Raw genomic sequence first — 115,343 nt, 5'->3', positions numbered from 1 at the left:
CCCACGCCGGGCAGGGCCTCGCGCACGGCGGCGAGCAGCGCGTCCATGTCCGGGAAATGCCGCGCCGCGCCGAACGCGGCAGCGGCGTGCACCGACTGCGCCCCGAGCGCGAACAGCTGGCTGATGCCCATGGCGCGCGCGTGCGCACCGGCCTGCGCGTGCAGCTGCGGGCCCTGCGCGCCGACCTCGCCCATGTCGCCAAGCACCAGCAACTGCGGCGCGGGCAATTCGGCCAGGAGTTCGACGGCCGCGTGCAGGGAGTCGGGGTTGGCGTTGTAGCTATCGTCGACCACGGTGATCGTGCGGCCCGCGCAGTGCACGCCAAAGGTGCACGAGCGGCCCGGGATCGGCGTGAAATCGTTCAAGCCCTGCGCGATCGCGGCCAGCGGCGCGCCCGCAGCGAGCGCGCCCGCAGCGGCGGCCAGCGCGTTGTGCAGGTTGTGCCGGCCGGCGATGCGCAGCCGCGCCGCGAGCGGGCCCTGCGGCGTGTTCAGGGCCAGGCTCCAGGCGCCGCCCTGCCATTGCGCGGTGCGGCAATCGAGCGCGCCGCCCGCGCCAAATTCCAGGCATGCGCGCCCTGCGGCGAGGCTGCGCCACAGCGCCGTGTACGCGTCCCCCGCCGGGAACACGGCGCTGCCGCTCGCCGGCAGGCTCGCCAGGACCGCGCCGTTCTCGCGCGCCACGGCGTCCAGCGTCTGCATGAACTCCAGGTGCTCGCGCTGCGCGTTGTTCACCAGCGCCACCGTGGGCCGGACGCTGGCCGCGAGCGCGGCGATCTCGCCCGGGTGGTTCATGCCCATCTCGACCACCGCCACGCGGTGCGCGGCGCGCAGGTGCAGCAGCGTCAGCGCAACGCCGATGTGGTTGTTCAAATTGCCCTGCGTGGCGAGCGCCCCGGCGCCGTGCCAGGCGCGCAGGATGGACGCGATCATCTGCGTCACCGTGGTCTTGCCGTTGCTGCCGGTGACGCCGATCAGCGGCAATTCGAACTGCGCGCGCCAGCCCGCGGCCAGCGCGCCCAGGGCCGCGAGGCTGTCGGGCACCTCGATTCCCGGCAGGCCCGCGGCCTGCAACCCGCCCTGGGCCAGGGCCGCAGCGGCGCCGCGCGCGCGCGCTTCGGCGAGGAAGGCGTGCGCGTCGAAGCGCGCGCCCACGAGCGCAACGAAGAGATCACCCGCCTGCAGCGTGCGCGTATCGGTGTGCACGCGCAGCCAGGGCGTGGCGCCATCGCCCACCAGGGTGGCCGTGGGAATGCGGGGCAGCAGCAGCGCGTGCGCCTGTTGCAGGGTCAGCATGGCGGGGGGCGGCGACCTTGTCATCATCGCCCTGCCCCGGCTCCGGCGCACCGGGCCTGCAACGCGCTCTGCGCATGCGCCAGGTCGGAGAAAGGCCGGCGCAGGCCGGCTATCTCCTGGCTGTCCTCGTGGCCCTTGCCGGCGATCAGCAGCACGTCGGCGGGCGCGGCCCCGGCAACGGCCTGCGCGATGGCTGCCGCGCGGTCGGTCTCGGCGCGCACGCGGGCGCTGCCCCGGTCCGTGCCTTGCAGAATCTGCTGCACGATGGCCGCCGGGTCTTCGCCGCGCGGGTTGTCGCTGGTCACCAGCACCTGGTCGGCGAGCCGCTGCGCCACCGCGCCCATCAACGGGCGCTTGCCGGCGTCGCGCTCGCCGCCGCAGCCAAACACGCACCACAGCCGGCCACCGCGCCCGGCCGCGAGCGGGCGCAACGCCTGCAGGGCTTTTTCGAGCGCGTCGGGGGTGTGCGCGTAGTCCACCGCGACCAGCGGTTGCCCGGCCAGCGCCAGCTGCTGCATGCGGCCCGGGACGGGCTGCAACGGCGCGCAGGCCGCAACCGCGTCGCGCAGCGCAACGCCCAGGCTGCGCAGCGTGGCCAGAACGCCGAGCAGGTTGAGCACGTTGTACTCGCCGATCACATGGGTTTGCAGCAGCAGTTGCTGCTCTGCGCCCTCCTCGTGCAGGGTAAAGCGCAGCCCCTGCGCGCCCGGGGCGATGTCCCGGGCCGCCAGGCGCGCCGCGCCGCGGGCCGAGATGCTCCACAGGTCGAGCGCGCGCCCCTGGAGCTCGGCGTGCAGCCGGGCGCCCGCAGGGTCGTCCACATTCACGACCGCGGCGCGCAGGCCGGGCCAGTCGAACAGCGCGCGCTTGGCGCGCCAGTAGCCGGCCATGCTGCCGTGGTAGTCGAGGTGGTCCTGCGTGAAATTGGTGAAGATGGCCGTGCGGATGCGCGTTCCATCGAGCCGGGCGTCGGCCAGGCCGATCGACGAAGCCTCGACGGCGCAGGCCGTCAGCCCCTGCTGCGCGAACCGGCTCAGCGCGCTCTGCAACTGGAACGGGTCCGGCGTGGTCAGGCCCGTGGCCTCGAGCGCCGGCGCAACCCCCAGGCCCAGGGTGCCGACGAGCGCACACTGCTTCGGCGCTGCCGGTGCGCGGCCGCAGAGCCCATTCAGGGCCTGCGCGATCCACCATGCGGTGCTCGTCTTGCCGTTGGTTCCGGTGACGGCGAGCACGGCGAGCCGCTCGGCGGGCTGCCCGAACCACTGCGCCGCGATCGGCCCGGCCGCGGCTCTGAGGCCGTGCAGGGAGGCGATTTGCGCGTGCGGGAAGGCGAAGCCCTGCACGCCCGCCTGCTCGACCAGGCAGGCCGCAGCGCCGCGCGCCAGCGCGTCGGCCACGTGGGCGCGGCCATCGGTGACGGCGCCGGGCCAGGCGACGAAGCCGTCGCCCGGGGCGATCCGGCGGCTGTCCGCGTGCAGGCTGCCGCTGACGCGCGCGCGCAGCCATTGCACGGCCGCGTCTGCGCCATCGAGCGCGTGCGGCGGGTTGTGCATCGTGGGCGTCATCACGGGCATCACAGCGGCTCCGGCTCCGCGTCGGCCACGATGTGCGGTTTCACGGCCATGTCGGGCGCAACGCCGAGCATGCGCAGCGTCTGCTGAACGACCTCGCTGAACACGGGCGCGGCCACCGCGCCGCCGTAGAACTGGCCGCCTCCGGGCTCGTCGATCATCACCGCGACGATGATGCGCGGCGCGTCGATCGGGGCCATGCCGACGAACCAGGCGCGGTACTTGCCCGACACATAGTTGCGGCCCTCCTGCTTGCGCGCGGTGCCCGACTTGCCGCCGACCGAGTAGCCCAGGGTCTGCGCCTTCTGGCCCGTTCCGCCCGGGCCCGCGGCCAATTGCAGCATGCGGCGCACCTGATCGGCCGTGCGTTCGGAGAACACGGGAACGCCCACGGCCGCCACGTCGGTCTTGAGCAGCGTTGCCGGAATCACCCGGCCCCCATTGGCAAACACGGTGTACGAGCGCGCCATCTGGAGCAGGCTGGCCGACAGGCCGTAGCCGTAGGCCATGGTCGCCTGCTCCACCGGGCGCCAACTCTTGTAGGGACGCAGGCGGCCGCTGACCACGCCGGGAAAGCGCAGCTGCGGCTTTTGCCCGAAGCCTGCGGCGGAGAAGGTCTCCCACATCTCGCGCGCCGGCAGCTGCATGGCGATCTTGGTGGTTCCCACGTTGCTCGATTTCTGGATCACCCCCTCGACCGTGAGCAGGCCATGGTTGTGCGTGTCGGAGATGGTCGATCCGGTGATCGTGATGCGTCCCGGGTTCGTGTCTATCGGGGTCTCGGGGCGCACGCGTCCGGTCTCCAGCGCCAGGCCGATGGTGAACGGTTTCATCGTCGATCCGGGTTCGAACACGTCGGTGAGCGCGCGGTTGCGCAGCTGCTCGCCGCTGAGGTGCTGGCGCTGCCCGGGCAGGTAGCTCGGGTAGTTGGCCAAGGCCAGCAATTCGCCCGTGTGCGCGTCGAGCACCACCACGCTGCCGGCACGCGCCTTGTGCACCGCCACCTGGTCGCGCAGCTTCTGGTACGCGAAGAACTGCACCTTGCTGTCGATGGACAGCTGCATGTCGCGCCCGTCCACGGGCGGGACGCCCTCGCCCAGGCCCTCGACCACGCGGCCCAGGCGGTCCTTGATCACGCGGCGCGATCCGGCGCGGCCCGCGAGCAGGTCGTTGAAAGCCAGCTCCACGCCCTCCTGGCCCAGGTCCTCGACGTTCGTGAAGCCGACCACGTGCGCCGCCGCCTCGCCCTCGGGGTACTGGCGCTTGTATTCCTCGCGCTGGTAGATGCCCCGGATCCCCAGGGCCGCAATCCGCTGGCCCACGTGCCAGTCGAGCTGGCGCTTGATCCAGACGAAGGTCTTGTCCTCGTCGGCGAGCTTTCTGTGCAGTTGCGCCAGCGGCATGTCGAGCAGTGTGGCGAGTTCCTCGAGCTTCGCGCGGACCGCGGGCGCGTCCTGGTCCACGTCCTCGGGAATCGCCCAGATGCTGGTCGCGGGAACGCTGGAGGCGAGGATCAGGCCGTTGCGGTCCAGGATCTTGCCGCGGTTCGCGGGCAACTCCAGCGTGCGCGCGAAGCGCACCGCGCCCTGGCGCTGGAAGAAGGCATTGCCGAACACCTGCACGTAGGCCGCGCGCGCGCCCAGCCCCATGAAGCCGAGCGCGATCAACGCCACGATGAACTTGCTGCGCCAGACGGGCGTCTTGCTCGCCAGCAGCGGACTGGATGCGTAGCGCACGCTGCGGCTCATGGTTGGGCACCCTGTGGATCGGTCACGTACTGGGTGATTGCCGGCGTCGCCGGGAGCATGTTCAGCTGCCCGCGGGCCATCTTTTCGATGCGCAGCGGCGTCGCCTGCGCGCGCTTTTCCACCTGCAGCCGCCGGTACTCGGTCTCCAGGCGCCGCGCCTGCGCGTGCGCGCGATCGAGTTCGGTGAACAGGCGGCGCGACTCGTACTGGGTGTGCACCAGATAGACCGCGCTCGTCAGCACGGCCAGCAGCAGGACGGCGTTCAGGCGGGCCATCGTGTCAGGCCCCGGTGCGCTCGGCGACGCGCATGGTCGCGCTGCGCGCGCGCGGGTTCGCCGCGACTTCGGCGGCACCGGGCCGCACGCGCCCCAGCGCCACGAGTCGCATCGCCTGCGGCGCGGCAAACGGCGCACGGCGATCGAAGGCCTCGCGCGCATGCTTGGCGATGAAGCGCTTGACGATGCGGTCTTCCAGCGAATGGAAACTGATCACCACCAGACGCCCGCCCGGGCACAGCACCGTGAGGCTGGCCTCTAGCGCTTGTTGCAGTTCTTCAAGTTCGGCGTTAATGAAAATCCGAAAAGCTTGAAATGTGCGCGTTGCAGGGTTCTGGCCCGGCTCGCGGGTTTTGACCGTGCGCGCCACGAGATCGGCCAGTTCGGCGGTGCCGACGAGCGCGCCCCGTTTCTCGCGCTGAGCAACAATCGCCTTTGCAATGGAGCCAGCAAACCGTTCTTCGCCGTAATCACGCAATACCTCCGCAATCTGTCCTGTTTCGGCCGCAGCCAACCAATCGGCCACGCTTGCGCCGCGCGTGGTGTCCATGCGCATGTCCAGCGGACCGTCGAAACGGAAACTGAAGCCCCGCCCGGGGCTGTCGATCTGGGGCGAGCTCACGCCCAGGTCCATGAGCACGCCGGCCACGCTGCCCGCGGGCAGGTCCGCGAGTTCGCGAAAGCCCTGGTGCCGAATGGAAAAACGCGCATCGGTGATGCGCGTTGCTTCGGCGACGGCCTCGGGATCCTTGTCATAGGCCACGAGCCGCCCCTGCGGTCCGAGCCGCTGCAGGATCAGACGCGCATGCCCTCCGCGCCCGAATGTCGCATCGACCCAGGTGCCCGCGGGCGCGGGCCCGGCGGCACCGAGCAGCGCGGTCACGGCCTCTTCGAGCAGGACGGTGGTGTGTTGCAAAGCGTCTGCCACGGTGCGCCTTAAAAGGAGAATTCCTTGAAGACATCCGGCATGTCGCCCTGCATGGCCCTGGCCTCCTGCGCGTCGTAGCTCGCCTTGTCCCAGAGTTCGAAATGGTCGCCCATGCCCAAGAGCATGGCGTCCTTGGAGATGCCTGCGGCCGTGCGCAGTTCGGGCGAGACCAGCACGCGGCCCGTGGCGTCCATTTCCACGTCCATGGCGTTGCCCAGAAAAATGCGCTTCCACCACTGCGCGGACATGGGCAGTTGGGCGATGCGCTCGCGGAACCTCTCCCACTCGGGGCGGGGAAAGACCATCAGGCAGCCGTGCGGGTGCCGGGTGATGGTCAGCTGGCCCGCAGCGTTCGCCACCAGGACGTCACGATGCCGGGTCGGCACGGATAGCCGACCCTTCGCATCCAGACTTAGCGACGAGGCCCCTTGAAACACGGACAGACTTTCGACTCGGTTTGCCCTCCGGCCCGTGCAACAGACCTGAAGGGCACTTTTCACCACTTAAATGCACTTTTTTGCACTGTAGCAGGAAAAGCACAGCGAGCAAGCGCCGTCCAAACAAATTCTTACAGCGAAATCAGGGACTTAGGATTCATTGCGCGGTCTGCAGAGAATAAAACGCATTAAAAATAGGTACTTGGGAAGCCTTGTGGAAGTGACGTCTCAAGAAAAACTGCGCTCAGAGGATGTAGCGCGAAAGATCCTCGTCCTGGCTCAAAGTCTGCAGGCGCTCGTCGACATACGCGGCGTCCACGGTGACGGTCTGGCCCGACAGGCTCGTGGCGCCAAAGCTGACTTCGTCGAGCAGCCGCTCCATGACGGTGGAGAGGCGGCGCGCGCCGATGTTCTCGGTGCGTTCGTTGACCTCGAAGGCGATGTGCGCCAGGCGCGTGATGCCCTGCGGGACGAAGTCCAGCGCCACACCCTCGGTCGCCAGCAGCGCTTGGTATTGCTTGACCAGCGATGCGTGCGTCTGCGTGAGGATGGCCTCGAAGTCCTGCACCGACAGCGATTCGAGCTCGACGCGGATCGGAAAGCGCCCCTGCAACTCGGGAATCAGGTCGCTCGGCCGGGCCAGGTGAAACGCCCCGGAGGCGATGAACAGGATGTGGTCGGTCTTGATCATGCCGTACTTGGTCGATACGGTGGTGCCCTCGACCAGCGGCAGCAGGTCGCGCTGCACGCCCTGGCGCGACACGTCGGCGCCGCTGGTTTCCTGGCGCGTGGCGACCTTGTCGATTTCGTCGATGAAGACGATGCCGTTCTGCTCGGCGTTGGCCACGGCCCGGGTCCTGATCTCCTCCTCGTTGACGAGCTTGCCCGCCTCTTCATCGGTGATGCGCTGTAGCGCCTCGGCGATCCTTAACCGGCGCGTGCGCTGCTTGTCCTGCCCAAGCTGGCTGAACATGCCGCGCAGTTGCTCGGTCATTTCTTCGAGCCCCTGGGGGCCCATGATTTCGAGCTGCGGCCGGCCTTCGGAGACGTCGATCTCGATTTCCCGGTCGTCGAGCGCGCCTTCGCGCAGCTTCTTGCGAAACACCTGCCGGGCGGTGCTGTCGGTGGTGGCCTCGGTGCCCGCGACGCCCCGGGCGGGCGGGATCAGCGCGTCCAGAACGCGCTCCTCGGCCGCGTCCTCGGCGCGCTTGCGCACCTTGTGCATCTCGGATTCGCGCGTCTGCTTGACGGCCATTTCAGCCAGGTCACGGATGATGGCGTCCACGTCCTTGCCCACGTAGCCGACCTCGGTGAACTTGGTGGCCTCGACCTTGATGAAGGGCGCGTCGGCAAGCTTGGCCAAGCGGCGGGCGATCTCGGTCTTGCCCACGCCGGTGGGGCCGATCATGAGGATGTTCTTGGGCGTGATCTCCTGGCGCAGGTTGCCCTGCACCTGCTGGCGGCGCCAGCGGTTGCGCAGCGCAATGGCCACGGCGCGCTTGGCGCTGGTCTGGCCCACGATGTGCTTGTCGAGTTCGGAGACGATTTCCTGGGGGGTCATGGACGACATGGCGGATTTCCTGGTGGCGCGAGGCTTGGGCGCTGAAACAATGGAGCGCTCAAAGCGATTGAAAACAGGGCATTGTGCGGTACGCCCGCGGGGTGGAGCGGGTCGGGGCGGGCGCACTGTCCGCGCCGGTACGCGTCCTACAGCGTCTCGATGCTGTGCTGCATGTTGGTGTAGATGCACAGCTCGCCTGCGATCTCCAGGGATTTTTTGACGATGTCCTGCGCGCAAAGGTCGGTGTGCTCAAGCAAGGCCCTGGCGGCCGAGTGCGCGTACGCGCCGCCCGAGCCGATCGCCACGATGCCGCGCTCGGGTTCGAGCACGTCGCCGTTGCCGGTGATGATGAGCGAGGCCTGCAGGTCGGCCACGGCGAGCATGGCTTCGAGGCGGCGCAGCACGCGGTCGGTGCGCCAGTCCCGCGTCAGTTCGATCGCGGCGCGCACCAGGTGGCCCTGGTGCTTGTCGAGCTTGGCCTCGAAGCGCTCGAAAAGGGTGAAGGCGTCGGCGGTGGCGCCGGCGAAACCCGCGAGCACCTTGCCGTGGTGCAGTTTGCGCACCTTGCGCGCCGAGCCCTTGACGACGACGTTGCCCAGGGTGACCTGGCCGTCGCCGCCAATGGCCACCTGCACGCCTTGGGGCGTCTCGCGGCGCACGCTCAGGATGGTGGTGCCGTGAAACACCGGATTCTCTGTGGATGGGTTCATGACTGCCGCAGGTGGAGGTGGCCCGGCATTTTGCAAGCCGGGCGGCACGGGGCATGGGCGCCTTCAGTTCTTGCGCGGAAGCACCCAGGCGTGCTCGTTGATACCGATCACGTTGAAGAAAATCGCCACCAGCCGCTGCAAGTTATGAAACGCGACGACGTGGCCGCGCCCCTGCTGCTCAGCGGCCCAGTTGAGCACCGAGCCCGCCGCGGCAAAGTCCACGCGGATGAGCATGTCGCAGGCAATGGAAAACGGCACGCCGGGGCGCAGCAGGCCATCGAAAGGCGCCAGCAGCGGCGTGGCGCTGCCGTCGATATGGCCGCTGAGCTGTGCTGCGGGCACGGTGTCCGGCGGCGCGGACAGTTCGCCCAGATCCGAGGCCATGAAGTCGCTGTGGCCGCTGTTGCCGTTGTCTGGCGCCAGCGGGGCCTCATCCGAGGATGCGCCCTCGTCGCAGCGATACCCGCAGCGTGGCGCGACCCAGGCCGGGGGCGAGACCTCGTAGGTCACGCAGTAATCGAGCGCCACCAGTTCGAATTCGTCGAGCTTGTCCATGAGGCGCAGCACGGCCATGCGCAGAAGCCACCAATCGGGGCTGTGCGAGCGCTCGCCCGAAGGGGTCTTGGCGCCGAGCAGGGCGTTGAGCCGTTCCACGCCCGAGAACACGAACTGGCCCTCCTGGTTCGCCCACTGGACGAACAGGTTCGTCAGCAGGGGCACAGCCGCCGGGTCGATGTCCGTCAGGCGCTCCCAGAACAGGGGCCAGGGCCCGTCGGCGCGCGCCAGCGACGCCTGCAGCGCCGCCACGGAGGTCACGGCCAGCATGGCAGGAGCATGCCAGTTGAAATCGCGGTGCACGGCGGACGCCGCCACGGCGCCTTCCGCAGGGGCTGCGGCGCCGGCCATTCCGAGTTGCTCGGGCATCGAGAACCACAGTGGCGCGGAGCGGTTGAAGCGGGCGGCAAAGTCGATCGCCAGGGACTCGAAACGGTCGTTGCGCCCAATGGCGCGGTACAGGTCGAACAGCGTCATCCAGACCTCGATCTGCTGCTCTGGCGCGTCCTGCTGGCGCTGGGCCAGCACCTCCAGCAGGCCGGACTCCGCCCCCGCATGGTCGCCATTGGCAAAGAGGATGGCGGCTTCTTCCAGATCGGGTTCGTGCACGAATTCCCTGGGCGCGAGTACGGGGGCCGGCGCGGGGGCGGGAATGGGCACGGGCCTTCTTGGGGCCGGCGCAGGACCCAGGGGCGCCTGCGCCGGATACCCGGCTGCGGGCACCGTGGTTCCGGCAAACCAGCCAATCGCCGAGCTGTCGTTTGCGAACAAGGGCGCAACCGCGGGCGGGGGCGGGGGTTCGAGCAGCGCCTGCAGACTGGCCGGGACCGTGGGCGCGTAAGCCTGCGCGTCCGTGGCCTGCACGTCGGCGGCGACCGGCGGGCGGGCGGGCGCATCCCCCGCGCCCGGTTTGCTCTTCCACCACTGCTGCGCCATCTGCGCTTCGATCTCGTCGATCTTCTTGAGCGTGTCCGCGCGCTCGTCGGGCATGACCATGCTGCTGTGGAAGAACGAGGGTTGCGCCGCGGGGTCTGCTGCCACGCGCCGCCCCGGCTGCACGCCGCGCTGGCGCAGCCGGCGCAGCTGATCGAATTCGCGCTGCCGAACGAAGTCGTTGCGGCGCTTGCGCTCGATCATTTCCTTGAGCATCTGCTTGCTGTAGAGGCTCTCCTTATCGTCCTGCAACGTATTCAGCGAGCGCCAGTCAGTCGTGGGGTTGCGCACGAACCGCACCACCTTCGACAACAGCCCACCGGGTGTGGAGTCTTCCTTGCTCATGTTCGGGGTTCACAGTGCGCAAAGGGATGGTCTGTTCAATCACCGAACATCTTTTGCTTGAGTTCGCGGCGTTGCTGCGCCTCCAGCGACAGCGTGGCCGTGGGGCGCGCGATCAGGCGGCCGACCCCGATGGGTTCGCCGGTTTCGTCGCAGTAGCCGTAGTCACCCGTGTCAATGCGCGCGATGGACTGCTCGATCTTCTTGAGCAGCTTGCGTTCGCGGTCGCGCGTGCGCAGTTCCAGGGCGTGTTCCTCTTCGATCGTTGCGCGGTCTGCCGGATCGGGGACGACCACGGTGTCTTCGCGCAGGTGCTCGGTGGTTTCGCCTGCGCTGTTGTGGATGTCTTGCTTGAGCTGCACCAGCTTCAGGCGGAAGAACGCCATCTGCTTTTCGTTCATGTACTCGCTGTCGGGCATGGCCAGAACCTCGGCGTCGGTCAACTCTTCGGCGGACCGGGTCTTCCAGTTGTTCGCCAGCCGGGGATCCTTTTTCGCAACCGCGTAGGTGGGCTGCGCTTGCGCGGTCGTGGGCATGGTGTGTCGGTAACTGGCTTTGGCCGCAGTCGAAGCCACGGACTGCGCCATGGATGGTACGGTCAATTGGGCCAGGCGTGAAGAGGGTCGGGCCATGCGCGTGGGCAGCTGCGGGTCAGCCGCCGCAACCGTGGCCGACGAGGCGACGGCGGAACCAGCGCCCGCCTTGGGCGCTGCGGCCTTGGGAGCGGACTTTGCAACAGCATTCGGTGCCACCGGGGTGGCGGCGCTTTTCGCCGTGGCAGGGGCGGCGCTCGCCTGGGATTTGCTGGCGCTGGTTTCGGCTTTCACTTGGCTGGTCTCCTCGCAATACGGGTGGGCCCCGCTGCCTGCGCGGGCAGGCTTTGCGGGGGTTTTCCCGGGGGCGATTGTATCGACCCGGGCTGACGCAAATGGTAGCGTTGCGGATACGGCACAAACCCGCCGGCCCCGGAGCTCGCGGCGAGTCTCTGCGGGTCAGGCCAGGCTCTGCTCCAGCCCTTGCTGGAAGATGTCCCGGGGCAGGTCGAGGCCAATGAAAACCATCTTGCTGATGCGCTCCTCGCCATCGGCCCAGGGCGGGCCCAGATCGCTGCCCATGAGCTGGTGCACGCCCTGGAAGATCACCTTGCGATCGGTTCCCCGCATATGCAGCACGCCCTTGTAGCGCAGCATGCGCGGGCCATAAATGTTCACGATGGCCTCGAGAAAATCCTCCAGCTTGACCGGATCGAACGGGCGCTGCGAACGGTAGACGAAGCTCTTCACGTCGTCATCGTGGTGGTGGTGCCGTCCCTGGTCGCCGTGGTCGTGCTGGTCGTGCTGGTGCGCGGGGTGGTCGCAGTGCGCGCCATGCGCATGGTCGTGCCCGGGGTGCCCGTGTGCCGCCTCTTCCTTGAGAAAGTCCGGGTCTATGTCGAGCTTGGCGTTCAGGTTGAAGCCCCGCAGGTCCAGCACTTCCTCAAGCGCAACGGCGCCGAAATGCACGGCCCTGATCGGCGCACGCGGGTTCATGTGCTTCAGGCGATGGGTCAGCGCATCGGTCTCCTGGGCGCTCACGAGGTCGGTCTTGGACAGGAAGATCTGGTCCGCAAAGCCCACTTGGCGGCGCGCCTCCTGGCGCTCGTCGAGTTGCCGGCCGGCGTGCTTGGCGTCGACCAGGGTGATGATGGAGTCGATCAGGCAGGTCGCGGCGATCTCCTCGTCCATGAAGAAGGTCTGCGCCACGGGGCCCGGGTCGGCAACGCCGGTGGTCTCGATCACGATGCGGTCAAAATCGAGCTGGCCCTCGCGCTTCTTGGCGGCGAGCAATTGCAGCGTTGCGCGCAGGTCTTCGCGGATGGTGCAGCAGATGCAGCCGTTGCTCATCTGCAGGATCTGCTCCTTGGACTCGGTCACGAGAATGTCGCTGTCGATGTTCTCTTCGCCGAATTCGTTTTCGATCACGGCGATCTTCTGACCATGGGCTTCGCCCAGCAAGCGCTTGAGCAGGGTCGTTTTGCCAGAGCCCAGAAAGCCGGTGAGGATGGTGACGGGAATCAGGGACATGGGAAGGTCTTGTGGATTGCAAACAGCGCCAACGGCACGCGCGCCAGCGGGATGGGGAGTTTATCGGGGTTGGGCCGGGGGCGCCTGCACTGCGGGAATCAGGCCCCGGAGCGGCGCACCATGCGCGTGAACAGGAATATGCCGGCGAGCACCAGCGCGGTTCCGGCGGCCACCCAGAGCGTGAAGGGCTCGTCCAGAATCCACACGCCCATGGCAATGGTCGACAGCGGCCCCACCATGCCCGTCTGCGCGGCCATCCCTGCGCCGATGCGCTCGATGGCCATCATCACCAGCACCACCGGCGTCGCCGTGCACAGCGTGGCATTGAGGATGGACAGCCAGATCACCTCGGGCACCACCTGCGCCGCGCCGAGCGGCCGCAGCACCGCAAACTGCGCCAGGCAGCACAGACAGGCCACCGAGGTCGCCAGCCCGACCAGGCGCAGCGCCCCCAGGCGCCGCACCAACTCGCCGCTGTAGACGAGGTAGACGGCGTAGGCCACCGTGCTGAGGAACACCAGCAGGGCGCCCCACGCCGCGTCGTTGCCCTGCGAGCCCAGTTCGCGGCCGAACACCAGGACCACGCCGCAGTAGCTCAGCAGCATTCCCGCCACCTGCCCCCAGCGGATGGTGCGCCCGTACAGCAGCCAGCCGAGCCCCACGACCAGCGTGGGGTTGAGGTACAGGATGAGCCGCTCCAGGCTCGCGCTGATGTAGGCCAGGCCGGCAAAGTCCAGGGCGCTCGCCAGGTAGTAGCCCGTGACCCCGAGACCGAACACCCCGAGCCAGTCGCTGCGCGTCAGCGGCGGCCGGCCCCGGCCCGCCCACCAGGCCATCACGACAAAAATCGGCAGGGCGAACAGCATGCGGTACATGATGAGCGTGACCGCGTCCACCCCGTGGCGGTACGCCAGCTTGACGATGATGGACTTGCCGCTGAAGGCGATGGAGCCAAGAAACGCGAGCAAAAGACCGGTTGCAATGCCCTTGCTCGCGGCCTGCTCCGGCGGTATGGGTTGGACCGAAGACATGGGGGTTCGAATTTCCTGTCAGGGGATTGCGCCCCAGCGCAGCGCGCCAGGCGCTGCGCTGGGGAATGCGGGATGGACCGTGGCGCGCGCCCGATGGCACGGCCTGCGCCCAAGCATGCAGTGTGCCAGGAGTGCGGGGCGCGCGCCATCGCCGCTTCGCGTGGCTGCCCCGGCCGCTAATCGGGTCTGCGCAACACCCGATGGTGCAGGCGCCTGAGCGCGCACCACACGCCGAAGGCAACCACGGGGATGGCGCCGGCCACCGTGCTCTCCGACGACAGGGGCCAGCCCAGCGGCTGCGCCGCCTTGGCCAGATGGCTCACGAGTCCGACGACGTAGTAGGTGATGGCCGCGACCGACAACCCTTCCACGGTGGACTGCATCCGGAGTTGCAGGTCCTGGCGCTGGTTCATGGTGGCCAGCAGCGCCTGGCTGCTTTGCTGCTGCTCGATCTCCACACGCGTGCGCAACAGGCTGCTCGTGCGGGAGACGCGCTGAGACAGCGCATCCTGGCGCCGGGCGGCCCATTCGCAGGTGCTGCGCGCGGGGCTCAGGCGCCGGTCCATGAACTCGCCGATGGTCTGCATTCCCGCCAGGCGGGACTCGGCAATCTCGCGGATGCGGCGGTCGAGCAGCCCGAAGTACGCGCTGCTCGCCGAGAAGCGCGATTGCGTCGCCGCGTACTGGCTCTCCACCTGCCCGGCCAGGCGCGTGAGGCGGTCGAGCAGGGCCGCCTCGTCGTCGCGGCGGGCGCTGCGGATGGCCTGCGCCAGGGCGGCCAGCTCGCTCTCGGCAAGGGCCAGCGCACGGGCCGCCTCGCGCGCGGCGGGCAGGCCCAGCAGGGCCGCCATGCGGTAGGTCTCGATCTCCAGCAGGCGCTGTACCAGGCGCCCCAGGCGGCGCGGCGTCATGCCCCCGGCGAGCAGCAGCATGCGCGAGAAACCGTCGGCGTGGATGGCAAAGTCGGTGTAGACCTCGCCGTGCCCGCCGGCCACGCTGGACGCGACCAGCCGGTCTTCGTTCAGCAGTTGCTTCACCAGGGCGCCCGAGCCAAAGATATGCGTCGGCAAGACCCACAGGTTCAGGCTGCACAGGCATTGCCCGGGCAAGGCGGCGAGCCAGTCGTGGGCCACGGCGTCGGCCGCGCTCGCGGGCTCGCGCTCGCCCAGGGAATCGACCGCGGCGGGCTGCATGAAGGTCCAGGAGACAAACTCGGTGTGCAGTTCCCAGCGCATGCGCAGGCTCCCCAGGTCCATGCGCAGGTGGGTGCTGTCGGCGTCGGGCAGCGCCAGGTGGTGATCGCGCAAGAGCTCCGCCACGTGGGCGCGGCTCGCCTCGCGCTCGGCGGCGTCGGCGAGCATCACGATGTGGGCGATGGCCAGCGGGGCGCTCATCGCCTCGGGCGGGCGGGCGTGGACCTCGTTGTGCAGCATCACCCGGTGGGGGTGCTGCGTGGGACGGACGGAAGCGGGCATGCGGAACCTCTGAATTTGGGGTCGGGCGTTCAATGCTCCGGGTCTTGCGTGCCGTCGTCTTGTCGCAGGATCGTTTCGTAGTACCGGGCGAGGCCGCTGCCGCCATGTAGCGAAACAGGGGCGGCAAGCTGCTCTTCGGCCTCGGGGGAGAAGACGACGCGATGGCGCCTCATCGCGTCCTGGCATGCTCGGCGGCGAGCCGGGCGCGTACCTGCTCGGCCGTGACGGCGCGCGACGGGTCCGCGATCAGCGTGTCGCAGGCCGGCCCCACTTGGCCGTGCGGCCAGTTCTCCACCGCCGCCCGATCGCGCGCGAGCAGCACCCGCAGGCCGCCGCGGATGACTTCGCTCTCGCTCGCGTATTCGCCGCAGCGCACCTTCGTTCTCACCACGTCCGCCATATCGAGGGGCAGGGTAATGCTCATTTGTTGCGTGGTTCGCATGACGGGCTCCGGGGGGGATTGGCAGGATTGGCGGATTGAATCCTACGGCCTTGTGCGCCACCGGTCTACTGTGCTGTCGCGCAAAGGGTTGGCTGGGGACCTGTGGTCTTGCAGGGCACGATGGGAATGGAGGCTTTGCCCAGCACGGGCAAGTATCTTGACCGGACAGAGGGGGCAAAGGCCCCTCCTGCTTGGCAAATTCGGCCCATTCGTGCTGCCAAGCAGGGAGGAGAGTTGGGCGGTCCGGAAAAAACTACGCCCCCGGGGGCATGCTCGCGCAGAGGTCGCACCGGGGGCTTGCTTTGGCCGGAGGATACCCTATTGCCCATTCACAGCCAAGCCAAGTGACGCGGACGAAGCTGCCGGAGTTGGATGCCAATGGTCTCAACCAGCATGATCAGTTCTCCACAAAGGCCTCTTCGCGCTTGTGCTTGACCGAAGGCAGCAGCACGATGACGAGCAGCAGCACGGCGGCGGCGAGCAGGCCGGCCGACAGCGGGCGCGTGACGAACACGCTCCAGTCGCCGCGCGAGAGCAGCAGCGTGCGGCGCAGGTTTTCCTCCATCATCGAACTCAGGATGAAGCCCAGCAGCAGGGGGGCGGGCTCGGTTCCCAGCTTGTGGAAGACGTAGCCCACCAGGCCAAAGGCGCCGACCATCCAGATGTCGAAGGGGTTGCTGCTCATCACGTACACGCCCACCGCGCAGAACAGCACGATCGACGGGAACAGCCAGCGGTAGGGCGGCGCGGGCAGCAGCTTGATCCAGATGCCGATCAACGGCAGGCTCAGGATGATGAGCATGACTATCATCGAAGCGACCAGGCCCCGGAACAGTTCCGGCTTGTTGATCATCACCTCGGGGCCGGGCTGTATGTTGTAGATGGTGATGGCGCTGACCATCAGCACCGTCACCAGGTAGATGCCCAGCGTGAGCAGCGAGATGACCTTGGCCGTGACCACCTCGCGCTGGTCGCTGGGGCGGGCCAGGTTGGCGATGATCTCGCCGTAGCCGAAAACGCCCATGGCGATGGTCACGAAGCCGATGCCATCGGTCAGTTCAGGAATGTCGAAGCTGAAGCGCACCACGCCCGAAGTCAAGTCGGTTCCCACGAGGCCCATCAGCAGGCCCAGCAGAATCATGGCCACGGCCTTGAGCAACGAGCCCGAGGCCAGCACCACGGCGCCGATCAGGCTCAGCACCATGAGCGAGAAATTCTCGGCGGAGCCGGACCTGAACCCCACGTCGGTCAGCGACAACACGAGCGCCGCCAGGATCAACACTCCGTAGACCATCAGGGCCTTCACGCACCAAGCGGGCTGGCGTTTTCGCTGGCAGGACTCTCTGGTCAGCATGATCAGCCCTCCACAAAGGCCTCTTCGCGCTTGTGCTTGACCAAAGGCAGCAGCACGATGACGAGCAGCAGCACGGCGGCGGCGAGCAGGCCGGCCGACAGCGGGCGTGTGACGAACACGCTCCAGTCGCCGCGCGAGAGCAGCAGCGTGCGGCGCAGGTTTTCCTCCATCATCGAACTCAGGATGAAGCCCAGCAGCAGGGGGGCGGGCTCGGTTCCCAGCTTGTGGAAGACGTAGCCCACCAGGCCAAAGGCGCCGACCATCCAGATGTCGAAGGGGTTGCTGCTCATCACGTACACGCACACCGCGCAGAACAGCATGATCGACGGGAACAGCCAGCGGTAGGGCGGCGCGGGCAGCAGCTTGATCCAGATGCCGATCAACGGCAGGCTCAGGATGATGAGCATGACTATCATCGAAGCGACCAGGCCCCGGAACAGTTCCGGCTTGTTGATCATCACCTCGGGGCCGGGCTGTATGTTGTAGATGGTGATGGCGCTGACCATCAGCACCGTCACCAGGTAGATGCCCAGCGTGAGCAGCGAGATGACCTTGGCCGTGACCACCTCGCGCTGGTCGCTGGGGCGGGCCAGGTTGGCGATGATCTCGCCGTAGCCGAAAACGCCCATGGCGATGGTCACGAAGCCGATGCCATCGGTCAGTTCAGGAATGTCGAAGCTGAAGCGCACCACGCCCGAAGTCAAGTCGGTTCCCACGAGGCCCATCAGCAGGCCCAGCAGAATCATGGCCACGGTCTTGAGCAACGAGCCCGAGGCCAGCACCACGGCGCCGATCAGGCTCAGCACCATGAGCGAGAAATTCTCGGCGGAGCCGGACCTGAACCCCACGTCGGTCAGCGACAACACGAGCGCCGCCAGGATCAACACTCCGTAGACCATCAGGGCCTTCACGCACCAAGCGGGGTGGCGTTTTCGCTGGCAGGACTCTCTGGTCAGCATGATCAGTCCTCCACAAAGGCTTCTTCGCGCTTGTGCTTGACCGAGGGCAGCAGCACGATGACGAGCAGCAGCACGGCGGCGGCGAGCAGGCCGGCCGACAACGGGCGTGTGACGAGCACGCTCCAGTCGCCGCGCGAGAGCGTCAGCGCACGGCGCAGATATTCCTCCATCTGCGGGCCCAGGATGAAGCCCAGCAGCAGGGGGGCGGACTCGGTTCCCAGCTTGTGGAAGATGTAGCCCACCAGGCCAAAGATGCCGACCATCCAGATGTCGAAGGTGTTGTTGTTCGTCGAGTACACGCCCACCGCGCAGAACAGCACGATCGACGGGAACAGCCAGCGGTAGGGAACGGTCAGCAGCTTGATCCAGATGCCGATCAGCGGCAGGTTCAGGATGACGAGCATGGCGTTGCCGATCCACATCGAGGCGATCAGGCCCCAGAACAGTTCCGGGTTGCTGGTCATCACCTGGGGGCCGGGCTGTATGTTGTGGATGGTCATGGCGCCGACCATCAGCGCCATCACCGCGTTCGGGGGGATGCCCAGCGTGAGCAGCGGGATGAAGGAGGTCTGCGCGCCGGCGTTGTTCGCCGACTCGGGCGCCGCCACGCCGCGGATGTTGCCCTGACCGAACGGCACCTCGCCGGGCTGCAAGCGGGTCTTCTTCTCGATCGTGTACGCGGCAAAGGCCGACAGCAGGGCTCCGCCACCGGGCAGTATGCCCAGCACCGCGCCCAGCGCGGTGCCGCGCAGCACGGCGGGAATCATGCGCTTGAAGTCATCGCGGGTCGGGAACAGGCCCTCGACCTTGGCCGTGAACACCTCGCGCTGGTCGCTGGGGCGGGCCAGGTTGGCGATGATCTCGCCGTAGCCGAAAACGCCCATGGCGATGGTCACGAAGCCGATGCCGTCGGTCAGTTCGGGAATGTCGAAGCTGAAGCGCGCCGTACCCGAATTCACGTCGGTTCCCACGAGGCCCATCAGCAGGCCCAGCAGGATCATGGCCACGGCCTTGAGCAACGGGCCCGAGGCCAGCACCACGGCGCCGATCAGGCCCAGCACCATGAGCGAGAAATACTCGGCGGGGCCGAACTTGAACGCCACCTCGGTCAGCAGCGGCGCGAACGCCGCCAGGATCAGCGTGCCCACGCAACCGGCGAAGAACGAGCCCAGGCCGGCGGCCGCGAGCGCGGGGCCCGCGCGCCCCTTGCGCGCCATCTGATAGCCGTCGAGCACGGTCACCACCGACGACGACTCCCCGGGAAGATTCACCAGGATGGCCGTGGTCGAGCCCCCGTACTGGGCGCCGTAATAAATGCCGGCGAGCATGATCAGCGCGGCCACCGGTGGCAGGGTGTAGGTCGCGGGCAGCAGCATGGCGATGGTCGCCACGGGGCCGATGCCGGGCAGAACGCCGATCAGCGTTCCGAGCAGGCAGCCAGTAAAGCAGTAAATCAGGTTCTGGAACGTGAATGCAACGCCAAACCCGAGCGCCAGATGGTCGAAGAGGTCCATGGTCGGTACTCCCGCTCACGCCGTGATGAAACTCGGCCACACGGGAAACTGCAGCTTGAGCGCCCAGACGAATGCCACATAGCTGCCGATGGCCAGCACCGTGGCCAGAACGAACACCGCCCGGGCGTTGAATTCGCTGCCCGCGAGGCTGGAGATGAAGGTCAGCCCGTAGATGCCGGCGATCAGGCCCAGCGCCGGAATTCCCAGGCTCGGCAGCCCCCCGAGCAGGATGCCGAAGGCAAAGTTCGCCGCGAGGATGAAGAACAGCGGCCTCCAGGCCCATTGGCCGATGCGCTCGCCGTCCGGCGTTTCCACGATGGTGGCCTTGAAGGTGATCACGGCGCCGATGAGGGCCAGCAGGATTCCCAGCAACAGCGGGAAGTAGCCCGGCCCCATGCGCGCGCCGCTGCCCATGTTGTACGTGGTGGCGCCCCACGCGAACGCCGTACCTACCCCCAGGAACATGAGGCCGGCAAAAAAGTCTTTCTGGCTTTTGATTTTCATGAAACGTCTCCTTGGCGGAATTTTGCCCCCGCGATTGTGAGCGCAAGCGCGGCGCGTGCCGATGTGGATTTCACCTACATCCGGTAACGGGCATTGCCCAGGTGCCTTTCTGATGCCGCGTCATTCCAGCGGTGGTGTTGCCGCAATCACCTCGTCCATGGTCGTCAGGCCATCGGCCACGCGCAGCGCGCCCGCCAGGCGCAGCGGGCGCATGCCGTCCTGCACGGCTTGGCGGCGCAGCGTGTCGATGGAGGGCGCCTGGTTGATCCTCTCCTTGAGCGCCGCGCTCACCGTGAGCAGCTCGTACAGGCCCGTGCGCCCGCGAAAGCCCCCCATGCGACAGTCCACGCAGCCCACGGGTTTGTAGGGCTGGTAGGCGCCGTTGATCGTCCAGGGCCGGACGGCCTGCACCAGCGCCTCGCGCGTCGCCTCCCCGTCCTTCTGCTTGCACTGCAGGCACAGCGTGCGCACCAGCCGCTGGGCCAGCACGCCGAGCAGAGTGGCGTTGATGAGATAGGGCGCAATGCCCAGTTCGAGCATGCGGGTGATCGCCGAAGGCGCGTCGTTGGTGTGCAGGGTGGAGAACACCAGGTGGCCCGTGAGCGCCGCCTGTATGGCCATTGCTGCGGTTTCCAGATCGCGGATTTCGCCGACCATGATGATGTCCGGGTCCTGGCGCATGAGCGCGCGCAGTCCCTCGGCGAAGTTGAAGTCGAGCTGCGGCTGGACCTGCGTCTGGTTGAAGCTGGGTTCGATCATTTCGATGGGGTCTTCCACCGTGCTGACGTTCACCTCCTCGGTCGCCATGCGTTTCATGGTGGAGTACAGCGTGGTGGTCTTGCCCGATCCGGTGGGTCCGGTCACCAGGATGATTCCGTGCTGGTGCTTGGCCAGGGCCTCCCAGCGCTGCGCGTCATGCTGCGCAAAGCCCAGCGCGTCCAGGTCCTTGACGGCGTTGTCCGGGTCGAAGATGCGCATCACCATCTTCTCGCCAAACGCGGTGGGCAGCGTGGACAAGCGCATTTCCACCTCCTCGCCGCGCTGGTTGCGCGTCTTGATGCGGCCGTCCTGCGGGCGGCGCTTTTCCACCACGTCGATGCGGCCCAGCAGCTTGATGCGCGCGACCATGGCGTTGTGCACGCCCATGGGCAGCTGATACACCGGGTGCAGAACGCCGTCGATGCGAAACCGGATCACGCCCTGGTCACGGCGCGGCTCCAGGTGGATGTCGCTCGCGCGCTGGTCAAAGGCGTACTGCCAGAGCCAGTCGACCACCCGGACCACGCCCTGGTCGTTGGCGTCGAGCTGCTTGTTGCTCTTGCCCAGTTCCACCAACTGCTCGAAGCTGCTGCCGCCCGCGCTGCCCCCGGCCTTCTGCGCGGCGCGCACCGACTTGGCGAGCGCAAAGAACTCGGCCGTGAAGCGGTGGATGTCCTGGGGGTTGGACACCACGCGCCGCACCGCGCGGCGCGACTGGCGCTCGACCTCGGCCACCCAGTCTTCGATGAAGGGCTCGGCCGTGGCCACCACCACCTCGCTGGCCGTGACCTGCACCGGCAACACCTTGTGGCGCTCGGCGTAGGTGGCGCTCATGGTGTCGGCGACACGGCCCACGTCGACCTTCAGCGGATCGATGCGCAGGTACGACAGCCCCGCCCGCTTGGCGAGGTATTCGGTCAACGCCTCGATGTCCAGCGGCTTGCCGTCGCTGGCGCGCTCCATGGCGACGCTGGCGAGCCGCACCAGCGCGTGCTGCGAGCTCTCGGCCTGCGAGCAGCGGGCGATGGTGCGACTCGCCTCCGCGCGCGAGATGACATGGTCTTCGCTGAGCCACTGCACCAGGCGGCGCCAGTCGATCGGGCCGACGGGAGCTGCCGCCGTGGCACGGGACGCGGGGCCCGGGGAGCCGGCAGGAACAGGCATCAAAAAAACCTTTCAGAAGGCGCCACGGGCAGCGCAGACGGCGGGGCCGGATGCATTGCGCGCTCCATGCATGTTTTCGGTCACGCCGCCACGGGCTTGAACACCCGCAGCCACTTGGTCGCGGGCAGACCCCAGCGCGCCCGGACGACCTCGGCGCGCCCGAGCAGTTCTGCGTGCCCGGGTCGCGTGGGGCTGCGCTGGGCCAGCACCACCGTGTTGCCTTCGCGCGTGGGCTTGAAGGCCCAGAGCGCCTGCTCGCCAAACGCCTGCGCCATGCCTTCCAGGCTGCGCTCGGCCAGCGCTTCGCGGCCAAACAGATTCACCGTCATACAGCCCGTTTCGGTCAGCAGCGCGCGACAATCGGCGTAGAAATCCGGGCTGTCGAGCACCGGCGCCGCGGCCTCCTGGTCGTACAGGTCCACGGCCAGCGCGTCCACGCTGCCTTGCCATATGGGGTGGCGGATTTCCTGCGCCGCGTCGGCAAGAACCACCCGCAGCCGGGGCCCGTCGGGGGGCAGCTTGAACCACTGCCGGCACACCGCCAGCACCTGCGGGTTCAGCTCGATGGCGGTGCTGCGCAGGCGCAGCCTCTTGTGGCAGAACTTGGTGATCGCGCCGGCCCCCAGGCCCAGTTGCATGGCGTGGCCCCGGCAGACCTGCGCCGGCTCGGCGAACAGCAGCCAGACCATCATGCGCTGCACGTACTCCAGACTCAGCGCGAACGGCTCGGCGATGCGCATGGAACCCTGGATCCAGGGGCTGCCCAGATGCAGGTGGCGCACTGTGCCGTCGTCAGAAACGCTGACCTCGGGCAAAACGGTGGCGAAGGGATTTTTCTTGTGCATCATGCAAACAGCAAATCAGTCCAAGCCGTCACAGCAAACGCTGGGCCGACATCAGCGCCGCCCAGGCCGCCAGCTTGCGCGCGAAACTCCAGGAGGCATTCGCCGGGCTGCTCGACGGCAGCCGGACCGCCGCCACCGCCGCACCGGGGGAACCGTTCGCCCGGCCCGCATTCAGACCGTCCAGCACCGCCCGGGAATGCCGGAAGCTCTCGGCCCCATTGTGGGCAACGGCGGCGAGCCGGGGACAGCCGCCATGCAGGCGGGAAAAGTCGTTTACCCGGGGGTGGCGAATGCTGCTGTCCAGACTGCCCGCGCGTTCGCAGCTGGCGTACACGTCCCACAGGCCCAAGCCGCGCGCCAGCAGCCACGCGCAGCGGGCCGGATAGTCGGGCGGCAGGGGATGCTGCGGCCACAGGGCCTGAAGAATCTTCCAGAAATGGTTCTGCGGATGCGCGTAGTACGCGCCGGCGCGCAGCGACGCAGCGCCCGGAAAGCTGCCCAGGACCAGCACCACCGTCTGCGCAGAGACCACCGCAGGCAGGCCGTGCAGACGCAGCCCCCGGGCTGGGAGAGGAAGGGACGCCGGCGTCGCTCCGGTGGCTATGGCTTCTGGCATCCGTCTATTCTGGCCCGAAACCGCGCCCGGGCCTTGCAGGACGCAGAAAAACAGTCCTTGCCCGTGCGCCGTGCACCGCCCTAGACCAGCGCCCGTAACCGGGGAAGCGCGGCGAGCGCATTCGCGCTGCTGCTTTCGGCGAGCGACTCCGGCGGCTGGCCGCGCAGCTGCGCCAGCACGGCGGCGATGCGCGGCAGCTCCCGGGGCGCATTGCGTCCCTGGGGTCGGCCCTGCGCGCGCTGCGCGGCGCTGACGTAGAGCCAGTGCGGGGGAATGTCGGGCGCGTCGGTTTCCAGCACCAGCGCGTCTGCGGGCAATTCGGCCGCGAGGCGGCGCAGCCGCAACGCCCGGTCGTAGGTCAGCGCGCCCCCGAAGCCGAGCTTGAAACCCAGCGCCAGGAACGCCCGCGCCTGCTGCAAGCTGCCGTTGAACGCATGCGCAATCCCGCCCGGCACCGGCAGCGCGCGCAGCCCTTTGAGCAATTCGTCGGCCGAGCGGCGCACATGCAGGATCACCGGCAACCCGAAGCGGCGCGCGAGCCGCAGCTGCTCCCGGTAGAAGCGCTCCTGCCGCCCGGGGTCCGGGTCGGGGACGAAGTAATCCAGGCCGATTTCTCCGATCGCCACCAGGCGCGGGTCGGCGTGGTGCTGCTCCAGCGCCCGGGCCAGGAGCGCCAGATCGTCGTCCGCCGCCAGCCCGGTGCAAAGCGGGTGGATTCCCAGTGCGTAGCTGTCCCCGTGCCGCTGCGCGAGCAGACGCACCGCGTCCCAGTTGTTGCGCGCCACGGCCGGAATCACGCAGTGGCGCACCCCCTGCGCGGCAGCCTGGCTGCGCTGCGCGTCGCGGTCGGCGTCGAACGCGGTCGCGTCGAGGTGGCAGTGGGTGTCGATCCAGGCGCTCATGCGGCGGTGATCCCTGCGCGGTGGCGGACATTCCGTCCCGCCCCGGCGGCCGCGCGCAGCGTGGGCCTTGCGCCCGGCTGGAATAAACTGCGGCCTGGATTTTGCGAACGTGTCATCCACCCATTTTGTCCCGCATGCTGCGCTACCTCACCGTCCCCGTGACCGCTTTTGAGCAAAACTGCTCCATCCTGTGGTGCGATGCCACCGGCAAGGCCGCCGTGATCGATCCCGGGGGCGATCTGGACAAGCTGCTCGCAGAAATTCAGCGCCTGGGGCTCGCGCTGGAGCAGATATGGCTCACGCACGCCCATATCGACCACGCCGGCGGCACGGGCGCACTCGCGCAGCGCCTTGCATTGCCCATCGTCGGGCCGCACCCCGGGGACCAGTTCTGGATCGACGGCCTGCCGCAGCAAAGCACGCTGTTCGGCTTTCCCCCGGCGCAGCATTTCACGCCCACGCGCTGGCTGTACGACGGCGATCAGGTACGCATCGGCAACGAGGCGCTGAATGTGCGCCACTGCCCGGGCCACACGCCCGGCCATGTGGTGTTCCACGCGCCGCAGATCGACCGCGCCTTTGTCGGCGACGTGCTGTTTGCCGGCAGCATCGGCCGCACGGACTTCCCCCAGGGCAACCACCAGCAGCTCATCGACAGCATCACCGGACGCCTGTGGCCCATGGGCGACCAGACGGTTTTCATCCCCGGGCATGGCCCCGAGAGCAGCTTTGGCCAGGAGCGCAGGAGCAACCCCTACGTGGGCGGAAGCTGAGGCGCGCCGACCCGGCCATTGCCTCTTGTCAACAGAGCTGTCAGCCGCTGCGCCGCGCGGCCTCGTACAGGCCCTGCACCTTGGGCAGGTTCTGCTCCAACTCGCGGATGCGCTCGGGCCCCGAGGGGTGGGTGGACAGAAAAGCCAGCCCGCTCTGTTTGTCACCGGTGGCTTGGCCCATCTTCTTCCACAGACTCACGGCCGCCGAGGGCGGGTAGCCGCCGCGTGCGGCGAGTTCCAGGCCCACCAGATCGGCTTCGCGCTCGTCCGAGCGGCTGAACTGCAGGGTAAGCAGCTGCCCGCCCAGGTCGGCCGCGGCCCGACCCAGGTCGCCCAAGCCGAGCCATTGCGATCCCAGGCGCAGCGCCAGGTGGGTGCCCTGCGTCTTGGCGATGCGTTCGCGCGCGTGCTCCCGCAGGGCGTGCGCCATCTCGTGGCCCATGACCATGGCGACCTCGGCGTCGCTGAGTTTGAGCCGCTCCAGGATTGCGCTGTAGAACACGATCTTGCCGCCCGGCATGCAGAAGGCGTTGATCTGCTCGTTGGCAATGAGGTTCACCTCCCAGCGCCACTGGCGCGCGCGCCCGTTCCAGGCTGCGGTGTGCGCAATCAGCCGGCGCGCAATGCTGCGCAGGCGCTGCAACTGCGGGTGCTCCTGCGGCGCGAGCGCGCGCCTGTCCCGGGCCTGCGCCAGCATGTGCTGGTACTGCCGGGCGGCAGCGGCCTCCAATGTGTCCGCGGGCACCAGCTTGCGCAGGGAGGACGACGGGCCCACGTCCACCTGCGCCAGCGCCGGGGCGGCCACGCCAACTCCCGCTGCCAGCAGAAACGCACGGCGCGCGGACCAAGGAGGCACAACACAGGAAGCGGGACAGAACAGGCACATGGAGGAACCTGCAGGAACGCGCGGCCGCTGCAGGATGTCTGCGATGATAGGACAAGCTGCGCGCCCTGCCCCCGCGCCTGCGCGCCCCGGAGGAAATGTAAGTCCGGAGTCAGAAAATTCACGGAAGCCGGGGCGATGATAGGACACGCCGTGCACGCAGCCCCGCTGCAATCCTGCGCACGACCCACCCCCTGAATACCCATGCCAGACAACTCCCGCGAATACACCGCTGCCCAGGCATCCCCCCGCACCCCATGGCTCGAGACACTGCGCGTGTACCTGGAGCCTGCGAGCCTGCGCATGCTCGCGCTCGGGTTTTCCGCCGGACTTCCGCTGCTGCTGGTGCTGGGCACGCTGAGCTTTCGCCTGCGCGAGGCGGGAATCAACCGCAGCACCATCGGCTACCTGAGCTGGGTGGGCCTGGCCTACGGCTTCAAGTGGCTGTGGGCGCCACTCGTGGACCACATGCCGATTCCGCTGCTCACGCGCCTGCTGGGCCGCCGCCGCAGCTGGCTGCTGCTGGCGCAAGGTCTGGTGACGGCGGGCCTGGTGGGAATGGCGCTGACCGACCCGCACCAAGCGCTCGGGCCCATCGTGGGCTGCGCGCTGGCGGTGGCGTTCGGCTCGGCCACGCAGGACATTGCGCTCGACGCATTCCGCATCGAATCGGCGCACACCGACCGGCAGGCGGCACTCGCCGCCGCGTACATGAGCGGCTACCGCCTGGCCATGATCTGGGCCGGCGCGGGCGTGCTGTGGATCGCCGCGCGCGCGCAGGACGCGGCCACCATCGGACAGGCCGTAGCGCAGGACGCGGCGGCGCACCAGAACGGCGCGTGGCGCGTGGCGTATCTGGCCATGGCCGCGTCGATGGCCGTGGGCTGGGTCACCGTACTGTTCTCGCACGAACCCGCGCCGATGCAGCGCCCCCCCGTGAAGAATGCGGTGCAGTGGATCCAGGACGTGCTGCTCGGCCCGTTCACCGACTTTTTTCAGCGCTACGGCTGGTATGCCATGCTCATCCTGGCGCTGATCGCCATGTACCGCATCAGCGACGTGGTGCTGGGCGTCATGGCCTACCCCTTCTATGTGGACCAGGGCTTCAGCAAGGACGAGGTGGCGGCCGTGTCCAAGATCTACGGCGTCTTCATGACCCTGGCGGGCGCCTTTGCGGGCGGCGTGCTGACGCTGCGCCTTGGCGTGATGCGCACCCTGATGCTGGGGGCCCTCCTGAGCGCGTCAACCAACCTGCTGTATGTCTGGCTCGCAGGCCGCGGGCACGACCTGTCCGCGCTGATTACCGTGGTGTCGATCGACAACCTGGCCGGCGGCATCGCCTCGTCCGCCTTCATCGCCTACTTGTCGAGCCTGACGAATGTGCGCTACTCGGCCACGCAGTACGCGCTGTTCAGCTCAGTCATGCTGCTGCTGCCCAAGTTCGTCGCGGGCTTCTCGGGCCGCTATGTCGATACGTTCGGCTATGCGCAATTCTTCAGCGTCGCCGCCCTGCTGGGGCTGCCGGTGCTGGTGCTCATATGGCTGGTTTCAAGATTTGAAAAGACGGATGGCGCATAACTCCTCGGCCCCCTCGGCGTAGGCCCGCAGGTCGACCACACCGAAGCGGAAATCCGCTACGACACGGGGCGGTTTGTTCAACGTGGAAGCGTTCAAGAGCCGAACCCCGGGTCAGCAAATCACCCTGAGCCTGACCAATAGTTACCAAGACGCAAAAGACCGAAGGAACAAGAACGACCCGTTACCACCACGACAGCGACAACCGTTTGATCGAGGTGCAAAATGGAGATGAAAACACCGTAGCCCGTTATGGCTACGACCCCATGAACCGGTGCATCTGGAAAGAACAGTACCGTGACAAGACAGGGCAACTTCTGGCTCCGGCCATGCGCACATACTCCCTGTATGCCGGCGGGGAAATGCTCGCCAAAGCCACACAGACCCTGGAGATCCCCGCCGACCAATCCATCAGCGCCAGTCATGCTCCGGGCATATTTATTTTCCAAAGGCCTGGGTGATGAGTTACCGCTCCCTCATCAGGGATTTATATAAATTTTTGGATTCTGAAAATGCAGGAAAAAAAGGAAACACCTTATGTGTCAAATGATTCGTCTATGCATGGCATGGTTTTTTGTCGGAATCGTCATCATTCCCACAACAGTTTTTGCTGATAACGATCCCCGCCCCGGTTCTCAGGCTGCATTGAACATCTTGGTTCATAGTTATCGGCGCACAATCATCGAGTTGGTGGAGTTTCAGGAAAAAAACAAAGGAATTCCGGGCTTTAATTCCTTTACAAGCTATCAAGAACAGATTTTAGCGACCATAGTATTGGGTTTGGACAATATAGACAACAACGCAGCAAACCAACTGGTGTTTGATTTGTCTGGAGTATATTTTGGAGAAGCTCCAGCAGCCGTGTTTTCATGTCTTGTCCAGCGCAAAGGAAGAAAATTAATGAAGTATCTTAAAAAAGGACAATCTCTGACCAGTTGGTGCATCAAGGAATTGCCTGCAAAGGTTTGTCACGAAGAAAAGCATGCACTCTCAAATTTGCTTGGGAATATTGAAAGAGAAAGTTATTTGGAATGTGGTCTGCCCATTTATGCCTACCCATAGGATTTACACAAGCCAAGATTTCTGAATAATATCGCACATTATGTACCAATTGGCTCGTCTTCTATGCAGGGCGTGGTTTTTTTCCGGCATTGTCATCATCCCCGCAACAGTCTTTGCTGATATCGATCCTCGCCCTGGGTCTCAGTCCGCATTGAACGGCTTAGTTCTTTACTACGGCCTTATAGTTAGCGAAATGGTGACATTTGAGGCGGAAAACAAAGAGGCTCTGGCTTCTGATCTCTATTTGAACTATCGGAGCTATCGAGAGCAAGTCTTGGTGACTGTGCTAAGGGGCTTGGATAACATAAACAACAGCGCTGCAGATCAACTGGTGTTTGATTTATCGGGGGTGTCCTTTGGCGAAACTACAGCCCCCCTGTATGCATGCCTTGTGCAGCGCAAGGCCAAGAAGCTAGTGAAGTATCTAGAAAAAGGACGTTCGCCGACCGAATGGTGCACCAAAGAACTACCTGCAACTGCAGCGGTTTGCCGCAAAGAAGAAGATGCTCTTCTGCTTTTGCGGGGTAGCATAAGAAGAGTAAATTCAAAATGTGATTTCCCGCTCTATCAATAAATCAGAATAAAAACCAGAAAATCCACGATTATGTCATGATTTCTATGAGCTTGTACATCTATGCCTACAGGTTGTCGAAGGCTGTTGTTGAGAAAAATGAGGATGCTTTCGGCGATATCTGCCTGGATTTGGAGTGCTCACAGTTGGAAAATGACTTCTGGCCACCGGATATCTTCGACTTCTTTATTGATGCGCTTAATAACGAAACTATTTGTGCGATGGATGGTAGTTGTGCTTTGTTGGGAACGCTTTCGAGGGACTTTGAAAAATTGACGCAAGAGCAATCGGCAGAACTATTCATGTTGTTCGATCTGCGTGCCGACACATTTTCTGATGAAATGCTGCGCCATTCGATTAGCAACATGATCGCGTACATGTACCCTCCTGAGATGGGGATGGAGTTGTTCACCAAATGGAAGATGAGTAGTTTCCCAAGGCGCCAGCACATGGCACAAGTGGGTTTTGAAGTTTTGTTGATGGCAGAAAGATTGAATAAAAACTTGGCGAGTGTGGCATGCGACCATCTTCAGGAACTCTGGCAACGAAAGTGAGCAACGTAAGCCAGGAACTGAAGCAGGTAGGCGATGGTGATGAAGTTTTCGCTCGTGCGGAATCCACGCGCAGCGCGCTTGGCCTGTTGAAAAACTCCGTTCATGGCCTCCACTGTAGACATTGCTGCGATGCTCCAGCATGCCCCTGCCCACGAACCGCGAGGCCACGCAGTTCCAGGAGCACAGGTCCCAGGTCTTTGCGCTGGCGCCCAACCAGATCCGACTGGTGCCCGTGATCGTCGGGGGGATACGCCAACCTGCCGGGAGCCCCGCAGGCGCAGGTCGGGGTGGAAATCGCCCCGTTCGAAGGCGAGATCGTCAAGATCGCCCGCGACCAAGCGGTGGCGCGCTTGGTGGTGGATTCCCTTTTTGGGAGCAGCAGCTTGACCGGATTTCACATGTCTGCAAGAGAGGCACGGCTACTCCCATTACAGGCGCGGCCGCAAGGGAAATCAACGATTGCGAGTGCCAGCGATGATAGGGTCAATCACATTTCGTTATACACAAGCCCGCTTTCAACCGATGCCGCTGGCGATGAAGTGTCGTAAGTGCTTGATTTGTATAGGTTCGACATGAACCGCTCACACGGCGGCCAACAGCTGTAAGTCGTTGATTTGTATAGGTTTTCATGGCTTATGTATAACGGAATGGGTCAATCATCCTTCTGATGCTGATTGCTTTCGTTTGGCTCCGCTACGACTGGGTGCTGGACTGGGGGTCGCATATGACGCATCGCTTGTTCGCGAGCAAGAAACTGTTGTCTTACGAGCGGCTGGTACTCAATGCATGGCGTGCCTCACTGCCGGGGGATGCTCAGCGCATTCTTGACGCGCAGTTTGAAGCTGTCTGGCTCGTGCAACGTGGCGCCGGCGATGCAAAGGTGTGCTTCTACCATCGTGAAGATCGCGGTACGCCGCGATTCAGGCTTGACCCGTTGGACCTGCATGCTGCGACTGTGCTGTTGTGCTCTGGGAGCACAGCAACGATGCGGGCAAAAATATTCCTTCATGGAGGGTTATTTTTCTCGATTGAATTCCCGAAGCGGCCAAAGCGCTACATGCAGTTGCACCGCATGCAGGAACAGGTGCTGCATGTAGCGCGCGTCGAAAGTCACGCAACCATTGTTCCATGTCCCGCAGGCGGAGTGACATTTTTTTGCGCACAGGCCACGGACTCGAGCCTGTGCGTAACCCTACCCAATGGCTATGCAGATTTCAGGGTCAACGACTTGGATGCAGGTAGCGCGCCCGGAAATGTGAAATGGGAGCGGCAGTGGGACGGTCAGGAATGGAAATTCAATCCCCACTGGGAAAGCCTGTCGCAAAACTGGAAAAACCTCACGGGCAATCGCAACGCTGACCCCGGGGAAGCCAGCAACCCGAACAACCAAGGAGACGCCGGGCGCTGGGTCTTCTGGGTTAATGAAGACTGGCAGCCATCAGTTGAAAGAATGGCTAGCCGTCGTACAGTCCAGCCCGTCATCGTCGACGGCGTACCGCAGGCTCGCCCCATGGTCCCGCTCCGCAGCACCCCCTTTAACCGGACCCTCGGTCACAGCAATGCCACCGACTACCCGCCGCCGCGACGTGTCAACTTCGATTACGCCCTGCTGTGCACTGAATCGGACGCCAACTTGGTGGAAGCGCAGGCAATCAGACGCATGGACCAATTGTTCCTGGGCGAAGACGGGCGCTACACATTCGGCAACCGCACGTTTCTCGAACAATGCCCCGTGCGCCAGATTCCAAGCGCAGCCGCTACGGCCCTCTACGGCAGCCTCGCGGCAGGTCGGGTTTCTGTCGCCGCAGAGGTCAACGATAAAGGCTACCGCTGGAGCGACAGAAACGGAAACTGGGCCGACTACAACACGCAAGGCCAGATCGTCGCCACGGGCGATCCCAATGGCAACACCCTCTGGTTGCTCAGGGAGCGCTCGGGCCGCGTCGTGGGCGTGGCCGATGGCGCTGGCAACGCCCTGCTGAGCCTGCATTACACGGGGGAGTTGTTGACCGAGGTGCGCGATCATTCCAAGGCGGGCTCCGCAGTCGGAGCGTCAGGACGCTCGGTGAAATACCGCTACGACGACAAGAACCGGCTGACCCAGGTCACGGACATGCACGGAAACACCGTGCAACACACCTACGACGCCGCAAACCGCATCATCCAGAGAACCGACCAAGAGGGGCGGGTGGAGCGCTTCAGCTACGCCGGCCAATCCATCAAAAAGCACATCGCCGCCAACGGTGCGATCACGGACTACGAATTTGAGTATGACGCCGCCAACAAGCAATTCATCAGCCGGATCACCGGGCCCGAGACAGCAGTGGGCAGGCAGGTCGTCGAATACATCCACAACCGCATGGGTCAACTGGTGCGCCACACGGTCAATGGATGCGAGGAAGCCGAGATTTTCCATGACACCGGGGCCGGTAGTGCCAGCCCAAACTGCTGAAAACCACCAGTGCCGTGCCGTAATCCTGCTTGATCAAAAATGCCTGGATGAATGTTTCGACGAGGATACGAAAATGCGTGGAGCACGGGTTTCGTGTCATCGTGATGATCGCACGGCAGTGATTCTCATTCAACCCGCCAGGGTATGCCTGCCAAGGATGACCGCAGAGGATGTGTTCCATGGTGAACTGAGTATCATCAACCACGGCCTGACACAGGCCGACAGCCTCAAGCAAAAGCTGGCACGCGGTGTATGCGAGGGCCAAGGCGCACAACAGCGCACAGCAGGCTGGCGCCGAACGGCAGGCTTGGTTGAGTTGGACGTTCAGATGCCGGCTGGAACCGTTCAAGAAGCTGGCCAGCAGCCTCAAGAGCGCTTTGCTGTGGTGGTGCGCGGCATGTTGGGGCATCGCAGCAACGCCTGCGTGGATGCCATGAACGGACTCTTGCAGCAAGCCAAGCGCGCAGCCCGTGGGTTCCGCACGAGCGACAACTTCATCACCATCCCCTTCGCGCCCGTTGGGGTCACGCGCGCAGGATAGTCAGCCGATGGCTGTGTGAATGAGGCGACAACTATCTTGAAACGCGCAGATCGTTCGACAAAAAACCGCTCTTTTCAAGATTAACGGCGCGCTCCCGTGCTACATTTCAACGTAACTCAAGATCAATAAACGAGGGAGTTCCAATGAGTGGTTTCTGCCCCATGCACCGCACGGACCGTGCATGTTCCTCCTTGCAGGCCCTTGCGGTGGCTATTCCCACCGCGACCCACACCTGACCGATCGGCAACGGACGGCGTCGCGCATCCGGCCCTCCGGGGGTCGTCTGCGAGGCTGTGCCCGTGCGCGCTGGATCGGGATGAAAAGAACGCGGATATGCGCACCACTGCACCTGCCCATTACCAGGAAACTGGCGCAGCGGCCATTGGATCGGGCAAGGCTCCCGGCCATTCCGGTTTTTCGCCTTGGGACGTCATCGTGCGCAGGGTCGTGCGGCATGTGCTCATGCTGCTCGCACCCGGTTTCGTGCTGTGTGCGGCGGCGCAAACCACGGTGTCCGAGCCGATAACGGCGAATACCCATTGGACCTTCGCGAACCACCCCTATATCGTCCGGGGTGAGTTGGCTCTGCAAAACGGCGCGGTTTTATCGATCGATCCCGGGGTGACCGTGTACATGGCGCCCCATTCCGGGCTCACGGTGCACAGCGGGAGCATTCGTGCCCTGGGAACTGCCGAGAAACCCATCCGTGTGCTCTCCGAAAAACACCGATTGGACCAGACCCCCGGTCCAGGCGACTGGAAGCAATGGATTTTTGAGGCCGGTGCGGTCAATACCCGCCTGGAGCATGTCGATTTCGAGCATGGCCGGGGCCTGGTCGTCCATGGCGCGGCGCCGGTTTTCAATTACCTGAATTTGCGCAACCACCTGGGCGCAGCCATTTCCATCGATCTGGCCGCGTCACCGTCGGGCGTCGGGCTCCAGGCCAGCGGCAACACCTTGAACGGCATTGCGGTTCCTGCGGGAGAGATTGCCACATCCGTGCAATGGGGCCTGCGGGGCATCCCCTATGTGCTCGTCGCGGGCGTCGTATCCGTCGGGACCGCGCCGGCCATCACGTCGGTCAGCCCCAGCGTCGTGGAGCAAGGGCAAACCGTGGCGTTGACGATCAGCGGCGTGCGCCTTGCCGGCCTGCAAGGGGTCGAGTTCGACCGCTCCGGCCTGCAGGCCACGGTGTTTCCCGGCGCCACCGACAGCCAGGCCGTGCTGCAAGTCCAGGTCGATCCTGCTGCCCAGCCCGGCCCCGCCGAACTGCGTTTCAAAGTGGACGCGGGTGAGGTGCTGCGCTTGCACGCCATCACGGTGACTGTGCCGACGCCATCGATCCGTGCGCTCGATCCGGACACGGTCGTCGCGGGCGCCGGGCCGCAAGCGTTTCGCGTGCTCGGGCGCAACTTTTCCGCGCGCTCCGAAGTGCTCGTGAACGCTGCGGCATTGCCGACGCAGTTCGTCAGCGCGGGCGAGTTGAAGGCCAGTTTGCCGAATCAGACGACCCCCGGCACGCTGCAAGTGCAGGTGCGCACTGCGGATCCGTCGAATCCGGCTTCGCCTCTGCTGTCCGCGCAGGCGGCTCTTTCGGTTCAGGCCCCGGTTCCTCCAACGCTCTCGGTGGAGCCCACGCCCATCGCTTTGCCGCCAGACAACAAGGCGCGCGAAATCACGCTGCGCCTGTCCAAGGCCGACTACCGCGACAACGTTCTGAACCTTTCCGTGGCAGACACCACCAAGGCGAGCGTCAGCCCCGCGAGCATCCTCGTCGCGGCCGGGCAGACCAGCGTACGCATTTCGGTCGTGTCCAAGCGCGCGGGGACGACGACCCTGAACGTCGATTCACCAACACTTGCGGGGGTTCGGGTGCCAATGTTCATCACTGCGGACTTCCGCGGCGCGAACATGGCTTTTTCCGCTCCGGTGGGCGTCGTCGTTGCGCAGTCCTCGGCCTCCGTTGTCACCAAGACCGTCAGCGTGACCCATCCCACGGTCGGCGTGGCGGTGGGCGCCGTGCTCACGGGGGCAGATCCCGCCGCCTGGGGCCTTGCAAGCGAAACGGCTCTGACCGTGCACGGCCGGGGCATCCCGGCCGGGGCGCAAATCGAACTGCAACCGAACACGGGCGTGAGCGTCGGGACTGCCAGCGTGAGCACGGACGGAACCAGGCTCACGGCAAATCTTCAGACCGCTGCGGATGCCCCGCTGGGTGCGCGCAAGCTGATCGTGAAAGACGCGGGGGGTCGGGTGATCGACTTTGCGGACCCCGCGAAATCGGTCGTCAGCATACTCACCGGCCTGCCGACCATGGAATCGATGCTGCCGTTCGCCGTCTTGCGCGGTGGCACGGTCGAACTGTTGATTCGTGGACGGCATCTGCAGCAAGGGCGGGTCGTGCTGGTTCCGGCGGATGGGGTCGCCGTCGATACCCAGCCCCAGGCGAGCGCTGACGGAACGACTCTGACGGTGCGCTTGTCGATCGCTTCGGATGCGCCTCTGGGCCCGCGGACGGTTCAGGTGCTGACGCCCGCAGGCGGCACGGGCAGCGTGCCTGCCTCCACGAATACGCTGACCATCGCCAGCCACGTGCAGGACGCATCCCGGGCCATCACCTCCCAGCCGGTGGGGGTGCGCGTCGGTGCCGATGGCCCTGCCCCCGCGGCCACGCTGTCCCGTCTCCAGACCAGCCCCCTGGTGGGCTTGCTTGTCGGTGGCGGCGTGACAGACGTGGCGCCGCGCGTGGGCGTCGTCGGAACGGACGTCGAGGTGACGCTTCGGGGTGTCGAACTGCAGGGCATGACTGCGGTGGATTTCGTTCCCGCGGCTGGCCTGCGCGTTCTGGCCGCCCCGGTCGTCGACGCACAGGGGACGCAGGCCCGGTTTACGCTGCGGATCGACGCCGACGCCGCAAGGGGCCTGCGCAGCCTGGTCGCGAAAGCGGGGGATCAGACCCTTGGATTCGTCCGTCCCGAACAGGCCAGTTTCCTGATCACCGCGCCGGTTCCCGAACTGATCTCGGTCAGCCCCCAGGTGATCGTTGCCGGCCAGGCAGCCACGGCGCTGCACGTGCGCGGCCGCAATTTCAGCAACATCACGGGCGTGCGCGCCGAGCCGACCAATGGAATCACGGTCACGGGCCCGTTCGAAGTCGGCGCAGGCGGCACGGAACTGGGCTTCAAGGTTCTCGCGGCCACGGGCGCGACGGCCGGCGAGCGCACCCTTGTCGTCTCCAGCGCCGCCGGGGACTCCAGCACCGTGCCCGCTGCGGGCAACCTGCTGCGCGTGGCGCGCCAGGCCGGGCCCGCCTACGCCGATCTGCAATCCGCTGCCGTGGGCGTGGTGGTGGGGGCGGGCAGCGGGTCCGTGGGCGCGCGCCAGGAACGGTGGCTGTCGTCGCCCATGGTGGGATTGATGGTGGGAGAGTCCGGCCGGGTCACCGGGTGGCCCAGCACGGCGGCCAGCCCCGGCGTGGGACTGTTGGTCGGCGCCGGCGCCCGGTCCATGTCTCCCTCCGGGTGGTTGCGCGGGGCGAATGGAAACATCGTCATCGAAGGCCAGGACCTGGGCAGCGTGACCGCAGCGCGCGTCGAGCCAAACACGGGACTGCTGCTCGGCCCGCCGGTGGTGAGCGCCGATGGAAAGCAACTCAGCGTGTCGATTGCCGTGGCGCCCGACGCGCCCATGGTCGAACGCACGCTGCGCCTGACGCGCTCCAGCAGCGGGGATCTTTTGTTTACCGACAGCACCCTGGGCCGATTCGACATCGGTCAGATGCCGACGCTCAGATCCCTTGCGCCCATCGTATTGGAGCAGGGCAAATCAACGCCCCTGACCATTCGCGGCAGCCAGTTGCAGGGGGTCACCGGGGTGGTTTTCGAACCCTCCGGCGGAATGCGCGCCGTCTCCGCGCCCACCTGGGGGCAGGACGATTTTGGCGAATTCCTCCGGGTGACCGTCCTCGTGGAGCACGACGCAGCCACGGGCCAGCGCGTGCTGCGCCTGCAGGTGCCCGGCGGGATGACGCCTGCGTCCGCCGAGGTCGCCAACCGCCTGACGGTGGTCGCACCGCAATAGAGCCGCAACCCGCACCGCTGATCCATGAGAAACGCAGACACCACCCCGTACCGGAGAACCACCATGAGCACATTCCTGACTGCCAATGGACCGCTGGGCCATTGCCCGAAGCCGGCGCACGCCAGCGTGCACGCGCCGATCCCGTCCCGTACCCATCCACCGCCACATCCTTCCGGTTTGAGGAGTTTTTTTATGAACCCTATGGATAAACCCCTTGCCATCCCCGCGCATTCCCGGAGGATGCTGCCCTTGCTCGCCGCCACGGCAGCGCTCTGGGGCACTCCGGGGCACGCCGCGTTCAACAGCGGCAGCACGGGCGCGGACGGCGCGCTCGACGTTTCGGTCAATACCGAAATCGTTCTGCCTCCTTCGGGCGTGTTGAACTACACGAGCATCAACATTCCCGTGGGGGTGACGGTCACGTTCAAGAAGAATGTGACCAACACCCCGGTGTACCTTCTGGTCAGCGGCAATGTGACCGTTGCCGGCATCCTGGATATCCGGGGGGCGCATGGAAAGGCCACGGGTACCTACGGCGATGGCGCGCTTGGCGACGACGGAATTCCCGGAGTGGGCGGCCCCGGTGGCTATGACGGTGGCCGGGGTGGGCGCCAGGACGCCGCGCTGACGCCAACGATTATCCGCGGGGGCCCCGGTTTGGGGCCGGGCGGTGGGGCCGGGGGGACGGAAGGTGGTGATGGATGCAGTGCCAGCGGCTACTACCAGTATTACGGAATTGGCGGAGCATACGCCGCTGCCGCTTATCAAGCACACGCGACGCCCTACTGTAATACGGCGTCCTTGACAAAATTTTCGCCCCCTTATGGATCCCCCTTGCTGCAACCTCTTTTGGGCGGCTCCGGCGGCGGCGGCGGTCGGGGAGGAACGACCTACCCGGGCTCCGGCGGAGGCGGTGGCGGGGGCGCAATCCTGATTGCGTCATCAGGGACCCTGCAAATCACGGGAACCATCAATGCCCAAGGCGGTGACGCAGGCGGCGGAGGCGGGTCAGGCATGGGAGGTTCTGGAGCGGGCGGGTCGGGCGGTGCGATCCGTCTGGTGGCAACCAGCATTGCCGGCAATGGCAGTCTGCTTGCCGATGGTGGGTGTTGGGGTGGGAACCGCGAATATTGTGGATCCACTGGTTATTACAGCCAGAATGGCGGCTCCCCCGGCCGCATCCGCCTGGAAGCCGAAGCCGTTACCTTTTCCGGCGCATCCAGCCCCACATACGCCGCTGACGTCCCCGGGCCCGTGTTTATTGCAGAGGCCCCCAGCCTGCGCATTCGTTCCATTGCCGGTCAGGCGGTCCCGGCCAACCCCACGGGAAATGCGGACGTGAGCCTGCCCGCCAGCACGACGGATCCGGTGGACGTCGTTTTTGCAACCACCAACGTGCCCGTGGGAAATACCGTCAAACTGCGCATCGCCCCCGCGTATGGCGCGGTCACCGAAGCGCTGAGCCCGGCCATCGCCGGAACCGCTGCCGCGGGCACGGCGCAGGTGAACGTGGCTCTGCCGGCGGGGCCCAGCACCTTGCAAGCGACCACCAGCTACACCGTGGTGGTGGCCGGCACGCTGGACCTCTCGCGCTTTGCCCGAAACGAGGCGGTGGAAAAAGTCGAAGTCACCGTGGCCTTGTCCGGTGAACCCCGAACGCGCGTCATTACCGCCACGGGAAAGGCCTACGACGTGCCCTACGCGACGCTGCGCGCAGCGGGGTTTCGTGGCTAAGCGCGCAGCGGATGGCGCGCTCCGGCCTGCCCGTGCAACGGCGCCGTGCGCGCCGGGTGCGGGGCTCCCGGCGGCGCGGCCCGGCCTGAGCAGGGCCTGACTGCGCGCACCCGATCCGCACCGCTTGCACCGCATCCGCATCCAAAACCCTCTCCACGTCCGCCTGCCGTGACCCGCGCCATGACCCCCCCGACCCCGAAAGACAGCCTGCGGGCGCTGCCGCTGTCGTGCCTGCTCGCGGCGGCCAGCCTGTGGTTGGCGCTGCCGCTGGCGGCCGCAGAGCTTGGCATTGCAGACGGCGTCGTGCTGAAGTTTGGCCCGGAAACGCGGTTGGTGGTTCGGGACCGGCTGGTCCTCGGAAGCGGCATCACCATGACCAGCCAGAAGGACGACACGGTCGCGGGGCCGCTGGCGGACACGGCGCAAACCCCGGCGGTGGGGGACTGGCGCGGCCTGCGCATCGAGAAATCCGCCGCCGGCATGATGGGGTCGTTCGTTTTCGACGATTTGACGCTGCGCTACGCCGGCGCTGCGGAACCCGGCGGCGGCGCGGCCGCGGCATTGACGCTGCGCGGCCTGAGTCCGAGGCTGAACTACCTGCAGTTCTCGCACAACGCCGTCGGCTTGCGCCTGCTCGATGGCGCCAGCCCGGCCATTGCGGGGGCCAGTTTCCAGCACAACGCCACGGGGGTGGATGCGCATGGAGGCAGCGCGCCCACGATTACCCAGACGCAGTTCAGCGGCAACAGCGCATTCGCCATCGCCAACGAAACACCGGCTTCGCCGATCCAGGCCGGGAACAACTGGTGGGGGCACCCCAGCGGCCCCAGGCAGGCGGCACGCAACCCGCAGGGACAGGGCGACGCGGTCTCCGACGGCGTGAACTTCGAGAGCCCTTTGACGCAGTCGCCGCTGCTCAACCCGAGCGTGCGCCTGGCGGCCCCGGCGCCGTACTTCGAGCAGCGCACGGTGCTGCTGGACATCTCCTGCATCAACGCCACGGAATACCGCGTGGCCGAAGGCGAGGCCTTTGCAGGCCTTGCCTTCCAGCCCCTGGTCAACGGCCGCACGCAGTTGGCCTTTGTCACGTCCGAAGGGGACGGGCGCAAATCCATCAGCGTCCAGTACCGCAACGCCAGCGGCACGCTGGCGAGCGCACAACTGTCTGGCGGCGTCCTGGTGGACCGCCTGCCCCCCACCGTCGCGCTGACCAATCCCGCCGCGGGCAGCGTGATCGGGCAGCCCATTACCGTGGAAGCCCGTGCCAGCGATGGTTCGGGAATCGCCCAGGTGCAGTTCTTTGTGGACGATGTCCTGGTGGCCACGCGCACCAGCGCCCCTTACAGCCATGCGTGGAACACGGACGCCGCCGCGCAGGGAACGCACCAAGTGAAGGTGCGTGCCACGGACCTGGCGGGGCGCAGCAGCGAGCACGGCGTCGAGGTCACGGTCTCGCGCACCCCGCCGCCGCAGGACACGCAGGGGCCGGTCATGGCCGACGTCCGGATCGACGGCGTGGCGCTGGCCAACGGCGCCACCCTGGCGCGCAGCGGCAACCTGACGGCGGCGGTGAGCGACAGAAGCGGGGTTGCGCGCGTGGAACTGCTGCTCGACGGCGCGCTGCTGGCAAGCGCCAGCAGCAGCGGCGCAGGCAGCCACACGGTGCCGGTGGATATCGACGCCGTCGCCAACGGCGCGCACACGCTGGGCCTGCGCGCGCTCGACTCGCTCGGCAACATCAGCACGCTCAGCTACACGATCACCATTGCGCATGCAGCGCCGGAGGTCCCGGTTCTGACGCAACCAACAAATGGCCTGACGACGCGCAACGCCCGCATCGCCGTCGCAGGCAGCGCGCAGGCCGGCAGCACGGTGCAACTCATGCTCAATGGACAAGCCGGCGCAGGCCCGATCACGGTCGCCGGCGATGGCCGCTTCAGCGGCGAACTGACCTTGGTCGCAGGTGTCAACCAGGTGCAGGCCCGCGCGTCGAACGCGCACGGCAGCAGCGCGGACTCGCCTGCGATCCGGGTGCATCTGGACCTCAGCGTCCCGGCCCGCCCCGGCAGCCTGACGGCCAGCGCGCAAAGCGCGGGCAAGCTGCGTCTGAGCTGGGCGCGCGCGACCGACCCCAACGTCACCGGCTACCAAATCTACCGCGCCGCAACGGGGTTCGACGCCGTTGGCGAAGCCGTCAGGATCCACTCCGGCAACCTCGCCGCGACGGCGACGATCCATGAAGACCTGCCGCCGTCCGATGGAATCTGGGTCTACCGGATGGTCTCGGTAAATGGCGCGGGAACGCAGTCAGAGCCCTCCAACGCCGCGCAGGCCGCGTCGGACGCCACGGCGCCGCGGGCCCTGTCCATCGCCTACACCAGCCTGGGCAAAACCGACGCTGCCACGGGGCGCATCGGCCAGGGGCGGGTGAATCTCACGCTCAGCACCAGCGAGGCGCTGCAGGCCAGCCCCTACCTGTCCATCGTTCCGCAGGGCGGCGCACCCATCCCCGTCGAGCTGAGCCGGACCAGCGACACCGTCTACAGCGGCAGCTTCCTGATCGGCCCGGCGACCCCCGCGGGCGTCGCGAACGCCCTGTTCTCCGCGCGCGACCTGGTGGGCAACCGGGGCACGGAGATCGCCGCCGGCGCCACGCTCAGAATCGACACCGAGGGCCCTGCGCTGTCGGCCATCACGCTCACGCCCGCAGCGCCGATCAGGAACGACCCCGCGCAAACGCTGCAAGCGACCTTCGGCTTCAGCAAGCCGCCCGCGGCCACGCCGCAGGTCCGCTTCCTGCTCTCGGGTCCGGTGCGCACGCCCGTGCCCATCGACGGGCTGACCCGGGTCGACGCCAGCACCTACTCCGCGCGCTTCCAACTGCCCGCGGACGCGGGCCTGGGCAGCCCCGAGAGCCTGGGTTTCAGCCACCAGTCGCGCGACGACCTGGACAACCTGTCGGCCAAGGTCTTGGCGTTCAACCGCTTCCAGGTCTACCAGGGCGACCTGCCGCCGCTGGACGTCCCGTATGCGTTCAGCGCCAAGGCGCAGGCGGGCGGCAAGGTCCGGCTGTCCTGGCAGGCGGTAGAGCAGGCGCACAGCTACCAGCTGTACCGCCAGGCGCCGGGCGAAACCGGCTTGCAGGCACTGGCCCGCACCGCAGGCATTGACTACATCGACCAGACCCCGGCCGACGGCCGCTACCGGTACGCCGTCGCCACGGTGCGCCAATCCAATGGGCAGGAATCCGTTTCCGGACAAAGCGCGGCGCTGGAAGTGCTCGCCAGCGCGACGGCCCCGGGCGCCCCGCAGAACCTGGTACTCACGCTCACGGGCCAGGGCATCTACGCCGCATGGCAGCCGCCCCTGGCCAGCAGCGTGGACCACTACAGGCTGTACCGCGCCACGGGGACGCGCATCAGCAGCGTCGGGGCAATGGCGCCGTACAAGACGCGCATCAAGACCCCGCAGACCTACGACAGCAACCCCTCGCCGACGCAGGGCGCGTATGCGGTCACGGCGGTAGACGCTGCGGGCAACGAATCGGCGCTATCGAACTCGGCGTACCTCAACGCAAGCCTGCTGCCGGTGCGCGAACTGCGCGTCGAGCAGATCGGCAGCCAACTGCCCCTGATCCGCTGGAGCGCGCCCAACGGCAACGTGGCCGGCTACTTGGTCTTCGTGGGTCCGGACGCGGACAGGACCCGGCTGACGCCCAGCCCGATCACGGCCACCCAGCTGAGCGACACGGGCTATACCGCCGGAGAACGGCGCTACACCATTGCCACGGTCGACGCGAACGGCGTGGAGATGCCGCGCAGCATCGTGCTGCCCAGCGTCTCCAGCCAGATCGCCTCGGGCCTGCCGATCAAGCGCGGCGAGATGAACCGGCTGCAGGTGCAGGTGGCGAATACCTCGGCGAGCACGCTCGAAGGCATGCGCGCCGTGGTGCGCCTGCCCACGGACCGCGAGGCCACGCAGTTCCAGGAGCACAGGTCCCAGGTCTTTGCGCTGGCGCCCAACCAGACCCGGCTGGTGCCCGTGATCGTCGGGGGGTACGCCGACCTGCCGGGAGCCCCGCAGGCGCAGGTCGGGGTGGAGATCGCCCCGTTCGAAGGCGAGATCGTCAAGATCGCCCGCGACCAGGCGGTGCAGGTGAGCGAGGGCGCGCTGGTGGTGGGAATGGCCACCGACGAGTTCACCCGCGGCGCGACCGGAAAGCTCAAGCTCATGATCGAAAACCCGTCCGACGTGGACGTGGAACTGCTCACGGCGACGAACAACGGCGCCGACGCATCGAGCGAGTTGCGCCTGAAAATCCTGGACACCGACGGCAACGTGCTGGCCACGCAGCCCTACAAGCAGGTGCTCGGCGCCAACGTCGTGACATTGACCAATGGCCAGACCGTCGCGCGCATCCCCGCGGGCAGCAGCTACCTCTCGGACCAGTTCCTGCTCAACGTCCCCGCCGCCAGCCCCGACAGCGTCCGCGTCCGACTGGAAATCGACCGCCTGCGCTACCACTCGGGCCAGGAGGACGAGGTGCAGATCGCCGCACGCGGCGCCGAGAAAACCGTCTCCCTGCGCGAGACCACGTACTTCGGCGAAGTCAGCGACATCCGTCCGATCACCTCCTTGGGCGAGCAGGACGTGCTCATCACGGGCCGCGCGCTCAACCGGGCAAGCCAGACGCCCATGCCCGGCACGCGGCTCAAGCTGATCCTCAACCAGCAGGGCTTCGAGCGCAGCGTCAACATCGTGACCGACGCAGCGGGCAACTTCGTCCACACCTTCAAGCCCACCCTCACGGACGCGGGCCTGTACAAGGTCAGCGCCATCCACCCGGAAATCACCGACCGCCCGGAACAAAAATCCTTCACGATCCAGCGCGTCACCGTCGGCCCCTCCCCCTACAAACTGGACGTCCCCAAGAACTACCCCTTCAGCATCCCCCTGTTCGTGCAGGCCGGCGCAGCAACGAGCGCCAGCGGCCTGCGGCTGACCCTGGACCCGGCAAGCCAGCCCACGGGGCAGGTGCCGGACGGCATCAGCGTGCAGCTGCCGAGCCCCGTCAACCTCGGCGAACGCCAGCGGCTGAACCTGCCCGTGCTGTTCACCGCGAGCAACGCCGCGCAACCCTCGGGCAGCCTGATCCTGACCGCGCGCAGCGACGAACACGCCGGAGCGCCCCTGGGACTCGTGCGCGTGGACTACACGCTATCCGAGGCCCTGCCCTACCTGGTGAGCACGCCCAGCCTGATCGAAACCGGCCTGGCGCAAGGCAGCACCCAGGTGGAATCCGTCACCGTCAAAAACAACGGCCTGCAGGACGCGCTCAACCTGCGCTTCAGTTTGACAAAAACCGACGGCACGCCCACGCCCGCATGGGCCAGCATGGGCAGCGCCGCCGACGGCAGCCTGGCCATCGGGCAGAGCCGGGCCATCGACCTGGCTTTCTCGCCCCCGCCAGGAACGCCCGAAGGAGTCTACGAATACAGGCTGCGCGTCGTCGGCGACAACGTGCCCGCGCAGGCGCTGAACGTCTACGTCAGCGTGACGCAAAGCGGGCAAGGCAACGTCCTGTTCAAGGCGGCTGACATCTACACCGCCACGGTCGGCAAGAACGGCCAGCTGATTCCCGGCCTGGCGGGGGCAAGCATCACGATGCAAAACGAAGACGTGGGCAGCGTGAGCCGGGAACTGAACACCGACGCCTTGGGCGAGGCCCTGTTCCAGAACCTGCCCGCGGGCCGCTACAGATTCCGCGCACGCGCGGCAAACCACCAGGATGCGAGCGGACGGCTGCTCATCAAGCCCGGAATCACGGTCAACCAGCCGATCTTCCTGAACTACAACGCGATCAACGTCGAATGGAGCGTGCGCGAAATCACGATCCAGGACCGCTACGAGGTGACGCTCAACGCCACCTTTGAAACCGACGTCCCCGCCGCCGTGGTGGTCCTGCAGCCGGCCAGCACCAACCTGCCCAAGATGGCCGCGGGCGACGTCTACCACGGGGAACTGACCCTTACCAACTACGGCCTGATCCGCGCAGACAACGTCAAACAGAAACTGCCGCAAAGCGACGCCTACTTCCGCTACGAATTCCTGGTGGAACTGCCGGTAACACTGCAAGCCAAACAGCGCATCACGATCCCCTACCGCGTCATCGCCCTGCAGTCGCTGGACGCAGTAGCGGGCAGCGGCAACGCGTCGGGCGGCGGGTGCCACAACTACAGCAACACCCTGAACGTGAGCTGCGACTTCCAGTGCGCGAACGGGACGCAATCGGAATGCGGTGCATCGACCTCGTGGTTCTCCGTGAGCAATAGCTCCTGCCCGGACAGTGGTGGCGGGCCGGGCAGTTCGGGTGCGGGAGCGGGCTCTGGCGGGTTTTGGGGAGGCGGTGGCAGCAGCGGGTTTGGGGGAGGTCGCGGCAGCAGCACGCCGATCAAGATGAAGGGCAAGCGGTGCGTATACGTGGCCAAGGGAGGAATGCAGTGCAACTGAACAACACGCTGAGCAACACGCAGGCGAAAAAGATGCAAGAAACCCTGTCCTGGATCGAAACGCCGAAACGCAGCAGCAGGGCTGTGTTGCTGGTGCTCGCGACAGCGTCCCTGCTGCCCGCGCAGGCGCAACCCATAGGCGTTGAGACGCGGATGCCGCCTCCACCAGTGCAATCCATAGAAACGGCGGCGCAGGTCACGCTACCCAACGGCTACCTGAATCTGCGCTCCAACGATTTGGTCGTCAGCAGCGCAATGGGACCCATGCGCTGGACCCGGGAATGGGATGGCCATGAATGGCGCTTTAACCCGCAGTGGGAAAGCCTTTCGCAGAATTGGAAAAACCTCACGGGGAGCAGCAGCGCCAGCGCCGAGATCGGCGCCACCACCAGCACGGGAGACTCCGGATGCTGGATCTGGGTTGACGATGACTGGCAGCCCTCGCTGCAAATGACCGTCGGCGGTGGCGTTGTCATGGTTGACGGCGTTGCGCAAGCCAACCCCATGGTGGCCAAACGCAGCACCCCCTTCAACCGCAAGATCAGCGACGGCAGTTCCGCCGACTACCCAGCGCCCCAACGGGTCAGCCTTGACTACGCCGCCCTGTGCCCCGGAGCCAAGGCCCAGTTTGTGGATACGGAAGCCATCCGGCTCGGCAACCAGCTCTTCATGGGCGACGCCGGGCGCTATACATTCGACAATCGATCCGTTCTGGAAAAACGCCCGATCCAACAGCTGCCGGCCGCATCAACAACAGCAAGCCACACCCGTGAGGACTCCACCCGCGCGACCCCTGCGACCCCGGCACCCGAGAGCAACGCCAAAGGCTTTCGCTGGAGCAAGAGAAACGGCGACTGGATGGACTACGACGCCCAAGGCCAGGGCGTGGCCTTTGGCGACCGCAACGGCAACACCATCTGGCTGCAGCGCGACGACCATGGCCGGCTGCTGAGCACGGTCGATGACAGCGGCCATACCCTGCTGAGCTTTCACTACACGGGCGAACTGCTTACCGAAGTAAAAGACTATCCCCTGGCCACCGTGGTGGGCGATCTGCCATCGCGCTCGATCAAGTACCAATACGACGACAAAAACCGCCTGACCCAAATCACGGACCCGCGCGGCAACACCATCCAATACGCCTACGACGCGGGCAACCGCCTGATTCAGATCACCGACCCGGAGGGCCGAACAGAGCGCATCGCCTACGCCGAAGACACCGTCAAGCAACGCATCACACCCGACGGCGGAGTCACCGACTACGAATTCGACTACGACGACGTAAACAAACAATTCATCAGCAAAATCACCGGCCCCGAGACCGCCGCGGGCAGGCGGGTGCAGGACTACACGCACAACCGGCAGGGCCAACTGGTGCGGCACACGGTCAACGGCCGCACCGAAACGGAAATCCGCTACGACACCGGCTACCGGGCCGAAACCCGAACCAATGCGCGCGGCTTTGCGACCAAAACCACAAAGAACGAGTTCGAGCAGATCGTGGAAACCCAATACCCCGATGGCAGCATGCAGAAAATGGCGTACTCCGCGCTGCACATGGGCATGACGGAGGAAACCGATGAACTGGGCGTCAAGACAAAGTACGAATACGACGCCAAAGGCAATTTGCTCAAGACCGTGCAGGCTGCGGGTACCGCCGCGGAACAGACCACGGAGTACCAGGTCAACCCCCAGGGCCAAACGACTCGCGTAACGCACAAGGGCAGGACGGAGAGCAACGGCAGCGTAACACCCGATGCCACATGGCAACTCGCCTATGACACCCAAGGGAAAACCAGCCAGATCACCGACCCCGAGGGAAACACACGCAGCTACGTATTCAACCGCATGGGCGCGCTGGTCAAATACACCGATCCCCTGGGGAACGCAACGACCTACGAAACCGACGCCACGGGCAATCTCACGAAGATCACCAACCCCCTCGGCCATGTGCGCACCTTCCGCTACGACAAGAGCGGCAACCAAACCAGCAGCATCGACGCCAAAGGCAAGGCCACCCTGATGGCCTATGACAGGATGAACCGGCGCGTACAAACCACTAACCCCGTTGGCGGCGAGTACAAACGGCGCTACGACACGCAGGGATTGCTGATTAGCAAAACCGATGAAGATGGCAGGACCACCAGCGCAGAGTACGATCTCTTCCAGCGCCTGATCCGCACGTCGGACGCCTTGGGCAACGTCACCAGTTACAACTACCAGATTGCTGACGGCGGTGCTGCTGGCATTCTGGGGACTCTGGACAATCCCACGGAGATTGAATACCCTACATTCACCCAGAAAATCCGCTACGATGTCAACGAGCGCCCCACCAACGAAATCCTGGTCTATGCCGACAGCAACGGCACGCAAACCGTGACCCGCAGCAGAAAAACCTACGACGCGCGCGAGCAACTCAAAAGCGAAACCGACGCCAACGGCAAGAGCCGAAGCTATGCCTACGACGCGTTCGGCCAGATGGTCGAATCCGTCGATGCCCTGGGCGGAAAAGCGCAGGCCCGTTTTGACGCGCGCGGCAACCTCATTGAAGCAAAGGACGCCAAAGGCAACACCACCGGCTTCACCTACGACCGCAACGACCACCTGACCAGCGAAACCCTGGCCGAAGGACAGGTCACGCACTACAGCTACGACGGCGCAGGCAGACTCACAGAACGCATCGACCCGGCCGGCACCAGGAAGCGCTACAGCTACGACGCCGCCAACCGTGTCACCCAAATACAACAGATCCGGGATACCACCGTCGTACGCACCGTCTCCCAGACCTGGGACGCCGAGAACAATCTCACCGCCTGGAGCGACACCGACCCCACGCGCCCCACAGGCCAGCAAACCACCAGCGCCGTCCTGACCTACGACGACGCAGGCCGCAAAACCAGCGAAACCATCAGCTATCCCAACCCCGCAGGCGACAGCTACCGTTTGACTTACTCCTACGAATACAGCAAAGCAGGCAAGAAAACCAAACTGACCTGGGCCGATGGCACGGCAATCAGCTACGGCTACAGCGCGCACGGCGAGCTCGAATCGGTCAGCATCCCGGGCGAAGGCAGCATCAGCGTGAATCAGTTCAAATGGATCGCACCCGCCAAGCTCACCCTGCCCGGAGGCAGTACAGAGGAAAGAACCTGGGACGGTTTGTTCAACTTGGAGGCGCTCAAGAGCCGAACCCCGGGCCAGCAAATCACCCTGAACCTGACCAGTAGTTACGGCAACCAGAGGGAGATAAAAACCGCCAGCCGCACCGATACGGTCAATGGCTCCAGCGGCACCCGCGCCAGCAGCTATGACTACGACGACGAATTGCGACTGACCCGCGTGGGCACCGACACCGGCGGCCTGCTCGGTCGCGATACCGAAACCTTCGGGCTCGATGGGCTGGCCAACCGCATCACGCACAGCCGCACTGGCAGTGGCACCTGGAAATACGACAAGAACCACCGCCTGCAACAGCACCCCGGCGCCAGCGGTCTTGGCGTGGTCAGCTATGCTTACGACGCCAACGGCAACCAGACGCAAAAGACCGAAGGAACAAAAACGACCCGTTACCACTACGACAGCGACAACCGTCTGATCGAGGTGCAAAATGGGGATGGAAACACCATCGCCCGTTATGGCTACGACCCCATGAACCGGCGCATCTGGAAAGAACAGTACCGTGACAAGACAGGGCAACTTCTGGCTCCCGCCATGCGCACATACTTCCTGTATGCTGGCGAGGGAATGCTCGCCGAAGCCACACAGGCCCTGGAGATCAACGCCGACCATTCCATCAGCGCCAGCCATGCCCCGGTCATCACCACCCAGTATGGCCCCACGCCGGACAGCGAATTCATGACAGAAACGCTATTCATCAAGACCCGGAACGGTCAAGGCATCGAGGTTTTTGCTTACTACCATGAAAACCATTTTGGGGCCCCGCTGCAGGCGACGGACAAGGCGGGTAACGTGCTCTGGGCGGCAAACTACAATGCATTCGGGCGAGCAGAGATGACGACGCAAAAAGCTGCGACAGGCCATGCCTGGATAGATTCACAGATAAGACTTCCAGGGCAGTATGAGGATGTGGAAACCGGGCTGTATTATAACTTTCACAGATACTACGATCCTGAAACCGGGAGGTATCAGCAAAGTGATCCGATCAGGCTGCGTGGAAGGATTAATCCATACGCCTATGCTTCGGCAAATCCATTGCATTACATTGATCCGAGAGGTTTGGCGGCATGCACCTACACTGTTCTCTCGGGTGAACTTACATGCGTTTCTAATGATCCGGAAAAAAATGGGTTTTCTGGACAATTTACATCCGGAAACAATAGCATAGGAAAATGCAAAGATAACCCTGAGTGTGAGAAAATTAGTAATGTTGGTCCTATCCCTAAGGGGTGCTACTCATGGGGAATTGATGGAAAGCCAGATGGGTTTCGTCGACGATTTTTGGATCCTTTGCCGAACTCTCCATCTGCGGATAGTGGGAGATCTCGTCTTCAAACCCATTGTTGTTCACGCACGGGTGAAGGCCTTCCATTCGATCCAAATAATATTAAATGCTCCAAAGGTTGCGTGGTGAGTTTATGCTCCATCATCATAAAATTATATGAATTTTTGGATGCAGAAAATGTAGGAAGAGAAGGAAACACCTTATGTGTCAACTGATTCGTCTATGCATGGCATGGTTTTTTATCGGGATCGTTATCATTCCAGCAACAGTCTTTGCCGATAACAATCCCCGCCCTGGTTCTCAGACTGCATTGAACGGCTTGATTCAGAGTTATCGTCACACAATCATCAAGTCGATGGAGTTTCAGGAAAAGAGCAAAGAAATTCCGGGATTTGAGCCTTATACGATAAACTATCAAGGCGAAGAAATTCATGGATTTATACCCTATGCGAACACGAGCCATCAAGATCAGATTTTATCGACTATAATAATGGGTTTGGACAACATAGATAACGATGCAGCAAATCAACTGGTGCTTGATTTTTCTGGAGTATATTTTGGAGAAGCTTCAGCAGCCGTATTTTCAAGTCTTGTTAATCGCAAAGGAAGAAAATTAAAAAAATATCTTAAAAAAGATCGATCACTGACCGATTGGTGTAGCAAAAAATTACCTGCCGGGGTTTGCCACGAGGAAGGACATGCACTCTCATCCTTGCTTGATGACATTGAAGAAGAAAGTCATTTGGAATATTATCTATCCATTTATCCCTATCCATAGGATTTACACAAACCAAGTTCATCCAGCACCCAATTTGAACTTTTGTTCTCAGTTCACATGAAAACCATGGGTGCGCTGGACTGAATCATTTTATATAAGCAAATCATCAGAGATTAATTCAATAACTTCTCTTATTTATCTTGAATATTATGTTTACTCTGAAATAAGGTTGCACATCATGTGCCAATTTTTTCGCCTATGTATGGTATGGTTTTTTTCCGGCATTGCCGTCATCCCCGCGACAGTCTTTGCTGATGATATTGATCCGCGCCCTGGATCTCAGTCCGCATTGAACAGCTTGGCTTATTACTATGGCCTTATAGTTATCGAAACGGTGAAGTTTGAGATGAAAAACAAAGAAATTCTGGCTTCTAATCTCCAATTAAACTATCAGAGCTATCGAGAGCAAATCTTGGTGACTGTGCTAAGGGGCTTGGATAACATAGACAACAGCGAAGCAGATCAACTGGTGTTTGATTTGTCGGGGGTATCCTTTGGCGAGGCTACAGATCCCCTGTATGCATGCCTTGTGCAGCGCAAAGCCAGGAAATTAGCAAAGTACCTGAAAAAAGGACGCTCGCCGACCGAATGGTGCACCAAAGAACTGCCTGCAACTGCAGCGGTTTGCCGCAAGAAAGAAGATGCGCTTCTGCTTTTGCGGGATAATATAAAAAAAGCAAATTCAAAATGTGATTCCCCGCTCTATCCATAGATCAGAATAAAGACTTGGCAAACCCATAACAGACCCGGCTGGTGCCCGTGATCGTCGGGGGGTACGCCGACCTGCCGGGAGCCCCGCAGGCGCAGGTCGGGGTGGAGATCGCCCCGTTCGAAGGCGAGATCGTCAAGATCGCCCGCGACCAGGCGGTGCCAGTGAGCGAGGGCGCGCTGGTGGTGGGAATGGCTACCGACGAGTTCATCCGCGGCGCGACCGGAAAACTCAAGCGGGGTTGATGGCGGTTTAAATTTATATCTTTACAGCCTTGCAAATCCAATAAATGTCACGGATTCGACTGGTGAGATACCTCCAATAATTTTAGTTCCCGTGTCCTTTTGTGCGCGTTTTCCGCGTGTATGTGCGGCCATATTTTATTGCATAAGAAATCCCGACAAGTGCAGAAAATGTTTTTGCAAAGCAATTCATCCGATTTACAAAAAAGCATGCGAATTTCCTGGATGCAAGAAAAGCAGGGCAGGTGATGATCCTGCGTCGTTTGAATTAAGACTATCCATGGCTGGGGCATGCATTGCCGGTAGGAAAATCGCTAGAAAAATTTGCCGAGGCACGGACAAAACGCCATCGGGAGAAAATCATGAAAAAGAATTGGAAAAGGCTGTAGACAAATGGAAGATATGTTTTGAAAAGCTGAGAAATTGTTTGATGCAGGAGTAGCGATGAGTAATTATGTTGCATTCAAAAGCATTGAGTATTTTATCTTGAATGGATTCTGGCGTGATGCTATTGAAATGGTCAAAAAAAATCCTGAGACAGTCAGCATTCTCGAGAAAGATAATGATGACCAAATTTGCTCGTTACTCTATATTGCTTCATTTTTCAACGAATCGCACGATTTGATGAAAATCTTACTCGAATTTGGCGCAGACCCGAATACAGAAGCAGAGTCGAGTGGTGGTGCAACTCCTCTTGGGAATTCGATATACAATAGCGATTGCAAAGAAGAAATGAATAATATAGAGAATATAATATTACTTGTCTCCGCTGGTGCTGATTTGCGGAAATTTGATGAAGCCGGGAACACCCCCTTGCATGCGGCTGTTTATGTGGGGCGTCCAGATATTGTTGAGTTTCTTCTCATTTCAGGAGCCGATCCATTTCAAAAGAACTTATATGGGGATGATATTTTTGAATACATAATCTTTCATCAAAAGTCATCCAGAAGAATGAAGGATATATATGGAGATACTGTCTTTGGACTTGTGGAATCATGTGATGATGCAATAATGAAAGAAATAAAAGAAATAATTGATGAATTTTTGAAGCGTAAACTTGTTTTGCCCGGTTCATGCCCCCCGTGACTTCAGTGGAGCGTGCGCGAAATCACGATCCAAGACCGGTACGAGGTGATACTAAACGCATTCCGTTAGCGCATCACGATCCCATATCGCGTCATCGCCCTGCAATAATCATTGGACGCAGCAGCGGGCAGCGGCAACATCAGCAAGATCACCGACCCCGAGACCGCCGCGGGCAGGCGGGTGCAGGACTACACGCACAACCGGCAGGGCCAGTTGATGCGGTACACGGTCAACGGCCGCACCGAAACGGAAATCCGCTACGACACCGGCTACCGGGCCGAAACCCGAACCAATGCGCGCGGCTTTGCGACCAAAACCACAAAGAACGAGTTCGAGCAGATCGTGGAAACCCAATACCCCGATGGCAGCACGCAGAAAATGGCGTACTCCGCGCTGCACATGGGCATGACGGAGGAAACCGACGAACTGGGCGTCAAGACAAAGTACGAATACGACGCCAAAGGCAATTTGCTCAAGACCGTGCAGGCTGCGGGTACCGCCGAGGAACAGACCACGGAGTACCAGGTCAACGCCCAGGGCCAAACGACTCGCGTAACGCACAAGGGCAGGACGGAGAGCAACGGCAGCGTAACGCCCGATGCCACATGGCAACTCGCCTATGACACCCAAGGGAAAACCAGCCAGATTACCGACCCCGAGGGGAACACACGCAGCTACGTATTCAACCGCATGGGCGCGCTGGTCAAGTGCACCGATCCCCTGGGGAACGCAACGACCTACGAAACCGACGCCACGGGCAATCTCACGAAGATCACCAACCCCCTCGGTCATGTGCGCACCTTCCGCTACGACAAGAGCGGCAACCAAACCAGCAGCATCGACGCCAAAGGCAAGGCCACCCTGATGGCCTATGACAGGATGAACCGGCGCGTACAAACCACTAACCCCGTTGGCGGCGAGTACAAACGGCGCTACGACACGCAGGGATTGCTTATTAGCAAAACCGATGAAGATGGCAGGACCACCAGCGCAGAGTACGATCTCTTCCAGCGCCTGATCCGCACGTCGGACGCCTTGGGCAACGTCACCAGTTACAACTACCAGATTGCTGACGGCGGTGCTGCTGGCATTCTGGGGGCTCTGGACAATCCCACGGAGATTGAATACCCTACATTCACCCAGAAAATCCGCTACGATGCCGACGAGCGTCCCACCAGCGAAACCTTGGTCTATGCCGACAGCAACGGCACGCAAACCGTGACCCGCAGCAGAAAAACATACGACGCGCGCGGGCAATTCAAAAGCGACACCGACGCCAACGGCAAGATCCGAAGCTATACCTACGACGCGTTCGGCCAGACGGTCGAGTCCGTCGATGCCCTGGGCGGAAAAGCGCAGGCCCGTTATGACGCACGTGGCAACCTCATGGAAGCAAAAGACGCCAAAGGCAACACCACCAGCTTCACCTACGACCGCAACGACCGCCTGACCAGCAAGACCTTGGCCGAAGGACAGGTCACGCATTACAGCTACGACGGGGCAGGCAGGCTCACGGAACGCATCGACCCAGCCGGCACCAAGAAGCGCTACAGCTACGACGCCGCCAACCGCGTCACCCAAATACAACAGATCCGGGATACCACCGTCGTGCGCACCGTCTCCCAGACCTGGGACGCCGAGAACAATCTCACCGCCTGGAGCGACACCGACCCCACGCGCCCCACAGGCCAGCAGACCACCAGCGCCATGCTGACCTACGACGACGCAGGCCGCAAAACCAGCGAAACCATCAACTATCCCAACCCCGCAGGCGACAGCTACCGTTTGACTTACTCCTACGAATACAGCAAAGCGGGCAAGAAAACCAAACTGACCTGGGCCGATGGCACGGCAATCAGCTACGGCTACAGCGCGCATGGCGAACTCGAATCGGTCAGCATCCCGGGCGAAGGCAGCATCAGCGTGAATCAGTTCAAATGGATCGCACCCGCCAAGCTCACCCTGCCCGGAGGCAGTACAGAGGAAAGAACCTGGGACGGTTTGTTCAACTTGGAGGCGCTCAAGAGCCGAACCCCGGGCCAGCAAATCACCCTGAACCTGACCAGTAGTTACGGCAACCAGAGGGAGATAAAAACCGCCAGCCGCACCGATACGGTCAATGGCTCCAGCGGCACCCGCGCCAGCAGCTATGACTACGACGACGAATTGCGACTGACCCGCGTGGGCACCGACACCGGCGGCCTGCTCGGTCGCGATACCGAAACCTTCGGGCTCGATGGGCTGGCCAACCGCATCACGCACAGCCGCACTGGCAGCGGCACCTGGAAATACGACAAGAACCACCGCCTGCAACAGCACCCCGGCGCCAGCGGTCTTGGCGTGGTCAGCTATGCTTACGACGTCAACGGCAACCAGACGCAAAAGACCGAAGGAACAAAAACGACCCGTTACCACTACGACAGCGACAACCGTCTGATCGAGGTGCAAAATGGAGATGGAAACACCATAGTCCGTTATGGCTACGACCCCATGAACCGGCGCATCTGGAAAGAACAGTACCGTGACAAGACAGGGCAACTTCTGGCTCCAGCCATACGCACATACTTCCTGTATGCTGGCGAGGGAATGCTCGCCGAAGCCACACAGGCCCTGGAGATCAACGCCGACCAGTCCATCAGCGCCAGCCATGCTCCGGCCATCACCACCCAGTATGGCCCCACGCCGGACAGCGAATTCATGACGGAAACGCTATTCATCAAGACCCGGAACGGTCAAGGCGCTGAGGTTTTTGCTTACTACCATGAAAACCATTTGGGGGCCCCGCTGCAGGCGACGGACAAGGCGGGTAACGTGCTCTGGGCGGCAAACTACAATGCATTCGGGCGAGCAGAGATGACGACGCAAAAAGCTGCGACTGGCCATGCCTGGATAGATTCACAGATAAGACTTCCAGGGCAGTATGAGGATGTGGAAACCGGGCTGCATTATAATTTCCACAGATACTACGATCCTGAAACCGGGAGGTATCAGCAAAGTGATCCAATCAGGCTGCGCGGAAGGATTAATCCATACGCCTATGCTTCGGCAAGTCCACTGTATTATATTGATCCGAGAGGTTTGGCGGCATGCACCTATACTGTTCGCACGGGTGAACTTGTATGTGTTTCCAACGATCCGGAAAAAAATGGGTTTTCTGGACAATTTACATCGGGAAATAACAAAAAAGTCCCAAATTGTAAAGACAATCCTGACTGTGAGAAAATTAGTAATGCCGGCCCTATCCCTAGGGGGTGCTATACATGGGGAGAAGATGGAGAAACAAAAGATACTTTAAATCGACGAAATTTGAAGCCCGCGAAAAAATCTCCGCCAGAGAAAAATGGGAGAGGTAGTTTTCAAACCCACTGTTGCTCATTTGTAGGGCTCGAAGGCGAGCCATTTGACAAAAATAATGCATGCTCCAAAGGTTGCGTGGTGAGTTACTGCTCTGTCATCAGGGCTTTATACGAATTCTTGGATGCCGAAAATGTAGGAAGAGAAGGAAACACCCTATGTGTCGAATGATTCGTCTATGCATGGCATGGCTTTTTGTCGGAATCGTTATCATTCCCACAACAGTTTTTGCTGATGATAATCCCCAACCTGGTTCTCAAGCTGCATTGAATGGCTTGGTTCAGGGATATCGTCGCACAATCATTAAGTTGATGGAGTTTCAGGAAAAAAGCGAGGAAATTCCTGGATTTGAACCATCCTATACGACTCCGGACGATCAAGGCAAAGAAATTTTGGTGTTTTACCCCTATATGAGCAAGAACCATCGAAATCAAATTTTATGGACCATAATATTAGGTTTGGATAATATAGATAACGATGCAGCAAATCAGCTGGTGCTTGATCTATCGGGAGTATATTTTGGAGAATCTACAGCGGCCATATTTTCATGTCTTGTTCAGCGCAAAGGAAGAAAATTAATGAGGCATCTTAAAAAACAGCAATCTCTGATCAGTTGGTGTATCAAGAAATTACCCGCAGAAGTTTGCCGTGAAGAAAAAGATGCACTCTTAACATTGCGTTCAGATATTAAGACAGAAAGTCGTTTTGAATGTGATCTGCCCATTTACCCCCCTCCGTCAGAACAGTTGTCGCCTCCATAGAATCAAGAACTGGGGGCTGCGATGAAGGACAAAAATGGATCGATACGAACAAGCATTCAGGCACAAGACGATGGCAAAATTGCTGCCGCCGCACAGCGCAACACTGCAAGTGGTTGCGCAGGAAGTTGGTGCGCTGGACCGTTGGCGCAAAATGCGCAGCTAGGCCCGGCTGAATGCCGTTATCACCGCAGCGGCGATGAACGAGATGAGCAAGAACGCCTGGTGCCGCCGCGAGCACGGCGTGTACCCAAACGAATTGGACAAGTGGTATTTTGGAATGTGATCTAGTCATCTATCCCTATCCATAGGACTTATGCAAATCAAGTCCAGCTAGCATTCAACTCTCAAGACCATGGGTACGCCAAATTTGATTATTCATATGAGAAAATTATCAAATTGAATTCAATAGCCCATTCAACCAACTTCCAGAGAACCACTTGCGTTGCACTGCAATATTAAATACCATCTTGCCCATAAAATAAGGTTGCACATTATGTATCGATTGATTTGTCTCTGCATGACATGGTTTTTTTTCGGCATCGCCATCATCCCCGCGACAGTCTTTGCTGATATAAATCCTCGCCCTGGAACTCAGCCCGCATTGAACGGCTTAGTTGATTGCTACAGCTTTACAGTTAGCGAAATGGTGAAGTTTGAGGTAGAAAACAAAGAAATTCTGGATTCCAATCTCCAATTAAACTATCAGAGCTATCGAGAGCAAATCTTGGTGACTGTGCTAAGGGGCTTGGATAACATAGACAACAGCGCAGCAAATCAACTGGTGTTTGATTTATCGGGGGTTTCCTTTGGCGAGGCTACAGATCCCCTGTATGCATGCCTTGTTCAACGCAAAGCCAGGAAATTAGCAAAGTACCTTAAAAAAAGACGCTCGCCGACCGAATGGTGCACCAAAGAACTTCCTGCAACTGCAGCGGTTTGCCGCAAGAAAGAAGATGCGCTTCTGCTTTTGCGGGATAATATAAAAAAAGCAAATTCAAAATGTGATTCCCCGCTCTATCCATAAATCAGAATAAAGACTTGGCAAACCCATAACAGATCCGGCTGGTGCCCGTGATCGTCGGCGGGTACGCCGACCTGTCGGGAGCCCCGCAGGCGCAGGTCGGGGTGGAGATTGCCCCATTCGAAGGCGAGATCGTCAAGATCGCCCGCGACCAAGCGGTGCCAGTGAGCGAGGGCGCGCTGGTGGTGGGAATGGCCACCGACGAGTTCACCCGCGGCGCGACCGGAAAGCTCAAGCTCAGGATGGAAAACCCGTCCGACGTGGACGTGGAACTGCTCAGAGCCTGTGAATTTTTCAATTTCAGCGATGAATGCGACGCAACCCAAGCGCCCTTGGCCTACGAGAGGATCCAAAGTTCGTCTCTTGGCTCTGATCCAAGGCCTCTTGGTGCCCCATGATCGCCTGTGCAGCTCGTTTTGTGGTGGCGCTGGCCGCGAAAAAATGAGAAGCAATATTTGCGCCAACATATTTTCACAGGCTCTCACGGCAACGAACAACGGCGCCGACGCATCGAGCGAGCTGCGCCTGAAAATCCTGGACACCGACGGCAACGTGCTCGCCACGCAGCCCTACAAGCAGGTGCTCGGCGCCAACGTCGTGACATTGACCAATGGCCAGACCGTCGCGCGCATCCCCGCGGGCAGCAGCTACCTCTCGGACCAGTTCCTGCTCAACGTCCCCGGCGCCAGCCCCGACAGCGTCCGCGTCCGACTCGAAATCGACCGCCTGCGCTACCACTCGGGCCAAGAAGACGAGGTGCAGATCGCCGGACGCGGCGCCGAGAAAACCGTCTCCCTGCGCGAGACCACGTACTTCGGCGAAGTCAGCGACATTCGTCCGATCACCTCCTTGGGCGAGCAGGACGTGCTCATCACGGGCCGCGCGGTCAACCGGGCAAGCCAAACGCCCATGCCCGGCACGCGGCTCAAGCTGATCCTCAACCAGCAGGGGTTCGAGCGCAGCGTCAACATCGTCACTGACGCAGCGGGCAACTTCGTCCACACCTTCAAACCCACCCTCACGGACGCGGGCCTGTACAAGGTCAGCGCCATCCATCCGGAAATCACCGACCGCCCGGAGCAAAAATCCTTCACGATCCAGCGCGTCACCGTCGGCCCCTCCCCCTACAAACTGGACGTCCCCAAGAACTACCCCTTCAGCATCCCCCTGTTCGCGCAGGCCGGCGCAGCAACGAGCGCCAGCGGCCTGCGGCTGACGCTGGACCCGGCAAGCCAGCCCACGGGGCAGGTGCCGGACGGCATCAGCGTGCAACTGCCCAGCCCCGTCAACCTCGGCGAGCGCCAGCGGCTGAACCTGCCCGTGCTGTTCACCGCGAGCAACGCGGCGCAGCCCTCGGGCAGCCTGATCCTGACCGCGCACAGCGACGAACACGCCGCAGCGCCCCTGGGACTCGTGCGCGTGGACTACACGCTATCCGAGGCCCTGCCCTACCTGGTGAGCACCCCCAGCCTGATCGAAACCGGCCTGGCGCAAGGCAGCACCCAGGTGGAATCCGTCACAGTCAAAAACAACGGCCTGCAGGACGCGCTCAACCTGCAGTTCAGTTTGACAAAAACCGACGGCACGCCCGCGCCCGCCTGGGCCAGCATGGGCAGCGCCGCCAACGGCAGCCTGGCCATCGGGCAGAGCCGGGCCATCGACCTGGCGTTCTCGCCCCCTCCAGGAACGCCCGAAGGAGTCTACGAATACAGGCTGCGTGTCGTGGGCGACAACGTCCCGGCGCAGGCGCTGAACGTCTACGTCAGCGTGACGCAAAGCGGCCAAGGCAACGTCCTGTTCAAAGCGGCTGACATCTACACCGCCACGATCGGCAAGAACGGCCAGCTGATTCCCGGCCTGGCGGGCGCAAGCATCACGATGCAAAACGAAGACGTGGGCAGCGTGAGCCAGGAACTGAACACCGACGCATTGGGCGAAGCGCTGTTCCAGAACCTGCCCGCGGGCCGCTACAGATTCCGCGCACGCGCGGCAAACCACCAGGATGCCAGCGGACGGCTGCTCATCAGACCCGGAATCACGGCCAACCAGCCGGTCTTCCTGAACTACAACGCGATCAACGTCGAGTGGAGCGTGCGCGAAATCACGATCCAGGACCGCTACGAGGTGACGCTCAACGCCACCTTTGAAACCGACGTCCCCGCCGCCGTGGTGGTCCTGCAGCCGGCCAGCACCAACCTGCCCAAGATGGCCGCGGGCGACGTCTACCACGGAGAACTGACGCTCACCAACTACGGCCTGATCCGCGCCGACAACGTCAAGCAGAAGCTGCCGCAAAGCGACGCCTACTTCCGCTACGAATTCCTGGTGGAACTGCCGGTAACACTGCAAGCCAAACAGCGCATCACGATCCCATACCGCGTCATTGCCTTGCAGTCGCTGGACGCAGCAGCGGGCAGCAGCAACGCATCGGGCGGCGGGTGCCACAACTACAGCAACACCCTGAACGTGAGCTGCGACTTCCAGTGCGCGAACGGGACGCAATCGGACTGCGGTGCATCGACCTCGTGGTTCTCCGTGAGCAATAGCTCCTGCCCGGACAGTGGTGGCGGGCCGGGCAGTTCGGGTGCGGGAGCGGGCTCTGGCGGGTTTTGGGGAGGCGGTGGCAGCAGCGGGTTTGGGGGAGGTCGCGGCAGCAGCACGCCGATCAAGATGAAGGGCAAGCGGTGCGTGTATGTGACCAAGGGAGGAACGGAATGCAACTGAACAACACGCAGGCGAAAAAGATGCAAGAAACCCTGCTGACTTGGATCGAAGCGCTAAAACGCAGCAGCAGGGCTGTGCTGCTGATAGTGCTCGCGACAACGGTCCTGCTGCCCACGCAGACACAGGCACAGTCCATGGCAGCAGCGCAGGTCACACTGCCCAACGGCTACCTGAATCTGCGCTCCAACGATTTGGTCGTCAGTAGCGCAATGGGCCCCATGCGCTGGACCCAGGAATGGGACGGCCATGAATGGCGCTTCAACCCGCAATGGGAAAGCCTTTCGCAGAATTGGAAAAACCCCACGGGGAGCAGCAGCGCCAGCGCCGGGATCGGCGCCACCACCAGCACGGGAGACTCCGGATGCTGGGTCTGGGTTGACGATGACTGGCAGCCCTCGCTGCAAATGACCGTCGGCGGTGGCGTTGTCATGGTTGACGGCGTCGCGCAAGCCAACCCCATGGTGGCCAAACGCAGCACCCCCTTCAACCGCAAGATCAGCGATGGCAGTTCCGCCGACTACCCACCGCCCCAACGGGTCAGCCTTGACTACGCCGCCCTGTGCCCCGGAACCAAGGCCCAGTTTGTGGATACGGAAGCCATCCGCCGCGGCAGCCAGCTCTTCATGGGCGACGCCGGGCGCTATACATTCGACAATCGATCCGTTCTGGAAAAACGCCCGGTACAACAGCTGCCGGCCGCATCAACAACAGCAAGCCACACCCGTGAGGACTCCACCCGCGCGACCCCTGCGACCCCGGCACCCGAGAGCAACGCCAAAGGCTTTCGCTGGAGCAAGAGAAACGGCGACTGGATGGACTACGACGCCCAAGGCCAGGGCGTGGCCTTTGGCGACCGCAACGGCAACACCATCTGGCTGCAGCGCGACGACCATGGCCGGCTGCTGAGCACGGTCGATGACAGCGGCCATACCCTGCTGAGCTTTCACTACACGGGCGAACTGCTCACCGAAGTAAAAGACTATCCCCTGGCCACCGTGGCGGGCGATCTGCCATCGCGCTCGATCAAGTACCAATACGACGAAAAAAACCGCCTGACCCAAATCACGGACCCGCGCGGCAACACCATCCAATACGCCTACGATGCGGCTAACCGCCTGATCCGGATCACGGACCAAGAGGGCCGAACAGAGCGCATCGCCTACGCCGGAGACACCGTCAAGCAACGCATCGCACCCGACGGCAGCGTCACCGACTACGAATTCGACTACGACGACGTGAACAAACAATTCATCAGCAAAATCACCGGCCCCGAGACCGCCGCGGGCAGGCGGGTGCAGGACTACACGCACAACCGGCAGGGCCAGTTGGTGCGATACACGGTCAACGGCCGCACCGAAGCGGAAATCCGCTACGACACCGGCTACCGGGCCGAAACCCGAACCAATGCACGCGGCTTTGCGACCAAAACCACAAAGAACGAGTTCGAGCAGATCGTGGCGATCCAATACCCCGATGGCAGCACACAGAAAATGGCGTACTCCGCGCTGCACATGGGCATGACGGAGGAAACCGACGAACTGGGCGTCAAGACAAAGTACGAATACGACGCCAAAGGCAATCTGCTCAAAACCGTGCAGGCTGTGGGCACTGCCGAGGAACGCGTAACCGAATACGAAGTGGACGCACGAGGCAGGATCACGCGCGCCACGCGCAAGGGCCGCACGGAAAGCAACGCCAGCGTCACCCCGGACGCAAGCTGGCAAGTCATATACGACGCGCACGGACAGATCGGCCAAATCACCGACCCGCAAGGCAAGCAACACCACTATCTATTCAACCGGCTCGGCTGGCTGCTCCAGTACACCGACCCCAAAAGCAATATCTGGCGCTACACCTACGACGCCGACGGCAACCTGCTGAGCGAAACCGACCCCTTGGGGCAAACGTCAAGCAACACCTACGACCGTGTCGGCAACCGGATCAGCAGCACCGACGCGCGTGGAAAAATCACCCGCTACACCTACGACGCCGCAAACCGTCAACTCAGCCAAAGCGATCCCCTGCAAGGCAGTTACAGCGTGACCTACGACGCGCGCGGTGCACTGGCCAGTGTCAGGGACGCCGGCGGAAAAACCATGCAGTTGGACTACGACGCATTGGCCCGATTGACGCAAGCCACCGACGGCAAAGGGCAGACTTACGGCGTCCAATACAGCGACGCGGACGGCAGCGACAAACATGCAAATCAGCCGAGCAAGATCATCTACCCCACGCTGCAGCGCGTGATGCGCTACAACGAACGCGATATTCTGAGCCTCAAAAATGACGTAGCTGGCAACGAGACGCGGGTGGAAAGCTACGGCTACGACCGAATGGGACAGCAAAAAACCACCACGAACGCCAACGGCAAGACCTACTCCTACGAATACAGCCCGCACGGGCAGGTCACGCAGATCAAAGACCCGATGGGCAACACCATGCGCGTGGTGTATGACACCCGGGGCAACGTCATCGAAGTGCTGGACCCCAACAATGGCCGCACGCGAATGGAATACGACCTGTGCGATCTCCTTCTCGGCAGCACCGACCCACTGGGAAACACGACGCGCTACGCATGGGACGACAGCGGCTGGCTCACGCAAATCCAGCAGGCGAACGGCCAAAAAATAGCCTACGACCACGACGCGGTGGGACGCGTGATCCAACACCGGGAATACGACGCACAGGGTAGCCTCAAGAAAACCACGCGCTACAGTTACGACGCGGCCGACAACCTGCTCACATGGAACGACGGCCACTACGCATCCGTGCGCATCTACGATGATGTCGGCCGCCTGAGCAGCGAAACCATCACCTACGGCGTGGGCGCGTCCAGCTTCACGCTCAGCCACGCCTACACCTACTACGGCAACCACCAGATCAAGACCTACACTGGCCCCGACGGCGTGACCATCAGCTACGACTACGACGGTGCAGCGCAATTGGAGAAAGTAAGCATCCCGGGTGAAGGCAACATCAGCGTGACCGACTGGCAATGGTTTCAGCCCAAGAAAGTCCTGCTGCCCGGCGGAACCGAGCGGCGCCTGGAATACGACGGCTACCAGAACCTGACGCAACTCAAGGTCGTCAACCCCGGGCAGGCCACCGTGTTCGAATTGCAAAACCAATACGGCAAGCTCGCCGAAATCCGGCAGGCCCGCATTGATGGCAGCACGCTGGGCTATACGCACGACGACGCGGGGCGCCTGACCCAGGTGAGCGCGGGCCTGCTGAGTGGGCGCAATGAGAGCTTTACGCTGGATGCGAACGGCAACCGTACTCGCCACAGCCAAAGCGGCACCTGGAACTACGACTCGGCGGGTCAACTCATGGAACGCTCCGGTGCTGGAGGCCGCGTCAGCTATCAATACGACGCATCGGGGAACTTGACCCAGAAAACCGACACCAGCCAATCCGAACCCGCACGCACGACCCACTACGCCTGGGACGCCTTCAATCGCCTGTCCGAAGTCAAAGACGGAGAAGGTCGCCTGATCGCACGCTACAACTACGACCCCTTCGATCGACGCATCCGCAAGGAACTTGGCGACTCGGTCACGCTGCAATCGAGCACCGGGGCCGCCAACACCGCCACATACTACCTGCACACTGAATGGGGTCTGCTCGCCGAAGCCGATGCCAACGGCCAGATCACCACCAGTTACGGCTGGAACCCGCAGCGCGAAAACGGCGTGGCACCCCTGTATGCCCGCGTGCCCGACGCCGCAACCTCTGAACAATGGCGTACTGTGCACTACCACAACGACCACCTTGGCACCCCGCAGCGCATCACGGACAAAAGCGGCACGCTCGTCTGGGCAGCTGATTACGACGCTTACGGCAAAGCCACGACACGCACCACGACCGATACAAGCAAGGCTGTCACCAACAACCTGCGCTACCCTGGCCAATACTGGGACTCGGAAACCGGCCTGCACTATAACGACAGGCGCTACTACGATCCCGAGACCGGGCGCTACCTCAGCCGCGACCCCATCGAATTCGAAGGCGGAATCAACCTGTACACCTATGCGGCAGCGGCGCCCGGACGCTACACCGACCCCACGGGCGAAATCATTCCCGTTCTGCTGGCCAACTATTTGCGCTGCAACCTCCTCTGCAATGCCGTGGGCGCGGCCACGGACCAACTGCTTTGTGGGGAAGTGAACTGGGCAGAAAACGCCAAAGACTGCCTGACAAGCTGCCTGTGGTCGATGCTGCCCATACCGGATCCCTGTGGCAAGCTTGGCACACTGATCAGTGTGGGGGTGGGCGTTGCGGGCGGGCTCAACAGCTTTGCGGGTGAAACCCTGGTCCATGTGCGAGGCGCCGACGGGCAGCCCGCGCGCAGGCCGATTGCCCAGATACGCACCGGTGACGAGGTTCTGGCCTGGGACGAAATGGCCGCGCACGACGGACGTATCCAGACAGGTCTTGGCGCAAGATCGACGAGCGCAACCCGGTATGAAAAAGTAACTGGCATCATCAGCAATGAAAAACAGCAGCGCTTGGTGCATATTACGCTCAACAGCGGAAATATAATCAGCGCCACGGACGGTCATCCGTTCAGGACCAGCGAAGGCTGGAGGGATGCCATCCTGCTCAAGCGGGGAGGCCAACTGTTGCTCGGAGGCGACGGAAACGAGAATGATGCAGCCGTCACGGCGACAATTATCGATGTTCGCGTAGAGATAAAAACCATCCGGGTATATAATCTGGAAGTGAAGAATCTTCACACCTTCTTCGTGGGAGAAGATGGTTTATTGGTTCATAATGGAAATGGATCTTATACATGCTATTTTGTGAGTGGAAAAAAATACCACGGCAAAGGGGACTTTAATCGCGCACAACAATCCGCAAAGGAAAAGGCAAATAAATATAATGACAAAGTTGAAAAGATCAATTGGTCTGATGCAAAGAATGATAAGCAGTCATTTCAGCATGAGCACCAGAGGATACAAACAGATGCCTTTAAAGTTAATGGCAAGGATCGTCCAGGATATGAAAACAACAATAACTATAATCAGCGCGCATCTCCTGGGGCACAATTTCCATTGCCTAGAAAAAAACCTCCTTCTGGAACAGACTTTCGCAAGTGAATATTTTGGTGTTAAAAATGATTGAACTTGTTCAAAATACTCCAGACGTAACCCAAAATTTTTGGGGATTTGATGGAGAAAACATTGAAGATGCTATCCGGATGGTCTCCGAGTCGAACTGCAGATGCCTTAGCTTGGAGTTGCCACATGATTCAAAGCATAAAGATCTAGACTTTTTGCTGGCGTTTCCGGAAATTTCGTCACTGTCGGTCCGCTCACATTGGCCAGTGATGATTGATGCAAGCGCCATTGGAAAAATCGAAACGCTTGAAGGGCTTGGATTTTCCGTCGCTGGAGCAACCGGGTTAAATATTGATCGACTTCAGAACCTGACAAGTCTCTCACTCGGATATGTCAAAGAAATATTCTTTCCGAAATCGCCTATGCCGCGCATTAATATATTGGATATAGAACATTTTGATGGCGTCAATCTTGAAGTTTTGAAGAATTTCCCTTCCCTTCAGAATTTCGACATACGTGAGTCGCGCAAATTGGTCAGCACTCGTGGAATAGAAACATGCCGTGATATGAAAGAACTGAAAATTCTTTACTGTTCAAATTTAGTTGATATCGAGTCAATTTCAGCTCTTTATCAATTGAATGAGTTGGAGTTTCACAGTTTAAAGAAATTGTCCTTGATTGATCCAATATTTGAAGTTTATTCGCTTAGGAAAATTATCATAGAAAAAATTTCTCCCGTCAAACAAATAAAATCCATAGGCAATCTGAGAAATCTGGAATTTTTAGTCATGAGCAAATCTGAAATAATCGATGGAGATCTCGGCATCGTTCTTGATATGCCAAAATTGCATCATTGCTATATAAGACCGAATAAAATTCACTACCGACCGACCGCATCGTATGTTTATGAAGTGGTCGGGTCCCGTGATCCAGAATTTACCAAGCGTAAACACCAGATGGCTTTGTCTGATAAATTGTGGGCGAGACGGAACAAGTATTAGCGATTCTGAGAGAACTTGGATAATCAATCCACCAGAATCTCAGTCTTCAATCGTTTTCAGATCTGTCGGGACGATTCGCCACCAATTGACATACTGTTTGCTAAAAAACTTATGATTTTCAAAAAGGCAATCTATAATGATCAAACTGTTTTTTAATCCGGGTTCAGAAAGTTGGGACTTTGATGGGGAAGACGTTGAGGAAGCTATCCGGATAGTTGCCAACTCCAACGTCAGAGCCCTTAGTCTGATTTTGCCGTGTGATTCAAAGCATGAAAATCTGAACTTCCTGCTGGATTTCCCGGAACTTTCAGAATTTCAGTTTGATTCGCACTCATCAATGATAATTGATACGACTGCCATTGGGAAAATGAGCACGCTTAAAAGGCTTGTTTTTTTTTCCTATGGAGCAACCGGATTTGAAATCGATCACCTTCAGGCGCTGGAAGAGCTTATCATCGAATTTGACAAGACAGTGTTTCTTCCGAAAATCCCTATGCCACGTATTGAACTGATAGATGTAGCTCGCCCTAATGGTGTTGATCTTGATTTTTTGAAGAATTTTCCTTCCGTTCGGAATGTCACCATAAGTAGGACACGTAGACTGGAAAGCATTCAGGGGATAGAAGCATGCCGAAACATTACTTATTTGTGGATTGACCGTTGTCCAAATTTGTTGGATATCAAGTTGCTTCCAGCCCTTGACAAATTGGATACGCTGCATCTCAGCAACTTAAAAAACCTATCCTCGATTGAACCTGTATTTGAAGTTGATTCACTTAGCTCGATAATAATTGAAAAGAATCATCCCATAAAGGAAATCAAAAATGTAAGTAGACTGAAAAATTTGGAATCTCTAAATATATCAAGATCAGAGATAATCGACGGAGATATTAGTTGTATTCTCGATGCACCAAAGTTGACAGAATGCAATATAAGGCCAAACAAACCTCACTACCAGCCAACCGCATCGTATGTCCATAAGGTGATCAAGGACCGCGATCAAGTATATACCGAGCTTAAACGTCAGATGACTTTGCGTTATAAACAGATAGCGAGAAAAAAATGATTTCTTCAGCGCGAACTGCTCACGGGAAATATGTTTCCAACGGGCTTCTTGCCGGTTTTTGCTTCTATCGTTTCGGAGGGGGTTGTTTCGGCGTAGGTAGCCCAAAGGGCATCCCATTATACACCATTCAGTTATACACAAGTCATGACCAGCGACATCGATTGAAATCTGACTTGTGTATAACGAAATGTGTTATACACCCCCCTCACATGAGCTACGCTACTTATTTAATAGCAAAAGCGCACAATGAACTGGGTAGTCACAGAATTCAAAATGTAGAAAATGTAGGAAGAGAAGGAAACACCTTATGTGTCAACTGATTCGTCTAAGCATGGTATGGTTTTTTATCGGAATCGTTATCATTCCAACAACAGTCTTTGCTGATAACAATCCCCGCCCTGGTTCTCAGACTGCATTGAACGGCTTGGTTCAGAGTTATCGTCGCACAATCATCGAGTTGATGGAGTTTCAGGAAAAGAGCAAAGAAATTCAGGGATTCCCCCCCTCTGTGAGCACGAGCCATACAGATCAGATTTTATCGACTATAATAATGGGTTTGGACAACATAGATAACGATGCAGCAAATCAACTGGTGCTTGATTTTTCTGGAGTATATTTTGGATCAGCTCCAGCGGCCGTATTTTCAAGTCTTGTTAATCGCAAGGGAAGAAAATTAAAGAAGTATCTTAAAAAAGATCGATTACTGACCGACTGGTGTATCAAAAAATTACCTGCCGGGATTTGCCACGAGGAAGGACATGCACTCTCATCCTTGCTTGATGACATTGAAGAAGAAAGTCATTTGGAATATTATCTATCCATTTATCCCGATCCATAATATTTACACAAACCAGGCTCATCCAGCACCCAGTTTGGACTTTTGTTCTCAGTTCACATGAAAACCATGGGATGGGCGCGCTGGACTGAATCATTTTATATGAGCAAATTATCAGAATTTAATTCAACAACTCCTCTTATTGCATTGCCATCTTGAATATTATATATGCTCTGAAATAAGGCTGTACATCATGTGCCAATTTGTTCGCCTATGTATGGTATGGTTTTTTGCCGGCATTGCCGTCATCCCCGCGACAGTCTTTGCTGATGATATCGATCCGCGCCCTGGATCTCAGTCCGCATTGAACAGCTTGGCTTATTACTACGGCCTTATAGTTATCGAAACGGTGAAGTTTGAAGTGGAAAACAAAGAGATTTTGGATTCCAATCTCCAATTAAACTACCAGAGCTATCGAGAGCAAATCTTGGTGACTGTGCTAAGGGGCTTGGATAACATAGACAACAGCGCTGCAGATCAACTGGTATTTGATTTGTCGGGGGTTTCCTTTGGCGAGGCTACAGATCCCCTGTATGCATGCCTTGTGCAGCGCAAAGCCAGGAAATTAGCAAAGTACCTGAAAAAAGGACGCTCGCCGACCGAATGGTGCACCAAAGAACTTCCTGCAACTGTAGCGGTTTGCCGCAAAAAAGAAGATGCTCTTCTGCTTTTGCGGGATAATATAAAAAAAGCAAATTCAAAATGTGATTCCCCGCTCTATCCATAAATCAGGATGACTACGAATTTTCTGACTTGTGGACGTGGTGGGGAGAACCACTTCCTCAAGGCTTGGTGGACTATTCGGCTGGATTTGGCGATACGTTGTCGTTTGACCTGACCAACTGGACACGCAATCAGATGGATATCAATGCAGCGGTGAACAAGTGCTCGGGCTATTACACCGCTGGTGAGTGGACCGGAATTGGGTTCGAGGTTGTGCTCGGTGGTGCAGCAGGTTGGAGAGCCGCAGGGGCCAAGGGTGCAGGCAAGGAGTTCTCGCACTGGATTCCGAGGCGCTCGCTTCCAAAGCGCTTGAAGAATGTACGCTCGAAGTGGCTCGGAAATTACGTGTCACCGGAGCGGCATTTCCGCCACGACCCTTACCGATATCCGTCGGGGTGGAAAAATTTTGACGACAGGTTCTCTTTTTTGGGGCAGCAGTTTGACCGGATTCCGCATGTTTACAAGGGAGGTACTGCTGCTCCCATCGCAGGCACGGCCACGAGGGAAATCAACGATTGCGAGTGCCAGCGATGATAGGGTCAATCCTCCTTCTGGTGTTGATTGCTTTCGTTTGGCTCCGCTACGAATGGGTGCTGAACTGGGGGTCGCATATGACGCATCGCTTGTTCGCGAGCAAGAAACTGTTGTCTTACGAGCGGCTGGTACTCAATGCATGGCGTGCCTCACTGCCGGGGGAGGCTCAGCGCATTCTTGATGCGCAGCTTGAAGTTGTCTGGCTCGTGCAACGTGGCGCCGGCGATGCAAAGGTGTGCTTCTACCATCGTGAAGATCGCGGTACGCCGCGATTCAAGCTCGACCCATTGGACCTGCATGCTGCGACTGTGCTGTTGTGCTCTGGGAGCGCAGCAACGATGCGGGCAAAAATATTCCTTCACGGAGGGTTATTTTTCTCGATTGAATTCCCGAAGCGACCAAAGCGCTACATGCAGTTGCACCGCATGCAGGGACAGGCGCTGCATGTAGCGCGCGTCGAAAGTCACGCAACCATTGTTCCATGTCCCGCAGGCGGAGTGACATTTTTTTGCGCACAGGCCACGGACTCGAGCCTGTGCGTAACCCTACCCAATGGCTATGCAGATTTCAGGGTCAACGACTTGGATGCAGGTAGCGCGCCCGGAAATGTGAAATGGGAGCGGCAGTGGGACGGTCAGGAATGGAAATTCAATCCCCACTGGGAAAGCCTGTCGCAAAACTGGAAAAACCTCACGGGCAATCGCAACGCTGACCCCGGGGAAGCCAGCAACCCGAACAACCAAGGAGACGCCGGGCGCTGGGTCTTCTGGGTTAATGAAGACTGGCAGCCATCAATTGAAAGAATGGCTAGCCGTCGTACAGTCCAGCCCGTCATCGTCGACGGCGTACCGCAGGCTCGCCCCATGGTCCCGCTCCGCAGCACCCCCTTTAACCGGACCCTCGGTCACAGCAATGCCACCGACTACCCGCCGCCGCGACGTGTCAACTTCGATTACGCCCTGCTGTGCACTGAATCGGACGCCAACTTGGTGGAAGCGCAGGCAATCAGACGCATGGACCAATTGTTCCTGGGTGAAGACGGGCGCTACACATTCGGCAACCGCACGTTTCTCGAACAATGCCCCGTGCGCCAGATTCCAGGCGCAGCCACTACGGTCCTCTACGGCAGCCTCGCGGCAGGGCGGGTTTCTGTCGCCGCAGAGGTCAACGACAAGGGCTACCGCTGGAGCGACAGAAACGGAAACTGGGCCGACTACAACACGCAAGGCCAGATCGTTGCCACGGGCGATCCCCATGGCAACACCCTCTGGCTACTCAGGGAGCGCTCGGGCCGCGTCGTGGGCGTGGCCGATGGCGCTGGCAACGCCCTGCTGAGTCTGCATTACACGGGGGAGTTGTTGACCGAGGTGCGCGATCATTCCGAGGCGGAATCCGCAGTCGGAGCGCCAGGGCGCTCGGTGAAATACCGCTACGACGACAAGAACCGGCTGACCCAGGTCACGGACATGTACGGAAACACCGTGCAACACACCTACGACGCCGCAAACCGCATCATCCAGAGAACTGACCAAGAAGGGCGGGTGGAGCGCTTCAGCTACGCCGGCCAATCCATCAAAAAGCACATCGCCGCCGACGGTGCGATCACGGACTACGAATTTGAGTATGACGATGCCAACAAGCAATTCATCAGCCGGATCACCGGGCCCGAGACAGCAGTGGGCAGACAGGTCGTCGAATACATCCACAACCGCATGGGTCAACTGGTGCGCCACACGGTCAATGGGCGTGAGGAAGCCGAGATTTTCCATGACACCGGGGCCGGTAGCGCCAGCCCCAACTGCTGAAAACCACCAGTGCCGTGCCGTAATCCTGCTTGATAAAAAATACCTGAATGACTGTTTCGGCGAGGATACGAAAATGCGTGGAGCACAGGCTTCGTGTCATCGTGATAAGTATCTGCGGTGTGCCGATCATGGCTGCCATGAGCGATGGTGATTGCACATGCCGAGACACTTCATTGCCAGTGGCATCGGTTGAAAATGGACTTATGTATAACGAAATGGAGTAGATAGTGACGCTCAAGCGGTTGATTCAGATACTTAAGGCGCTGTTCATTATTACCTGTGCTGGATCGGCGTTGTTTACGTGGTCATTATTTTTGGAAACCGAACCTCGATACAATCACGAGGTGCTTATCATGACAGCGATCATACTGTCCATAATAACGTTCCCGACGAATTTTGTGGTTTGTTTGATCATCATGGGGTTGTTTCAGACGTTTGGTCCGGAAACTATTGGAACTACTTCTCAAAATGCTGCAAGTGCTGCAAGTGCTGCAAGTGCTGCAAGTGCTGCAAGTGCTGCAAGTGCTGCAAGTGCTGCAAGTGCTGAATATATTGCAGGCTCAATCTTTTTCTTCAGTATATGGATACTGTGCACCGCAGTGGGATACTGGCAGTGGTTTGTGCTTGCACCGCGTTTGCTTGCGTTTGTTCTGTCCTGGATTCGTGCACGTTCCGGTAAATCCGATGATCGCACGGCAGTGATTCTCATTCAACCCACCAGGGTGTGCCTGCCGAGGATGGCCGCAGGGGATGTGTTCCATGGTGAACTGAGTATCACCAACTACGGCCTGACACAGGCCGACAACCTCAAGCAAAATCTGCCCCGAAGCGATGCTTGCCTCCGGTTTGAATTTTTGGCAGAAATCCCCTCCACATTGCAGGCCAAGCAACAGGTCACCATCCCTTACCGTATCGTGGCGTTGCAAGCCCTGGAGGAACTGGCGGGCAACAGCAGTTCGACGGATGACAATGGATCGGTCCTTGGAAAATCGTTCGGATCCGGCAATCCGTCCGATGCAAGTTGCTACAGCAACACCATGTCCGTGACCTGTGACTTCATCTGTACCAATGGGGCGCAATCGGCATGCAGATCCGCCGTATCCTGGGTTTCCGCCAGCCATAGCGCATGGGGTGCAGGCAGTGATAGAAGTGGCGTTGTTGCATAAATTCCGGACTGCATGGTGCGTTGACCGAACCCAAGGGGGAAGTGCCAACAAAATTGGTAACTATTCAACCTTTCCGCAACGCGACAAGTGACTTGGCAACGATACTCGTATCGATTCACACTGCGACATTTCCTCTGGTCATCCACCCCGCGTCGTACTGCGCCCAGTTCCTGACATGGCAGGTCGCCTTGGGTTCAGCGCGTTACCCGGGTTGCGCCTGTTTCTGGCACAGGGTCGGGAGTGTACGCCGTTGCGCGCAAACGTCAGCGCACTGTGTGGTCCGGTATTTATGCAGCAACACCGACAGCGATGCACATGCGTCTTGGTATGCTTCGATACCCTGCGCGTAACTGGCGCAAGCACCAAGAAAACTTGAGAGAGCGTTTCGCAATGCAATGCACCCCATTCGGACGGAGCGCGTGCGCCTGCGTGTTGGCCTTGTTCGCCGCCATCGCGCCTGCTGTGGCGCAGGAGACGGTGTGTGCCCGCGTCAAGATCGAGATCAAGCAAGAACTGACGCTCGAGCGCCAGGCTTTTGACGCCGAGATGAAGATCCACAACACCACGGACACGGGCGTCATAGAGAACGTCTCTGTCGTGGTCAAGGTCACGGACGAGGCGGGTACGCCCATTGCCGTGACCGACGATCCGAACGATCTTTCCGCCAAATTCTTTTTGCGCTTGGCCAGCCGGCAGAATATCCGTGCAGTGGACGGCACGGGAGTGGTCAGCCCAAAAACCACCAGCGTCATCAATTGGCTGCTGATTCCCGCGCCCGGTTCAGCAGGGGTCGGCCCCTTGGGGAAAAAATACCTGGTTGGCGCAACGCTCAGATACCGTTTTGGCGGGGAAGACACGGTGCTCGATGTCGCACCCGACGTGATCACCGTGAAACCCTTGCCATTGTTGAGTCTGGACTATTTTCTCACGCAAGACGTCTGGGCGGATGATCCGCTCACGCCGGCGATCGAGCCGGCGGAGCCCTTTACCCTGGGGGTGCGCGTCAGGAACAACGGCTTTGCCACGGCCAGAAGGCTCAAGATCGACTCGGCGCAGCCAAAAATAGTAGCAAACGACCAGGGTCTGCTGGTGAATTTCATTCTTTCGGGAAGCTACGTAAACGATGCGCCGGTGCAAAATACCTTGCTGATCGATTTTGGTGATCTGGCACCGCAGACCAGCAAAATGGGCCGCTGGGTGATGGAGACCAAGCTCGCGGGAAAATTCACCGAATTCACTGCCAAATTCAGCCATGCGGACGAATTGGGTGGTGCGCTCACATCGATTTTGCAGGCCACGAATGCGCATTTTCTGATTCGGGACGTGCGGGTGGATTTGCCCGGGCGCGACCCTGTGCGTGATTTTCTGGCCAGGGATGGTGACGTCATTCGGGTGTACGAGTCCGATGGCATGGATACGCTGGTCACTGACCGCAGCGGCGTGGCCACCTTGGCCGTGCGCTCTGGAGCCGACGAGAACGCGAACTATCGACTGACTTTCCCGGCGACGGACGGGTTTGTCCACGTGCGCTTGCCAGATCCCTACAACGGCACCAAGACATTGGGCAGGACCGTGCGCTCCGACGCCAAGGAACTGCTTTCCGAGAACGTATGGCTTTCCAAGACGCGCAATGCGCAGACCAAGCAGTGGGAGTACTGGGTCAACTTTTTCGATGTGAATTCCACGGGCGTGTACGACAGCGGGTTTCAGGCCCCGCCACCGGCCGCGCGCGCGCCGGTCGTTCGGCAGGTGCTCGACCATGTCACGCAGGAAACCAAGCAGTTGTCGTTTCTGGTGGAGGCCAGCAGTCCGGATGGCAAAGCCGTCGTGCTCGCTGCGGGTCCCTTGCCCGCGGGTGCCGTGTTTACGCAACAGGCCGTGGATCCGTCTGCTCCCGGTGTTGCGCGCGCGGTTTTTGACTGGACGCCTGCCAGGGGAACGGCAGGCAACTATCTGGTGACTTACACGGCGAATGACGGCGTTCTGTCGGCTGCGCGCTCGGCCAACATCACCGTGCAGGCCATTGCGCCCCCGCCGGGACCTGAAACACCCACCATCGGCTCGCCCCTGTCTGGCGCGCAACTCGCCGAGTTGCGGCCGACGCTTGCCGTCATGACTTCGACCAATCCGCAGGACCCGACGACCAAGGTGCAGTTCGAGGTGTATTCCGACGAGGCCCGGACGCAGCGGGTCGCCAGCGCCTTGGTGGACAAAGTTCCGGCCGGGGCGGGCCCCGTGGCGCGGCCGACGACGTGGCGCTTGCCTGTCGATTTGAATGACAACACGCACTATTGGTGGCGTGCCCGAGGGTTTGAAGGCACGCTGTACAGCGCCTGGGTGCATGGCCGTTTCTTTGTCAATTTGTTCAACGATGCGCCGGACAGTTTCAACCTGACCACCCCCGCGCCCAATGCCGAAGTGGGCAGCAGCAATCCGCGGCTGGCGTGGACGAATAGTGCGGACAAGGATGGCGACGCCATCACGTACAGCGTTGCCGTGTACAAGGACGAAGGCTTGACGGACGTTTTTTCCCAGGCGAGCGACATCCCCCAGAACCCCGGTGGCAGCACGGACTGGGAAGTAACGCCCGCGCTGACGAACCATGTGAAGTACTTCTGGCGCGTGCTTGCCAAGGACGCGCTGGGCGCACGGACATCGAGTTCGGCGCGCTGGTTCACGGTCAACACGGGCAATACGGCTCCTTCGGCGCCCGTTTTGCTCAGCCCTCCCCTGGGGGGTCAGAGCACCGCGTCCGCGACCGCTTTGGTGATTCAAAACAGCGTGGATGCGGAAAACGATCTGATCACCTACGTATTCGAGATCGATACCGTCAACACCTTTGATTCGTCGGACAAGAAAAGCTCGGGGCAGGTGATCCAGGGCAGTTCGGGCAGCAGTTGGACGGTGACGGACCTGCTGGAAAACCGGCGTTACTGGTGGCGCGTGAAGGCCCAGGATGGGCGCGCGGAGTCGGCCTGGACGGCGGGCCATTTCCTGATGAATGCCTTGAACGAAGCCCCGCCCACGCCGACGGTGAAGAACCCTGGAAACGGCGCATGGACGGCTTCGCAGCAACCGAGCCTGGAGGTCAATCCGGTCGTGGACCCCGAGGGGGATCCCGTGCACTATGGGTTTGAGGTGTTCCGGGATGCCGCCATGACGCAGCAAGTGGCGCAGGGCAGTTCGGACAACACGGCGTTCATCGTTCCTGCCGTGCTGGCGGACAGGACCACGCATTGGTGGCGTGTCCGGGCGCTGGATGGGCAGGGTCTGGCGAGCGCCTGGAGTCCTGCGGCGGTGCTGCATGTGAGCAGCGCGCCGTATCAGGACCCCAGCATTGCCGTCACCGCGCCTGCGACGCCGGTCATTCCCGACTCGGTGGAGACCGCCTCGGGCGTGAAAAAACAGGTGACGATCCGGTGGGAGGGAGCGGACCCGAACATCGAGCCGACCGTGGCGCTTTACTACGGCACCAGCAAGGAAGGCTTCACGGGCCATCTGATCGTCGATGGCCTGCGCCAGGCGGCGGGGGCGCAGACCGGGAGTTACCTCTGGGACGTCAGCAGTCTGGCACCGGGCGCCTATTACGTCCATGCGGTGATCTACGACGCCAAGGGCATGGGGAGAGCCTACGCACCGGGCATGGTGGTCGTATCGCCGGTGCAGCAAGCCGGCAGCATCGAAGTGATTGCGCCCAGACTCTTGCATACATCGGAGATAGGGGCGAGCTCTTCGTTTTCAGTGCGCTTGGGGCGTGCGCCGGTGGCGGACGTCGTCGTGCCCTTGTCCAGCAGCAATCGCAACGCTGGCGATGTCAGCCCGTCCCGTCTGACGTTCACTCCAAGAAACTGGTTTACAAGGCAAACGGTGACGGTCACGGGCCGCAACGATTGCGTGCCCAATGGCAGCAGGTCGTACCAAGTCCTGTCCGGTGCGGTGCAATCGGTGGACCCGGATTTCATCGGTTTGTTTGGCAGGCCCGTGAACGTTGTGAACATGGGCGATTTGGATCTGCCGAATTCCACGAACCATCCGAAACTGCATATTTGCGGCGTCAGTCTGGTGCGTGAACGCAAGGTCAACGCAAGAACCTGGGAGTACGTGTTGAAGGCGGAACTGACGAACACCGGGGCGGCCCTGGGGGGGGTGGTCGCCACGCTGCGCCCGATGCCCTGGAACATTCAACTGCTCGATGCGGAACTGACTTTTGGTGCGGTGGGCGAGGGCGAGACGGTCAAGACCCGTGACACCGTCGTGCTCCGGTCGCGGTTCCCCATTCCTCCAACGGTATTCAAGTTTGGAATTGGTCTCGGCTTTGGAGCATGGTTCAGATGGAACGTGGTGACGCAGCCGTGAAAAAAACGGCAGATCCCGCGCCTCGCTGCCGCAGGGGCTTCACGCTGCTCGAACTGCTGGTGGTAATCGTCATCATCGGTCTGCTCGCGGCCTACGTGGGGCCGCGCTATTTCTCGCAGCTCGGCAAGTCGGAGCGCAACACCGCCAAGGCACAGATCGAGGGCCTGGGCAAGGCGCTGGACACATACCGGCTCGACACGGGTCACTACCCGACCACGGAGCAGGGGCTCACCGCCCTGGTGGTGCAGCCCCCGGACGAGCCCAAGTGGCGTGGGCCTTATTTGCAGAAAGCGGTGCCGATGGACCCCTGGGGCAAGCCCTATGTCTACCGCGCTCCCGGACAGGCTTGGGATTTCGATCTGTCTTCTCTGGGCAAGGATGGGCAGGTGGGGGGCGATGGCGATGGCGAAGACATTACGTACCGCTGATACCGCTGATATGGGGGCCACGGCGTCTGTTGTCCGTTGGCGTCTCAAGGTTCAGGGCGTGGACGGGAGCACGCAGGTGCTGGAGTTCGCGGACACGACCCAGGCGCAGGCGCTGCGCCGTGTCACGGCGCGTGGCATGCGCGTGCTGGCGATCGAGTCCGGGGTCACGGGCATCGATGCGACGCATGGGGTGGCGGGCAGCTTTCCTTTGCTTTTGTTTAGCCAGGAACTGCTGGCGTTGCTCGATGCCGGGCTGAATCTGACGGAAGCCATTGGCACCTTGCTGGCCAAGGAGCGGAACCCGGGCGTGCGCGCCATCCTGACCGAGGTTTTGCAAGCCCTGCGGGAAGGCAGAAACTTCTCGGACGTGTTGGCCGCCAGACCCGAGCATTTCTCGCCGGTGTACGTGGCCACGGTGCGCGCGTCCGAGCGCACGGGCGACATGCCGCAATCGCTGGCAAGGTATATCGCCTACCAGATCCAGTTCGATACGCTGCGCAAGAAACTGGTCTCGGCCGCCATCTATCCGGCCATGCTGCTGCTGGTGGGGGGATTCGTCACGCTCTTCCTGCTGGGCTACGTGGTGCCGCGTTTTGCGATGGTGTATGCCTCCTCGGGTCGGGACATGCCCTGGCTGTCCACGGTGTTGCTGTCTTTTGGCAAGTTCATCCACCAGCACTGGCAGATTGTTTTGGCCGGGTTGTCGGGCGTGTTCGTTCCGGGAGCCTGGGGCGTGAGCCGGCCCCGGGGACGTGCCTGGCTTTTTGCGCAATTGCTGAAGTTTCCCGGTCTGGCGCACAAGGTGCACGGGTTCCGCCTTGCGCGGTTTTACCGGGCGCTGAGCCTGCTGCTGGCCGCAGGCATTGCCCTGCCGCGGGCCATGGGCATGGTCGCGGGACTGCTCAGCGCGGCGCAGCAGCGGCAGTTGGAACAGTGCCGTCTGGCCGTGGAGCAGGGGCACAGTCTGTCGTCCGCATTGGTGCACACAGCGTTGGCCAGCCCGGTGGCCGAGTCGCTGATCAAGGTGGGCGAGCGCTCCGGCCAGATGGCCGAGATGCTGGAGCGGACGGCGCGCTTTGCGGACGATGACTTTGCCCGCTGGCTCGATTGGGCCTCGCGCCTGCTCGAGCCTGTTTTGATGCTGGCGATCGGGCTCGTCATCGGTACGGTGGTGGTCCTGATGTACCTGCCGATCTTTGAGTTGGCGGGGAGTTTGCAATGATGCCCGACGATCCGCCCGCGCAGATTACGCCGGCCCTGATGGAGAAGGCGCGTGCGCTTTGCGGGCAGCAGGATCTGAGCCTGCCCGCCGCGTTGCAGCAGATCGCTGGCTGGTCCGCAGAGGCGCTGATGGCCGCACTGGGAAAGAGCTTTGCGTACCCGGTGTTGGACATGGCCGCCCTGCAGGAGTTGGCGCCCGATTTCGAGCCCATTGCCTATACGCAGTGCCTGGGACAAGGCGTGGTGCTCGGCCGTGACGGCGCCGCACGTGCCAGCCTGATTCTGGCCGACCCATTCGACGTGGCCACCGAGGAATGGGCGCTGCACCGCTGCGCCAGCGCGGGAGTCGTTGCGCAGATTGTGCTGGCGCATCCGGACGACCTGCAGGCATTCCTGGCGCAGCACGAACGCCAAGTCAGGGCCATGGACGGTTTTGCCGCGGATACCCATGTCCGGGACGACGAAGAAGTTGCCGCGGTCATCACCCTGACCTCGATCAGCGACGACGCGAGCCCCGTGGTCAAACTGGTGAATTCGACCATTTACGACGCCCTGAAACTGCAGGCCAGCGACATCCATCTGGAATGCGACGCCGGCTGCCTGCATGTGTTGTACCGCATCGACGGCGTGCTGGTGCCCATTACACAGGTCCAGGGGCAGGAGAGAACCGAGCAGGTGATCTCGCGCATCAAAGTGATGGCCGAATTGGACATTGCCGAGCGGCGGGTTCCGCAAGACGGTCGCTTCAAGGTGCGCGTCAACGGTCGGGAGATAGATTTCCGGGTCTCGGTGATGCCCAACATCTTCGGGGAAGACGCCGTGCTGCGGCTGCTCGATCGCCAGTCCTTGACCGAGCAGGCGCGCTCGCTGCGCCTGGATCACCTGGGGCTGGACACCGGCTCGATGGCCGCCATCCGCAAACTTGCAAGCAAGTCCCACGGCATGCTTTTGGTGACCGGCCCCACGGGGTCGGGCAAGACGACCACGCTGTACGCTGCGATCACCGAAATCCATACGGGCCACGCCAAGATCGTGACCATCGAGGATCCGGTGGAATACCGCTTGCCCCGTGTCCTGCAAATTCCCGTCAACGAAAAAAAGGGCTTGACGTTCGCGCGGGGCCTGCGCTCCATCCTGCGCCACGACCCTGACAAGATCATGGTCGGCGAAATCCGCGACGACGAAACCGCGCAGATCGCCGTGCAGGCAGCGCTCACGGGCCATCTGGTGTTCACCACGGTGCACGCCAACAGCGTGTTTGACGTGTTGGGGCGCTTTCTGCACATGGGGGTGGACGCCTACAGCTTTGCCGCGGCCCTCAATGGCATCGTGGCCCAGAGGCTGTTGCGCATCAACTGCCCGCATTGCGCCGCGCCGGTTGTGCCTGGCGATGACGAACTGGCGGTTTCGGGCCTGGTGCGTGCGCAAGTGCAGGGCTGGGCGTTCAAGGCGGGCAAGGGCTGCGGGCATTGCCGTGGCGTTGGCTACAAGGGCCGCAAGGCGGTGGCCGAGGTGCTGCCGCTCGACGACAGCCTGCGTGAACTGATTGCCGAGCGCGCCCCGATTTCGGTGCTCAAGCAGCGGGCTGCGCAAACGGGCCTGAAAGCGCTCCAGGCAACGGCCCTGCAATGGGTCGAGCGTGGCGAGACCACCTTGGAAGAGGTCGTGCGTGTCACCGGCTGAACGCCCCGGACCGAACCGGCCGTGCGGACCCGGTACGCTGTACCTGTTCGTCCGTTCGGAGCGCGTCGAATACGGTGCCGTGCAGCGGATCGGCGCAGACCGCCAATGGTGCCCGCAAGCCAGCGTTGAACTGCCGGGGGCCGGTCCGGCGGGTCCCATGCCGTCTTTCACGGCGCTGCAAGAAGCACTGCATGCGCTCGCTGGAATGTCGTCGCCGCAGCATTCGCCGCGGCCGCAGCGGCCTATTCGGGTACTCGTCGCCGACGCCTGGCTTGCCGCCGTGGTGCTTGCCTGGAGCCCCGCGCTCACGCGCCATGGGTCGGCCCAAGCCTATGCACACAGCCAGTTTCTGGTTGCCGGATTCGAGGTGCTTGCAGAGGATGTGATCCGGATGGACGACGCACCCTTCGAGGCTCCCCGGCTCGCCGTGGCCTACCCCCGGGCGCTCCTGTCATGTCTTCGGGAGTGGGCGCACCGCGTCGATGGACGGCTGGCGTCCGTGCATCCGCTGAGTGTCGCGGCCTGGCTGCTGATGCAGCGCCCAGGGCGATCGGGAATGCCTTCAGGGCCAGGCGCTTCAGGAACCGGTGCGCAAGCGCTGGCGGTGATCGAGGGGAACCGCGTCACGATCGCGCACTCCCTGGTGCGCAATTGGCGCGGCGTCTCCTGGATCAGTGGTCTGAGCCAGCGCCAGGCACATGCCGACGGCGTGACAGCCCGAACCTTGGCGGACACATGGCAAAGACTGTGTCTGCGTGAGCCGGGATTGCCCTCCGTCGCCCACGTTGCGCTCCTCGATCTCTCTGACGGCAATGCAGAGCCCGGAGAACTTGGCGCGCCCTTCACGCCGATCGGTCCCCAAGTGCAGGTCCATGCGGCGCTGATGGGCTCGCTGGAGACCCGGGCGGGTGCGCACGCGCTTTGTTTCCAGGGGGTCCCCTTGCCCTGCACGCGCTGGCAATGGATCGTTTTGGCGACCCTGGTGATGGCCTGTGCCGTTTTGGCGGTGCAACTCATCCGCGGGTTTTCCAGCGCTTCTGCGCTGCAAGCAAGGATTGCACAAACGGAGCGCGCCCGGCAACCCGCTGCGACGGGAAAGACTTGGTCGCGCGAAGAAGCCGCACGCGTTCAGGCAGTCAACCGGGCGATTCGGGAGTTGAACCTGCCCATCGATGCACTGCTCGATGCCCTGGTTCCTCCCCAAGACATCCGGGTGGCGGTCCTGAGCATGGAGACCATGGGCCGGACAACGAACGCACCATCACAGACCGTGGGCATCAAGATTCTGGCGCAGGCCTGCAGCGGCGCGGACATGGCGCGCTACGTTGCCTTTGTCGCGGGACGCAAGCCCTTTGGCGGGGCCTACCTGATGCGCCACGAGATCTTGGACCCGGGGGAAAACTGCCCTTACCGATTCACCGTGGAGGCCAGATCATGAGCCGCGGGATGGGCCGACCACCCAGGAAGTCGATGGCCTGGCGCATGCAGGAACTCGCTTGGCGCGTGCATTGCACGGCGGCCTCCTTGAACCGGCGTTTTGGCCTCTGGGGATGGTGTGCCGCAGCGCTGTCCCTGGCCATCGGTGTGCTGGGCTGGCTGGCGTATGGCCAGGTGCAGCAGGCGCAATCGCTGGCCCGGGTGCGGGCCTTGCTGGTGGCGGATGCGCCGGCCCATTCCCCGGCCCGCTCCTTCGTATCTGCATCCGACCCGGAAGCGGCATTCGATGCGCAGGACAGGCTGCGCCTGTTCGAGAGCGTTCTTTTGCCCCACGACGACATCCCGCAAATGGTTCAGGACCTGCTGCAATGGGCGCAGGACGAGGGCCTGTCGATCGAGCGCGGTGACTACCAGGCAGTTGCCGATCAGGAGGGCGGATTCATGCGCTACCGCATGAGCCTTCCCGTGCGCGGGAAGTCCATGGCCGTTCACAGACTCATTCATAAGGCCATGCTGGAGCAGAAACACCTCACCATCGAGAGCCTGCAATTCAAACGTGAGCGCGTGATTTCAGAAACCATCGAGGCCCGCATTCAGTGGGTCGCGCTCACGCAGTTGCCACAGGGATCCCGTTCGAAGTCAGGCTCGAGGACCGAAGAAGGTTCCACGGAGCGCGTGCGATGACACGGAACGCAAAGCGTGCGGCACTCTTTGCCGTCCTGGTCGCGACCTTGGTGGCAGCGTGGTTCGCCCCTGCCGGGGGTGAGCAGGATGCGCTGCTCGCACCGCGCGTCACGGCGGGCGCGGCAAACCGGGGCGCGGCGCCGACCGAGTCCCGGGATGCGTCCAGATCGCGCCCGGCGGGGCGGCTCGCCTCCCAAAGCACCGAGGTGCTGCGTATTCTCGACCGGGGTTCCGCCGAGCAGGACGATGGGCTGAAGGCGCGTTTGTTCGACCCGGCGCAGTGGGCAACGGCGCCCGCTGCGCTGGAGCCGGCGGCACAACCCGTGCGCGCGGAGGCTTCCTCTGTCGCTCCACAGGTTCCGCCGCTCCCGTTCCAGGTTCTGGGGCGGTACGAGGAAGACGGCAGGGCGGCCGTTTTCCTGCAGTACATGGACAGAAGCCTCGTTGTCCGTGTGGGTGACACCATTGCCGAGCATTACAAGGTGGAGGGTCTTAGCGAGAGCACACTCACTTTGCGCTATCTCCCGCTCGATCAGGTTCAGCATCTGGCGTTGGGCGCCAGCCAGTAATGGCAGGAAATTCAAAATGACTGACGCTTCCGTGCAATTCCAACGCCTCTGCGGGTTGCTGCCCCGTTTGAAAAACCCGGTGCCTGCGTTGCCTTGCGGCCAACGCTGCGCCCGCTTTGTGCAAGAGGTCGCAGCGCTGACTCTGCTCGTGCTGCTCACGGCATGCGCCGGTATGCAGGCATTTCAAGAGGGCAACCAGTTGCTGCTCGAGGGCAAGACAGACCAGGGTCTGGCGAAACTGGAAGAGGCCGTCAAGCTGGCGCCAAAGAACGCGGAGTACCGGATTGCGCTGGCCACGCGCAGGACCTCGGTGATCAATCGCCTGATTGCCGCGGGCGAAGCGGCACGCCGCGAGGGTCGCTTGACGGACGCGGAAAAACTCTATCGGCAAGTGCAGGACATGGAGCCCGAACACGCGATGGCGCGCCAAGGGCTTCAGGCATTGGCGCTCGAACGCCGGCATCGCCTGAGCGTTGCCGAAGCGCAGGAGTTTTTCAAAAAGGGCAAGGTCGCCGATCTGCATGCGGCGCTGGAGAAACTGCGTTCCATCCTTTCCGAGAACCCCGGCCAGAAGGATGCTCTGAGCCTCAGGGCGCAGGTACAGGATGCGCTGGCAAAGCAGCTGCGCCCCGAGGCGAAACTGGCGGCCACGTTCAGGAAGCCCATTTCCCTGGAGTTTCGTGATGCCCCGTTGAAATCCATCCTCGAGGTCGTTGCCAAAGTGTCCGGGTTGAACTTCTTTTATGACAAAGAAATTCGTCCGGACCTCAAGGCGACGATTTTTGCGAAGAACACCACCATCGAAGACGCCATGCGCGTGCTTCTGGTGACGAATCAGCTCGAGCAAAAAGTGCTGAATGACAACTCTCTGCTGATTTATCCGGGAACACCGCAGAAGCTCAAGGAGTACCAAACCCTGGCGGTGCGCAGTTTTTACCTCGCGAATGCCGATGTGAAGGCGGTCTCCAACACCATCAAGACCATCCTCAAAACGAAGGACGTGGTGATCGACGAACGCCTGGGCGTGATCATCATGCGCGATACCCCGGAAGCCATCCGCATGGCCGAGCGGATCGTTGCCTTGCAGGATCTGAGCGATCCCGAGGTGATGCTGGAAGTGGAGATCCTGGAGATCAAGCGCTCGCGCCTGATGGAGTTGGGTGTGCAGTGGCCAGGCCAGGCCACGCTGTCACCATTGCAAATGGGAACGGCCAAGCTGACGCTCGATGACCTGAGGTACCTCACCTGGCGGGAGTCCACTACGGTCGGCACCGGGAACATACTCATCAATGCCCGCAAGGAAGACCAGAACGCAAACATCCTCGCAAATCCGCGCATTCGCGTGCGCAACAAGGAAAAGGCCAAGGTGCAGATCGGCGATCGGGTGCCGGTCATCACCACGACGTCGACGTCCACGGGTTTTGTCTCGGAGTCCGTGAGCTACGTCGACGTGGGTTTGAAGCTGGAGGTCGAGCCGAGCATTTACCTGGACGAGGAGGTTGCGATCAAGGTCAGCCTGGAAGTGTCGAATCTCGTGCGCGAAATCGTGAGCAAGTCCGGAACGCTCTCCTACCAGATCGGAACGCGCGGCGCGAGCACGGTGCTGCGGCTCAGGGACGGGGAGACGCAAATCCTTGCCGGATTGATCAACGACGAGGACCGCACGACGGCCAACAAGGTGCCTGGACTGGGCGAACTGCCCATTGCCGGACGGCTGTTTGGCAGCCAGAAAGACGATACCCAGCGCAGCGAAATCCTGCTGTCGATTACGCCCAGGATGGTGCGCTCCATTCAGCGTCCCGACATGTTGTCCGCTGAATTTGAATCGGGAACCGAAAGCAGTGTTGGCGCGCCAACGCTCAGGCTCTCGACACCCGAAGAGCCCCCCGCGGGCGCCGCCGAGCCAGCCCCCGCGCCCGCACCGACGGGCCTGCCCCCGGCCGCCAGCGCGTCCCCGCCTGCGGGGCCAGACGCTGCGCAAACGGCGGGGAACGGCGCGCCGGCCGGCGCCGGAACGGGCGCGGTGGTTCTGGCCTGGCAAGCGCCCACGCAAGTGAAGGTCGGCGAACAGTTCAGCGCCGTGCTGCGCGTCAACAGCCAGCAGGCATTGCGCGGCATGCCATTGCTGGTGGCGTTTGACCCGCAGGCCTTGCAGGTGGCGAGTGTTCAGGAAGGGGATTTTTTCATGCAGGGCAATGCGCAGACCAGTTTCAGCCAGCGCGTCGATCCTGCACAGGGCAAGGTATTCGTCGCCCTCGTGCGCCAAAATACCGCAGGCGATCAGGCAGGCATCAATGGCAGCGGGGCATTGATAACCCTGAATTTGAAGGCGGTCAAACCCGGAAACGTCAAATTGCAGCTGTTGTCGGCAACGCCCGAACCGGCGGGCGCGGCGCCCCTGCGGATGCCGCTGGAGCATGCTTTGCGGGTGCTTCCCTGATGATGCATCGGCGTATCCCCTGCAAGGGCTTTACTTTCATTGAACTGATGGTCACCCTTGCCATCATGGCCGTCTTGGTGATGGTGGCGACCCCCATGGCACAACTGACCGTGCAAAGACACAGGGAGCACAGCTTGCGTGCTGCGTTGGCAGAGATCCGCCAGGCGCTCGATGCCTACAAGCGTGCCGCAGAACTGGGCAGGATCGCGGTCATGCTGGGAGAGTCCGGGTATCCCAAGACCTTGGACGCACTGGTCGAAGGTGTTGAAGACCAGCGCAGCCCGGCGCGGCAAAAGATCTATTTCCTCAGACGCCTGCCCGCAGACCCCATGGCGGCTGACCCTGCGGTCAAGCCCGCGGATAGCTGGGGCCTGCGCAGCTACGCGTCCCCTCCCGATGACCCGAGCGAAGGCGACGACGTATTCGACGTCTACAGCCGTTCGGACAAGGTGGGGCTCAACGGCGTACCGTACCGTCAGTGGTGAGGGCTCTACCATGGGCAGCAAATCCAGGGGTTTTACGCTGATCGAAATGCTGATCGTCATGGCCATTCTGGCCTTGCTGTTGACGATTGCCCTGCCGCGCTATTTTGGCTCCCTGGACAAATCCAGGGAGGTGGCGCTTCAGGAAAACCTGCGGGTACTGCGTGTCACGATCGACAGATTCCACGCCGACAAAGGCAGATTCCCGGCTACCCTCGAAGAGTTGGTCGATGCGAAGTACCTGCGCGCGGTTCCCATGGACCCCGTCACGGAGTCAACACACACCTGGATCCTGGTGCCTGCGCGGGAACAAGAGGCGAGCGGTATCGTGGACGTAAAGAGCGGTGCACCCGGATCGGGCAAGGACGGCATCTCCTATGGATCACTGTAAGGCCGTGGGCGCAGCCCGTGGGCAGTCCGGATTCAGCTATCTCTGGACCCTGTTGCTGGTCGCCTTGATGGCCGTGGGCATGACCGTTGCAGTCGAGTTGGACGCAACAGCCGTTCAAAGGGAGCGGGAAAGGGAATTGCTGGCGATAGGACGACAGTTCCGATCGGCCATCGGCAGCTACCATGAGGCCCGGCAAGCGGCCGACCGGAAGGAGTACCCTGACTCGTTGGAGGATTTGTTGCAGGACAAACGCTTTCCCGGAATCCGGCGGCACCTGCGACGAATCTTCGCAGACCCCATGACCGGGAAGGCGCAGTGGGGTACGGTGAGAATCGGCGGACGCATTGTCGGTGTGTATTCGTTGTCGGATCAGACAAGCATCAAAAGAGATGGTTTCGAGGTTGAGGAAATGGCGTTCAAAGGCAAGGAAAAATACTCGGAGTGGATATTCACCTATCCCGCCGACTTGGCGGTGCGGATGGAATCCGGCGCTCCGCCCGATGCATCGGGCATGATGGCCCCCGCAGAACCAGGCCAGAGAGCAGAGAAAATCCAGGCGGAGGACAAACCATGAAAAACCACGCCGCGGCGCTGACCCGCGCCCTCATTCTTGCCATGGCCTTCGGGCCGTCGGGAAACCTTGCATGGGCGCAGCCTGCCCCTGCGGGGAATGAATTGCCACAAGCCTTGGAAGGCATCGAGCCGGCCAGCGGCATATGTCGCCGCGATGAAAGCGTCCCGGGACCCGATCAAGCGCTTCCCGCCCCGGTCGCGCCCCATGGCGAAGCTTGTGCCATCACCGTGCGGGAAGCTTTACCCTTGCTGGCCAAGGTGGCCAATGGAGATGCGGCATTCATCGATTTGCGGCCGGCCGCTGACTACCACGGGTTTCATATCGAGGGGGCTTTGAATCTGGGCTCTTCCGATCTTTACGCCAAGCCCTACTGGCGCAGGAAAAAGGTGGTGCTGGTGGACAGCGGCAAGGCAGAGCATGCGTTGTACCGCGAATGCGCCCGTCTCAAGCAGGCCGGGTACGAGCAGGTGCATGTCCTGCATGGAGGAATGGCGATGTGGCTCCACCAGGGCCAGTCCATCATGGGGCGCACGCCTTCGGCTACCCAACGGGCACAGCTGACACGTCTGTCCCCCGCAGAGCTTTGGTTGGAGAGTCAGAATGCAGACCATTTGATCCTGCTCGACAGGTCGCACGCTGCGATGCAATCCGATTTTGGCGCTGCGCATGTTTTGGAGCGGACGAGCCCGGATGCGATTCGCATGCTGGTAGACAAGCACCGCAAGACCCTGCCCAAGGGAAGCTTGATTTCCATCTTGCTGATCGCTGACTTGCCCGATTCCGGGGTCGAGTCAATCCAGCGGACGCTCATGCCCATCCCCTTGCTGGTCTATGGTGACTCCCGGGAGGCTTTTGCAAGGCAAATGGCCACCTACAAAGCCATGTGGGTCGCCCAAGCCCGGGGCCCCAAACTGCCAGGTTGTGGTCTGTGAGTACCCGCCAACAAGGTTCGATGCCAGCAGGGTTGGCGCGCAGAAGCATTCTGGCGTTGCCGCTTGCCGGGTTGTTGGCGCCTGTCCCCGGCGTTGCCCATGCCGAATGCGATGCACGGCGTTGCGTGCTGCGTCACTTGCGGTTTTTTCTCAAAACAAGCAACCCACTCGATCGTGCCCTGCTTGAACAACGTCTGTGGTGTTATCTGCCTGCGAACCTGGCTGGACAGCGCGTTGTGCAGACGCATGTTTCCGTACCCCACCAGATTTACCCGGACGCACTGGGGCATCTCATTTTGGAACTGTCCTTCGACCGGTTTCCTCCTTTTGCGCACAAGATCGTGACCATCGACGCAACGCTGGCCTTGAACGGGAGCGAGCGCCGACAAGAACTCGCAGCACCCCGGGAGTGGTTGGCTGCCGAGCGCTTCATAGAGTCCGATCACCCGCAGATAGGGCTATTGGCCCGGCAACTCGGACGCAGCACGCCGGCACTGAGTGCCCGGGCAATTTTTGAGTGGGTGCAGGGAAATATCCGCTACGCAGGCTATCTCGCGGAAGACAGGGGCGCGTTGCAGGCTTTGCTCACAAGCCAAGGTGACTGCACGGAATACGCCGATCTCGTGGTCGCTCTATGCCGTGCCCTCGGGATTCCCGCGCGCATGGTCGGAGGATACGTGGTCGATGGCGATGCCGTTGTTCTCCCGCAGGACTATCACAATTGGGCCGAAGTCTTCTGGGACGGCCAATGGCAGGTCGTCGATGCACAAAAGGGCGATTGGCTCGGGGCGTCAGCACATTACGTTGTGTTTCGTATCTACCGCGATGTGGCAAGCAACCCCGTGGGGCTGGCGCATCGCTTCAGGATCAGCGGTGACCTGAAGGCGACGCTCTAGTCGCGTCATGGCAAGGCGCAAACCGCAGCGATACCCTCACTGCACCTCGAACTTTGCATGGCTGACCTGGGCTTCCGTGTGGGAGCCAGACTTCAACGTGGCTTCAACGGACCAGACATATGTTCCTGGCAACTCGGGTGCAAGAACGATGGTGGCCAGGTTCGTCGACGTGCTGGGAATGTCCGGACCAACCAAGCTGGTCCACTTGTATGTGATGCTGTCGAATTTCGCGCCTTCCCGGGTGGATACCTCTGCCGAGAGTGTCACGGGACTGGAACTTTGCACTGTTGTCGGAGTGGCGCTGGCTTTCACGCTGAAGGCAAAATCGCTGGCCTGCGGCCCGGTGATGCGCAACTGTACGATATCCGTTTTGATACGCACGAGATCATCCATCTCCCAGGTGCCCGTCAGACGAAAGACATATTCTCCGGTAACGGTGGGAATGAATGTGGCAGCCGATGTATCAGAACCACCGAGAGAAACCGTTGGCCCGGCCATTTGGGTCCACGCATACTTGATTTTTCCCTGATCCTGTGCATCGGTCTTGGCAAGACCCGTCAGATACACAGGCTTGTCGAGCGTCGGATTTGCGCTTGCGCTGGCATGAACCACGAACAGTGGAAGCGGCAAGGCTTTGACCACAAGGTCGAACGAGTCTGAACTGATCGTTCCGTCCGTGCCGGTTGCCGTTGAGGTGACGGTCCAGATGGCATCCACCGCCGTGATCGGCACCACGATCCACCCAGCGCAGCGCGATTGCGCAATGGTGATCGCTCCGCCCGCAATCGGCTTCTTGGAAGTTGTTGCATTTGCGCAATCGGCATTCTGGATGGTGGGTGCTTTGGCACGCAATGCCGCGTCGGATTTGGCTGCGATGCTCCAGCGGTGACTGGAAATTCCCGGGCCGCGCGTATCGGCCGTGGCAGAAATGGCCAAACTCTCTCCGGAATTGATCTCCACGCCACGATCCGGGGTTGCGACATTGCCGATCGTCTTGCCACTCTCGAGATTCGAGCCAGCCCCTCCACCGCAAGCCGTGAGCCAGGCCATGAGGACCATTGCTCCCATCAGGGTGGCCGCGTTCTTTTTTTGATTTTTTGTCATGGGTAAACAACGGGGTTGTTCAAAGCTTGCGCGATTCCTCGAATCGTTTGGAGTGGAGTGGCTCCTCTGGCGCATGGATTATGCGCTGAGACGATCCGGATAAACGTAACGCTGAAGCGGTCGCGTTCAACGACATGCTGATGCGAATTCAAACGCATGCCCCGTTGGACAACGGCTCGGAGCTGTTGCACGACATTGCAGCCCACTACACTGCGCGCATGCACGCGCAACTGTTGATGATCGAAGACGACGCCCGCCTCGCGCAGATGGTGGGCGAGTATCTGGGTCTGTCGGGCCTGCGGGTCATGCACCGCGCCGACGGCACAAGCGGCCTGGCCCAGTTGCAGGGGGCCGGATCGGGCGCGCTTCCCGACCTCGTGATCCTGGACCTGATGCTGCCCGACATGGATGGCCTGGAACTGTGCCGCCGCATCCGCGCGCTGCCGGGCAGCGCGGCGCAGCTGCCCGTGCTCATGCTCACGGCCAAGGGCGACCCCATGGACCGCGTCATCGGCCTGGAATTGGGCGCCGACGACTACCTGCCCAAACCCTTCGAGCCCCGCGAACTGCTGGCGCGCATCCGCGCCATCCTGCGCCGGCGCACCAGTGGCGCAACGCCAGCCGCGCAGGCCCTGCGCTTTGGCACGCTGGAGATCGACCGCAACGCGCGCAGCGTGACGGTTGCCGGGCAGCAGGTGGAGCTCACCTCGTACCAGTTCGACCTGCTCGTGGCCCTGGCCGAGCGGGCCGGCCGCGTGCTCACACGCGAGCAAATCATGGAAGCCGTGCGCGGCCGCGGGCTCGAAGCCTTTGACCGCTCCATCGACGTACACATGGGCCGCATCCGCGCGGCCATCGAAGCCGACGCCAAAAAACCGCGCCGCATCCTCACGGTGCGCGGCGTGGGCTATGTGCTCGCCAGGCAGCAGGACTGATCTGGCTCACCGCGCGCTGCGCTCGGGCAGGAAATTCCGGCTTCGCGCGCCGCTGCGGGCCTGAACCCGAGCGCGCCATTTCCCAACGCCTGTTCTTGAGCCCGGGAGTCTGCTCCCGGGGCCTGCTCGTTGCTTGGCGCCAATTTGTCGCAGGTTGATGCAATTCGCCGCCCATGGCGTGCCCATGATGCGCTCATGCCGGGCCTGGCGTTTGCACAACACATCCCCGCCTGCAACACCGCAAACCACTGGGTCCACAGGGGGATAAGCGCCCAAATCCCGGCCAGCGCCCCCACGATCTGAAGGAACACCATGTCCGACATCCCAGTGCCCACGGCGATCAGTGCCGAGGTGACAGGCACCAAATTGAAGATCATCTGCAGCGAGACGCTGCAACCCACGAGGATGCCGCCCAACACGGTTTTTACGGTGCACGTCGGCGGCCGCGCTTGGGAAATTCAGGGTGTGGGCCTGGATGAAAAAACCATCAGGCTGATGCTGAGCATTCCGGTGCCCTACGGACAGGTGGTGCAAGTCAGCTACGCCAAACCAACGCCCTTCAGCGCCCCCGGCACCCTCACCGAAAACCTGAGAAGCCGCGCGGGCGATCTCACCAGCTTCACGAACATGGCGGTGACCAACAACACACCGAGCCCCACGCCGGACCCCACACCGGTGCTCCACAGCGTCACAGTCATCAACAGCCAGTTGGAGTTGATCTACACCGATGCGGACGACAAGCTGAGCGCAGACCACACCGCGCCCGCATCGGCCTTTTCGGTGCGCAGCGCCGGCAATGCGGACATCCGCGTCCAGCACGTCACCGTATTGGACAAGAAGGTCACCCTGACGCTTAGCCGCCTCGTGCTCGGCGGCGAGATGCTCAGGCTCAGCTACAACAAGCCCGATTCCGGCAACAACGTGATACAGGACGCCGCTGGCCACGCCGCACAGGGCTTCACCGACCAGACCGTGAGCAACCCGACCCCGGACAACATCCCCCCGACGTTCGAAAGCGCCACCATGGTCAGCAGCAACCAGCTGAAGATCAACTTCAACGATGCAAGCAGCTTGGCCGAAAAACAGACCGCGCCCGAAACGGCCTTTAAGGTGTTCAGCGCCACCGGGCCGGCCATCAGCGTCGAGCACGTCGACGTATCGGGCAAGACCGTCACCCTGACGCTTAGCCGCCCGCGCAACGTGGCTGGCGGCGAGACATTCAGGCTGACCTACAACAAACCCGAGAGCGGTGACATGCTTCGGGATATGGCTGGCAACCAAGTAGATGGCTTCCAGGACCGGGCTGTGATCAATCAGGCCTTGGACCGCACGGCCCCGGTGTTCGACGCCGCCACGGTCAGCGGGCGCGATCTGGTGCTGACCTACACCGACGCGGGCAGCCTGGACCAAACCCATGCGCCGGGCGCCGCGGCCTTTGCGGTGAGCAGCAGCAGTGGCGTCGCCATAGGCGTCGACAGCGTTGTGGTGGACGCCACGACCAAGACCGTCACCCTGCACCTGAACCGTGACGTGGACCGCGGCGAGGCGGTGACCGTCAGCTACACCAAACCTGCCGGCGACAACGTGCTCCAGGACGCAGCAGGCAATGACGCGGCCAATCTCACAAAGCAAGTGGTGACGAACAACTCCGCAGCCGACCACACGGCCCCGGTCCTTGGCACCGCCACGGTCAGCGGGCACGATCTGGTGCTGATCTACACCGAGGCCAGCAGCCTGGGTCTGGACGCGATCCATACCGCTGGCGCGACGGACTTTGCGGTGAATAGTGCCAGCGGCCTCGCCATCCGCGTCAATAGCCTCACGGTGGACGCCACGACCAAGACCGTCACCCTGCACTTGGACCGTGACGTGGACAGCGGCGAGGCGGTGAGCGTCAGCTACACCAAACCTGCCGGCGACAACGTGCTCCAGGACGCAGCAGGCAATGACGCGGCCAATCTCACAAAGCAAGTGGTGACGAACAACTCCGCAGCCGACCACACGGCCCCGGTCCTTGGCACCGCCACGGTCAGCGGGCACGATCTGGTGCTGATCTACACCGAGGCCAGCAGCCTGGGCCTGGACGCGATCCATACCGCTGGCGCGACGGACTTTGCGGTGAATAGTGCCAGCGGCCTCGCCATCCGCGTCAATAGCCTCACGGTGGACGCCACGACCAAGACCGTCACCCTGCACTTGGACCGTGACGTGGACAGCGGCGAGGCGGTGAGCGTCAGCTACACCAAACCTGCCGGCGACAACGTGCTCCAGGACGCAGCAGGCAATGACGCGGCCAATCTCACAAAGCAAGTGGTGACGAACAACTCCGCAGCCGACCACACGGCCCCGGTCCTTGGCACCGCCACGGTCAGCGGGCACGATCTGGTGCTGATCTACACCGAGGCCAGCAGCCTGGGCCTGGACGCGATCCATACCGCTGGCGCGACGGACTTTGCGGTGAATAGTGCCAGCGGCCTCGCCATCCGCGTCAATAGCCTCACGGTGGACGCCACGACCAAGACCGTCACCCTGCACTTGGACCGTGACGTGGACAGCGGCGAGGCGGTGAGCGTCAGCTACACCAAACCTGCCGGCGACAACGTGCTCCAGGACGCAGCAGGCAATGACGCGGCCAATCTCACAAAGCAAGTGGTGACGAACAACTCCGCAGCCGACCACACGGCCCCGGTCCTTGGCACCGCCACGGTCAGCGGGCACGATCTGGTGCTGATCTACACCGAGGCCAGCAGCCTGGGCCTGGACGCGATCCATACCGCTGGCGCGACGGACTTTGCGGTGAATAGTGCCAGCGGCCTCGCCATCCGCGTCAATAGCCTCACGGTGGACGCCACGACCAAGACCGTCACCCTGCACTTGGACCGTGACGTGGACAGCGGCGAGGCGGTGAGCGTCAGCTACACCAAACCTGCCGGCGACAACGTGCTCCAGGACGCAGCAGGCAATGACGCGGCCAATCTCACAAAGCAAGTGGTGACGAACAACTCCGCAGCCGACCACACGGCCCCGGTCCTTGGCACCGCCACGGTCAGCGGGCACGATCTGGTGCTGATCTACACCGAGGCCAGCAGCCTGGGCCTGGACGCGATCCATACCGCTGGCGCGACGGACTTTGCGGTGAATAGTGCCAGCGGCCTCGCCATCCGCGTCAATAGCCTCACGGTGGACGCCACGACCAAGACCGTCACCCTGCACTTGGACCGTGACGTGGACAGCGGCGAGGCGGTGAGCGTCAGCTACACCAAACCTGCCGGCGACAACGTGCTCCAGGACGCAGCAGGCAATGACGCGGCCAATCTCACAAAGCAAGTGGTGACGAACAACTCCGCAGCCGACCACACGGCCCCGGTCCTTGGCACCGCCACGGTCAGCGGGCACGATCTGGTGCTGATCTACACCGAGGCCAGCAGCCTGGGCCTGGACGCGATCCATACCGCTGGCGCGACGGACTTTGCGGTGAATAGTGCCAGCGGCCTCGCCATCCGCGTCAATAGCCTCACGGTGGACGCCACGACCAAGACCGTCACCCTGCACTTGGACCGTGACGTGGACAGCGGCGAGGCGGTGAGCGTCAGCTACACCAAACCTGCCGGCGACAACGTGCTCCAGGACGCAGCAGGCAATGACGCGGCCAATCTCACAAAGCAAGTGGTGACGAACAACTCCGCAGCCGACCACACGGCCCCGGTCCTTGGCACCGCCACGGTCAGCGGGCACGATCTGGTGCTGATCTACACCGAGGCCAGCAGCCTGGGTCTGGACGCGATCCATACCGCTAGCGCGACGGACTTTGCGGTGAATAGTGCCAGCGGCCTCGCCATCCGCGTCAATAGCCTCACGGTGGACGCCACGACCAAGACCGTCACCCTGCACTTGGACCGTGACGTGGACAGCGGCGAGGCGGTGAACGTCAGCTACACCAAACCTGCCGGCGACAACGTGCTCCAGGACGCAGCAGGCAATGACGCGGGCAATCTCACAAAGCAATTGGTGACAAACAACTCCGCAGCCGACCACACAGCCCCGGTCCTTGGCACCGCCACGGTCAACGGGCACGATCTGGTGCTGAGCTACACCGAGGCGAGCAGTCTGGGCCTGAGCCAAGCCCATGCGCCGGGCGCCGCGGCCTTTGCGGTGCGCAGCACCCATGGCCCCGCCATAGGCGTCGATAGCGTCGCGGTGGACACCACGGCCAAGACCGTCACCCTGCACCTGAGCCGTGACGTGAACAGCGGCGAGGTGGTGAACGTCAGCTACACCAAGCCCGCGGGCAACGACGTGCTGGAGGACGCAGCAGGCAACGACGCGGCGAACTTGAGCAACCGGACCGTGGACAACCTCACGCCCGCTTCGGCTCCCGCCGCACCAAGCCCCAGGCTCCCGGATACGGACAACGACAGTGTTCCCGGCGCCGAGGAAAACCAGGCCATCGACCCCGCGGGTGCCGTGAATGGCGACGGCAACGCAGACGGCATTGCGGACAGCACGCAGTCCGCCGTTGGCTCGATCAGCGTCGCAACAAGCAGCAGTTCCAGCACCTCGATCACCCTGGTGGCCGACAGCCAGGACGGCGACGTCAGCGCCGACAGCGCGGCCTGCATCACCAGCCTGGAGCAAAAGGCGCCCCCCGCCGACCTGCCCCGGGCGCTGGAGACGCCGATCGAGCTGACGAGTTTCCGGGCCACGCTGGAGACCGCGGGCAGCAGCGAGACCTTCAGCCTGTTCGTGGACCCGGCGACGCAGAGCAACGGCTACTGGGTAGAGGACCGCACCGGCACCTGGGTGAACCTGACCAGCGCGCCTTACGGCGGCAAGATGGCGACCGAGGGCGAGCGGCTGCGCTTGGACTTCCAGATCACCGATGGCGGGCAGTTCGACGCCGATGGCAAGGCCGACGGCGTCATCACCGCCCCGGGCGCCGCAGGGCATATGCCGCTGTCCATCGTGGGGCAGGCGCCGGACCCGGGGCATGACGGGTTTTGGCTCTGAAATGCGCGCGCTGCTCGGTCCCGTTGGCGCGCGCGGCCCCGTGGTGGTTCAGAGCTCCTTCGCCAACGCGGCCACCGACGCGGTGTCCGGCAGCGAAGCGAGCGAGCACAGCAGCGAGTCGCGCACGATCTGCAGTTGCTCATCGAACTGCGCGGTGCTGACGCCGTACGAGCGGGCCAGACCGAGCGCGGTGTCTTTTTCGGGGTCGGTCAGGCTGCCGTCGGAGTAGCCGACCATGAGGCACAGGCCGACCAGGGCCTCGGCGAATTCGGGGTCGAACGACAGTTGCTGCAGCAGCGGCACGGCCCGCAGGTGCGCGTCCTGGACGTCGGCGAAGGCCGGCATGTCGCCCTCGCGGCCGCCTTCGTAGAACTGCCTGATCAGCTGGATTTCGGCCGGGTGCACACCGTCCACGTGTGCGACGGCCAGCATGGCTGCGGTGAGTGCGGTGGTTTGGGCGGGGGACAGACGAATGTTCAGATTCATGGGGATCTCCGTGCTTGGGGGTTCGTTCAGTGGCCGAGGGCGAGCCGTCGCGCGGCCCGCAGCTGCTGCTGGATGTCTGCCAGTTCGAGCGTGCGGAAGCGCTCGGGCAGCAGCGAGCGGCGCGAGGTTTCGGAGACGGCCAGCAGTTCCATGAAGTCGATCATGTCCCGCTCCTGGGGCGGCATGAAGTCTTCTGCGGCCTTGGTGAGCGCATCGATCACGCTCAACGACTGCTCGCGGTCGTGGAATTCGATGGCCAGCAGCACCAGCGCCTCGAGGTCGGCGTTGGAGTAGCCCTTGAGGTTCTCGCACAGGGCGATCAACGCCGGCTCATCGATCGCGCCGGCGAAGCCGTAGCGCGTGATCAGTGCCTGGACGATCTCGCCGCGGTCGAAGCCGGTCTCGGCGTAGAAGAACGGCACCTTGCGGTCCAGGCGACCCGGACGCTTGATGTCGGTGTCCAGCTTGTCCGGGCGGTTCGTCAGCAGGATGAACAGCACGTTGCCGCGGTTGTCGGTGTCCGACATGAACTCCTTCAGCCGCGCGATCACGCGGGAGCTGGTGCCGTCGTCCCCGCCCTCGCCTTCCCGGCTGCCGAAGCTGCGGTCGCCTTCGTCGATCAGCACCGCGATCGGGCCCATGGCCTTCACGGTGGCCAGCACGCGCTCGAGGTTGCGCTCGGTCGAACCGACCCACTTGGAGCGGAAGTTCTTCAGCGCGACGGCCGACAGGCCGGCTTCCTTGAGGAAGGCCTTGAGCACGAAGGTCTTGCCGGCGCCCATCGGTCCGACGGCCAGCAGGCCCATGGGGGTCATGCGGGTGTCGCCTTCGCGCAGGTTCTTCGCGATCTCGTTGAGCTCGTCCTTGATGTGGTGGATGCCGCCCACCGCAGACAAGCCGTGCTTGGGCTCGACGAACTCGATCAGGCCGGCGCATTCCTTCTCGATCAGCTCGCGCTTGCGCGCCTGGATCAGGCGCAGCACGACCTGGTCGGGCGTCTGCTCCGGCAGTGCCCTCGTGGGCTCCACCAGCTTGACGATCTCGGTCGCCGTCATTCCCGCAGTGATTCCGGCAAAGCGCTTGGCGCGCGCTGGCGCATCCTGCGCACCTTCGAGCAGCTTCAGGATGAGCTTCTCGCGCTCCTGCTCGCCCATGCCGTTGCCGTCAGAGGTCTTCATCAGGCTTTCGATCTGCACCGCGCGCAGGCCGGCCATGCGCGTGGCGTACATGCTTGCGAGGTGCGCAGGCAGCGCCGGCGCCAGCTTGTTCACGACGGCCAGGCGGGTTTCCTGATCCGGCATCGGGATCTCGATGGCAGCCACCTTGGGGTTGCCCAGCAGGCCCTGGTTGAGCGATCCGAGCGCCTCGACCACGATGAACGTGATGTTGTCCTGGGCGTTCATCTGGCGGTCCAGCGACCAGCGGTGGAACAGCGTGGCGACTTTGCGCTCCTCGGCCGAAACGAAGCCCGCGTCGTCGCCGGGCATGATCGCGTCGGCGTACGGCACGTAGACCATGATGCCCTTCTTGGTCCGAAGGCTCGGCTCGAGGATGTGCAGCTTCTGCAGCAGCTCGTCGCCCTTGCCGAGGTCGATTTCGCCGCCGTTCTTCAGGGCGTTGACACCGAATTCTGGCGACACTTCGATGACGGTGGGCTTGGTCTCCGGCGCGAACTTGTGCGTCAGGAAGTTCTTCAGGTCGTGAAACTCCCCGTCCACCAGGAAGACGTCGAAGACGTTCCGGTACAGCACGAATGTCGCCGCTTCCCCCGCGAGGTACTTCTCGCGGATGGTGTTCGCCCATGCGGGCATTTGGCTGACTCTGCTCATGGCGCGCTCACAGGGTGCGGTCGCCACCGGCGGCCTGGGCGGTCTGGCCGGCGGCCGCGGCCTTCATGGCGGCCAGTTCGGCGCGGGCGGTGACCGCGGCGCTGCTGCGGTTCAGCTCCTTCAGGCGGACGTCCAGGTCGGTGGAGCGCAGTTCGGCGCCCAGGTTGGCTTCGGCGATGCGCCCCTTGATGTGCTCGCGCACGCCGCTGAGGGCCTGCACCTCGGCGTCCAGCGACAGCCCCTCCAGCGAGCTCTGGATCTGGATCCGGGCTTCGGCGCTCTGGAGCAGGCCGACCATGCGGTCCTTCTCGGCCTTCAGGTTCTTGATGTCGCCCTGGACCTCGATCAGGTTGTTCTTCATGGTGTCGGCGTCGGCCTCCGCCGTGGCCAGTTCCGGGCGCAGCTGATCCAGGCCCTCGGCGAGCTGATTCTTCTTCTGGATCAGCACCACGGCCAGGTCGTCCTGCGCCGTGGCAACGGCGGCCTGCAGCTGCTGGGTGACCGTCCTCAGTTCGCGCTCCGCGTTGCTGACCTGCTCGCGCAGGCCATCGCGGCGCGAGATCACGCGACCGGCAGCGGACTTGAGCGTGGTGTACTTTTGCGTCATCGACTGGATCGAGTTCTGGTACGCGATCTCGGGGTGTTCGTTTTCGATCCGCTGGATCCACAGACCCAGGAAGCCATTCCAGAGGTTGCGGAGACGGGCAGTGACGTTGTGGTTGGCCATGGTGCTTTCCTTCGATGGTAGGGGTCGGTTTTACGGATGCCGATAAAGGCGCTGGGGGTCAGTTGCGGGTCTGGATCGTGGCCCGCTTGCGGGGCGCTGTCGCGGCCGGTGCCTGCGGCGCTGCGACGGGTGCGGCAGAGCGGTAGGGCGGGATCGGCAGGCCGAGCTCTTGATCGAGGTCCATCGACACCTCCTCGCTGATGCGCAGCTTGGCCAGGGACTCCTCGAGCAGCGAACCCATGTTCCCGCTGCGCGGAGCGGTCATCACCATCTGGTACACCTCATCCATGCGGATGGGCATGGACAGCAGCGCGGCGTCGAGCATCGCGCGCCGGCTTGCCATGCGGCTGTGCCGGCGCAGTGCCTCGGTGAAGTCGGATTCCGCGCGGCGCAGCTGCACCATCTCGTGCTGGCTCAGGTCGGGCCTTTGCATGGCCTGCTGGACTTCGTGCAGCTTGTTGCGGATCGTGGATTCGCTGTCGCTGCCCTTGTGCCGCGCCTCCTTCATGGCGGCGTCGCTCAGGCAAAGCCGCAGGAAGTCGATCGTGGTGTCTTCCAGCTGCTGCACGTCGAACCGCGTCAGGGTCGAATGGGCGTCTTCGGCCATCCGGTAGAGGGACGCGACCCGGTCCGTCATGCGCAAGAAGTTCTGCAAATGATCCGAGCCGCCGTGGGCCTCGATCTCCGCCTGCAACCGCGCGTACATCTGGTTCAGCGTCCGGTTGCGCTCCTGCTCGCCGGCCCATTGCCTGAACCGCGGCAGTCCGGGAATCACGGCGATCGCAACGGTTTCCAGCGCCGCCATGGCGAGCAGGGTCAGGCCGAAACCGTCACCTCCCCATGGCAGTGAAGCCACCAGGGCCGCGACGCAGCCAACCCCTACCGCCATCAGGTGCGCAGGATGCTGGAGGTAGTCCAGCCAGTAAGGGGTTTTCTTGCTCACACGCTGACCCGGACTTGGCCGCGCGCACCCGATTGGCGCAGGTGACCGATGACACGCTCGCTGAGCGCACGGACCTCGGGGCGCTCCAGCCACGGCAGGTTGCGCGGATGGGGTTCGCTGATGCCGAAGTCGTCGATGACCTTGGCCGGCTGCGTGGACAGCACGATCACCCGGTCGCCGAGAACCAGGGCTTCGCTGACGTCGTGGGTCACGAAGACGATGACGCTGGGGTGATCCCGGTGCAGACGGATCAGCAGGCTCTGCATGTCGGTGCGCGTCTGCGCGTCGAGCGCGCCGAACGGCTCGTCCATGAGCAGGATCTTCGGCTGCGTCACCAGGGCGCGAGCCAGTGCCACGCGCTGGTTCTGGCCGCCAGAGAGCTGCGCCGGGTACTGCTCGCACTTGTCGGCCAGGCCAACCTCCTGGAGCACCTCGTCGACGCGCTTGTTCGCTTCCTGCCTGCTGACGCGCCGCGCCCATTCATTGAACGTGAACGGGTACGCGACGTTCTCGCGCACCGTCATGTCGGGGCGGTTGTTGTACTGCTGGAACACCATGATGGTGTTCTCGTGCTGGCCTTCGCAGGGCTTGCCTTCGATGAACACTTGGCCCGTCGTCGGCGCCTTGACGTTCCAGGGGCGCACGCCACCGAGCATCTTCATGAAGGTTGATTTGCCGCAGCCCGAGGGGCCCAGGAGCATGTTGATTCCCGGGTGCGCGAAGCACAGGCTGATGTCGTCCAGCACGCGCAGGATCTGGCCGTCGGGCTGCGCGTACTCCTGAACGACGTTCCGTGCTTCGACGATGGGCGCCGCAGGGGGCTGGATCGCGGTCGTCATGCTTTGGTTTCCCACTGGAAGAAGCGGCCCTTGAGCCACATCAGGGATTGGTAGGTGAGCAGGGCCACGGCGATGATCACGATGATTCCGGCGAACACCTGATCCATCGCGATGAGCCGCTTGGCGTTGGCGATCATTTGGCCCAGGCCCTCCTGTGCGTTCACGTATTCGGCGACGGTGATGTAGGTCCAGCTGACCGAGACGCCCACGATCACGGCGTCCATGATGCGCGGCATTGCCAGCGGCACCAGGACCTTGGTAATGCACTCCCACTGCGTGGCGCCGATGTCCTTGGCGCCCACCAGGTATTGCTCCGGCACGGAGCGGATCGCGTCGCGCACCAGCGGCGTCAGGTAGACGATGGAGCCGACGAACAGGAAGGCGATCTTCATGAGCTCGCCGATGCCGAACCACATGGCCATGATCGGGAGCAGCGCCGCGACCGGCGCGGAGCGGAACGGGTCGATGAGCGGCGAGAAGAACGCGTTGATGCGCTGCGAGGAGCCCATCAGCACGCCCAGCGGGATGCCGACGGCAATCACCAGCACCGAGGCGGTGGCCACGCGGCCCACCGACCACATCGTGTGCACCAGCAGCTGGCTCCTGCCCTCGTACCAGGCCAGGTAGCTCATGGCCTGCGCCACGGACAGCGGCGAAGGCAGTTGATTCCTCGTCATGAGGCCGGACGCCGACAGCGCGGTCCAGACGATCAGCACGGCGAGCATCGCACTGACGCTGATCGTGCGCCGCTTGCCGGGCGAAATCTCGGCATAGGGGTTCCAGAAGTTGGTCACTTGTTTTCCTTGCTGACTGCTGTTACTGCGCTGTCTTCGAATGTCCCGTCGCGCCGGATTGCGGCCCGCATCTCCCGGATTTTGGCGCCGTTCGTCGGTGCCGGGTGAAGATTCATCAGCGCCGCTCCCCGGGTCCGTGGGCTGCGGATTCGATGAGGATTCGGTGGTCCGCCCACCCCGTTCCGCAGGCGGACCGGACCGGGGTCAGCGGCCGAACACGGCCAGGCGGGTCGAGCGGTTCAGCGAACGGCACTCGTCGAGCGACATGCCGGCGCCAGCGGGGTTGCCCTCGTCACACAGCGGGCGGCTGGAGCCGTAGCCCACCACCTTCAGGCGGGCGCGGGGAATTTCCCACTGCTTCTCGAGGTACTCGGCGACCGCCTTGGCGCGCTGGTTCGACAGCACCAAGTTGGCAGCGTCCGAGCCGACCGAATCGCTATTGCCGCTCAGCTCGAAGTAGGCGGAACCGTTGTTCTCGATGAACGGCACCATTTCCTTGTCGATGACCTGCTGGGCCTTCTTCGACAGCTCATGCGCGCCCGAAGGAAAGCTCACCGCCACCGGCTTGGTCACCTGCGCAGGCGCCGCCATGGCTTCGGTGCGGCCTTGCTCGGTGTAGGTCTGCGCCGGGCGGGCAGCGGCTTCCTTGGCCCTGGTGTCACGCGCCAGGGCGGCCTTGATGAAGCGGTAGTCGAAACTCTCCTGGGCCGAGATCACCGGGGACTTCGGGTTCGCCAGAGCGCCCGCAGCGCGATAGATCTGGTCGAAGCGGGTGTAGACACGCTCGTAATGGTTGGTGTCGCCCGCCAGACCCAGGATGCGGGCGTTGTCCGACAGGCCGGTCCACAGCAGGTTGTTGAACAGGCCCTTGACGAAGGGCTTGCCCTCCTTCGAGGCGAGCACGCGGAAAAACTCTTCCGTATTCACCAGCGCATCGACAGCGCGGTCGGGGTTGGCCTTGGCTTCTTCGACGCCCTCCATCCAGCCGTCCACGAACTTCTGGAACACGTCGGTGTTTTGGGGCTTGTTCAATTCGCGCTGATCGCAGGCCATCAGGTCGAAGATCAGGTTGCTCGCGGCCTTGGTCGAGTAGATGACGTTCGCCTTGGCATCGCGGATCGCCAGCGACAGGTCCGGGTCCCACAGCACCGCGGCGTCCACCTGACCGCCGACGATGGCCGAGCGCACGCCAGGGGTCCCCTCTTCCGGCTTGATGAAGACCATCTTCACCTGCTGCTTGGCGCGCGCGGTCATCGAGGAATTCTCGATGGCGTCGATCAGCATGCCGTGCGACGGCGTGAACTGCACCAGGGCGACGGACTTGCCGGCCAAGTCTTCCACGCGCTTGATCGACGGGTCCCGCGTGATGATGGCGTCCCCGCCGCGCGTGTTGTCCACGAGCATCACGGCCTTGGCGTCGTGACCCGAGTTGCGCAGGTTCGGCTGTTCCTGCGCCCAGAAGTCGGACGTGCGCCACACGCACTGCGCCGCCTTCGACTCGAACAGGGTCGTCATCGCCGGCATGTCGTCGTTGATGACGAATTCGACGCTCAGACCCAGGCGCGCGTAGATCGATCCCGCCGCCGTCTTCAGGCTGTTGCCGTTGGCCAACAGGCCGGGAGCGTAGCCGTGGAAGCTCACGAGGCTGACCTTCAGCGGGTTGCCTGGCGTGCCCAGGGCGGCGTTGGGGTTCGCCGGCACCGACGGGACGGCGGCCGCGCGGCCGCTGTACGCGCCCGCATTCGAGGTGCCACTGACGGCGTTGGCCATCTGCGCTTGTTCGGCGTCCTTTTTGGCGAACCGTTCCTTGAGGAAGAAGTTCCAGCCGACGGCAGCCAGCGCCGCGATGATGATCACGACGAAGATGCCTTTGGCAGCCGGGCCCGCTTGGTATTTGCTCATTGATTTCTCCAGGTGTGGTGTTCGGGGTTGCCCGCGCTCAGGCAGCAGCGCTTGGCTTCGGGGGTGCCGGATCTTCTGCGGCAGCTGACGCCGCGGAGCGCTGGAACGGGGCCACCAGCAGCTTGAATTCGTTGCCCGTCACGACCGTTTGCTCGATCAGCCGGTTTGCGGCTTCGCGCTTGCTGCTCAGGGCGGCGCCGAGGTCGGCCTGCTCCTGGATCGAGCGGGCGATTTCCCGGCCCATCAATTCTTCGAGGCGGGTGATCTGCGCGCGGATGTCCGCGACGGTCGCCTCTTCGCGCGCCTTGACCGCCGTGATCCGGTCCAGGGTCTCGGCGTCGGCCTGCTCGATGCCGGCGCGCAGCGCGTTGGCGTGCGCCGCCAGCGCCTGGATCTTGAAGTGCGCGTCGCGGATCGGGTCTTCGATGCTCCAGGTGTCGTCCGATTCATCCACCGCAGCGACCGCGGCGCGCACCGTGGCCTGGGGCAGTTCCTTCAGACCGTTGACCAGGCGCAGCAGCTTTTCCGCCGGATAGACCGAAACCGGAACGCCGGCGGCAGCGTAAACGTCGGGCAGGCTCAGCGCGATCTGCTCCTCCACCGGAGCCATGGGTTCCTTCGATACCGGCAAAACTTCCGGCGCGGGATCGACCTGGAAGTCGGTGGTCTCGGCGGGCGCCCCATCCGCACCACCCCCTCCGTCGATGGCGCGGACAAGCCCGGCCTTCTCGAGAAAACCCATCATGCTCTTCATACGTTTCTCTCCATGGAAATGCATTTTCGGTAACGCAGCGCGGTTGCAGTGCAGCGCCTCGCAAGGCGCTATTGTCCTGCCCCGCAAATGATATAAGGAGAAAAACTGTGCCAGCGCGGAGACTGGCCGGGCCCGGCAGCAACATGTCCCGGCGCTCAAACAACTGCCGCCGGATGCCGTGGCGGCTGCGTCAAATGTCAACTACCCATCGAAGAATATGGAATTGCGTCAGCTACGCTACTTCGTGCGCATTGTGGAGTTGGGCTCGATGAGCCGTGCAGCGCTCGATCTGGACCTGGTCCAGTCGGCGCTGAGCCAGCAAATCAGCCGATTGGAGGGGGAACTGAGCGCGCGCCTGTTGCAGCGCAGTTCCCGGGGCGTTGTCGCGACCGAGGCCGGGATGGCCTTCCTTCACGAGGCCCAGCTGACTTTGCGGCACGCGGATCAAGCGGTTCGGGTGACCCGGCAGGCCAGGCTCTCGGGGACCGTCAGCGTGGGCCTGGCCCCCACGACGGCCGCCATGCTGGATCTGCCGCTGATGCGCGCCATGCGCGAGCGCTATCCCGACGTCCGACTGCATCTGGTCGAAGGCCTGTCGGGTCATCTGACGACCATGCTCAGCGCCAGGACGCTGGACATGGCCATTTTGTTTGACCGGCGCCCCCCCGGACCGGGCAGCCGGCTCGCGCAGGAACGGCCGCTGATGGACGAGGACATTTTCCTGATCTGCACCCGCGCGCGCCCGGAGAAAATCCCCGCCACGCTGACCCTGGCCGACGTGGCGCACGAGCCCTTGATACTGCCGACCGGTACGCACGGTTTACGCCATACCCTGGACGCAGCCCTGGCCCGCGCCGGGGTCTGCCCGAACGTGGTTCTCGAGGTCGATTCGCTCTCCATGCTCATGGCCGCCGTAGACGCCGGAATCGGCTCCACGCTGCAACCGCGCGCAGCAGTCGGTCGTTTTCCCGACGCCGGGCAGCGCTTTCAGTGGGCCCGGATCGACGACAGTGAAGTACGCCGCAGCAATATCCTGTGCAGTCTTTCCGAGGAGGAGCTTTCTTCGGCGGCGATCGCAACCAAAATGGTGATCCGCGATTGCGTGCAGACCTTGGTCGAAAACGGCAGTTGGTCCGGGGTGACGTCCCGGTATCACGATTCATGATGCCCCCATGCGATCACTGCGCTGGGCGAGAACCATTTCCTTGACTACATTGCTGCGAATCGGGGCTTGAACGCAGCAAAGGAATGGTTGTTTTGGACCATGACGTACTGGTCATTGGCGGCGGAAACGCTGCGCTGTGCGCCGCCCTGATGGCGCGCGAAGCGGGGGCTGGCGTTTTGCTGCTCGAGGCCGCGCCCAAGGAATGGCGTGGGGGAAATTCAGCGCACACGCGCAACCTGCGCTGCATGCACGACGCGCCGCAGGATGTCCTGGTCGGCGCCTACCCGGAACAGGAATACTGGCAGGACCTGCTCAAGGTCACCGAAGGGCAAACGAACGAGCATTTGGCGCGGCTGATCATCCGCGCCTCCTCGACCTGCCGGGACTGGATGCGCCGGCATGGCGTGCATTTCCAGCCCGCGCTCTCGGGCACCCTGCAGGTGGCCCGCACGAACGCCTTCTTCATGGGCGGGGGCAAGGCCCTGGTGAATGCCTACTACCGCAGTGCGCAGCGCCTGGGCGTTGCCCTGCGCTACGGGTCGCCGGTCGATCGGCTCGAAATCGGGCAAGGCCGGTTCGTTGCCGCCCATGCCAACGGCGAACGCATCCGCGCCAAAGCCTGTGTTCTTGCCGCGGGCGGATTCGAATCGAACCGGCAATGGCTGCGCCAGGCCTGGGGACAAAATGAACGCGGGGAATGGCCGACGGACAACTTTCTGATCCGCGGCACCGAATACAACCAAGGGGTGCTGCTCCGGCATCTGCTTGAGGAGCACGGTGCCGACCGCATCGGGGACGCGACGCAGGCGCATATGGTGGCGATCGACGCGCGCGCGCCCTTGTACGGCGGCGGAATATGCACCCGCATCGACTGCGTGTCGCTCGGCGTCGTGGTGAACCGCAATGCCCAGCGGTTTTATGACGAGGGCGAGGACTTCTGGCCCAAGCGCTACGCCATCTGGGGACGCTTGGTCGCCCAACAGCCGGGGCAAATGGGCTACTCGATCATTGACGCCAAGGCGCTCGGGCGTTTCATGCCCCCCGTTTTTCCTGGCGTGCTGGCGCACACATTGGAGGAATTGGCACAAAAGCTCGGGCTCGACGCCGCCGCCCTCATGCGCACCCTGAATGACTACAACGCGGCCTGCCGCGTGGGGCACTTTGACCACACCGCGCTCGACGACTGCCATACCGAGGGCCTGCGCCCCGCCAAGACGCATTGGGCGCGCCCCATCGACACCGCGCCTTTCTGCGCCTACGCGCTCAAACCGGGCGTGACCTTTACCTACCTGGGCCTGCGCACGGACGAAACCGCCGCCGTGCGCTTCTCCGACGCGCCCAGCCAGAACCTGTTCGTGGCGGGCGAAATGATGGCGGGAAACGTGCTCGGCAAAGGCTATGCGGCGGGCGTTGGCATGTCCATTGGCACGGCCCTTGGCCGCATCGCCGGCAGCAACGCGGCACGCGCGGCCATCCGGAAGGAGCCACAGCGTGCAAGCGCTTGATGCCTTGACCCGCGCTGCACGCGCCTTGGCGGACGGGGCGCGCGTGTCTGGCCCGGCGCAAACCGAAGCGGCGCGGCAAATGCAGATTTGCAACGCCTGCCGGTATTGCGAAGGTTTTTGCGCGGTATTTCCGGCGATGACGCGCCGGCTGGAATTCGGAAAAGCCGATATCCACTTTCTGGCGAACCTGTGCCATGACTGCGGTGCCTGCCTGCATGCCTGCCAGTACGCACCACCGCATGCGTTTGCCGTGAACGTCCCGCAGGCCATGGCGCGCGTGCGCGTCCAGACCTATACCGACTATGCCTGGCCCCCACCGTTCGGAAAACTCTACCAGCGCAATGGCCTGACCGTTTCCTTGGCGCTGCTGCTTGGGCTGGCCTTGTTCCTGTTCCTGGCCATGCTCTCCCAGGGCGCGCCATGGAATGTGCCGGCGGGCGCGGGGTTCTACGGCATTTTTCCGCACACGGTCCTGGTGCTGCTGTTTGCCCCCGTATTCTTGTTCTCCACCTTGGCCTTGGGCATGGGCGTTCGTCGATTCTGGCGCGACCTGACTCCTGCCACCAGCGGCGCACCGCTGACGCGTTCCGCAGCAGTGCAGGCCGCAGACGCCGTTTTGCGCCTGAAGTACCTGGACGGCGGACATGGTGCGGGCTGCCACAACGAGGACGACGCGCACACGCTCTCGCGGCGGCGCTTGCACCACTGCACCTTCTACGGATTCCTGCTGTGCTTTGCAGCCACCAGCGTGGCAACGCTGTATCACTATGTCCTGGGTTTGGCCGCGCCCTACGACTGGCCCAGCCTGCCCAAAGTTCTCGGGGTCGCAGGGGGCGTGAGCCTGCTCGTTGGCACGGCGGGCCTGGGGTGGCTGAACCTCAGGCGCCACCCCCTGCACGGTGACGCGGCGCAAAAGCCGATGGACCGGGGGTTTATGGCATTGCTGTTCTTCACCAGCGCCAGCGGTTTGGCGCTCTGGCTGTGCCGGGGAACCCCGGCCATGCCCCTGGTGCTGTGCCTGCACCTGGCCGCTGTCATGGCCCTGTTCGCCACCCTGCCCTACGGAAAATTCGCGCACGGCATTTTCCGCAGCGCGGCCCTATTGCGCCACTGCGTCGAGCAGCGCCAGCCTGGCAGATGGGGCGCCCCGTAATGAGCCGGAGCAGGACCGGGACCATGCAAATATCGGAAAAGCCTTTGAGAGCCGACCGGAGCAGAAAATGACATTCCATCGCCGCCGGACATTTTTGCAAACCATGGCAACGGCCAGCATAGTGCCAAGCACTGCGTTTGCGCAGGGACTTGGCGCTTGGCCGGCAGGCACGGTCAAAATGCTCGTCCCCTACGCCGCAGGGGGAGCGACCGACATGGTGGCGCGCGCGCTCGCCGAGAGAATGACCGTGCTCTGGGGCCACGCGGTGCTCGTCGAGAACAAGCCCGGTGCGGGAACAACGCTGGCAGCCGCCCAGGTGGCGCGTGCGCAGGGCGATGGGCTCACGCTCTACATGACCACCTCGGCGCACACCATCAGCGCCAGCATTTACAAAAAACTCGATTACCACCCGATCGATGACTTTGCCCCGCTGACGCTGATCGCCAAAGTCCCCTTGGTGCTGGTCGTGCGCCCGGGCCTGAACATCCGGACCTTGGACGATTTCGTCCGCCATGCGCAGGCCCATCCGGGCAAGACGGCCTACGCATCCCCGGGAAACGGTACGGCGCAACACCTCGCCGGTGCAATGTTCAACATGGCGCAGCAGACCAAAATGGTGCATGTTCCCTACAAGGGCGACGCTCCGGCACTCACCGATTTGCTGGGCGGGTCGGTGGACGCGATGTTTGCCACGCTGACCGTGGTGCTTGCGCATATTGCATCCGGCAAGTTGCAGGCCGTCGCCATTGCGCATGGCCACCGTGTCGAGAAGATCCCGCAAATACCAACCTTCGCACAAGCGGGTCTGAAGCACTTCGAGTATTCCACGTGGTTTGGTGTGCTGGCTCCGGCCTCGATGAGGAACAAGCTGCGTGAGCGCATCGGCCAGGACATCCGATCGGCCGTGCTGATGCCGGAAATGCGGCAAAAATGGGTTGCTATGGGAGCCGAGGTGGTCGCCAGCGAACCGGCGCAATTCCATGCCTTCATGCAGGAGGAATCCCGGAAATGGCAAGCCGCGGTGCAAGTTTCAGCCGCCGAAGTCGACTGAACGCCAGCAGCCCCCCGCTATTTTCCCTTCTTGCGCACGATGACCTGCCCGTTGCGCGCGCCGCTGTGCGCGCCGGTCTGCCAGGTCACGGCGCCGTTGACGATCACCGTGTCGATGCCCTCGGCCGCCTGCGTCGGGTTCTCGTAGCTGGCCCTGTCACGCACCGTCGGTCGTGGGCCCGCAGCTGTTGTAGCGAATGCGCGTTTGCGGTTCCTCTGGGCGTACGGGTGTCCAGGCAGGTTGGCCGCTGGCAAATGGTGGGGGGAGTACGTCGGGCTGGATTTGAGGGATATTTTTCATGGTTTATTTAGTTCGTCCAATCCATCTCAACCTTCTTTCCATCGGGCATGATCATCCAACCACGCTCAATGATTTCTCCATACTTTATTTTCGGTTCCCTGAAATCCCCGCCGGGCATTACATAGCGAAAAGTTCGTCCACCTATGGCGTTGTACCACTCTTCCACATCCCAGCCAACCAATACACCATGATTCGCCAAGCGGATCTTGAGACGCAACAACGAGCTGCCATTTTTACGGATAAAGTCCAAGACTTCATCGGGAATCCTTGATGCAACTTGGACGGTGTAGTCTCCAAGGATGGTTCCCCCTTCATAGCCAGCAGTAACTTCACGCAGTCCATTGCGATTTTTTCGAGGTTCTGCATCATCCGTTCTCCATGTCACATGCAGTGTTCTGGGAATGGACATGGCGTCGGGATAGGTTGAATGGCGATCACCTCCTTCACCAAGAGATAATGCAGCTTCCCATACTTCACCATTTTGATCAAGCATCGTGACATTATTTTTATCTTCACCTACCGTACTGATGTACAAGACCCCCCACGAATTCCTCGATATTTATGGATCAGCATTTTTTCTTCAGGCGTCAAATTGGACACGTTCCATGGGCGCGCTTCCGGATTCAGAAAAATATAGACTCCACTCACCAAAAAAATCAACAACAGAATCGGCAGAAATTGCCGCCGATAATATACTAGCGTGGTGAGTCTGCTCAAGATATTGGTACTCTTCATAATTATTTGATCACCAGATTTCCAAGATTGTACCCATTTTTTGACAACCAATCCCGGTAGCTTTCCATATTTACAGTACCCGTCTCATCAGCTGTATACAGATACTTTGTTTCCGGAGGCAAAGGGAGAGATGGATCCATATCTATACGAGGAACCAAGTCGCGAGGTGTGTAGCTTATGAAATTGTGCTTTTTTATTTCTGCATAAGTCAGTCCTGTACCAGTCATCTTAAGCTGTTTCACCTTGCGACCATCGGCATAGCGTACATCCCGATCCTCAAGGCGGCCAGTGGCTTCACCCAAGGCTATATTGGTACTTTTGTCATGCAATACGGGATTGGGTGGCATATCGATCGATTTTTTGCTCATCTCGACTCCGGCGCTTCTGGCTTGCTCAACCATCCATGCCAATGCCACTTTGGATAAGGAGTTATCCTTGTAACCACCACCAATGTCTGCGTGTGAACCAATAAATCCCCGTTCAATTCGGGTTTTATCTTTTGGCATCTCGGTGCCCATGATGGATTCCAATGGAAATTCACCCCATGCCTCTTTCCCATTCACTATCGGCCGATTTGGTGAATCGGCATTACCACGGTGCTCATTCAATGCCACCGCGTGGACAACATAGGAAAATTGTGCAGGGATGGTTAATTCATAGTTTTGATGTGACGAAAAATTGGTACTCAACACCGTATCCCACAAACCCATAAAACGGAAGTTGACCTTTCTGCAGACTTGATTTTTCGTCTCCTGGTCTTTATAGCTACACCAGCCTTTCGAATCCGTTTTTGCCGCAATTCTGTTGGCAAAATCACGTGCCTGTGCAGCACCTCGACTAAATCCGATGATATCTACCTGCATGGTCTCATCTTCTTTCTTTTTACTTGCTTCTGCATTGAAATATTCAATCATACGTTCAATTCTCTCTGGCCCCGTACAATTTAACCCTTTGTCTTGGGTGGTAGGAAGAATTAAAGGAACAAGGCATGTTTTTGGCTCGATGGGACGCGTGGGATCGCTCATGTCTGTCGTTCCGACTCCACTGATATAGTGTTTTCTTCCATTTGATTTTTCGTAGTAATTTTGGAAAGAAACCACATTGGTCATGCTATCCCCTGACTTGCTAAGTTCAGACTTATCCTTGCTATTCCCCGTCCCATCAAACGCAAACAGCACCAACCCATCCGGATCAATGTATTTGAGCGGGTTGTAGCGCACATAGCTATAGGGATTGGGTCCGTCGGGCGTGCCCAGGGGGTCGGGGGTCAGGTATTGACCGCGTTCGGGGTCGTAGTAGCGCTGGCCGTTGTAGTACAGCCCGGTTTCGCTGTCGGCGTATTGGCCTGGCAGGCGCAGGTTGAGCCTGAAGTCCGTTCGCGCTGCTTGCGCATCCAGCCGCACCGTGCGGATATTTGCCTGCCCAAAGGGCGCGTAGCTGACCTGCCATACCAATTGCCCTTGTGCGTCGGTCGCCGCTTCAATGGCCCCGAGGTGGTTGGCGTGCAGCCATACGATTTTTTCTGCTTGCTCAAACCAGCCTTGCACAATGATTTTCAGGTCGGCCAGCACACTGCGGGGGGCGTCGGCCAGTGGGCGGCCTGCGGGGGTGTCGATGACTGCAATGGGTCTGTTGGCCAAGTAGATGTATTGGCGCGTGATCCGGCCCTGTGCGTCGAGTTCGGCGCTGAGTTGGTGGTCCTCGTACAGGTAGGCTGTGTTGCTGCTGGCCGTGGTTTTTCTGATGCGCTCGCCCCGGTGGTTGTAGTGGTAGCGGGCCAGGCTTGTGCCTTGTTCGCGCACTTCGGTCAGTTTGCCCAGTGCGTCCCATTGGTATTCGCGTTGCCCGATCTGTGTGGGCTGGCCGTTGGCGTCGTAGCGTGCGAGCACGGCGGTCGCTCCTTGTTGTTGTTCTTCGCTCCAGCGGTGGTTTTGCGCGGGGTAGCGGGTTTGCTGCGTGGCTTTCTTCAGTTCGTCCTGTGTTTCTACGCCCTGCTGGCTCAGCACGCGCCGCTCGTCGGGGTCGTAGTGGTAGCGGTTGACTTGGTTTTTCTGCCCTTGTGCCTGCACTCCGGCGACCAAGCGGTTGCGCGCGTCGTAGGCGTAGCTGCTGCGCGCGGATTCTCCCGCGCGGTCCTCGCGGTGCAGCAGGTTGCCGCGCGTATCCCACAGGTAGCGTTGGTCCATGAGCGCCTGCGGGTCCGCTGCCAAGCCCAGCGCGCCGGGCAGGGCTTCGGTGTCGGTCTCGTGGTCCGTGGGCTTGGTCGGCGCGGACTGGGCGTGTGCGCTGCGGACTCCCAGCAGCAGTTGGCTGGTCTGGCCCAGCAGTTCTGCCGCGGCCGCGCGCCGCGCCGTTTGCATTGGCTGCGTCCGCCGGTACACGACGCGCGCCAGTACGCCTTCCTGGCTGCGCTGGTAGTGCGCCTCGATTCCGTTGCCCGTGCGCAGCTGGCTCAATCCCACCAGATCGCGTTTGAGGTCTTGCACGATGGTTTGCGGCGGGCTGAGCCATTGCAGCCAGCGGGTCTGGATGCGGCTGCGCTGCAGGGCGACGATTTGGCCCTGCGGGTCGCGCTGATAGATCAGGCGGCTGCCGTCGGGCAGGCTGGTGCTGAGCACGTTGCCTTGTTCGTCGTAGGTGTAGCGCGTGAGGCTGTTTCGGGTGCTGCCGTCGGCCTGGTGCCGGATGGTGCGCCGCTCGGTTCGCAGGCCCTGCGGGTCGTGCTGGTAGTGCTCGCTTTGCGTGGGGTGTTCGAGGGCAGTGAGTTGGTTGCCTGTGTAGTGCCAGGTGGTTGTGGTGGTGGTTTTTTTCGGGTCGGCTGTGTCGCTGATGTCTTGGCGCAGGATGCGTCCTGCTGGGTCGTACGCGTAGTGCGCCTGGTTGCCGGCGGCGTCGCGGTTGGTTATCAGGCGGTCTGCTGCGTCGTATTCCCGGATGCTGGCTCCTGCGTCGGGGTTGCTGGTGCGCACAATGCGGCCAAAATCGTCGCGCATGGGCTGTGCGCCCGCTGTGCCAAGTTGGGGCGGCAACAGCCGGCTGCGGCCTGCGCCGTCGGTCAGGTCCTGTATCTGTCCCCGGGCGTCGTAGCCAATGTGCAGCACTGCTCCGGTGTTGTCCCAGGTCGCCAGCAGTTGGCCTTGTGCGTCGTAGCGGTAGTGCTGTTGTTGCGCCATGCCCGCGCTGTAGCGGCCGGTTTCGAGCAGCCGGCTTTCGCTGTCGTAGCGGTTGTGCACGATCACGCCGTGGGCGTTGGCCTGCCATTGCAAACGCCCCTGCGCGTCCACGCTCAGGCGGGTCTGGGGGCGGTAGGCTTCTTCGGCCCTGTCCTTGTCTGCGTCCAGGCTGCCTTGCCCGGTTTCGCTGAGCTGGCCCAGTGCGTCGTAGCGGTAGCTTTGTTCCTGGGGTCGGCTTCTGCCCGGGCCCGTGCTGCGGGTGCTGATGAGTTGGGTGGCGCTGTTGTAGCGGAATCGGGTTTGCTGGTTTTGTTCGTTGCTCACCTGGGTGATCAGGCCCGTGCGCGGGTCGTGTTCGATCTGGCTGCGCCGTCCGCCGGGCTGCTCGATGCGGGTGATGAAGCTGCCACCCCGGTCCCATTCCAGGCGCGTGACGTCGCTGTCCTGCGGGGTTTTCGGGGGGCCGTCTATTTCTACCAGCACGCTCTTGCCGCCGACCATGGCGTAGCGGTAGTGCGTCGTGCGGTTGATCGGCGTGGCCTGCTCCGCGTTGGCAATGGGTCGCCCCTGGGTGTCGAGCGGGCTGAATCCGCTTTCGGTCACCTCGGTCGGCTGGCCTGCGGCGTTGTAGCGGATGCGCGTTTGCTGTTCCCTTCCGGGCACCACGCTGGGCCGTGCGATCAGTTCGGGCGCGTATTGCGCGCTTGCGTAGCCGTAGCGCAGCTGCCATTGCGCGGGCTGCGCGCGCCCCTTCGCGTAGGCCACGGTGCTGATTTTTACCGGGCGGCCGTAGACGTCGAGCTCGGTGCGCTTGCCGCTGACCGGTTGGCCTTGCGGGTCCAGCTGGGTCACTTCGGTTATCCGGCCCATGGCGTCGTATTGGTAGCGCTCGTTGCTCGGTCCGCAGCTGGCGCAGCCTGCACCGCGCACCTCCAGCAGGCGCCATTGCATGGCAATGATTCCGTGCCGGTAGGTGGTTTTTTGTCCCTGGCTATTCGTCAGCACGGTTTGTCTGGGTGTGCGGGTGTCGAGCGTGACCTTCTCGGTGTCGCTGTCGGGTGCGCCGCGCACGCTGCTGATCGCCAGCGCGTTGGCGTCGTAGCCATAGCTGGCGATGCGTTCGTTCATCGGCCGGCCGTCGCTGCCTTGGCCGCTGACGCTAATGCCCGTGAGCAGGGTCGGGAAGCGCGCGTCTTCGTAGTGGTAGTGCCGGGTGATTCCCTTGCCCTGTTCTGCGGGGTGGCGCACCTGCACCAAGTTCGCGCTCACCTGGAGTTCCTGCTGCTCTCGGGGTTCCTGGACCTTGGCCTGTTCACTGCCTTGCGGCAAGGCGCTGCCATAGCTGTATTCGAAGCGTCCTGCGGGGCTGTCCATGCTTTGCACGCCGTCGTAGCGCGGCGGTTTGGCGATTGCCCGGGACGATTCCTCGTAGCGCTCCAGGCGGGCCTCCCGGTAGTTCAGCCGCAGTTTGCGCCCTTGCGGGTCGGTGACTTGTTGCAAGCGGCCTTGGGCGCCGTATTGCAGTTGCACGCTTTCGCCACTGGGCAGGCTGATGCGCATGAGCCGGCCCCGGTGGTTGAAGAGCAGTTCGCGCCCATCGGTCCAGCGCCACAGGTATTGCTGGGTCCGCGGCGTTCTGCCCGCGTTGCGGATGCTCACCACGCCGTTGTCCGGCTGCTCGCTCGCGCACTGGCTGGGGTCTTGCGCGGTCTTTTTGAAGATGATGCGTGTGCCGTCGGCCTGCACGATTTGCACGGTGTTCCCGATGTCGTACAGATCGGTTTCGTAGCTGAGCTTCCAGCCGCGCCCCAGGATTCCCGGGGGCACGTTGCTGCGGCCGTACTGGCTGTTGTAGTGGCGCACGATTTCCAGTCCGAGCAGGCCGGTGGGTATTTCGGCGAGCGTGACCATCCATTTCGGCATCGTGACCGCCGATTTCGGAACCGTGACCGCCCATTTCGGTGACGTGACCGAGGGACGACTGATCACCGTTTGAAGGTGCTCGTCAGCCTGTCAAGGGCGCTGGTGTCAGCCTGTCAAGGGCGCTGGTGCTGGTGTTGCGTATGAACCACGGGTTTGGGCATAGCGTCGCGGTCTTTTGGCCGCAGCGCATATGCCACAGCAACGAATCAACATACGCATGATCAAAGACATCCTCAGACTCAAGTACAGCGCCAAGCTGTCGCATGAAGCCATCGCGCGCAGCCTCGGTATCTCCAAGGGGGTCGTGGCCAAGTACCTCGGCATGGCCGGTGCTGCCCGGCTCGATTGGGCCGCAGTGGCCGAACTCGACGAGGCCGGACTCGAACGCCGGCTGCTCGGGCGCAGTTCGGCCGAGACGGCGGTGATCCAACCCGACTTCGCCCATGTCCACATCGAACTGCGCCGCAAGGGCGTCACGCTGATGCTCTTGTGGCAGGAGTACCGCGCTGCCCACGAGGGCCGACGCACCTGGGCCTACACCCAGTTCTGCGAGCACTACAAGACCTTCACCAAGAGACTCAAACGCTCGATGCGCCAGCACCGACGCGCTGGCGAGAAGCTGTTCATCGATTACGCCGGCTCCACGCTGGCGTTGGCCGACGGCTCACGCGCGCAGGTGTTCGTGGCTGCGATGGGAGCATCGAGCTACACCTTTGCCTGCGCTACCACCGATCAGAGCATGCGCTCGTGGCTCGCTGCCATGGCCCGTGCGCTGGCTTTCTACGGTGGCGTGCCGCAATTAATTGTGCCCGACAACCCGCGTGCACTCGTCTCCAATGCCTGCCGCTACGAGCCCCAAATCAACGAGACCGTGCACGACT

Annotated in this window: 83 protein-coding genes and 4 pseudogenes (2 of these 87 cut by a window edge); 51 read left to right on the top strand and 36 right to left on the bottom strand. The window is 62.3% G+C overall.

What is annotated here, in order from left to right:
- The 22 genes and pseudogenes from D5041_RS09525 to D5041_RS09420 form a co-directional block, all read right to left on the bottom strand.
- On the bottom strand, positions 1–1,295 hold the 5' portion of the coding sequence (locus D5041_RS09525; RefSeq protein ID WP_265284565.1) for a UDP-N-acetylmuramoyl-tripeptide--D-alanyl-D-alanine ligase. 115 nt of this gene lie to the left of the window's left edge; only the first 1,295 of its 1,410 coding nucleotides appear in the window; its start codon is at positions 1,293–1,295; its stop codon lies off the left edge, out of view.
- Between the two features lie 23 nt (positions 1,296–1,318).
- Entirely contained in the window at positions 1,319–2,869 is a 1,551-nt protein-coding gene (locus tag D5041_RS09520) for a UDP-N-acetylmuramoyl-L-alanyl-D-glutamate--2,6-diaminopimelate ligase (protein WP_265284563.1), read from the bottom strand.
- On the bottom strand, positions 2,869–4,614 hold the full coding sequence (locus D5041_RS09515; RefSeq protein WP_265284561.1) for a peptidoglycan D,D-transpeptidase FtsI family protein: 1,746 nt from the start codon (positions 4,612–4,614) through the stop codon (positions 2,869–2,871). Before D5041_RS09515 ends, D5041_RS09520 begins: the two co-directional genes overlap by 1 nt.
- Positions 4,611–4,889 (bottom strand): cell division protein FtsL, encoded by a 279-nt coding sequence (ftsL, locus tag D5041_RS09510; protein WP_010104625.1) that lies wholly within the window; start codon positions 4,887–4,889, stop codon positions 4,611–4,613. Before ftsL ends, D5041_RS09515 begins: the two co-directional genes overlap by 4 nt.
- A 4-nt stretch (positions 4,890–4,893) precedes the next feature.
- On the bottom strand, positions 4,894–5,817 hold the full coding sequence (gene rsmH / locus D5041_RS09505; protein ID WP_265257554.1) for a 16S rRNA (cytosine(1402)-N(4))-methyltransferase RsmH: 924 nt from the start codon (positions 5,815–5,817) through the stop codon (positions 4,894–4,896).
- Between the two features lie 8 nt (positions 5,818–5,825).
- The gene (mraZ, locus tag D5041_RS09500; RefSeq protein ID WP_010104622.1) at positions 5,826–6,254 is read right to left on the bottom strand and encodes a division/cell wall cluster transcriptional repressor MraZ; all 429 of its coding nucleotides are present in this window, start codon (positions 6,252–6,254) and stop codon (positions 5,826–5,828) included.
- Between the two features lie 244 nt (positions 6,255–6,498).
- The gene (hslU, locus tag D5041_RS09495; protein WP_265281682.1) at positions 6,499–7,824 is read right to left on the bottom strand and encodes an ATP-dependent protease ATPase subunit HslU; all 1,326 of its coding nucleotides are present in this window, start codon (positions 7,822–7,824) and stop codon (positions 6,499–6,501) included.
- A gap of 137 nt (positions 7,825–7,961) precedes the next feature.
- On the bottom strand, positions 7,962–8,525 hold the full coding sequence (gene hslV, locus D5041_RS09490) for an ATP-dependent protease subunit HslV (RefSeq protein ID WP_029554355.1): 564 nt from the start codon (positions 8,523–8,525) through the stop codon (positions 7,962–7,964).
- A gap of 63 nt (positions 8,526–8,588) precedes the next feature.
- Complete coding sequence (locus D5041_RS09485; RefSeq protein ID WP_265284560.1) at positions 8,589–10,358, bottom strand: STAS domain-containing protein; 1,770 nt, start codon at positions 10,356–10,358, stop codon at positions 8,589–8,591.
- Between the two features lie 35 nt (positions 10,359–10,393).
- Positions 10,394–11,182 carry an RNA polymerase-binding protein DksA gene (dksA, locus tag D5041_RS09480; protein ID WP_265284559.1) on the bottom strand — a complete coding sequence of 263 codons (789 nt, stop codon included), beginning with the start codon at positions 11,180–11,182 and terminating at the stop codon, positions 10,394–10,396.
- A 165-nt stretch (positions 11,183–11,347) separates the two neighbouring features.
- Positions 11,348–12,418, bottom strand: coding sequence for a CobW family GTP-binding protein (locus D5041_RS09475; protein WP_010104613.1), 1,071 nt, complete (start codon positions 12,416–12,418; stop codon positions 11,348–11,350).
- Positions 12,419–12,516: 98 nt separating this feature from the next.
- Positions 12,517–13,449 (bottom strand): DMT family transporter, encoded by a 933-nt coding sequence (locus D5041_RS09470; RefSeq protein ID WP_010104611.1) that lies wholly within the window; start codon positions 13,447–13,449, stop codon positions 12,517–12,519.
- A 176-nt stretch (positions 13,450–13,625) separates the two neighbouring features.
- Positions 13,626–14,924 (bottom strand): DUF3422 family protein, encoded by a 1,299-nt coding sequence (locus tag D5041_RS09465; protein WP_265284558.1) that lies wholly within the window; start codon positions 14,922–14,924, stop codon positions 13,626–13,628.
- 169 nt (positions 14,925–15,093) lie between these two features.
- Positions 15,094–15,366: a ribbon-helix-helix domain-containing protein gene (locus D5041_RS09460; RefSeq protein WP_265284556.1), complete on the bottom strand. Its 273-nt coding sequence runs from the start codon at positions 15,364–15,366 to the stop codon at positions 15,094–15,096.
- 397 nt (positions 15,367–15,763) lie between these two features.
- Positions 15,764–16,651, bottom strand: a pseudogene (locus D5041_RS09455) (tripartite tricarboxylate transporter permease); the annotation flags it as partial.
- Between the two features lie 71 nt (positions 16,652–16,722).
- Positions 16,723–17,610 (bottom strand): annotated as a pseudogene (locus D5041_RS09450) (tripartite tricarboxylate transporter permease); the annotation flags it as partial.
- A 71-nt stretch (positions 17,611–17,681) separates the two neighbouring features.
- Positions 17,682–19,193, bottom strand: a complete 1,512-nt coding sequence (locus tag D5041_RS09445; protein WP_265284554.1) for a tripartite tricarboxylate transporter permease — start codon at positions 19,191–19,193, stop codon at positions 17,682–17,684.
- 15 nt (positions 19,194–19,208) lie between these two features.
- Positions 19,209–19,697: a tripartite tricarboxylate transporter TctB family protein gene (locus D5041_RS09440; RefSeq protein ID WP_265284552.1), complete on the bottom strand. Its 489-nt coding sequence runs from the start codon at positions 19,695–19,697 to the stop codon at positions 19,209–19,211.
- Between the two features lie 120 nt (positions 19,698–19,817).
- Positions 19,818–21,620 carry a type IV pilus assembly ATPase TfpB gene (gene tfpB / locus D5041_RS09435; RefSeq protein ID WP_265257559.1) on the bottom strand — a complete coding sequence of 601 codons (1,803 nt, stop codon included), beginning with the start codon at positions 21,618–21,620 and terminating at the stop codon, positions 19,818–19,820.
- Positions 21,621–21,700: 80 nt separating this feature from the next.
- On the bottom strand, positions 21,701–22,468 hold the full coding sequence (locus D5041_RS09430) for a class I SAM-dependent methyltransferase (RefSeq protein ID WP_265257560.1): 768 nt from the start codon (positions 22,466–22,468) through the stop codon (positions 21,701–21,703).
- A gap of 25 nt (positions 22,469–22,493) precedes the next feature.
- The gene (locus tag D5041_RS09425) at positions 22,494–23,081 is read right to left on the bottom strand and encodes a DNA-deoxyinosine glycosylase (protein ID WP_265281694.1); all 588 of its coding nucleotides are present in this window, start codon (positions 23,079–23,081) and stop codon (positions 22,494–22,496) included.
- A gap of 80 nt (positions 23,082–23,161) precedes the next feature.
- Complete coding sequence (locus D5041_RS09420; protein ID WP_265284551.1) at positions 23,162–23,983, bottom strand: TatD family hydrolase; 822 nt, start codon at positions 23,981–23,983, stop codon at positions 23,162–23,164.
- A gap of 134 nt (positions 23,984–24,117) precedes the next feature.
- Between D5041_RS09420 and D5041_RS09415 the strand changes: the two genes are divergently transcribed.
- Positions 24,118–24,756 (top strand): MBL fold metallo-hydrolase, encoded by a 639-nt coding sequence (locus D5041_RS09415; protein WP_265281697.1) that lies wholly within the window; start codon positions 24,118–24,120, stop codon positions 24,754–24,756.
- A 40-nt stretch (positions 24,757–24,796) separates the two neighbouring features.
- Here the strand turns inward: D5041_RS09415 and D5041_RS09410 are convergent, their stop codons facing one another.
- On the bottom strand, positions 24,797–25,642 hold the full coding sequence (locus D5041_RS09410) for a M48 family metallopeptidase (protein WP_265281698.1): 846 nt from the start codon (positions 25,640–25,642) through the stop codon (positions 24,797–24,799).
- Between the two features lie 201 nt (positions 25,643–25,843).
- On the opposite strand from D5041_RS09410, the gene D5041_RS09405 reads away from it, so the two are divergent.
- From D5041_RS09405 to D5041_RS09385, 5 genes are all read left to right on the top strand, one after another.
- Positions 25,844–27,217 carry an AmpG family muropeptide MFS transporter gene (locus D5041_RS09405; protein ID WP_265281700.1) on the top strand — a complete coding sequence of 458 codons (1,374 nt, stop codon included), beginning with the start codon at positions 25,844–25,846 and terminating at the stop codon, positions 27,215–27,217.
- 206 nt (positions 27,218–27,423) lie between these two features.
- Complete coding sequence (locus D5041_RS09400) at positions 27,424–27,675, top strand: hypothetical protein (RefSeq protein ID WP_010109523.1); 252 nt, start codon at positions 27,424–27,426, stop codon at positions 27,673–27,675.
- A 100-nt stretch (positions 27,676–27,775) separates the two neighbouring features.
- On the top strand, positions 27,776–28,276 hold the full coding sequence (locus D5041_RS09395) for a hypothetical protein (RefSeq protein ID WP_265284550.1): 501 nt from the start codon (positions 27,776–27,778) through the stop codon (positions 28,274–28,276).
- Between the two features lie 40 nt (positions 28,277–28,316).
- A complete protein-coding gene (locus D5041_RS09390; RefSeq protein WP_265284549.1) occupies positions 28,317–28,850 on the top strand; it encodes a hypothetical protein in 534 nt (177 codons plus the stop codon).
- A 35-nt stretch (positions 28,851–28,885) separates the two neighbouring features.
- On the top strand, positions 28,886–29,401 hold the full coding sequence (locus D5041_RS09385; RefSeq protein WP_265284548.1) for a hypothetical protein: 516 nt from the start codon (positions 28,886–28,888) through the stop codon (positions 29,399–29,401).
- Here the strand turns inward: D5041_RS09385 and D5041_RS22110 are convergent.
- Positions 29,377–29,554: pseudogene (locus D5041_RS22110) on the bottom strand (transposase); the annotation flags it as partial. The gene D5041_RS09385 and the pseudogene D5041_RS22110 sit on opposite strands and share 25 nt — an antisense overlap.
- A 134-nt stretch (positions 29,555–29,688) precedes the next feature.
- On the opposite strand from D5041_RS22110, the gene D5041_RS09380 reads away from it, so the two are divergent.
- The 38 genes from D5041_RS09380 (at position 29,689) to D5041_RS09195 (ending at position 88,137) form a co-directional block, all read left to right on the top strand.
- On the top strand, positions 29,689–29,949 hold the full coding sequence (locus D5041_RS09380; protein ID WP_265284546.1) for a hypothetical protein: 261 nt from the start codon (positions 29,689–29,691) through the stop codon (positions 29,947–29,949).
- A gap of 119 nt (positions 29,950–30,068) precedes the next feature.
- Entirely contained in the window at positions 30,069–31,853 is a 1,785-nt protein-coding gene (locus tag D5041_RS09375) for an RHS repeat domain-containing protein (protein WP_265284545.1), read from the top strand.
- Positions 31,816–32,394 carry a transposase gene (locus D5041_RS09370; protein ID WP_265284544.1) on the top strand — a complete coding sequence of 193 codons (579 nt, stop codon included), beginning with the start codon at positions 31,816–31,818 and terminating at the stop codon, positions 32,392–32,394. The genes D5041_RS09375 and D5041_RS09370 overlap by 38 nt, the downstream gene beginning before the upstream one ends.
- Positions 32,395–32,727: 333 nt before the next feature.
- The gene (locus D5041_RS09365) at positions 32,728–36,474 is read left to right on the top strand and encodes a choice-of-anchor Z repeating domain-containing protein (RefSeq protein WP_265284543.1); all 3,747 of its coding nucleotides are present in this window, start codon (positions 32,728–32,730) and stop codon (positions 36,472–36,474) included.
- Between the two features lie 201 nt (positions 36,475–36,675).
- Positions 36,676–38,208 carry a hypothetical protein gene (locus tag D5041_RS09360; protein WP_265284542.1) on the top strand — a complete coding sequence of 511 codons (1,533 nt, stop codon included), beginning with the start codon at positions 36,676–36,678 and terminating at the stop codon, positions 38,206–38,208.
- A gap of 180 nt (positions 38,209–38,388) precedes the next feature.
- Positions 38,389–44,718 (top strand): Ig-like domain-containing protein, encoded by a 6,330-nt coding sequence (locus tag D5041_RS09355; RefSeq protein WP_265284540.1) that lies wholly within the window; start codon positions 38,389–38,391, stop codon positions 44,716–44,718.
- A complete protein-coding gene (locus D5041_RS09350; RefSeq protein WP_265284538.1) occupies positions 44,709–49,394 on the top strand; it encodes an RHS repeat-associated core domain-containing protein in 4,686 nt (1,561 codons plus the stop codon). Before D5041_RS09355 ends, D5041_RS09350 begins: the two co-directional genes overlap by 10 nt.
- Positions 49,395–49,405: 11 nt before the next feature.
- Entirely contained in the window at positions 49,406–49,957 is a 552-nt protein-coding gene (locus tag D5041_RS09345; RefSeq protein ID WP_265284536.1) for a hypothetical protein, read from the top strand.
- Positions 49,958–50,027: 70 nt separating this feature from the next.
- Positions 50,028–50,669 carry a hypothetical protein gene (locus D5041_RS09340; RefSeq protein WP_265284535.1) on the top strand — a complete coding sequence of 214 codons (642 nt, stop codon included), beginning with the start codon at positions 50,028–50,030 and terminating at the stop codon, positions 50,667–50,669.
- Between the two features lie 41 nt (positions 50,670–50,710).
- Entirely contained in the window at positions 50,711–50,911 is a 201-nt protein-coding gene (locus D5041_RS09335; protein ID WP_265284534.1) for a hypothetical protein, read from the top strand.
- A gap of 420 nt (positions 50,912–51,331) precedes the next feature.
- Entirely contained in the window at positions 51,332–51,994 is a 663-nt protein-coding gene (locus tag D5041_RS09330; protein ID WP_265284532.1) for an ankyrin repeat domain-containing protein, read from the top strand.
- 111 nt (positions 51,995–52,105) lie between these two features.
- Positions 52,106–55,519: an RHS repeat-associated core domain-containing protein gene (locus D5041_RS09325; protein ID WP_265284531.1), complete on the top strand. Its 3,414-nt coding sequence runs from the start codon at positions 52,106–52,108 to the stop codon at positions 55,517–55,519.
- Positions 55,520–55,530: 11 nt separating this feature from the next.
- Complete coding sequence (locus tag D5041_RS09320) at positions 55,531–56,109, top strand: hypothetical protein (protein WP_265284529.1); 579 nt, start codon at positions 55,531–55,533, stop codon at positions 56,107–56,109.
- Between the two features lie 34 nt (positions 56,110–56,143).
- Positions 56,144–56,272 (top strand): hypothetical protein, encoded by a 129-nt coding sequence (locus tag D5041_RS09315; protein WP_265284527.1) that lies wholly within the window; start codon positions 56,144–56,146, stop codon positions 56,270–56,272.
- A gap of 354 nt (positions 56,273–56,626) precedes the next feature.
- Complete coding sequence (locus D5041_RS09310; protein WP_265284525.1) at positions 56,627–57,133, top strand: hypothetical protein; 507 nt, start codon at positions 56,627–56,629, stop codon at positions 57,131–57,133.
- Between the two features lie 41 nt (positions 57,134–57,174).
- Positions 57,175–57,528: a hypothetical protein gene (locus D5041_RS09305; RefSeq protein WP_265284524.1), complete on the top strand. Its 354-nt coding sequence runs from the start codon at positions 57,175–57,177 to the stop codon at positions 57,526–57,528.
- Positions 57,529–57,571: 43 nt separating this feature from the next.
- Entirely contained in the window at positions 57,572–59,854 is a 2,283-nt protein-coding gene (locus tag D5041_RS09300; protein ID WP_265284523.1) for a hypothetical protein, read from the top strand.
- Positions 59,845–64,953, top strand: coding sequence for an RHS repeat-associated core domain-containing protein (locus D5041_RS09295; protein ID WP_265284522.1), 5,109 nt, complete (start codon positions 59,845–59,847; stop codon positions 64,951–64,953). Before D5041_RS09300 ends, D5041_RS09295 begins: the two co-directional genes overlap by 10 nt.
- 17 nt (positions 64,954–64,970) lie before the next feature.
- On the top strand, positions 64,971–65,915 hold the full coding sequence (locus D5041_RS09290; RefSeq protein ID WP_265281732.1) for a leucine-rich repeat domain-containing protein: 945 nt from the start codon (positions 64,971–64,973) through the stop codon (positions 65,913–65,915).
- Between the two features lie 136 nt (positions 65,916–66,051).
- Positions 66,052–66,981, top strand: a complete 930-nt coding sequence (locus D5041_RS09285; RefSeq protein ID WP_265281734.1) for a leucine-rich repeat domain-containing protein — start codon at positions 66,052–66,054, stop codon at positions 66,979–66,981.
- 307 nt (positions 66,982–67,288) lie between these two features.
- Positions 67,289–67,819 (top strand): hypothetical protein, encoded by a 531-nt coding sequence (locus D5041_RS09280; RefSeq protein WP_265284520.1) that lies wholly within the window; start codon positions 67,289–67,291, stop codon positions 67,817–67,819.
- A gap of 190 nt (positions 67,820–68,009) precedes the next feature.
- The gene (locus D5041_RS09275; RefSeq protein WP_265284518.1) at positions 68,010–68,543 is read left to right on the top strand and encodes a hypothetical protein; all 534 of its coding nucleotides are present in this window, start codon (positions 68,010–68,012) and stop codon (positions 68,541–68,543) included.
- 62 nt (positions 68,544–68,605) lie between these two features.
- On the top strand, positions 68,606–69,073 hold the full coding sequence (locus D5041_RS09270; protein WP_265281704.1) for a hypothetical protein: 468 nt from the start codon (positions 68,606–68,608) through the stop codon (positions 69,071–69,073).
- Between the two features lie 20 nt (positions 69,074–69,093).
- Entirely contained in the window at positions 69,094–70,878 is a 1,785-nt protein-coding gene (locus D5041_RS09265) for an RHS repeat domain-containing protein (RefSeq protein WP_265284516.1), read from the top strand.
- Positions 70,879–71,105: 227 nt separating this feature from the next.
- Positions 71,106–72,044, top strand: a complete 939-nt coding sequence (locus D5041_RS09260) for a hypothetical protein (RefSeq protein WP_265284515.1) — start codon at positions 71,106–71,108, stop codon at positions 72,042–72,044.
- A gap of 390 nt (positions 72,045–72,434) precedes the next feature.
- Positions 72,435–76,400 (top strand): fibronectin type III domain-containing protein, encoded by a 3,966-nt coding sequence (locus D5041_RS09255; protein WP_265284513.1) that lies wholly within the window; start codon positions 72,435–72,437, stop codon positions 76,398–76,400.
- A complete protein-coding gene (gspG, locus tag D5041_RS09250) occupies positions 76,376–76,828 on the top strand; it encodes a type II secretion system major pseudopilin GspG (RefSeq protein ID WP_265284512.1) in 453 nt (150 codons plus the stop codon). The genes D5041_RS09255 and gspG overlap by 25 nt, the downstream gene beginning before the upstream one ends.
- Positions 76,829–76,886: 58 nt before the next feature.
- On the top strand, positions 76,887–78,050 hold the full coding sequence (locus D5041_RS09245) for a type II secretion system F family protein (RefSeq protein WP_265284510.1): 1,164 nt from the start codon (positions 76,887–76,889) through the stop codon (positions 78,048–78,050).
- The gene (locus D5041_RS09240; protein WP_265284508.1) at positions 78,047–79,732 is read left to right on the top strand and encodes a GspE/PulE family protein; all 1,686 of its coding nucleotides are present in this window, start codon (positions 78,047–78,049) and stop codon (positions 79,730–79,732) included. The genes D5041_RS09245 and D5041_RS09240 overlap by 4 nt, the downstream gene beginning before the upstream one ends.
- 157 nt (positions 79,733–79,889) lie before the next feature.
- A complete protein-coding gene (locus D5041_RS09235; RefSeq protein WP_265284507.1) occupies positions 79,890–81,170 on the top strand; it encodes a hypothetical protein in 1,281 nt (426 codons plus the stop codon).
- A complete protein-coding gene (locus tag D5041_RS09230; protein ID WP_265284506.1) occupies positions 81,167–81,853 on the top strand; it encodes a hypothetical protein in 687 nt (228 codons plus the stop codon). The genes D5041_RS09235 and D5041_RS09230 overlap by 4 nt, the downstream gene beginning before the upstream one ends.
- The gene (locus tag D5041_RS09225; RefSeq protein ID WP_265284505.1) at positions 81,850–82,422 is read left to right on the top strand and encodes a hypothetical protein; all 573 of its coding nucleotides are present in this window, start codon (positions 81,850–81,852) and stop codon (positions 82,420–82,422) included. Before D5041_RS09230 ends, D5041_RS09225 begins: the two co-directional genes overlap by 4 nt.
- A 16-nt stretch (positions 82,423–82,438) precedes the next feature.
- Positions 82,439–84,862, top strand: coding sequence for a secretin GspD/PilQ domain-containing protein (locus tag D5041_RS09220; RefSeq protein ID WP_265284504.1), 2,424 nt, complete (start codon positions 82,439–82,441; stop codon positions 84,860–84,862).
- Positions 84,862–85,347, top strand: a complete 486-nt coding sequence (locus D5041_RS09215; protein ID WP_321162167.1) for a prepilin-type N-terminal cleavage/methylation domain-containing protein — start codon at positions 84,862–84,864, stop codon at positions 85,345–85,347. Before D5041_RS09220 ends, D5041_RS09215 begins: the two co-directional genes overlap by 1 nt.
- Positions 85,348–85,357: 10 nt before the next feature.
- Positions 85,358–85,735 carry a type II secretion system protein gene (locus tag D5041_RS09210; protein ID WP_265281754.1) on the top strand — a complete coding sequence of 126 codons (378 nt, stop codon included), beginning with the start codon at positions 85,358–85,360 and terminating at the stop codon, positions 85,733–85,735.
- The gene (locus tag D5041_RS09205; protein WP_265284503.1) at positions 85,722–86,309 is read left to right on the top strand and encodes a type II secretion system protein; all 588 of its coding nucleotides are present in this window, start codon (positions 85,722–85,724) and stop codon (positions 86,307–86,309) included. The genes D5041_RS09210 and D5041_RS09205 overlap by 14 nt, the downstream gene beginning before the upstream one ends.
- A complete protein-coding gene (locus D5041_RS09200; protein ID WP_265284502.1) occupies positions 86,306–87,241 on the top strand; it encodes a rhodanese-like domain-containing protein in 936 nt (311 codons plus the stop codon). The genes D5041_RS09205 and D5041_RS09200 overlap by 4 nt, the downstream gene beginning before the upstream one ends.
- A 20-nt stretch (positions 87,242–87,261) precedes the next feature.
- The gene (locus D5041_RS09195; protein ID WP_265284500.1) at positions 87,262–88,137 is read left to right on the top strand and encodes a transglutaminase-like domain-containing protein; all 876 of its coding nucleotides are present in this window, start codon (positions 87,262–87,264) and stop codon (positions 88,135–88,137) included.
- 36 nt (positions 88,138–88,173) lie between these two features.
- Here the strand turns inward: D5041_RS09195 and D5041_RS09190 are convergent, their stop codons facing one another.
- Positions 88,174–89,241, bottom strand: coding sequence for a PKD domain-containing protein (locus D5041_RS09190; protein ID WP_265281761.1), 1,068 nt, complete (start codon positions 89,239–89,241; stop codon positions 88,174–88,176).
- Positions 89,242–89,459: 218 nt separating this feature from the next.
- Here D5041_RS09190 and D5041_RS09185 point away from each other — a divergent pair, with 218 nt between their 5' ends.
- Together D5041_RS09185 and D5041_RS09180 are read left to right on the top strand one after the other, a co-directional pair.
- Complete coding sequence (locus tag D5041_RS09185; protein ID WP_265285074.1) at positions 89,460–90,176, top strand: response regulator; 717 nt, start codon at positions 89,460–89,462, stop codon at positions 90,174–90,176.
- A 312-nt stretch (positions 90,177–90,488) separates the two neighbouring features.
- A complete protein-coding gene (locus tag D5041_RS09180; RefSeq protein ID WP_265284498.1) occupies positions 90,489–95,183 on the top strand; it encodes a SwmB domain-containing protein in 4,695 nt (1,564 codons plus the stop codon).
- A gap of 48 nt (positions 95,184–95,231) precedes the next feature.
- On the opposite strand, the gene D5041_RS09175 is transcribed toward D5041_RS09180, so the two are convergent.
- From D5041_RS09175 to D5041_RS09140, 8 genes are all read right to left on the bottom strand, one after another.
- The gene (locus tag D5041_RS09175) at positions 95,232–95,669 is read right to left on the bottom strand and encodes a tellurite resistance TerB family protein (protein ID WP_010109741.1); all 438 of its coding nucleotides are present in this window, start codon (positions 95,667–95,669) and stop codon (positions 95,232–95,234) included.
- A gap of 26 nt (positions 95,670–95,695) precedes the next feature.
- Positions 95,696–97,498 (bottom strand): ATP-binding protein, encoded by a 1,803-nt coding sequence (locus D5041_RS09170; RefSeq protein WP_265257570.1) that lies wholly within the window; start codon positions 97,496–97,498, stop codon positions 95,696–95,698.
- A gap of 7 nt (positions 97,499–97,505) precedes the next feature.
- Positions 97,506–98,225 (bottom strand): PspA/IM30 family protein, encoded by a 720-nt coding sequence (locus D5041_RS09165; RefSeq protein WP_265284497.1) that lies wholly within the window; start codon positions 98,223–98,225, stop codon positions 97,506–97,508.
- Between the two features lie 58 nt (positions 98,226–98,283).
- The gene (locus D5041_RS09160; protein ID WP_265284496.1) at positions 98,284–99,168 is read right to left on the bottom strand and encodes a hypothetical protein; all 885 of its coding nucleotides are present in this window, start codon (positions 99,166–99,168) and stop codon (positions 98,284–98,286) included.
- The gene (locus D5041_RS09155; protein WP_010109734.1) at positions 99,165–100,007 is read right to left on the bottom strand and encodes an ABC transporter ATP-binding protein; all 843 of its coding nucleotides are present in this window, start codon (positions 100,005–100,007) and stop codon (positions 99,165–99,167) included. Before D5041_RS09155 ends, D5041_RS09160 begins: the two co-directional genes overlap by 4 nt.
- The gene (locus D5041_RS09150; protein ID WP_265257572.1) at positions 100,004–100,801 is read right to left on the bottom strand and encodes an ABC transporter permease; all 798 of its coding nucleotides are present in this window, start codon (positions 100,799–100,801) and stop codon (positions 100,004–100,006) included. Before D5041_RS09150 ends, D5041_RS09155 begins: the two co-directional genes overlap by 4 nt.
- Positions 100,802–101,005: 204 nt before the next feature.
- Complete coding sequence (locus tag D5041_RS09145; RefSeq protein WP_265284495.1) at positions 101,006–102,703, bottom strand: phosphate ABC transporter substrate-binding/OmpA family protein; 1,698 nt, start codon at positions 102,701–102,703, stop codon at positions 101,006–101,008.
- 37 nt (positions 102,704–102,740) lie between these two features.
- Positions 102,741–103,457 carry a methyl-accepting chemotaxis protein gene (locus D5041_RS09140; protein WP_265257573.1) on the bottom strand — a complete coding sequence of 239 codons (717 nt, stop codon included), beginning with the start codon at positions 103,455–103,457 and terminating at the stop codon, positions 102,741–102,743.
- 217 nt (positions 103,458–103,674) lie between these two features.
- Here D5041_RS09140 and D5041_RS09135 point away from each other — a divergent pair, with 217 nt between their 5' ends.
- The 4 genes from D5041_RS09135 to D5041_RS09120 all read left to right on the top strand — a co-directional run bounded on the left by D5041_RS09135 (position 103,675) and on the right by D5041_RS09120 (position 108,331).
- Positions 103,675–104,622 (top strand): LysR substrate-binding domain-containing protein, encoded by a 948-nt coding sequence (locus D5041_RS09135; protein WP_265284494.1) that lies wholly within the window; start codon positions 103,675–103,677, stop codon positions 104,620–104,622.
- Positions 104,623–104,714: 92 nt separating this feature from the next.
- On the top strand, positions 104,715–106,127 hold the full coding sequence (gene tcuA, locus D5041_RS09130; RefSeq protein ID WP_321162166.1) for an FAD-dependent tricarballylate dehydrogenase TcuA: 1,413 nt from the start codon (positions 104,715–104,717) through the stop codon (positions 106,125–106,127).
- Entirely contained in the window at positions 106,114–107,280 is a 1,167-nt protein-coding gene (gene tcuB, locus D5041_RS09125) for a tricarballylate utilization 4Fe-4S protein TcuB (RefSeq protein WP_321162165.1), read from the top strand. The genes tcuA and tcuB overlap by 14 nt, the downstream gene beginning before the upstream one ends.
- A 178-nt stretch (positions 107,281–107,458) precedes the next feature.
- Positions 107,459–108,331 carry a tripartite tricarboxylate transporter substrate binding protein gene (locus tag D5041_RS09120; RefSeq protein WP_265284492.1) on the top strand — a complete coding sequence of 291 codons (873 nt, stop codon included), beginning with the start codon at positions 107,459–107,461 and terminating at the stop codon, positions 108,329–108,331.
- Between the two features lie 17 nt (positions 108,332–108,348).
- Here the strand turns inward: D5041_RS09120 and D5041_RS09115 are convergent.
- The 3 genes and pseudogenes from D5041_RS09115 to D5041_RS09105 form a co-directional block, all read right to left on the bottom strand.
- Positions 108,349–108,495 (bottom strand): annotated as a pseudogene (locus tag D5041_RS09115) (hypothetical protein); the annotation flags it as partial.
- Positions 108,496–108,638: 143 nt separating this feature from the next.
- Positions 108,639–109,166: a hypothetical protein gene (locus D5041_RS09110; protein ID WP_265284489.1), complete on the bottom strand. Its 528-nt coding sequence runs from the start codon at positions 109,164–109,166 to the stop codon at positions 108,639–108,641.
- 202 nt (positions 109,167–109,368) lie between these two features.
- Positions 109,369–114,462, bottom strand: a complete 5,094-nt coding sequence (locus D5041_RS09105) for a phospholipase effector Tle1 domain-containing protein (RefSeq protein WP_265284487.1) — start codon at positions 114,460–114,462, stop codon at positions 109,369–109,371.
- Between the two features lie 190 nt (positions 114,463–114,652).
- Here D5041_RS09105 and istA point away from each other — a divergent pair, with 190 nt between their 5' ends.
- Positions 114,653–115,343 carry the start of an IS21 family transposase gene (gene istA, locus D5041_RS09100; RefSeq protein WP_265284485.1) on the top strand. The gene runs 836 nt beyond the window's last position, so 691 of the gene's 1,527 nt are visible here — the first part of the coding sequence; its start codon is at positions 114,653–114,655; its stop codon lies off the right edge, out of view.

This window comes from Verminephrobacter aporrectodeae subsp. tuberculatae, assembly GCF_026127385.1.
In the GTDB taxonomy this organism is placed as follows: Bacteria; Pseudomonadota; Gammaproteobacteria; order Burkholderiales; family Burkholderiaceae_C; genus Acidovorax; species Acidovorax aporrectodeae.
This window is presented reverse-complemented; position numbering and strand designations above follow the sequence as displayed.

Excerpts from the sequence above, each read along its gene's own strand:
- D5041_RS09520 (WP_265284563.1), bottom strand. The coding sequence starts at position 2,869 with ATGCCCGTGATGACGCCCACGATGCACAACCCGCCGCACGCGCTCGAT.
- D5041_RS09515 (WP_265284561.1), bottom strand. The coding sequence starts at position 4,614 with ATGAGCCGCAGCGTGCGCTACGCATCCAGTCCGCTGCTGGCGAGCAAG.
- ftsL (WP_010104625.1), bottom strand. The coding sequence starts at position 4,889 with ATGGCCCGCCTGAACGCCGTCCTGCTGCTGGCCGTGCTGACGAGCGCG.
- hslU (WP_265281682.1), bottom strand. The coding sequence starts at position 7,824 with ATGTCGTCCATGACCCCCCAGGAAATCGTCTCCGAACTCGACAAGCAC.
- hslV (WP_029554355.1), bottom strand. The coding sequence starts at position 8,525 with ATGAACCCATCCACAGAGAATCCGGTGTTTCACGGCACCACCATCCTG.
- D5041_RS09485 (WP_265284560.1), bottom strand. The coding sequence starts at position 10,358 with ATGAGCAAGGAAGACTCCACACCCGGTGGGCTGTTGTCGAAGGTGGTG.
- D5041_RS09475 (WP_010104613.1), bottom strand. The coding sequence starts at position 12,418 with ATGTCCCTGATTCCCGTCACCATCCTCACCGGCTTTCTGGGCTCTGGC.
- D5041_RS09470 (WP_010104611.1), bottom strand. The coding sequence starts at position 13,449 with ATGTCTTCGGTCCAACCCATACCGCCGGAGCAGGCCGCGAGCAAGGGC.
- D5041_RS09465 (WP_265284558.1), bottom strand. The coding sequence starts at position 14,924 with ATGCCCGCTTCCGTCCGTCCCACGCAGCACCCCCACCGGGTGATGCTG.
- D5041_RS09460 (WP_265284556.1), bottom strand. The coding sequence starts at position 15,366 with ATGCGAACCACGCAACAAATGAGCATTACCCTGCCCCTCGATATGGCG.
- D5041_RS09445 (WP_265284554.1), bottom strand. The coding sequence starts at position 19,193 with ATGGACCTCTTCGACCATCTGGCGCTCGGGTTTGGCGTTGCATTCACG.
- D5041_RS09440 (WP_265284552.1), bottom strand. The coding sequence starts at position 19,697 with ATGAAAATCAAAAGCCAGAAAGACTTTTTTGCCGGCCTCATGTTCCTG.
- tfpB (WP_265257559.1), bottom strand. The coding sequence starts at position 21,620 with ATGCCTGTTCCTGCCGGCTCCCCGGGCCCCGCGTCCCGTGCCACGGCG.
- D5041_RS09430 (WP_265257560.1), bottom strand. The coding sequence starts at position 22,468 with ATGATGCACAAGAAAAATCCCTTCGCCACCGTTTTGCCCGAGGTCAGC.
- D5041_RS09425 (WP_265281694.1), bottom strand. The coding sequence starts at position 23,081 with ATGCCAGAAGCCATAGCCACCGGAGCGACGCCGGCGTCCCTTCCTCTC.
- D5041_RS09420 (WP_265284551.1), bottom strand. The coding sequence starts at position 23,983 with ATGAGCGCCTGGATCGACACCCACTGCCACCTCGACGCGACCGCGTTC.
- D5041_RS09415 (WP_265281697.1), top strand. The coding sequence starts at position 24,118 with ATGCTGCGCTACCTCACCGTCCCCGTGACCGCTTTTGAGCAAAACTGC.
- D5041_RS09410 (WP_265281698.1), bottom strand. The coding sequence starts at position 25,642 with ATGTGCCTGTTCTGTCCCGCTTCCTGTGTTGTGCCTCCTTGGTCCGCG.
- D5041_RS09405 (WP_265281700.1), top strand. The coding sequence starts at position 25,844 with ATGCCAGACAACTCCCGCGAATACACCGCTGCCCAGGCATCCCCCCGC.
- D5041_RS09395 (WP_265284550.1), top strand. The coding sequence starts at position 27,776 with ATGGCATGGTTTTTTGTCGGAATCGTCATCATTCCCACAACAGTTTTT.
- D5041_RS09390 (WP_265284549.1), top strand. The coding sequence starts at position 28,317 with ATGTACCAATTGGCTCGTCTTCTATGCAGGGCGTGGTTTTTTTCCGGC.
- D5041_RS09385 (WP_265284548.1), top strand. The coding sequence starts at position 28,886 with ATGATTTCTATGAGCTTGTACATCTATGCCTACAGGTTGTCGAAGGCT.
- D5041_RS09375 (WP_265284545.1), top strand. The coding sequence starts at position 30,069 with ATGCTGATTGCTTTCGTTTGGCTCCGCTACGACTGGGTGCTGGACTGG.
- D5041_RS09370 (WP_265284544.1), top strand. The coding sequence starts at position 31,816 with ATGACACCGGGGCCGGTAGTGCCAGCCCAAACTGCTGAAAACCACCAG.
- D5041_RS09365 (WP_265284543.1), top strand. The coding sequence starts at position 32,728 with ATGCGCACCACTGCACCTGCCCATTACCAGGAAACTGGCGCAGCGGCC.
- D5041_RS09360 (WP_265284542.1), top strand. The coding sequence starts at position 36,676 with ATGGATAAACCCCTTGCCATCCCCGCGCATTCCCGGAGGATGCTGCCC.
- D5041_RS09355 (WP_265284540.1), top strand. The coding sequence starts at position 38,389 with ATGACCCCCCCGACCCCGAAAGACAGCCTGCGGGCGCTGCCGCTGTCG.
- D5041_RS09345 (WP_265284536.1), top strand. The coding sequence starts at position 49,406 with ATGGCATGGTTTTTTATCGGGATCGTTATCATTCCAGCAACAGTCTTT.
- D5041_RS09320 (WP_265284529.1), top strand. The coding sequence starts at position 55,531 with ATGGCATGGCTTTTTGTCGGAATCGTTATCATTCCCACAACAGTTTTT.
- D5041_RS09315 (WP_265284527.1), top strand. The coding sequence starts at position 56,144 with ATGGATCGATACGAACAAGCATTCAGGCACAAGACGATGGCAAAATTG.
- D5041_RS09310 (WP_265284525.1), top strand. The coding sequence starts at position 56,627 with ATGACATGGTTTTTTTTCGGCATCGCCATCATCCCCGCGACAGTCTTT.
- D5041_RS09300 (WP_265284523.1), top strand. The coding sequence starts at position 57,572 with ATGAGAAGCAATATTTGCGCCAACATATTTTCACAGGCTCTCACGGCA.
- D5041_RS09295 (WP_265284522.1), top strand. The coding sequence starts at position 59,845 with ATGCAACTGAACAACACGCAGGCGAAAAAGATGCAAGAAACCCTGCTG.
- D5041_RS09290 (WP_265281732.1), top strand. The coding sequence starts at position 64,971 with ATGATTGAACTTGTTCAAAATACTCCAGACGTAACCCAAAATTTTTGG.
- D5041_RS09285 (WP_265281734.1), top strand. The coding sequence starts at position 66,052 with ATGATCAAACTGTTTTTTAATCCGGGTTCAGAAAGTTGGGACTTTGAT.
- D5041_RS09280 (WP_265284520.1), top strand. The coding sequence starts at position 67,289 with ATGTGTCAACTGATTCGTCTAAGCATGGTATGGTTTTTTATCGGAATC.
- D5041_RS09275 (WP_265284518.1), top strand. The coding sequence starts at position 68,010 with ATGTGCCAATTTGTTCGCCTATGTATGGTATGGTTTTTTGCCGGCATT.
- D5041_RS09255 (WP_265284513.1), top strand. The coding sequence starts at position 72,435 with ATGCAATGCACCCCATTCGGACGGAGCGCGTGCGCCTGCGTGTTGGCC.
- gspG (WP_265284512.1), top strand. The coding sequence starts at position 76,376 with ATGGAACGTGGTGACGCAGCCGTGAAAAAAACGGCAGATCCCGCGCCT.
- D5041_RS09240 (WP_265284508.1), top strand. The coding sequence starts at position 78,047 with ATGATGCCCGACGATCCGCCCGCGCAGATTACGCCGGCCCTGATGGAG.
- D5041_RS09235 (WP_265284507.1), top strand. The coding sequence starts at position 79,890 with ATGCCGTCTTTCACGGCGCTGCAAGAAGCACTGCATGCGCTCGCTGGA.
- D5041_RS09230 (WP_265284506.1), top strand. The coding sequence starts at position 81,167 with ATGAGCCGCGGGATGGGCCGACCACCCAGGAAGTCGATGGCCTGGCGC.
- D5041_RS09225 (WP_265284505.1), top strand. The coding sequence starts at position 81,850 with ATGACACGGAACGCAAAGCGTGCGGCACTCTTTGCCGTCCTGGTCGCG.
- D5041_RS09220 (WP_265284504.1), top strand. The coding sequence starts at position 82,439 with ATGACTGACGCTTCCGTGCAATTCCAACGCCTCTGCGGGTTGCTGCCC.
- D5041_RS09215 (WP_321162167.1), top strand. The coding sequence starts at position 84,862 with ATGATGCATCGGCGTATCCCCTGCAAGGGCTTTACTTTCATTGAACTG.
- D5041_RS09210 (WP_265281754.1), top strand. The coding sequence starts at position 85,358 with ATGGGCAGCAAATCCAGGGGTTTTACGCTGATCGAAATGCTGATCGTC.
- D5041_RS09205 (WP_265284503.1), top strand. The coding sequence starts at position 85,722 with ATGGATCACTGTAAGGCCGTGGGCGCAGCCCGTGGGCAGTCCGGATTC.
- D5041_RS09200 (WP_265284502.1), top strand. The coding sequence starts at position 86,306 with ATGAAAAACCACGCCGCGGCGCTGACCCGCGCCCTCATTCTTGCCATG.
- D5041_RS09195 (WP_265284500.1), top strand. The coding sequence starts at position 87,262 with ATGCCAGCAGGGTTGGCGCGCAGAAGCATTCTGGCGTTGCCGCTTGCC.
- D5041_RS09190 (WP_265281761.1), bottom strand. The coding sequence starts at position 89,241 with ATGACAAAAAATCAAAAAAAGAACGCGGCCACCCTGATGGGAGCAATG.
- D5041_RS09185 (WP_265285074.1), top strand. The coding sequence starts at position 89,460 with ATGCACGCGCAACTGTTGATGATCGAAGACGACGCCCGCCTCGCGCAG.
- D5041_RS09180 (WP_265284498.1), top strand. The coding sequence starts at position 90,489 with ATGTCCGACATCCCAGTGCCCACGGCGATCAGTGCCGAGGTGACAGGC.
- D5041_RS09175 (WP_010109741.1), bottom strand. The coding sequence starts at position 95,669 with ATGAATCTGAACATTCGTCTGTCCCCCGCCCAAACCACCGCACTCACC.
- D5041_RS09170 (WP_265257570.1), bottom strand. The coding sequence starts at position 97,498 with ATGAGCAGAGTCAGCCAAATGCCCGCATGGGCGAACACCATCCGCGAG.
- D5041_RS09165 (WP_265284497.1), bottom strand. The coding sequence starts at position 98,225 with ATGGCCAACCACAACGTCACTGCCCGTCTCCGCAACCTCTGGAATGGC.
- D5041_RS09155 (WP_010109734.1), bottom strand. The coding sequence starts at position 100,007 with ATGACGACCGCGATCCAGCCCCCTGCGGCGCCCATCGTCGAAGCACGG.
- D5041_RS09145 (WP_265284495.1), bottom strand. The coding sequence starts at position 102,703 with ATGAGCAAATACCAAGCGGGCCCGGCTGCCAAAGGCATCTTCGTCGTG.
- D5041_RS09140 (WP_265257573.1), bottom strand. The coding sequence starts at position 103,457 with ATGAAGAGCATGATGGGTTTTCTCGAGAAGGCCGGGCTTGTCCGCGCC.
- D5041_RS09135 (WP_265284494.1), top strand. The coding sequence starts at position 103,675 with ATGGAATTGCGTCAGCTACGCTACTTCGTGCGCATTGTGGAGTTGGGC.
- D5041_RS09120 (WP_265284492.1), top strand. The coding sequence starts at position 107,459 with ATGCTCGTCCCCTACGCCGCAGGGGGAGCGACCGACATGGTGGCGCGC.
- D5041_RS09105 (WP_265284487.1), bottom strand. The coding sequence starts at position 114,462 with ATGCCGAAATGGATGGTCACGCTCGCCGAAATACCCACCGGCCTGCTC.